We start from the raw sequence: 89,965 nt of genomic DNA on the forward strand, positions 1-89,965 counted from the left end.
TTCTACTCAAAAAAATACCCCCTTTCAGGAAACAAGTTTTTATTATTTCACTTGTCTACCTAAAAGGGAGCATATCATTATCGGAAGAGGGCAAATTGTTATCATTTTTTCTTACGTATACGGTGCTCTAAAGATTCGGCTCACGCATCTTATCACGAAGCTGCAGTACCTTGGCGAATTCAATCAGATCCACCCGCGATTCATAGGAGAGCTTAATAAATTGGCGCATCAAAGAATGCTCCAGCTCATAATCAGAGTAAATTTTCTGATTTGTCTCAGTCAAGTTGGGATTGGACTTTCCGAAGGAATCACCTGTGATCAGGTAATCAATCGAGACATTGAAGAATTCCGAAAGCTTGATTAGTTTTTCGAAATCAGGCTGTTTATCCTTTGTCTCATAGCCGGCAATCGTAGGTCGGGAAACCCTTAAAAAGTCAGCCAGTTCTCCCTGGGTGATGCGATTCGCTTTTCGTAACTCTTTTAAAATACTTCCAAACGACATATTTCTCCCTCCTTTGCTATCTATTGTACCATTTAGAAATGAAATGGATATAGTTGTGTCGAAAATCAACAACAAAAAAGACAAATTCTCCAATTCGTGCCTAAAGGGCACACACTGGCTTCCATGGACGGGCCTGCAGAAAAGGGTGAAACCTGCTGGGATTTTGCTAAAGAGCCAGGATGACTCTAATTCTGAAGCACGGAGATCGCTTCCGGATAGTTCCCCAGCAGAGCATCCGAAAAAGCATTCGTCTCGATCCTTGGAAGCCAGACCCCATTTGTTTGGGTCATAGGCAGGGAAGTCTCGATGGTTACGGAAGTCATACTTTCTTCCAGGAGGTTCAGAAGCAGGTCGGAGGACTTTATCAGGAATTCCTCATCTGTCAGCTTCAGCAGAGCGGGATCATTTTTGAGGGTATTTAGCTGGTCTTTGTAAGCAGTGAAGAGCTTTGGCAGGTCCGCGGTGGTCAGATTCAGGGAGAGGTTGACAAGGGCGGAGGTGTCAGTCTGTTCGCAGGAGAGGATCTGGTAGTCCAGGTTCTTATGGATCTGGGCCGCGTAGGCCAGATCCTGGGAGGAAGCCTGGGGTTCCTGGTCGGAGAAAAAGTGACGGATAGACAGGTATTGACGCAGCGTTTCCGGAGCCATCTCTTTTAATTGGTCCAGGTAGGCCTGTGCCATGGCGGACGCAGAGGTAAGGCCTGAGTTTTCGATACTGGTGATCAAACCTCCGGTGAGCTGGTCCAGGACTGTGGAAGGGGCCTCATAGGCCCAGCCGTCCTCACTGCGTATGAGAGACAGGGTGATCCGACGGGTCTGGAACTCGGAAGATGAGTTAAGGATATCGGACAGGATATCCGTACAGTCCAATGCGGATGCCTGTCCCATTGGCCCTGAGGTAATATAGCGGTTCAGAATCTCTGAACGATAGGCATCCATCAGCTGTTCCATGTTGCGGGTGGTCAGTTTTATAGTAACTTCTGCTTTTTCGCCGGTGATCTTCGAGGACTGGATCTGGTAGTCGTAATTTTCCAGGAGACGGGATGCCAGGATCCCATGATCGTAGTCCAGGAGCTGAAGGGATTTATCCTGGTCCAGCTGGTGTATGGTATTCAGAAGGTCCTCGTCTGTCTCAGGATGTTTGAGGGCTTCCAGCTGTTCTTTGAGCTGGGCCTTGGGATTGTGCAGGGCGCATCCGGACAGGCATAGGGACAGGCTAAGTGCGGCGAGCAGCAGTGGCAGTAAATAACGGCTATTCATATGTAATTGAGAACCTCCTCTTCCATTTGATCTGTTCCATTTTCAAATTGAATGATTCCATTTTTGCAGGATTTGTTTCATAGTATTGCGGATTACTATAGCATACGGAAAAATGGAAAACAAGAAAAGCGGGGGGGATTTTGTCGAGGATAAAAAATGTTTTTTGTACCTTGAAACTCTTTTTTATAGCTATGAGCACTTAGCGGCCGTTTTTTGGCCGCTTACGTGCGATGCATGAAAAATAGTCAGCGAGGCTTTTTCGAGCGCTACTATTTTTTAAAGTGTGCGATTCTGCAACCCTTTTTTGCCGATTTGTCTTATTGCGAAATGCACAACAAAACTATAATATTAATGTAAATAATAAGTAAAGTGACAGACAAAAAATGATGAAAGGAGAATTAAAATTAAAATTTTATAGAAAGAGTTACGAAGGCAATATTAAAAAAGTAAAAGTGAACAGAGATTAAAGGGGGATTATTCATGAAAAGAAAATTAGCAGTCTTATTAACGGTTACCATGTGTTTTGGCCTTCTGGCCGGTTGTGGCTCCAAAAAAGAGGAAGCGCCCGCAGCTTCATCCGGGACGGGAGATTCCCAGGAAGCGCCTGCAGCGGAACCGGAAGAAACGAAGAGTATGACACTTTACTATTCTAATTCCACGGACTGGGCTGATCCTATCATCCAGGAATTCGAGGACCAGACGGGTATCAAGGTGGATCTGGTACAGGATGGAACTTCATCCCTGTTCGCGCGTATTAAAGCGGAAGCAGGCAATCCGCAGGCGGATGTGGTTTGGGGCGGAGTAATCGATACCTACCGTGCCAATCAGGATATGCTCCAGCAGTATACCTCTTCCAACGTGGATTCCTTAAAAGACGCGGCAAAAGATGCCAACGGCTACTATACCGGATTCGATATGGGACCCATGGTTATGATCTATAACACGGAGCTGGTGGATGCAGCCGGCGCGCCGACTTCCTGGGCAGACCTGCTGGATGAGAAATATAAAGGCCAGATCGCCTGCGCGGATCCGACCTCCGCATCCTCTTCTTTTGCCTGCATGATGTCTATTATTCTGGCGTACGGAACAGATGACGGCAAAGGCTATGAATTTATCGAGAAGTTAGTGGATAATCTGGATGGAAAGATCCTGGATTCCTCTTCCGGTGTATATAAGGGAGTAGCGGATGGGGAATACATGGTCGGATTGACCTATGAGGAAGCGGCGCTGCGCTATATCCAGTCAGGCGCTAATATCGCGATCGTATATCCCAGCGAGGGAACTTCTTCCAGCCCTTCCGGTATGGCGATCGTCAAAGATTGCCAGAATTTGAAAAACGCGCAGAAATTTATCGACTATCTCAGCAGTAAAGAGGTTCAGGAGCAGTTGGGCGACTTAAACCGCCGCTCGGTACGATCTGACGTCTCAGATCCGGACACCATGGAAGCATGGGATAAAATCACCTTCGTGAATATGGATATCGACTGGACATCAAGCCATACCCAGGAATTCAACGATAAATGGAATGATTTGATCTCCCGTTAACTGCGGAAGCGATTCGGATAAACCAGGAGGAAGGATGAGAATGCACTAAAAAACCATCCTTCCTCCTTTAAAATGAAGAGATGGAGGAAGAGGATTATGAGCAGTCAAAGGGTGAAGATCGACGGCGCGACGAAGGTATATGGGGACTTCAAAGCTTGTGACCACATCAGTCTGGACATTAAGGAAGGGGAATTTTTTACACTGCTGGGACCTTCCGGCTGTGGCAAGACGACGCTTTTGCGCATGATCGCGGGATTTAATCCGATCGATGAAGGAAAAATATATTTTAATGACAAAGAAATCAATCATATTCCGGCGGATAAAAGAAATATCGGTATGGTATTCCAAAACTATGCCATATTTCCGCATATGACCGTTCAGGGAAATGTAGAATACGGCCTGAAAGCACGGAAGATCAAAGGAAAAGAGCTGACGGACCGTGCCATGGAAGCTATGAAGATGATGCAGATCGACAATCTGAAAGATCGTATGCCCAGCCAGCTCTCCGGCGGCCAGCAGCAGCGTGTGGCTCTGGCCAGAGCAGTGGTCATCCATCCGGATGTGCTGCTGATGGACGAACCGCTGTGTAATCTGGATGCCAAACTTCGTGTGACCATGCGTACAAGTATCAAGAAAATCCAAAAGCAGCTGAACATTACGACCATATATGTCACCCATGACCAGGAGGAGGCGTTATCCATATCGGACCGGATCGCCATTATCCATGACGGACAGGTGGAACAGCTGGGAGAACCGATGGAGATCTATACGAAACCGTCGAATATGTTTGTGGCGAACTTTATCGGAACCTCCTGCTTCCTGGACGGGGAAGCGAGCGGCGGTGTCGTGAGGATCCTGGGAGTGAAACAGCTGGAACTGAATATCGACAGGGAATATGAAGGGATGGTAAAGGTATCCGTCCGCCCCGAGTACGTCCATCTGGGAGCGCCGAAGGAGGGGGAGATTCAGGGGACGATTACCATGAGCACCTTCCTTGGGGATTTTATGAATTATGAGATCCAGATTGACAACGGCCCATTGATCGAAGTCAACGAGTACACGGATGAGATGGACATTTCCCGGAAAACAAATGACAGGGTAAGCCTGGAGCTGATGTCCGGACGGATCTGCGTGTTTGACGCGGAGAAGGAAAAAACGATCATGCGCGATTGACGGCGGTTAAAAGGAGGGGCGTTATGAAGGAAAATACAAAACCAAAAAAGAAAATTTATGAAAAGCTCCACATGGATCGATTTAATTTCTGGACGATCATGAGTCTGCTGATTCTGATCCTGTGTCTGATCTTTATCGTATATCCGTTCCTGAAGCTGATTGTCCAGAGTTTTCAGAACCCGGATACCAACGCGTTTACCATGAGCAACTACCTGAAGTTTTTCCAGAAGAAATACTATCAGGAAGCGCTGGGGCACAGCCTTCTGATCAGTACGGTGGTGACGATCCTGGCTACCCTGCTGGGGGTGCCGCTGGCATACATCGGGTCCCGCTTTAATCTGTACTGGAAAAGGCTGATCAATGTAATGGTGGTTCTCTCCATGCTGTCACCGCCGTTTATCGGTGCTTACGCCTGGATCACTCTGCTGGGCCGCGCGGGATTTATCACAAAACTGCTGTCCATGATCGGAATCGAAATGGGGGAGATCTATGGATTTAAAGGGATCGTCCTGGTATTTACCCTGAAACTCTATCCCATGGTCTATCTCTATGTGTCAGGCGCGCTGGGGAGCATCGATTCCTCCCTGGAGGAAGCCAGCGAGAATCTGGGGATCTCCGGTATCCGCAGGATTCTGAAGATTACATTCCCGGTCATCCTGCCGACTATCTTGTCATCGGCGCTGATGGTGTTCATGACGGCTCTGGCTGACTTCGGTACTCCCAGGCTGATCGGGGAAGGCTACAGCACGCTGCCGGTTATCATTTATAAGGAATTCCTGAATGAGGTGGGAACGGACACGGGCTTTGCCAGCGCCTTGAGCGTCATTATCATCATCATTGCCCTGCTGGTGCTCTTCGTCCAGAAGCGGTTCGTAGACAGAAAGAGTTATAATATGACCAGCCTTCGTCCGCCGGCGGTCATCGAGCTGACCCGGGGGAAAAAGCTTCTGGCAACGGCGGTGGTGTTCTTTGTATCCTTCCTGTCGGTATTGCCGCAGATCACGGTTACGATCCAGTCGTTCCTAAAGACCAACGGCCCGCTGTTTGCAGCCGGTTTCAGCCTGGACAGTTACCGCCAGGTGGCCAATAAGCTGGGGCGCAGTATTACCAATACCTTTTTGTATTCCTTTATTGCACTGGCTATCATTGTACTGCTGGGACTGATCGGTTCCTACCTGATCGTCAGGCGGAAAAGCTTTGTGTCCAACCTGATCGACATGCTGCTGATGTTCCCCTATGTCATCCCGGGAGCTGTTCTCGGTATCTGCCTGACAGTGGCCTTTAATCAGGGGGCAATCGTACTGACCGGAACTATGTGGGCGATTATTATCTCATTTGTCATACGAAAGCTTCCTTATACCATGAGGTCCAGTGTGGGTATCCTCTACCAGATTGATAATTCGGTGGAGGAAGCATCCATAAGCCTGGGCGTCCCGGCTATGAAAACTTTCTTTAAAACGACGGTGCACCTGATGCTGCCCGGCCTGATGTCGGGGGCGGTCTTAAGCCTGATCAGCGTAATGAATACATTGAGCGCCACGCTGATTTTGTATACAGGAAAGACGATTACGATATCCGTGGCAATCTTTAACTGTGTCAATAATGACGCGTACGGACAGGCGGCTGCGCTGTCGACTATTCTGACCCTGGCTACGGTAGTGTGTCTGCTGATCTTTAATAAAGTTTCGGGCGGCAAGAGTGTAGTCTGAAAAAATAGCAGCGTTAGGATATAGTTCTCATAGCGGTAAAGACATGGATAGGAAATTGAGGAAATAGAAAGTTATGGGGAATTGTTCGGTCCTCATGACTTTCTTTTCCCTATATTTTCAGGTAAAATAGAACATAACGTGGAGAAAGGTTACAAAGTGAAACTTATCTGGAAACGTTCATCCATACCTAGATGTGCTAAAATACGCACGCATGGAGGAACGGCTGAACGAAAACGTTCATCCATACCTAGATGTGCTAAAATACGCACGCATGGAGGAAAAAATGCTGAAAAAAATTTCAGAGAGCTATTTTTGCCGTATATTTTCCGCCTTTTTTGTATCGTGTCTGGTATTCGCGGTGATCCTGAGCGGAATCATCAGCTTCGCTTTCTATCGTATCTATCTATCCAACTTAAGACAGCAGAGCGCCGGCACCGCAGAAAAAGTCCGTAATGCAATCGACAATGAGATAGAAAATTATAAAGAAGTGATCTGTAATCTGACTCAGGACGAGGAGGTCCGGGCCTTTTTTACTGACCCTGACGCGGAGAACGCCAATACTGTGCTGCGCTCTCTTTACATATTAAAAAATGGTAATAATCAGAAAGCTGCCATCAGTATCGTGAAACTGAATCCGACCCAGTGGCTGTCTACCTCAGAACAGGTGATGAAATCCACGCATGCTTCATTTGAAAACTGGGGCGTATTCCGAAAGGCAAATGAGGGAGAGGATGTATCGGTCTACGCCGTCGCCCGGGATGCCATGCTCAATGAAGAGGATCGGATCTGTATGGCCAAAGCTTATCGGGATGAAAAGGATCAGGTACTGGGATACGTCCTTGTGGAGATTCCCAGAAGCACCATTGACGTGATTGTAAATGAGTACGCGGAACAGTATAAAACGATGTTTATGATACTGAATCACAGCGGTGCTATTATTTACCATACCTCCGGGCTGGAATATGAGGGACTTGGTAAAACAGAAGAATACGGTTTTGACCATAACTGGAAAGACAAGACGACGGGTATCATAGGCGACACCTTTGCCTACAGCCGAAGTGACGCCTACGGCCTTCTCTATATTAAGGAAATGCCGTCCGATGTGATGAACAAGATCATGAGTGCCATCTTAAAAGCGATGATACCAGGCCTGATGATCATAGCGGTACTGGGCTTAGGACTTTCCGGAATGCTGGCTCGGTCCATATCGGCCCCGATCCAGAGAATCCGGGAATCCATGGCAAAGGTCAAGCACGGGGATTTAAGTGCCAGAGTGATCGTTGACCGGAAGGATGAGATCGGACAGCTGGGCGATTCGTTTAATTCCATGACAGAACAGATCGGGGAGCTGATGGCTAACATTGATGAGGAAAAGCACAGCCTTTGGATCGCGGAGACCCGTTCCTTGAGTCTGCAGATGAATCCCCATTTTCTGTATAACACGCTGGATCTGATCAAGTGGAATGCGAAATTGAACCGGACCAGTGAGATCTCTGATATTACCGTGCAGCTGGGACGTCTTCTTCGGCGCGTGATGAATACGAAAGCCGATCTGGTAACCGTTTCCTATGAGATGGAAATTATCCGGTCTTTTCTGGAAATACAGAAAAAGCATTACGGAGACCGGCTGCATATGGAGGCGGAGCTGCAAAACGGCATGGAAGAGGAACTTATCCCCAAGCTGATCCTGCAGCCTATGGTGGAGAACGCGATCGTGCACGGATTTTCCGGTAAGTCGGGAGAGTGCCGGATCTGTCTGAACGGCAGAATTGATGGGGAGTATCTCATTTTCAGTGTGGAAGATAACGGGAACGGAATGGATCAGGAGACCCTGGATTCGCTGCTGGCTTTCCGGCAGGAAGGGACTCATCATATCGGTCTGAACAATGTACAAAGAAGAGCCAGATTATTTGGAGATGAGAGCTGCGGAATATCCGCAGCCAGCATCTTTGGGGAGGGAACCCATATTACTCTGCGGATTAAGCATATCGAAAAGGAAAAACCATCTGATGCGGATGGAAAGTTCTGAATTTACGCACGCATGGAGGTAAAAATGATAAAAGTTTTGTTAGTAGAAGACGAGGATCTGATCCGCCAGGGACTGAAACTGACCACTACCTGGTCGGATTTTGGGAGTGAGATTATCGGGGAGGCGGCTGACGGAGAGGAGGGCCGTGAGATGATTCTCAGATTGAAACCGGATCTTGTTATAACTGATATAAAAATGCCGAAACTGAGTGGGCTGGAAATGATCGAGAGCCTGCAGGATGAGATATCCTGTGAATACATTATTCTTTCCGGCTATGATGAGTTTGCCTATGCCAAAAGAGCTATGCGAATGGGTGTGCGGGGCTATCTGCTGAAACCGATCGATGATAAGGAGCTGGAGGAGGTCATGTCCAGTACCATCAAAAGTATCAGAGAGAAACAGGCCGTGTATAAAAGTCTGTCGGAAAAGCTGGGAAAGGAATTCACGGAAGAACAGAAAGCCGTTGATTTCGGAAACTTACAGGATAAATATCTGGCCCGGGCCTGCGAGATCATACACAGCCGCTATCAGGAGGATCTGACGCTCAGGAATGTGGCGGACGAACTGAATATCAGCGACAGCTATCTGGGGAAATTATTCAAAACAAAAACCAGTTATACGTTCCTGGAAGTTTTAACCCTGTACCGGATCAAGGGAGCGGTGGATCTTCTGAAGAACTCCGATCTGAAGGTGTATGAAATCGCCTATGCGATAGGTTATGGTGATGCCAAATATTTTAGCAAGGTTTTCCGGAAAATCGTGGGAATAAAACCTATGGAGTTTAAGAACGGATATCAATTAACACAGAATCATATTTTGAATAGGTTATAGGTTATGGATCGGAAGACGGACGAAACAGGCAGAGCATTATATGACGCAGCTGCCTGTTCCGTCCATTTCTTATGAGCCGCTGGCTTTCTGGGAAGGCTGGGAACCTGTATTTTGATCTGCATTTCATTCCCGGGATAGAAGTGGGGAGAAAAATGAAAAGGGATGGAGATGGGTTAATTTGGGAAAAGTACAGGATGGATCAGGTCTAATGTTTGCTGAAGTCCGGTTTCGGTGGAAGCCAGCAGGGAGGTTTTGGCTTTTAGGGGCAGCGCGTGGCCCTGGAGGTCGGTAAATACTCCGCCGGCTTCAGTCAGGATCAGGGAGGCGGCTGCGTAGTCCCAGGTGGAGAGAAGATGGGATATGTAGGCCACACAACGGTTACAGGCGACGTAACAGATTCCCAGGGCGGCGGAACCGATATCGCGTATGTCCATGGAGTGATAAGAGATCGCCGTGCTTACGGCAAAGGCACGTTCACGGAGTTCGGGGTTATAGGGGGCGATGTCAATGTTCACTACGCCCTCGTTCAGCGGACGGTTGTGGACGTGGAGAGGGGAGCCGTTCAAGTAACTGCCCTGGCCGCGGCGGGCGCAGAAGAGTTCGTCCCGGAAAGGATTGTAGACGACCCCGATTTCCATGGTGCCGTGTATGGCGAGGCCGACGCAGATTCCGCTGCACATGAACTCACAGATAAAGTTCGTTGTTCCGTCAATGGGATCGATGATGAAGGTGTAACCGCTGCTGATTTTGTGGGAAGAGAAGCCGTCCTCTTCTCCCACAAAGGTGGCTTCGGGAAGCAGACGGGTAAGTTCGGCCACCAGATATTTTTGGACTTTGGAGTCGTATTTGGTTACGTAGTTGGCCGCTCCCTCTTTTGCTTTGATCTCTTTATCGGCCGATGCTGACAGGACGATGCTGCCGGCTTGACGTACGATTTCGCAGATCTGATCCAGTAATTGGTCTGACATTGGTAATCCCCCTTTTCCAATTGGCAGTTATTTTATTTATCATATTATATCAAGTATAACAAGGGGAGAGTTGGGGAACAAGGAGACAAAGCCGCATTATACGTGGATAGAACGGCTGTTGTGTATTCTTGAATATAAGTTTTCCGTAATGTTTTCCGTAAATGCAGAAAAGGGTTGAAAGGGCTGCTGGGAGCTCTGCTGGAAATACCGCCGGAACAAATTGTTGATCTGGAAGTGATTGACAGCCATCTGGAGCAGGAGTATGTAGAAGACAAGGAGGGGATACTGGACCTGAGGCTTAGGTGTGCTCATGAGAAGCAGATTAATATTGAAATGCAGTTGTATCATGTACGTTACTGGGTGGATCGGTCGATGTATTATAACTGTAAAATGCTGGTAATTTCAGTGAAAAAAGGGGAGCTGTACCGGACGATGAAGCATTGTGTACATATTGGAATTCTGGATTTTGACCTGTTCCCGGAACAGAGAGAATTTTACTCGATACATAAGATAACGAATATGCGGAATGGTAAGATCTATAGTGACAAGCTGGCCTTTCATGTGATAGAATTAAGAAAATTGGAGCAGGCGACGGACGAGGAAAAGAAAGAGGAAGTGTATCGTTGGGCGAAGCTTATTTCGGCCCGGAGTATACAGGAGATGCGGGCTGTTGCACAAGGGGATGAGTACATGAATGAAATGGTGGACACGTTTGAGGATTTTGATTTAGATGATGAGGAGCGTTACCGGGCATTCCGGAGGGAAATGGCGATTATGGATCATAAATCCGGACTGGATGGGGCTTATGAAGAAGGCATGGAAACCGGCATGGAAACTGGCCTCCAGATTATGATTAGCACCTTACAAGAGATGGGTTTATCCAAAGAAGAGGTAAGGGATAAAGTGAAAAACAGTTTAACCTGGACAGATGAGAAAACAGAAGAGATTATTGAAAAGTACTGGCAGAGCAGCTGAAGCGGACAGGAAACACAGGCAGCTTAAAACGAATTATATAATACTTTTAGAAAGAAGAGTATGATTTTGATATACTCCTTCCGGGCAAACAGTTATAGCTGTTCAACTGTCTGTCCAAAAGGGGTTATTTCACTTATTCATACTCTTTTTCCTCTAATAAAAAATAGTAGCGCTCGAAAAAGCCTCGCTGACTATTTTCCATGCATCGCACGTAAGCGGCCAAAAAACGGCCGCTAAGTGCTCATAGCTATAAAAAATTAAGTTATTGGGATTTGTGCAAGTTCTACATACAGGCATCTTTTTTCTAATTCCAGATTCGGTCGAGTTTTTAAGGGTCCTGCTGCGTAATCTGCTGTTCCAGCTCGTACAGAAAATTCCGGTATCCATGAAAGCCCATAAATCCCCGTTCCGGTAAAGCGTCCTGGTTGGGAATCCCAAAAGGTTTCTGTATGTTGAGACGGCATGCTGTATATCCAAAATCTCTCTCCGTAACCACCGAATTCCCCATTAACAGATCAGGGTGGTTACCGGTTATCCAGGCATCTACTGCCTGTTCCTCATATGCGGTAATCATTCCGGCATATGCTGTAACCAGTTTCTTTTCAAAAGCAAAGGCATTTACAGTAGAAATATCTAGTTCTTCCAGGAGGAAGGCAGATAACGCTGCGGCCATAGTATGCTCACTGACAATACAGGCTTTAGTCAGCCGGGGCTTTGAAAGGGGATACAGGACTTCTTTTTCCCCATATATAAATGATGGATCAGGAGTCTGCCCACAGACCTGCCCCACAGACGCCAGCCAGCGGGCCGTTCCTTCGATCCCATAAGGCTGGCCAATCAGATACGGAATATGAAAGGATTCTTGTAAAAATTCCGCAGCCGGTATGGCTTCTTTACGAAGTACGAGAGATACCCCTCCCTCCGCACACGTCTGAAGCGCTTCTATATTAGCATTGCATGGAAGAACCAGGCCGGGAGTCCAGCCAAAAGCGCCTTCCATTAACCGGATAATCTCATCGACATCCGGTCGAATACGTGCATAATCGATGGAGGCACCCAGAATATGAAAAGCCTTCCGTTTGGTTTCAGAGGGTTTTGCCCATTCCCGGAGCAGTGACAGCATGCCCAGCGCAAGACCGTCCGTATAGTCGCCGGACAGTCCGGAAAGAGTGACCGGGATCAGTTTTGCCCGATGCAGGGGCTGTATCTGGGAACAGAAAGATTCCATATCAAATCCGATGATGGAGGTAACCGCGGACTGCATGACGTAGATCATATCTGGCGCTGTCCGTTCTTCCAGCTCGGCGATCGCCAGCTGCAGCGGACGGCTGTCGCCAAAGGTCAGAACCGAATCGGTAATATGGGTAGTGTAAATAGGGGCTTCTTCCATATGCCGGGTAGCGAAATTCGTGGTACCCATAGGGCCGAATTCTAATACAGCGATCCCGGGAATGCCGGTTACGGCCCAGAGAAAGCCCATACGGTCACTGGGGATTGGAAGATAACGGTAGACTGCCATCAAATTCTCCTTTCTGCTGTTCGTATGTTTCCAGCATAAGCCTTATCACCACAAGCCTTATCAGCACAGACATTCAGAAAATAATCTGCCATGGCCATACTGAGGGAAAAGCCATTTTCCTTTGGGGAATCCTCAGGTGATATCATACGAATTCCCATGGCTTCCAGCCGCTCCCGGTAACCGCGTCCTATGTAATAAGCCGGCCGCAGAAGCCTGCTTAGTTCCTTCGTTTTATTAAAGTCCGTCAGCAGTGCCATGAAAGGATTCATGCCGGAAGCTTTGCATTCACAAAAAAGTTCACGGTCAAAATCGTTATAACTGACGGTGAAGCAGGCCAGAATCTCAAAACCCAGCCGGTGGAGTAAGAGGCAGGTGTCAAAACCGATCAAAGGTGAATTGGTATAGATAACGCGGCGGGCATGGGCGGGCAGATGCCTTAGTTGTTCCCAGGAAGTCTTCGTGGAATCGGCTAATCGTTCGATCTCCGGGTCTGGTTCAAGCTGCAGAAGCTGTTCCAGACAGCGGTAAGCCTTACGAATCCGGTCCGGATCCGCATATTTTCCGAATACCTGATAGGGAACACCGAAGGTTTCCATGCGTTTCGCAAGTTTTAAACCGATGGCATCCACGACCAGATTCAGTTCCGCCTGGGGGGCGTCGTAAAGAGCATCCAGGGAAGCACCGCCTGGGAGGACAGCCCGGACCGGGATCTGGTGTCTGGTTAAATACCGCCCGAGCTCGGTACATTTCCAGTCCTCTTCCCGGACACCCAGAAGATTGACTCCCTGACGCCGGCCCTTATAAGATTTCATGTGATCCGCCAGTGCGGCGGTCATATCGCTCATACCGTCTACATGGCTGTTCTGCCGGAAATTATCGGCTTCCACCAGAAGGAGCACCGCGTTAGCCGACACCTGGGCTTTACAGATCAGACCCTTTATGTCCTCGCCGATGAGTGAAGTCACGCAGGTAGAGATCAGATAGATGATATCAGGCCGGTCTTTTTCTTCGATTTCTTTAATGAGAAGGAGAAGATCCTTTTCGCAGCCGAAGATAATGTCGGATTCTTCCAGCGTATAGCAGTACACCGGCGCTTTCATATAGTCGCGGGGATTCGCGACCTTTAAGATCTCCTTGCTGTAAAAACCACATTCCTCGGTTCCCAGTATAATCACAGCCGTACGTTCCATTTCCTGCATAAGCAGCGAACATCCAAATAGCGGACAATGCATGCCCCGCCGAATGGCCGCTGACGGGCTGATGATATCAGAATAGGAATGAAGTTCAGCAAGCCGTTTCAGATTACAGTTTTTTTCAGTTATCATAACGGATCACGCTCCAGTATCTGTGCCAGATTCAGGTATAGCCCGGACAGTTCAGAATCCGGAAATGCGCTTACGACGGTTCGGTTCTGCTGTTCTGCCTGCTGCACCAGCGGATCTCTGGGCAGTGTGCATAAAACTCTGGTGTTCAGTTCTTCGGCGGCTCTCTGAATATTTTCCTCTTCCCCCGGGAATCCCTTTGCATTTGCGATCAGACCGCCGAAGCGGGCGTATCCCTTATTTTGAAAATTATGCAGCGCCGCTGCAATATTAGACGCGGCATAAAGCGACATCATTTCTCCGGATGTCACCACGAAAACTTCCTTCGCATACCCGGATCGGATCGGCATGGTGAATCCTCCGCAGACCACATCCCCAAGTACGTCATAAAGAACCACATCCGGCCGGAAAGTTTCAAACGCATGGAGTTCATCCAGCTTTTCGAATGCCGCGATGATTCCCCGGCCGGCACAGCCGACGCCTGGAGTGGGACCGCCTGATTCCACACAGAGGACACCATCCGACCCGGTAATGACGATATCCGTAAGCTTCAGACTGTCACCCCGATCACGGATACTGTCCAGAACGGTAGGGATTCTTTGACCGCCGGTGTGTGAGATAGTAGAATCCGATTTGGGGTCGCAGCCGATCTGCATGACGCGCAGGCCCTGCTTTGTCATTGCACAGGCAATATTGGAGGTGGTTGTGGATTTACCGATTCCTCCTTTCCCGTAGATCGCTATTTTCCGGATCTCATGTGCGTCCCCCTGCGAGGGATTTTCTGTGCACGCCGGGCTGGGTGAAAAGTTATGTTCAACCTTCATATTTCTCTACAATCCTTTCCGGCATATAAACTATGTCTGTTCCGCCCCTGTCTTTTGGGTTTTTATACTTATTCATTTCCACAGAGAATACCTCGCGGAACATTGCATCGCAGAGAACATCCTCTGTTTTGCCATAACTGTAGCAGCGGCCGGGCTTCATGGTAAAAATACGGTCGGAATAAGCGGCAGCCTGATTCAAGTCATGCAGAACCATTACAATTGTCAGTGAGAGCGTGTGGTTTAAACGCCGTATCATCTGCAGGACTTCCAGCTGGTAACAGATATCCAGATAAGTCGTGGGTTCATCCAGAAATAAAATCCTGGGTGTCTGCGCGATCGCCATTGTAATCCAGGCCATCTGGCCTTCTCCGCCCGACAGTGTACAGATGGACCGGCCCCGGAACCTGTCCATTCCGGTACGCCTTAGCGCCTCATCCACAGCGGTAAAATCTGCCGCCCTAAGCTGACCGCCCAGACCAGTGTAAGGATATCTTCCGAACTGAACCAGCTGTTCCACGGTCATATCCGGAGGGGCCTGCTTGCTCTGGGGAAGGATAGCCAGTTGTTTTGCCAATTCTTTACCGGAATAAGCGTTAAGTGGTTTCCCAAGAAAAAAAACAGATCCGCAGTCAGGTTTCAAAAGGCGTGACAATATTTTCATCAATGTACTTTTTCCGCAGCCGTTAGGGCCTACAATGGTTACGATCTCGCCCTGTTCCGCAGAAAAGGAAATATCGTCCAGAATCGGCCTGCCATCGATGGAATAGCAAATATGTTCTGCCCTGATCACAGCTGATACCCTCCTTTCCTGCGCAGCAGATAGAGGAAAAATGGTGCGCCTAATGCGGCAATTATGATCCCCACATTCATTTCTTCGGGTCTAATTACAATCCGCGCCAGCCAGTCACAATAGATGACCATGGCAGCCCCGTTGACGGCGGATGCGGGCAGTAGGTACCGGTAATCGGAACCTACCAGCATTCGGGTAATATGAGGCACGCACAGTCCTACAAAAGCAATCTGGCCCACCACACTGATTGCACTGCCGGCTAACAGGGAGCTGATTACGATGAAAATCAGGCGCGTGTGCTCTACCTTAAGGCCCAGTCCTGTGGCGATCTCATCGCCCATGGATAGAAGATTCAGACGGTTGGTAAGGCACAGAACCGCCGTAAGTCCGATCAGCGCGTAGGGCAGGATCAGTTTGAAATGATTCCAGGTCCTGGCGTTTAAGCTGCCCACGGAAAAACCGATCATTCCCTGAATAGCGTCAGGATGAAGGACTGAAACGACGCTGTAAAAAGCGCTGAGGATACTGGAAACAGCTACGCCGGAGAGTATAAAGCGGACCGGCGCAACCCCGTTTTTCCAGGACATAAAATAGACCAGCATAGTGGTCAGAAATGCTCCGGTGATCGCTGCTGCCGGAGTCAGATAATAGGAAGCCGGAAAATATACAAACAGGACCAGCGTCACAAGAGAAGCGCCGCTGGTCACGCCCAAGATGGAGGGGGAGGCCATGGGGTTTCTGGTGATTCCCTGCATGATTGCCCCGGAAAGGCTTAGACACATGCCGGCCAGGCCAGCGACCAATGTGCGGGGCAGCCGCACATCGGCCAGGATAATGTGGTTCGTTCCGGACGTCTCCTGAAACAGATAATGAAAAATTTCCGGCAGTGAGAATTCTACCGCCCCCATAGCAATGCTTAGAAACACGCCGGCAGCCAGCACGATGCAGCAGATGCCGATCCGCAGCAGGCGGCTCCGATGAGTGAACAGAGCTTTCATTTCCGGATCAATTTTTTTCATCTGCGGTCCCTCTATTCGGTAAAGGCATCGGGATAAAGAATTTTGGCCAGGTATTCATAGGCCTCACCATATCGGACGTTCGCTTTATATAAGAAAAGATCGGAGGGAAGATGATGGTAACGCCCTTCTTTCACAGCGGTCAACTCGAACCAGAGTGGATTCGACTCATAGATGGCCGTAGCAGTTGCTTCCGTACCATCCCCGGAACCGCCGCGGGAAAGAATAAACTGAGGGTCCAGTTTGAGGAGTTCTTCCATGCTGATCACAAAGTTTTTATCTTCCCCGCCTGCATCCTGGAAAGCCACATTAACGGTGTTCAGATCTTCCAGCAGGCTGCCCAGGAACCCGCTGTTCTTCAGCGCGTAGATACCGCTGGTGGCATGAGGAAGCAGCATGATAATCTGGGCGGGTGTCTGTTCGGCGCAGATTTCCCGGACGTGGTCTACTTTGGCTATGTTTTCCGCCGCCCATTTTTCATACAGATCCGCCCGGTCGGTCAGAATGGTATAAAGTTCCAGAGTCTCCAGAAAGCCTTCAAAGTTTTCATAATCATACAGCAGGTATTCCACACCGGCATCCTTTAATGCCGCCGCCATGTCCTGTCCATCTTTGGATGGTGAGCCAAGGATGACGAGATCCGGTTCTTCAGCCAATACAGCTTCAAGGGAAACACTGGATGAATTCCCGATTACCTTAACTGCTTTGGCCTCCTCGTTGCGCAGTGCGCTGAGTTCCTCATCTACACGGCCGACCGCCGTGCCGCCGCAGTCGTACCAGAGGTCATGCCAGTTATTGGAAAGTGTCACGACGCGTTCCGGCTTTATGGTCAGGGTAACCTCACTGCCGGTAGCATCGGTAAAGGTTACTTTTCCGTCACTGACTTTGAATTTATCGCTGTGCAAAATGGAGACAGAGGAAGGAGCAAAGGAAGCGGCGGTTTGTGGAGATGCCGATGCAGCGGGAACAGCGGAGGCTTCCGGGGATACGGTGGGAGCAGGAGATTCGGATACAGACGTGTCTGCGGGCTTTGCAGAACTGCCGTCAGATCCGCATCCGGTCAGGACAGTACTGAGCGCCAGTACGGCTGCCAGAATGAGAGAATAGTATTTTTTTTGTTTCATTGGTAAAGACTCCTTTCGATGAGTAAAAAATAGAGTGTCGTAGTCTTCACACAAAAAGCGCCTGTTTTATGAGTTCATAAAAACAGGCATCAAAAAAAAGCCAAACAACAGGCCTTATTTTAATGGCTGCCTTCTGTGGAAGCAAGTCCATTAATTCCGTAAGCAGGTCTTCTGACTTATCGCGTATGGCCAGTCCGCGCCTTCTCACTTTAAGCAATGGCATTGTGCGGCTGGCACCCGAAATACAGCAACCCGATTGTTCAGGATTCTCACCTGATTCCCTATTATCCCAACCCTATGGAGGGGCACTTGCGGAAATTTTTGGTAAATCTCATTATAAGTGCTGTTGTTTAAAATGTCAAACTTTTATGGGCGTCTGCTTTGGTTAGGCCCAAAAGGCTCATAAGATAAAAAGTCCTTGCACACCAGGCACCGTTGTGCTATAATTCTAAAGGCAAATTAGACACGTATGCGGATTTTTCGGATGGTGCCGGCTTACACTTACCGGTTCCGGAAATTGGAAGCATATGGATGATCAAACCAAATGGAGGTAAAAACATGAGTGTAATTTCTATGAAACAGCTGTTAGAAGCAGGTGTTCACTTTGGACACCAGACCAGAAGATGGAACCCCAAAATGGCGGAGTACATCTATACCGAGAGAAACGGTATCTACATCATCGACCTGCAGAAATCCGTAGGAATGGTTGACACTGCTTATCAGGCAGTAGCGGATATCGTAGCCAACGGCGGAACTATCCTGTTCGTGGGAACCAAGAAACAGGCCCAGGATGCGATCAAGACAGAAGCAGACCGCTGTGGTATGTTCTATGTAAACGAGAGATGGTTAGGCGGTATGCTGACGAACTTCAAGACCATCAGGAGCCGTATCGACAGACTGAAATCCATCGAAACCATGGAAGAAGACGGAACATTCGACGTCCTTCCCAAGAAAGAAGTAATCGCTCTTAAGAAAGAGCAGGATAAATTAGAGAGAAACTTAGGCGGTATTAAAAATATGAACCGTCTTCCCGATGCAATCTTCGTCGTAGATCCGAAAAAAGAGAGAATCTGCGTACAGGAAGCTCACACTCTGGGTATTCCGCTGATCGGTATCGCTGATACCAACTGTGATCCGGAAGAACTGGATTATGTAATCCCTGGTAACGATGATGCAATCCGCGCCGTAAAACTGATCGTTTCCAAGATGGCAGACGCTGTTATCGAAGGAAACCAGGGTGTACAGGATTATGCGGAAGAACTGGAAGGGGACTATTCCGAAGAATATTTTGAGGAAGCACCCGCAGTAGAAATGGCCGAGGAGGTACAAGCATAATGGCTATCACAGCAGCAATGGTAAAAGAGTTAAGAGAGATAACCGGAGTCGGCATGATGGATTGTAAAAAAGCCCTTGCTGAGACCAACGGTGATATGGACGCAGCGGTTGAGTTCTTAAGAAAGAACGGTCAGGCGAAAGCAGAGAAGAAAGCCGGCAGAATCGCAGCGGAAGGTATTGTAAAAACGGTAATCAAAGACGACAAATACGCAGCAATCGTAGAGGTAAACTCCGAGACAGACTTCGTTGCAAAGAACGAGCAGTTCCAGGAATTTGTAGCTGACGTTGCAGATCAGATCTTAAACGGCAATGCGATTAATGTGGAAGAGCTGTTAAAAGAAGCAAGCTTAAAAGATGCTTCCAAGACAGTGAACGATCAGCTGGTAGAGAAGATCGCCACGATCGGAGAGAAGTTAAGCATCCGCAGATTTGAAAAAATCGACGCTTCCAACGGCTGCGTGGTATCCTATATCCACGGCGGCGGCAGAATCGGCGTTTTGGTACAGGCAGATACCGACGCTGTGAATGACGCAGTAAAAGAAGTTCTGATGAATGTTGCCATGCAGGTAGCGGCAATGTCTCCGAAATATGTATCCAGAGATGAGGTGTCTCAGGAATATCTGGATCATGAGAAAGAGATCCTGCTTGCCCAGGCGAAAAACGAGAATCCGGATAAGCCGGAGAATATCATAGAAAAAATGATCATCGGACGTCTGAACAAAGAGTTAAAAGAAGTCTGCCTGTTAGACCAGGTTTATGTAAAAGACGGCGACCTGACTGTCGGCAAATATGTAGATCAGGCTGCAAAAGCAGCCGGCGCTTCCCTGAGTATCAAGAAATTCATTCGTTTCGAGACTGGCGAAGGCCTGGAGAAGAAGGAAGAGAATTTTGCTGAGGAAGTTGCGAAACAGATGGGAAATTAATCTGAGATTAAATAAAGTCTGGAAATGTGCTTTAAGTAAAATGATTATGCGTGAGGGTATATTGCGAAAGCAATATACCCTTTAATCATATTCGAAAGCGGCTAGTGCAATATATCCCCAAAAATAAAAAGGAATGAGGTGTGTAAATTGTATACAATATTTCAAAGAACAGAAATTGCAGAACCGACTTTGTTCAGCCCGACTGACACAACAAAAAGAATAGAAAATTTCCCTGAAATTTGTATTTCTACTTTCTCGGATAATATCATTTAAAAATTTTCTTCTTTGGATCACGTAGAAAAGATAGCAGAACTATACTCTGCAAATGGTACACTGCCTGTTTATCAAATTAATTACAAAAATACCGCGATTGCTTTTTACCGTTCCATGGTGGGCGCGCCTGCCTGTGTTTCCTTGTTTTGAAGAAATCATTGCTATGGGGGCCAAAAAGTTTGTTTTGTTCGGCTCTTGCGGTGTATTAGACGATAATAAGGTAGACGGAAATATTATTATCCCTGTTTCTGCGGTTCGAGATGAGGGTACAAGTTACCATTATATAGCGCCCTCAGTGGAAATTGAAGCAGAGGAGCATTCTGTCCGGACCTTGGAACATGTTCTGGCAGGCTGTGGCTACTCCTACATAAAGGGCAAGACATGGACTTCTGACGCTATTTACAGGGAAACACTTTCTGCTATTCAAGAACGCCGGGAAGATGGGTGTCTTGCTGTAGAAATGGAATGTGCTTCTATGATGGCTGTTTCAAAATACAGGAAAATCCCTTTTATCCAGTTTTTGTATGGAGCGGACAATCTTAGTTCTGGTATATGGGATATCAGAGATTTAAGTTATTATGGTCTTACTAATACAGAGAAATACATGGTGCTTGCCTTTGAGTGCGGACTCGCTCTATAGGTATGCTGTTTATGACGAGAACGAGGAATAATATATTATGGTAGTACTAATGATTAAGAAAGTCGGGAGGAGCTATGGGAGAAGATTTTGATAATAAACTAGATAAATTGCAAGAATTATGTGATTTATTAAGTAATTACAAATACGAGCTGCATTATCGTGATAATTGTGAATATGAGTATTTAGAGGAAGGAAGTGTATGCATTACAATCCTCAATCCATATTCAGAAAACAAAATGTATATTGATTTAGAGGAGGAATTTACGCTTTCCTATGGAGCATACCATGAGCATTTTTATCCCGATCGCGATGGATACAATGAGATGGTTAAAACCATAAACGGAATTTTGGACAATGAGCTATGTTCCGCGACCATGTATTCCGGTCAACCATTGAAGTGGCTTGGCAGCACTGCCATTTAAAAATAAAAGAGTTTAAAATCCGGCTACATACGGATGGCGGAGAAGTACATTATGATTTTTGGAATCCGGTGGATGACAGAGTTGTCATAATAAAAAAGAAGGCATAGGTCCAATGGTTCTTCCTCGGGTTTGGGTATGCCCGGCCTATAAGCAGCGGGCATACCCAAACCCGAGGAAGAACCGATCCAATTTGAAATCCTTTTTGTAAGAGTAGTAAACGGAACATAGCTAAAAGATGTGATGAATTGCGTGGGTAACAAAAACGATTATACAGTAAAACAGCGGCCTTGCATACGGCCGCTGTTATTTTTACATTAAAAAGTCTGCTTAGTTGGGGAAAACTGCAGTTGCAGAATCCTTATTTGATCAATATGCTTGTGTTGGCATCTAAATGAGATTGCAGGGGATAAAACAATTTTTACTGTCAATCGGCAGAACCTCCTCGCACATACAGATAATGCCGCCGCTGCCTCTTGCCAAAGCAGCTTTGTCAAGCAGCTCGTATTTCTTTACTTCGCGCCGATCAGGATTTGCGGATTTTTTGATCTCCAGAGGGTGTATCTAATTGTTTTCTTCCGCAAAGATGTCGATTTCTTTGGCATTGGAATCCCGATAGTAGGTCAGATTGGCCTTGGCCTTCGCGTAAGCGTATTTTTTGACCAGTTCCATCACCACATAGTTTTCGAAGTAGTGCCCGCTGGCCGCACCGTTCATTAGGGTATCGCGTGTCAGCCACATGGAAAGATAGGCGCAAAGGCCGGTATCGCAAAAATACATCTTCGGCGTTTTTGCGAGACGTTTTAACGCGTTGTTAGCGAAGGGAGGCAGGAGGTAGAGAATCCCCAGCCCTTGAAGCACCCGCCCCCACTCTTTTGCTGTGGGCTGGGAGATCTCCGCAGCGTCTGCCAGCGTTTTGTAGTTGATTTGTTCTGAGGTCAGCGCAGCGCAGGCGTTCAAGAATTTACGGAAGCGTACCGTGTCAGTGATGCCGCCCGCCTCGGCAACATCTCTTATCAGGTAGGTATCCACATAGGAGTTATAATATTCCTGCCTCTGTTCTGCATCCGCCGTTAGCACCTGTGGCATGCCACCGCGCCAGATGTGTTCAAATACTTCTACAATATTATTTTTTGCCACCAACTTTTGCCGTTCCAACAGACAGGGCAGGGAATAATCAAGTTCACCCGGAAACGTGATACCCTCGATCTCATTTTTGGATAGGCTGTATAGCTCCAAAATACCAATTCTGCCTGCCAGGGTTTCCCGGATATTTTTCATCAAGCTAAACTGTTGGGAGCCTGTCAGCCAAAAGTTACCGGTTTCTTCGCTTTCGTCACACATGATTTTGATCTGTTCAAAGAGCTGCGGCGCTTTCTGGACTTCGTCAATTATAATTGGGGGCTTGTAGGTCTGAAAGAACAGCACGGGGTCGGTCTGCGCCAACATTCTCACCATTGAGTTGTCAAGAGTAACATAAGTGCGCTTCTGCCCCTCGGCCAGATGCTTGAGCATGGTCGTCTTTCCTACCTGACGCGCGCCTGTCACCAGCACAGCCTTGAAAAAACTGCTCATGTGCAGGAATTTTCGCTCTAGTGTGCGGTCAATGTATTTCATGATGATCCTATTCATCCTGTCAATCATCCGGACATTGACTGCGCGACTCCCTCACAAAATATTGGATAACTTTATTGAAGCAAATCAAGATGACACCTTTTGCGGTATTCATTAGGCGTCAGCCCGTTTTGCTTTTTAAACTGCCGGATGAAATAACTCACATTGTCAAAACCGCAATCCAGACTAATCTCCAAGATGGTTTTAGTTGTATTACCCAATAACCGTTCCGCTTGTTGAAGCCGGTATCGAATCAGGTATTGAATGGGGGAAATCCCCGCGATCTCTTTGAAAAAACGGCAGAGATATTGAGGATTGCAGCCAGCGGCCTGAGCAAGCATTTGAAGCGTCAGCGCCGATGTATAATTATCTTCGATCAACGAGACGATACGTTTATAGCGGTCGATCCGTTCTTTTTCAAAAGCGGTCGCCGTATCCGCACTGGAAATGAACAACCCGTATCTGTTTAAATCAATAAGAAACTGGAGTATTTCCAGCTTTAGCTGAAAATACCAATCGTCCGTCTTTTTTTTACCCAGCTCAATCAGATGTTCCATACGGTGATTGAGCTGTTTGTATCCGGTATCCGAAGGATGGATAATCCTTGGCAGAACCAACTTATGGCTTAACAGAGGATGAATCAGTTTTTCCTGCATTTCATCTCCATATGAAAATCCTAAAATGGACTGGTTGTATATCAGCGCGTCATGCAGCGTGTGTGAGCCTATCCCTTCCAATAAATGAAGCTCCCCGCTGTTAATCATGCAGATATCCCCTTCTTGCAGGTACAGAGTCTCCAGATTAATCTCTGCTTTATAGCGGCCTTTCCGTATCTTCAATATTTCGGTGTTGTAATGCCAATGCCGCTCCACAAAAAAATGGTCCGGATAAGAAGTTCCCTTACCGGTACAAAAATTCATGATTGTCAAAGGCCTTTCTTTTGTGCCATGCTGCACATTTTCCTCGAGAGAATATTCTTTGTTCATACCGGTTCCGTCCTTTCCTCCCGTACCTCCGCTTTTACAGTCCCGAAATGACATAGTATAAAAAACTCAGAATGTCAATATTGTGCTATTATTTTATTAAATAATGCAAGAAATTTCAAGAATTTTTTCTTATAATGTAAAAAATGATATATGGAGGAATTCGTATGATTCAAAAATATGTTTTTGGTACTCCTTTTGAGACAGAAGCAGTAGTAAAAGACATTCCGGCTGTAAACGGAGAACCTGCATACGGGTGTATTTCCACGGAAAATGGCTTCCGCTATACTTATCGTATGGATTGCGAAGATAAAATATATGGCCTGGGAGAAGCCAACAGAGGCATCAACAAAAGAGGCTTCCGGTACATCAGCGACTGTACGGACAATCCTGAACATACAGAGGACGCAGTATCCATGTATGGCGCCCACAATTTCCTGATTGTGAGCGGTAAGGATACATTTGGGATGTTCATAGACTATCCCTCCCGATTAACCTTTGACATTGGCTATTCGGAAAGGAACCGGCTGGAGATCACCTGTGAGGAGGCCAATCTCTATCTGTACCTGATCCGGGGGGATTCCATCTATGATATTGTGAAACAGTTCCGCCGGATGATCGGGCGCAGCTATATTCCGCCGAAATTCGCGTTTGGATTCGGACAGAGCCGCTGGGGCTATACCACGGAAGAGGATTTTCGCAGCGTAGCGCGGGAATACCGGGAAAATCATATACCGATGGACTTATTATACATGGACATCGATTATATGGAGCGCTTCAAGGATTTTACGGTGAACAAAGAGAGTTTTCCGGATTTCGCTCAGTTTGTAAGCGATATGAAAGACGTTCAGATCCACCTGGTGCCGATCATCGACGCGGGCGTGAAGGTTGAGAAAGGTTATGCGGTCTACGAAGAGGGGCTGGAGAAAGGATATTTCTGCAAAAAAGAGGACGGCTCCGAATTTACCGCCGCCGTGTGGCCGGGCTGGACGCATTTCCCGGATGTGCTGAATCCAGAGGCAAGGGAATGGTTCGGAAATAAATATCAGCTTTTGCTTTCCCAGGGAATTGACGGTTTCTGGAACGATATGAACGAGCCGGCCATTTTCTATTCCGAAGAGGGGCTTTGCGAGGCGAAGGAATTTATGAGAGAGTTCCTTCAGGATAGCGAACAGTTTTCACCCTTTGCCATCACCGATATGGCCCAGAGCCTTGCGAACAATCCAAAGGATTATAAACGTTTTTATCATGAGGTGAACGGACAGAAGGTCCGCCACGACAAAGTACACAACCTATTTGGCTATAATATGACCAGAGCGGCGGGAGAGGCATTTGAAAAGTTGTCGCCGGACAAGAGAATTCTGCTGTTCTCCCGTTCCTCCTATATCGGCATGCATCGCTATGGCGGGATCTGGACCGGAGACAATAAATCCTGGTGGTCCCATATTCTGCTGAATTTAAAGATGCTGCCCTCCCTGAACATGTGCGGGTTCCTGTATGTGGGTGCGGATCTTGGCGGATTTGGCTGCGATACCACCAGAGATTTACTGCTGCGCTGGCTGGCCCTGGGCGTATTTACGCCTCTCATGCGCAATCATGCCGCCCTTGGCACCAGGCTTCAGGAATGCTGCCGTTTCGAAGGACTGGAGGATTTCCGCCATGTCATCGGGGTGCGCTACCGCCTGATCCCTTATCTGTACAGCGAATATATGAAGGCCGCGCTGAACGATGAGATGATGTTTAAACCTTTGGCCTTTGAATATCCGCAGGATTCTATGGCCTGCCAGGTGGAGGATCAGCTCCTGGTCGGCAATGAGATCATGATCGCCCCGGTCTACACACAAAATGCGACCGGCCGGTATGTATACCTGCCGGAAGAGATGAAGTTCATCAAGTTCCTGCCTGATGGAAATATTCGGGAAGAAATCCTGGAAAAAGGGCATCACTATGTGGAGATCGCTCTTAACGAGGTGCCTTTGTTTATCCGCAAGGGAAAATCTATTCCTGTGGGGGCTGCGGCAGAAACCATAGAGGAAATCTCCGGCGTTACCTTGGAATATGTCGGCTGCCCTGGCGCATTCTATGAATTATATGACGACGATGGAATAACACCTATAAATAATTAGTAGCGCTCGAAAAAGCCTCACTGACTAGTTTTTCATGCAGAGCACTTAGTGCCCAAAATATGGGCACTTACGTGCTCATAGCTATAAAATAAATTGAAATTTGACATTTGATAGAAAGAATGTTATTTTGGTTCTAAAGAACATTTTGTGAAATCAAAATTGTAAACGGTTACAAAGAAGGTGGATGGATGAAACCGACGATACGCGATGTTGCTAATAGAGCTGGTGTTTCTGTCGCAACGGTATCCAGATATTTAAATAACAGCAGTCTGATTGCTCCGGTTTCCAGGGATAAGGTACGAACCGCGATCGATGCGTTAAACTATCGTCCGAATATGATGGCCCGGGGCTTGGTAAAACAAAATACAGAAACGATTGCCCTGGTAGTGGATTATTCCCATGAAGAAATTTATGGAAATGAGTTTTTCTTGAAAATCCAAGTCGGACTTGAGCGTGAGTTTTCCAGGCATGGATATTACTTAATGCTGGTGAACATTGCGAGCGCCGGGGAAGCGCCGGGCCTGATTAAAAAAATTATATTAGAAGGCCGGGTAGATGGTATCGTGCTTCTGAATGAAATGGCGGAACCCTCCGTTATTCATTTGCTGAACGAAATGGAGGTTCCATTTGTGATCGCCGGACGCGGAGAATACAAAAATGCGGCGTGGGTTGATATTGACAATATTTTGGGCGGATATGTGGCCGCCAATAAATTGATCGGCTGTGGTTTGGAAAAGATCGGTTTTATTACCAACAGCTTTCAAAAGCGGTTTGTAAAAGAAAGATTCGAGGGTTTTCAAAAAGCTATGATGGAAGCGGGACTGGAATATGCCGAAACATGGGTCGCTGCCGGATTAAACACCTATCAGGATCAGATAAAATTTTTAAAGGAATGTGAAAAACCCGTTTGTGACGCTTATGTGGTTTCGGATAGCTATATCGCTTATCATTTTATAAAAGCGCTGAAGAACAGCGGTTATTCGGTTCCCAAGGATGTGCAAATAGTAGCGTTTGATAATCAGCTCCTTTCGGAAGTGTCGGAGCCGGGAATCACGGTTGTTGATATCGATGTAACTATGCTGGGTGTGCACGCGGCAAGGTTTTTGCTAGATAATCTGTATCGTTTGGATAAAAATTACGAACCGCAGGCGCGGCATGAACTTTTAGGGGTTCGACTCATAGAAAGGGGGTCTACGTTATGAATATTTTATACTGAAAATTGTAACCGTTTACAATAAAAAAAGTGTAAAATATTAAAAGATTTTGCACTGAAAAGCTGACGGATATTCCAGGGGGTAAAACCTGGAGAATGCGAATAATACAGACTTTTTAAGCCAGTTATAAATAAAAACAGGAATGAGGTTTCTATGTATAATTGAGTGAATTTTTTTGAAATTGATTGTAAACGGTTACAATATGGTACAAGTAAAGGTAGAATGTAAATCTTAAACAGGAGGGAATCATTTATGAAAGCAAAAAAAATCGTATCGTTTACACTTGCAGGCATTTTCATGTTGTCTTGCGCAATGGGTTGTTCCGGTAAACCGTCTGATAGTCCTTCATCGGCAGAACCAGCTGCAAAGGAAGATTCCGCGGAAAAATCCAATGCTGCGCAAGAAACAAAAGATACAACGGCAGATACTGTGAATTTGACCTTTTGGCATACATATAGCGAAGGAGAAGAGGCGGTTTTCCTGGATCAAGTGGTGAAAGGATTTGAAGAGGAAAACCCGGGAATTAAGATAGAAGCGGTCAGAATGCCTGTCGATGGATTACAGCAGCAGGTAATCGCAGGCGCGTCGGGCGACGCGGCCCCGGATGTGATGCGAATGGACCTGACCTGGGCGGCGGAATTCGCAAAACTGGGCGCGCTGCAGGATGTATCTGCTTTTGATGGATTTTCCGATCTGAAAGAGAATTCGTTGGAGGGGCCTATGAACACCAACTATTACAATAATGGCTATTACGGTCTGCCTCTGAACAGCACGACTACGGTTTCTATCTGGAATATGGATCTGCTGAATGAATTCGGAATTACAACGCCTCCGGATACGATAGACGGACTTGTAGATCTGGCGAAAAAGTATAATGACCCCGCCAATGAAAAGTGGCTGTTTACGGTTGCCGGGACTTATACCTGGGCGATGCTGCCGTGGTTTTGGACTCTGGGCGGCGAGCTTACGGATGAGAACTTTAGTGTGGCCAGCGGTTACCTGAACAGCGATCAGTCCGTGGCAGCTCTTGATACCATGAGAGAGTGGTACAGCGACGGAATAATCAGCCATGCGATTATCGGGGAGCAGCCGGACGCATGGGGCGGGATGACCGGAGGAAAGTATGGGATGATTTCAGAAGGCCCGTGGTTTTTCAGTTCCAATGACAGTTCATTTAAAACCGAGACGACGCTTATGCCGGAAGGCGAGGGAGGCAGTATTTCCATCGTGGGCGGCGAAAATATTGTAATGTTCCAGAACAGTGATAAGAAGGACGCGGCCTGGAAATTTATGCAATACATGCTTAGCGACGAGTCCCAGCTGGCTATGTCGGAAGCCGGGGTGATTCCGACGACCAAAACGGCAACAGATAAAATGGACACCAGCGCCGCTCCCTATCTGGACACCTATCTGACACAGCTAAAGACAGCGAAAGTCCGTACTCCAAGCGCTAACTGGGGTGAAATTGACACCATTTTGGGAAAGGCTTTTGAACAGGTAATCCGGGGTGAAGCAGAAGCAAAGCCGGCCTTGGATGACGCGGCTGCGCAAATAGATGGTTTGCTGAAATAATGCGGCTGTCGGAGCTTGAGCATGGGGGGAGTCAAAGCCCCCCTATGCTTAGCATAAGCCAAACGATGATTTCCCCTGTCAATGGTAGTTCTGATTTATGTATGGAGGTTTGTATGGGAAAAAGATTGCCTTTCGGACAAAGGATCAAGATCGGCTTCCAACAATGGCTTGCCGCGCTGCCCTTTATTGCGGCAGGGTTGATTTTGATGGGGATGTTTACCATTTATCCCTTGGTTCGGAATATTCAGATTAGTGTCTCGGACTATAATATTATTGCGAATAAAACCGGCGGATTTCTGGGGATTCAAAATTATATCCGTATGTTTTTAGATTCGGACTGGCTCCGTTCGCTGAGAAACACATTATTGTACGCGTTGGTTACGGTTCCGGGCCAGATGTTTTTTGGGTTGCTGCTGGCGGTCCTTATAAACTCCGTTACCAAAGCGAAAACGATGTTCAAAGTAATAACTTATCTGCCGGTCATCACTTCCTGGGTGGTTGCTTCCCTGGTATTCAAATATATTTTTGCGTCGGGGAACGGAGGCTTGATTAATTATATTTTCATGCAGCTTCATTTTATCGAAACGCCTGTGGCATGGCTGCAAAATGAGTGGACGGCAAACGTTGTTTTATGGATCTTCGGAATATGGAAAGGGACCGGCTGGACCATGATCATATATCTGGCAGCCCTGCAGGGCGTCTCCCAGACCATATATGAAGCGGCGTCCATAGACGGAGCGGGAAGTATCGCCAAGTTTTTCAGAATAACGATACCTTTGGTAAAAAACACCACGCTATATTTGCTCACCGTCCTGACGATCGGTGCGTTCGGAGCATATATTCATGTTATGATGATTACAAACGGGGCTCCGCTTGGCCGGACCCAGGAACTGATGAATTATATGTATAATACCGCGTTTACAAGTTATGATTTTTCTTATGCCGCGGCGCAGGCTGTTGTAATAGGAGTAATCGTATTCCTGATCTCTCTTGTACAAAGAAAACTATCAAAGGAGACGGTGAATTAGAATGAAAACAAGCCATATAAGATACAGTACGGGCCATAGTACAAGCCAAAGCAAAAGCCACAGTAAAAGCCGCAGTTTGCGAAACCTTCCGGTTTATATCGGCTTAAGCCTGTTTAGCATTTCCGCCCTGGTCGTGTTTCTGTATATGCTGGCTACGGCCATGACCCCCCAATCTTATTCCATGCCGTATCCGCCGATTTTGATTCCGGACAGCTTCTATCTGGAGAATTTTAAAATTGCATGGAATTCTAATAACTTTGGGGCATATTTTGCTAACAGTGTTTTTGTAACCGTTATCGCTACCCTGCTGATTGTGATTGTTTCCTGTATGTGCGCCTACGCATTTGCCAGAATGAAGTTTCCGGGGCGCGATTTGCTTTTTAATCTGTTTTTGTTTAGTATGATGGTACCGACCCTGACAAATTTGGTTGCACAATTCACCCTGCTCCAATCGATGCACTTGGTAGACAAATATACCGGTTTGATTCTTATCTATGTGGGGATTGGGATTGCGTCAAACACTTATTTTCTGAGGAGTTTTTTCCTGGGCCTGCCCCATGAGCTGGAGGAAGCCATGATTATGGACGGAGGGACGAACTGGACAATTTTTCGTCATCTTGTGCTGCCCTTAAGCAAACCGGCTATCGCTACCTTTGGAATTTTGGCGTTTTCAAATACATGGGATGAATTCCTGTTGGCTTTGACCCTGATTAAAACGCCTGATAAGAGGACCCTGCCCATCGCCATTAAGTTATTTGAAGGGCAGCATGTCAATAACTGGAGCCTGATATTCGCGGCCTCGCTGATCGCGATCGTTCCTATTCTGATTATTTATATCGCATTTCAAAAAAACCTCATAAAGGGCGGCGCTCTGGACGGGACTTTAAAGGAGTAGAATCATGTTACAGAATAATCAATTTTCCGTATTTCATTCGACGGCTTATCCCTGGCAGTATGTGGATTCGGATCAGGTGCTGCACCTTATGATCTGCGTGAAAGGAGCGGGGCCCATATCCATAAAATGTCTGGCGTGTGACCCGTGTGACACTGATAAAGGGGTGTTGGGGGAAGATATGCCCAGACTTTTCACAAACGAAATGCGCTGCGAAATGGAAGGGCCGGGAATACAGTATTTTACATTGCATATACCAATGAACACTCATAAGCTGCGGTATCATTTCAGCATATCCGTGCTGGGCCACACGTATCTATACGATGAGTCGGGCCTGTCGGAGGATAAGGAAGAGCTTTATATCCGGCCGTTTTTTGTTGCGTACACATATCCCGACCGGTGCGGGGGAGTGCCGAAGTGGTGTAACGGCATGGTGTGGTATCAGATATTTCCGGACCGATTTGCGAAAGAAAATTCGGATCAAACTCGTGGCTGGCAATCGGGAAAAATCACAGATAAAGATCTGGTATGCGGCGGAACGCTCAAAGGCATTATCTCTAAGATCCCCTATCTCAAACAACTGGGAATCAAAGGGATTTATTTGAATCCGATTTTTCAGGCCGGCTCCATCCACCGGTATGATATCATTGATTATCTCAAAATAGATCCAATCCTTGGAACGGAAGAAGACTTTGTGGAATTATGTGAAAAATGTCATAGCAATGGCATTCGGATCATGATGGATGGTGTGTTCAATCACTGTTCGTATCTGTCGCCCCAATTTCAGGATGTGATAAATAAGGGAGAGCATTCACGTTATTATGATTGGTTTATCGTTTATGATACGGACCGCCTTAAGAAAATGGATGTGAAAACCGGAGCGGATGCACAGTTCCGGGTATCGCCTGTCTATGAAACATTTGCGTTTGTCCCGTCTATGCCGAAGTTTAATACCTGTAATCCGCAGGTGATGGATTATCTGATCGGGGCAGCCGAATATTGGACAAAAAAATGTGGGATCGACGCCTGGCGGCTGGATGTGCCGGATGAAGTGAATATTGAATTTCTGCGGGAGTTTCGAAGACGTATCAAAACGCGGAACCCAGATATCTATATCGTGGGGGAATTCTGGGGCAATGCGGCCAGGTGGCTTGACGGCGAAACCTTTGACGGGGCAATGAATTATCCGCTGTATTTTATCGTAAGGGATTTCCTGGCCAAAGAGAAAATCAGCGCAGTTCCGTGTGCGAAACTCCTGCCCCAATGTCTGATGGCAAATCCCCCGGTTCGGCGCTGCGGTATGTTTACTTTCTGTTCAACACACGATACGCCCAGGATTCTGTGGCATTGCGGAGAGGATCGGAAAAAAAGGGATTTGTGTTATATTCTTACTGCGGCTCTGGGGGGCCAATTGTCTGTTTACTATGGGGACGAAATCGGAATGACCGGCGGCTATGATCCGGATAACCGCAGATGCTACCCCTGGAATAGCGGGACAGCGCCAAAGGAAATGAAGGAAGCAATCCGCGATGCGGTGAGCCTGGCGTCTGACGATGAGAAGGGCAGGATTTGCCGTATATGCGCGTTGGATGAGGAGGTGCTCGGCGTTATATATGAAAGAAGGAGGTTGTATATCAACCGATCCAAAGAGGAAAAAGAATTACCGGACGGGACGAAGATTTGTCCGCAGAGTTACTGCTATCTATAATTCATAAATTGTCTGCGGGATTGCGACTATCATAGCACTTGAAAAACAAAAACTTGATTTTTCAAAGAGTTTGTGCTAGTGACGATGTTCGTCAGAGGGAGCTTGCTCCTTTGGAAAAAATCAGCGATAATTATGAAAAGATAGTTCTTTCAATGAATACAGAAATGGATTTGTCATACGAGGGCATTAAGTCGCTCAATCTTATTGATTGGCTGATTGCTGAATAATGTATCATAATTCCGAGAAACTTTATGTTAGATATTAATCTTCTTGGAAAAGGAGCATCTACCTCCGGGATAGGTGCTTTTCTTATGTCCATTTTCAAAAAAGAGTGTGAAACCCTATAGTAATATTTTCTGGAGGCAGGACGGCCTTTATGTTATTACAAATAACCTGACAAGTGAACAGAGTTAGGAATATAATTAATTTAACGATAAGGATTCACGTGAACCCCCTTTCCAAAATTTACAGAAAAGAGGAAACAATATGTCCGTTACCATAAAAGATATTGCCAGAATTGCGGGTGTTTCCCATACGACAGTCCTGAAAGCCCTGCACAATAAACCGAAGATCAGTCCGCAGCTGCGGGAGAAAATCCTGCAGATTGCCAAGGAGAACAACTATACGTTAAATACGAATGCCAGCAACCTGGCGCTTAAGACCACCAATGTGATCGGTATCGTGGTCACAGACATATCGATTCCCCTGTTCGCGGAGATGGTGAGAATGGTAGAGCGGGTGGCCGGAATTATTATCGCTCCCACTTATGAGGAGACGGAATTCGTAGATTATCTGAAAAATACGGATATCCCCTTTTTGGTATTGGGACGTCTGGAAGGAATGGATATTGATTATATTACCTTTGACGACTTTTCCGCGACCTATAAAGCCACGGTTCACCTGATCAGCCAGGGGCATAAAAGAATCGCGCTGGCGATCCGCGGGGATAAGGATATTTACCCATACCGGTATTGGCTGGAAGGATATCAGTCTGCGCTTTCCGAATACGGAATTCCTTATGACGGGGAACTGATCCTTACCTGCAAAGTGACGCCGGCGGACGGATATGAGACGGCGGGAAGGGTGCTTAAGCTGGAGCAGGAACCCGGGATCATTCGAGAACTGCTGGAGGTGGAGCTGATCGAAAGGGAATCTACAGGAAAAGCTGCAGCACGGACATAGAGAGGGGGGATACGATGGAGAGAGAACAGGAGCTATGGGACGCCGGCTGGATATGGGCGGCGCACCACCAATATACTGCGAATTGTTATATTCTGTTTTGCAAGACTTTTGCAGTGAATGCGCCGGAGAACGTGACCGCAGTGCGCATTCGGAGCGCAGGTACGGAATACAGGCTGTATTGGAACGGAACCTTTCTGGGAAGGGGAAGCATCCCCTCCAACCACGGGAATTTTTACTAAGAGGAATTCTGTATCACAACCGAGGTAAAAGATCTGCTGAAAAAGAAGAACTGTATCTGTGTAGTCGCCCATAACTCGGGAGTGGGGCAGCACGGAAGGGAAAGCGCTGGAGGCGGTTTCGCGCTGGAGGCCAGGATCGAGGGGGCGGAAGGGACACAGATCATTCAGACGGATGAGACTTGGGATACCAAAGTGCCGGAGTGGTGGAACCAGGGGGCGCCGCAGATGTTCTGGACCATTGGCTATCAGGAGGAAGTGGAGCTAACGGCGTTCGAGGAAGATATGCGTAACCTGCTTAGGCCTGGCCTGGATGACGGAAGTGATCCTTCTCTCCGGGAGGGGTGGATATGATCCTGGCAGCTTCCCGTGATGTACAAAAGGGGGGGAGATTCGAGGGGAGACGGGTATACCAGCATAATCCGCAGGTTTTATTTGTGAGAAGCAATAAAGACGAAAATATCCGGTTTGGCGAAGTGATTGCCGAAAAAGTTAATGCTTCCCAGGGACCGGTAAAAATATGTATTCCGACAGGGGGATTTTCGGCAGTGGACCGGGAAGGCGAAATTTTCTATGATGTTCAGGCAGACAAAGCGTTTGTGGGTGCTTTGAAAGCCGGGATAACCAATGAACAAATAGAGATTATGGAAATACCCGGGAACATTAATGATTCAATATTTGCCGAGGCAGTGGTGTCAAAGCTTGGAGAAATGCTTTCTGTTGGTTAAAGTCACTGATTGAGCAGACATATGCGCGGAAGAACGCGCGAATGGAGGATATAATGGTACATAAAATCAACAAAATAGAGGTGCATCTGGTTTCTGCGAAAGTAGCAGGAGGCTTTCAGGATGCAACGAGAAATGTAGAGACGATCGGTTATACCATCGTTCGTATCATTACGGATCAAGGATTGGAAGGCTTTGGTGTCACCTACCATGAGGTGGGCGGTGAAGCGATAAAGAGCCTGATCGTAAATAACATGGCCCCCAAATTGATCGGGAGAGATCCGCTTGAGACTGAAATAATATGGCAGGAGATGTTCCACTATCTGAGGGGAGTGGGACGTAAAGGACTGATGTTTTGTGCCCTGAGTGCGGTAGATATCGCATTATGGGATCTGAAAGGAAAGATTGTAAATCTCCCACTGTACAGGCTCCTGGGTGGAAATAAGACAAAAATTCCAGTCTATGGAAGCGGCGGCTGGACATCCTACTCAGACGAAGAACTGGTAGCCGAAATGAAAGAGATCGTAAACCAGGGATATCAGATTATTAAATTTAAAGTTGGTGTGGAAGGGGGAACGAAACCGTTAAGAGATGTGGAGAGGGTCAGAAAGGTCAGAGAGGCGGTCGGACCGGATATACAGATCCTGCTGGATGCTAATAACTGCTGGGATGCCGCTACTGCTGTGCAGTTCGCGAACCGGATTAGAGAGTTTAATATCTTGTTTTTGGAAGAACCGGTGTTTGCGGATGATATGCAGGGATTGGCGCGTTTTAAGCGTGGGACTGACGTAGCGCTGGCTACAGGAGAGCATGAGTATACCAAATTCGGAGCAAGGGATCTGGTTCTGAATGAAGCTGCGGATATTATTCAGTGTGATGGTACGAGAGCAGGCGGTTATACGGAAATGTTAAAAATAGCTGCGATATCCCAGGCATGGAATATTAAATTTGCACCTCATGCGATGGAAAATATTCATATCCATCTGATTAGCGCCGTGCCGAATGCACTTTTCCTGGAAAGGCTTTTGCTATTTGAGGATATCACGAATGCAATATATATCAATCCACCTGTACCGGAGCATGGATTTATGGAGATCCCGGATCTTCCGGGACTGGGCTTGGTCCTGAATATGGATTTTATTCGGGAAAATGATGAAATTATATAGAAAGGATAAGAAAATTGAACGTTTTGGGACATGTCCATTTCAGTTTGGGACATGTCCCGATTCGATTGTCCCGATTCGATAATGAACTATGCCAGCGGTAAAACAAGTTCTGTCAGAAACACAACCGCGCAGGCGGCCAGCGAGACCTGGAACAGACTTTTGCCGCGGTAGGCCAGGAACACTGCGACCACAAGCGCGGCAGCCGCTGACCATACACTGGCGGTGGCGCTTAAGATAGCGGGGAAGGTCATGACCGACAGAGTGACATAAGGCACATAGAACAGGAAGGACCGGATAAAAGGATTTTTAATCTCTTTTCGGATCAACGTCAGCGGAAGCACACGGATCAGATAGGTCACGACCGCCATTACTATTATGTAAAGAACCGCATGATTACTCATGGAGCACCTCCTCTGAGTCCCTGACCGGGAAGAAATAGGCCGCCGCACCGGCGATCAGGATGGTCAGCAGGATGATCTTAAATCCGGATGATATCGTGTTCAGCACAGGAATGAAAGTGAAAAGCAGGCTGCAGGCCATGGATACCAGAATGACTCCGGCTAACACCTTGCTCTTTCTGGCAGGAGGGATAATGACCGCCAGGAACATTCCGTAGAGTGCGACGTTCAGCGCGCTGAGTACCCGCCCCGGAAGCAGGCTGCCTGAGACAGCACCCAGCAGGGTGCCCAGCGTCCAGCCCGGCACAGCCACACTGATCAGGCCGTAACTGTAAAAAGGATTCAGCTTGCCTGGCTTACACACGGATACACCGAAGATCTCATCCGTGACACCGTATCCGACGAACAGTCGGTGATGGAATGGTGTCTGCTCTTCTAATTTTTGGGAAAGCGAACAGGACATCAGGCAATAGCGGAGGTTGATGATAAACTGTGTAACCGCCATTTCCATGTACGATGAACCTGCCTGTATAATACTAAGTGCGGCAAACTGTCCTGCCGAAGTCAGATTTGTAAAGGACATTAACACCGACTGCCAGGTAGTCAGCCCGGCCCCGACGGCCATGATACCGAAAGTAAAGGAGACTGCCAGATAACCCAGGCCAATGGGGATACCATCCTTTAAACCATTTCTGAATGCAATTCCATTGTGTTTCATAGTTTCCTCCAAGAGTGCGTTTTCTGCACATATAGGTAATAACATCTATTTTCTAATCTTTTTGAATTTTCATGTAAATATTCCACCTGCACAACCGTAAAAAATAAACGGTAACAACAGCCTTTAATATCATATAATAAGAACTAAAAAAAATCCACACCAAAATAATAGGAACAGTACGTTTCCGTAATAAGAAACAGTAAGTTTCTTTTTCATTGATCCCCTATTTTTCCTTTAGAATAAGCGAAAGAAAAAATATACCAGTTACCATTAAAAACGATTGACAGTATGTAGTTTTATGATTATAATAGAACTACAAACAATCAATCAAAGAAAGGAGATCCAAATGTCAAATCGAATATCCATCTCCGAATCAGAATGGCAGGTAATGAAGATCATCTGGAACGACCCGCCCCAGACCCTTCAGGAAATTCTGGAAAAACTAAAACACACGGACTGGAGCAAAACCACGATCCAGACTTATATTGCCCGCCTGGTAAAAAAAGGCGCATTGTCTACGAAACGGCAGGGAAAAGGATATCTCTACTATCCGGCTATCTCGGAAAGCGAATGCCAGCTTGCGGAAAGCCAGAACTTTCTGCGCCGTGTATACGATGGCTCTCTATCCAGTATGGTGTCCGGTTTTGTGAAAAGCAAAAGCCTGTCCAGGGAAGAACTGGATGCCTTGAAGGCATTGATTGAAGAGCAGGAGGAAAAATAATGCAGATACTTGGAAATATATTCAGTATCATCCTGTATTTATCGTTTATCGGAAGTATCGTTTCTTTTGCCGCCTTATTTTCCAAAAAGGTTCTGCATCTTGTACAGCCGCTGTGGTTTGGCGTGGCCGGTTTGCTGTTCTATCTGGTTCCGGTTATTGTTCCCCAGGTGCGGCTGATTCCCGGCGAGAGACAGATATGGCGTTACGGCTTCCGGGTCGCGGCCATTATTTGGATTACCGGTGCGTTTTTGTTTGCTCTCTACTATCTGGCGCGTACCCTGTTTGCCGCCCGGGCTATGAGAAAATATACCCTCTGCCGGGAGGCGCGTGTTTTAAAGATATTAACCGAAATCTGCACCTGTGAGCGGATTCAGAAAATCCCGTGTGTCCTGTTCGGAGAGTTCAAAGATCCGGTCTGTGTTGTGACGATCCTGCGTCCGTCCATACTTTTGAACAAAAGGATCTTACCGGAACTCACCGATCCGGAATTGGCGATTATCTTACGGCACGAAATTCTGCATATTAAGAGAAAACATCATTTGCTCCAACGGTTCTACGACCTGGCGTCGGTCCTCCACTGGTGCAATCCTTTTGTATGGATATCCAAAAATGATTTTGAACTGATATGCGAAATGGATTGTGACAAAAAGGTACTGAAAAGCTGTACAGAACTGGCTCCCGGTGATTATACAAGAACGATGCTTCATCTGCTGGAGATGTCGGCCGGTACCGGGAAAAACACAGGGGGAAGAATAGAGGCGCTGGGGTTTCTGATGGCGAAGCAGCGGTTTGCTGCGATATTGGCTTATCCAAAACACATATGGCGGATTATCACTCTGGCTATTTTAGGAGGGCTTGCCGCCGCTGCGGTTCTGCTGTCCATGTCTGCCAGCCGGACATATTTTTATCCATATCCGGCCTTGATGGGTCCTGCGGAATACAGTGATCCTGATGCACAACGATTCTGATGGTAAAGCCCTGTCACCGATTCAAAAACAGGCCTTCAAAGCTGCGCATATCAATATCAATATCAGTATCAATACCGGTTATCCTGTCTGGATAAACTACAAATGTAGATGAAAGGAGAAAAGATGAATCAGATCGAAATAAATAACTTGACAAAGCAATACAAGAATCAAGTGACTGCTTTAACGGATATCAGCTTCCAAGTGGAAAGCGGTGTATTCGGGCTGCTGGGCCATAACGGCTCCGGAAAAACAACATTGATGAAAATCCTTGCGACGATAATGCGGCCGACATCCGGGTCGGTACGGATCGGGGGCTACGACATAAATACACAGGGTGAGGAGGCACGCCGTCTGATCGGATATTTGCCCCAGGAGCTTTCCATGTACCCGGCTCTGACCGTATTCGATTTCGTCTGTTATATGGCTGCCTTAAAAGGGGTGAAAGACCGTAAGAAAGTGATGGATGTATTAGAACAGGTGGATATGGGGCAATATGCGGGCCGAAGGATCGGACAATTATCCGGCGGAATGAAACGCCGGGTAGGAATCGCCCAGGCGCTGGCGGGGGATCCGCGGATTTTAATTGTGGATGAGCCGACGGCCGGTCTGGACCCGGAGGAACGTGTCCGCTTCCGCAGTGTTCTTTCCCGATTTACGAAAGACGATAAATGTGTTCTGTTGTCCACCCACATCGTCGAGGATGTGTATCAGCTCTGTGAAAAGCTTGCCGTACTGCGTAAGGGGGCGCTGTTTTTCAGCGGGAGCGCCGAAGAGCTTTTATCCAAAGCATCCGGTAAGGTCAAGATCGTGGAAATAGAAAAAGAGAAGAACCTGGCGGCACTGCAGAAAAAAGCCGTCGTACTGTCCGTTACTTATGAACACTCCGGCATTCTGGCCCGGATTCTGGATGAGCGGGGCGAGTTCCCGGTTCCGCCGGTGCCGGAAACGCTGGAAGATGCCTATGTGTATTGTATGGGAGGGAAAAACTATGAGTAAGCTGACCGCGGTTGCCAAATACGAGTATAAAATGCAGATCAGCCGTCCTGCCGGATGGGGTGTCCTTCTATTCTCCACGGTTACGGCGTTTCTGGACTGCCTCCCAACAGCGGCCAATATGGCCCGGGTGGAATTCCTGGGGGAAATCCACTACTATGTGAAGCGGGTCTTCGCATTTGACGGCCTGATTCTTCTGTTTGGCCTGATGTTTTTGATGGCGGGCCGGCTGGTTGACGACCGTAAAACAAGAGTAAAGGATTTATTGATGGCAGCTCCGGTGCATAAGAAGGATTATGTTGGGGGGAAACTGCTGGGAAATCTGTGTTATACACTCACGATGATGTTTTCCCTGCTGGGGATTTCCATCTGTGGATATCTTCTGTGCCGCCGGGGAACGGAAGGAATCGGAAGCTTTCTGCATGCCGGTTATTCCATCGCATTATATCTGATTTTGCCCGCGTCCTTTTTTGTAACGGCCAGCTGTGTTATGCTTCCTGAAATACTGGATATCCAATTTTTCTACCTTTTGTATTCCATCCTGTTTATGGTAAACGCGTTTTCGGTAAATTCGGCAGAAAAAATGCCGTTTTATATATTTACGCAGGGAGATCTGACAAAATACATCTGGCGGCATCCGAAGTGGCCGCAGATCTATCCCGGGAGTGCATGGTTAAACCTTGTTTTTCTGCTGGGAACCGGTATTTTGGCGGTTACCCTGGTAGCCACGAACCGGTCATTTTGGAGGGAGGATGAATGATAAAACATGAATGCAAAATTGTCGGGATAAATCCGGTGTGGATCACAGGACTGCTTACCGGTGTCTTTCTGGCCGTCTGTTCCGGCGGCGGGGATAATATCCATTGGGGCTATGTAGGGTTTGAAATCATCTTTCCCTTTTATACCGCGATTATCGTGGGGAAATGGTGCAGGGTCAGAACCGACCTGATGTTTGAAACCATCGCGGCGCAGGCAGAATCCCTGTTTACATGGATCGTGCGCAGGTATATCCTGCTGCTGGCCGGTATTCTTGTATTTTCCATTGCCGGTATAGAAGGTGTCTCGGCGCTAAAACCGGGGATGGATGTGATGGATCTGCTGCTCACATACATGACGACCGCTTTTTTTCTGTCCAGCCTGTGTGTGGCGGTATCCATATGTACCAGCACTCCCCATATGGCTGTTATGGTGACGGGGATCGTCTGGCTGTTCTCCCTTATGGCAGTCAGTATGATAAGGTACAAAACGGTATCGTACTTCTATCTTTTCATCCGCTATGCAGGAGGCGATGATCCGATTTGGCGCGTGAACAAAACGATATTGGTCGTATTGGGCCTCTGCCTATGGGGGATTTCTTACACAGCTTGCCGCATCCGAATCTTTGCCGCGTCTGATCCTGGTAAAGATTAACACTGAGCCAGATGATCAGGCCAAATTAGACGAATCATTAGCACAGCATTACAACTGAATATCTATATGATACCGGTCATCGATCAGAATACAATTACAACCGTACTTTTTACACATCTTCAAATAGAAAAAATTTTCCCTAAGTACAGAATCTTTCGTACAACAGGTATCATCTAGCCGCTTTTCTATGACATTCGCATATTTTTTTATATAAGCAAAATGGTTTTCGATATAGGATTCTGTCATTACAAGGCAATAAAACCTGATTTCTTTCAAGTGTCCGCTGCCAAAATCTTCTTGCCAGTCAAAAGGAATATAGATCCCCTCCACAATAAGATTCTGATGATTCTCAAGCGCGGTCTTTATGATTTCCCTGACAATTGGCCAGAGATAATCTGTCAGTTCAGCACCATCTTCCGGGGTCAGTTTCGTATTTCCGCTTCTTATCAACCCCATTTTTAATAAATCAATGGAGAAATAGGGATATCTATATTTCTCCATTAGTTTTTGTGCCAGCACAGTCTTCCCGGTATGCGAAGCTCCCGTAATTAATAGAATCATTTGATATCGCCTTAAACTTCCTAATTTACCGAATCGTTCTTATTTTAAAGTGTAGATTAGCGTACGCTCTCTGTCAACGCGCTATTTCTCTAATATGCTTTATCTCTAATAAAAATCCCCAATAAAATCAGAACCGGATTCCACAAGTAAAACTGAATAACCCGTGCCCTGCACACCACTCCATAATACAGGCCGGAAACCCGAAAATGAACAGTTGACGGTGGTAATTAAAAACATGACAGAGTATAATAGAAGAAATACTACAGGGACAACTCCGGCCGGAAGATTCTGCCGTTTGAAGTATAAAAAAGGCCGCCTGCTATTTGAACTTGATTTTAAATGCTAAGATAAAAACACGAAGAGAAAACAACGAGCGCCGGGCCATAACCGCTCATGCGGAAGTATGAAAAACCGGGCAGCAGAAATGGAGGGTTCACATGGGATACGAAGATTTTGAAGATTATGAAGACGAGAAATTAGAAGAATTAGAAAACGGTGAGGGATTGGCGAGAACAGAAACAATAGAAGTGGATGGGGATCTGGCCGAGCTGGGAGATGCGCAAGCAGAGGAAAGCGAACTTGGCGGGACCAGGGAGATCAGCTTCGGCGCCCGCAGCAAGGAATCCATAGAGCGTAACTTAAGGGATGTCAGATCCGAATACAGTAACGCACTGTCCAGTTATGAGCAGCTGAAAGAGGATGCTTCCAAAGGATGGATCGGTGTGGAGCCAAATATTAGTAAAAGAAAAGCTGAGATGGATTATTGCAAATCTAAAATAGCCGAGCTGGAGCGGGAACTGAGCCGGGCCGAAGATTAAGAGACGAACGGATAAGAAAAAGGGGGAAGCGCTTATGTCTGACAGAATCCGAGACGTGGGTTTCCGGGATCTGTTCCGGGGCCTTGATATGGCGGAGATCGAAACGCCGAATGAGATTAAAATACCGGATGAGGTGTTCAAGCGCCTGCTGGAAGGCACGATGGAGCGAAGTTATCTGAACGGGGTCAGCCAGTTTGATTATTTCGTGCCTGATGAGACGGAGCGCCACGGCGAGGTGGAATGGCTGCAGATCATCCGACTTCCGGTGCACCCGGATAATATCGAGGACTATGACCTGATCAACCGGTGGCAGGGTGTGCTGTCCACGCTGCATATCTGGGGATACCGGACGGTATTTTTGCTCCAGAGGACTGGCGGCCAGACCAGCCTGTACCTGGGAGTCACCACAGCCACCCAGGGTGTGGGTTCCAAGGACGCGCTGGATCAAATGATGGAGGCCACGGCGGCCAATATGCCCGGCGTGGCGATGGAATGGGTCAGGCACGACCAGACGATGGATGACCGGCACGGGAAGATCTACGATGTGCTGAACAACTATCACGCCATCGGTGCGGTGACCGGAATTCCCTCCTTTATCAGCGATGAGAGCAGAAGCGTGCTGCAGACGCTGGATCAGCTGGCCTTCGGCGTGCGCAAGATCAATGGGCGGGAACGGGATTATTCCCTTCTGGTGATCGCGGATCCGATCCCGGATGAGGAGATCAGCAGTATCATCAACCGGATGCGGGAACTGGGCAGTGAGATCCACAAATATGTGTCCCGCACGGTCACGGAAAATGAAGGTTCCAGCAGTCAGAAAGATGTAGGAATGGGCGGAGCGGTCGGAGGAATCCTGTCCGGCCTGGGCACTGTAGCGGGCGCCTTGATCGGCAGCTGGCTCGGGGCCCCCTATCTGGGAAGCAATCTGGGCCGTGGAATTGGCGGGGCGGTCGGCGGAGCAGTAGGCATGAACAAGACCAAATCCGTATCCATCAATTTTTCCCGGTCGGTGACCACCGAATATCTGGATAAATTTGCCCAATATGCCGAAGAAATCATGGAAAAACATATCGCACGGCTGAAAGAGGGCAGGAACCTGGGTTATTGGAATGTGGGTACTTATGTGCTGGGCCGGACAAAGATGGATATCACTACCGTGACTGGTATGCTGCGCTCCATCTATTCCGGCGATGAGACTTATCTGGAGCCAATCCGCCTCCATGTCCTGCGGGAAGACAGCAATGCCGCGGAAATCGTCAAGGGCTTTCAGCTCATTTCTTTGGAAAATGAAAATATCGATAAAATGCTTGATAATGAATATAAAAGAAAATATGAAAAGGATCATATCTGGCATGTGTTCGGACGCCGGTATCAATACTTAAGCACACCTATGAATACCAAGGAACTGGGGCTGACCACCTCCCTTCCCCGCCAAGATGTGCCGGGACTTCGGTTTGTCAAGACGGCTGTCCGGTTTGCCAATAATCCTCCGGTGTTAAATGAGGATTCTATTTCCATCGGCAAAGTAGTCAATATGGGAGTGGTGCAGAACAATGAATACCGGATCGATCCCAATTCCCTGGTCCGTCATGCCCTGGTAACCGGAGGTACCGGTTCCGGCAAATCGACCACCTGTAAAGCGATCCTGAACGAAGTCGTATCCCGGGGTGTTCCGGTTCTGATCATTGAGCCGGCTAAGGACGATTATGTGCGCTGGGCCATGGAATTGAAGGAAAAGAAGGGAATCCCTTTCCACATCTATATGCCGGGCGCTTCCTCCTTTGACGGGCAGCCCCTGGAAGAGCTGGCGGTGAATCCTTTCGAGCCGGCGGCGGTCAAAGGGGCCAAAGTAGACCTGATGGCCCGATGCGAGAATCTGGTTTCCCTGCTGGTGGCCAGTATCCCCAGCATCGAGGATGTTCTGCCGGTGCTGATCGATGAGCTGGTCTATGCAAAGGCGGAGGATTTCTTCAAAGAGGATTTCCACTCCGGAGAGGCAGTGAAGCCGTTCTTATATCCGAAGATGGAAGACTTGATCCCTATGGTGGACGATCTGGTGGAAGGATATGATCCAAGAAATTATAAGACGATCCGAAAATCTTTGATCACCCGGTTAAAATATCTGACCCGTGGAAACAGAGGCCGTCTGCTGAATGTCACGAAATCCACAGACTACGATGTGCTGTTCGGCCAGCCCACGGTCATCAATCTGAGCCGGATCGCCGGGAGCCGGGATAAGGCGCTTATTATGGCACTGCTGATGTTAAGCCTCTATGAGTACCGGATATCGGCTTATTCCTATCAGGCGGACTACAGAAAGAAGGCACAGGATAATGAGCTGCTGCACCTGACTATGATCGAAGAAGCCCATAACCTGCTGATGAATCCTTCCGCAGTGACCAACGATTCGGGCAATCCCCAGCAGGTGGTTGCGGATCTGTTCAGCAATATGCTCTCTGAGATCCGGGGCTACGGGGAAGGGATCACGATCGTTGATCAGGTGCCGACCCGGCTGATTCCGGATGTGATCAAGAATACCAATTATAAATTTGTACACCGCCTGACCTCGCCGGATGACTGTGAAGTGATGGCTGCTTCCCTGGCACTGCGGGAGGATCAAAAATCCATGATCCCGGCGCTGGAGATCGGGAACGCCATTATCTACGGCGATAACGATGATGCGGCGGTTTGGGTGAAGATGAATAAACCCGGAGATTGAGAGACAGAAATAGGAAACAACCTTCGGGTATACCTGTATGTCTTGAGAAACAGACAGAAATAGGAAACACCCTTCGGGTATACCTGTATGACGTAAAAAACAGGATGATAATGGAAAGGAGGTAATCTGTATGGAACTTTGGACTTATTTTGTGATTGTGGCCATGGTGCTTATAGCCTTGCTAGTGATTTACTATATTGTAAGGAAAAGAAAGGCTGACCAGGCACAGGAACAGATCAAACAGCAGGAAGATCAAAAACAGCAAAAACAGCAGGATCAGTCCGAACATTCTACACATTTTTCGCAACTGACACGGGATCAGGCTCTAACGCCGGAAGACGAAGAGGCCATCCGTATCCTGGCAGAAGGGATCAGCCAACATAAAACAGAATTCACAGGTTTATATGAGCTGATGTATCAGATCAGCCTGGGAAATACCGGTAATGCCTCCGGCACGTTCGGGGAATGGTGCCTGAGAGTGGAAAACTTCGAGGAGGACTCCGCATTTTCTGAGATTTTTGCCAAAAGATTCTCTGAGATGGAATCAGGAGGCGTCGAAGAACAGATTCGAAATGCAGAACTTATCATTCAGGGAATCTTCGCAAGCGGTATCAAGCGGGATGAGGCACAAAGCCTTCAGGCGGAAAAGCGTACGGTCTTTACCTATGTAACCCTGGATGACACGGTTATTACTCCCGGACAGTCTTATGAGGTCTACCGGCCCTGCTGGAGTATAGGAGCATTGACTCTGGAAAAAGGAATTCTCAGATCCCCGGAGCTACAGGAAACAAATGAAATATCGGAAGCAGGCAGGTAACAAACGAATTATCAGGAAGACGCAGGAAACAATACAGCCAGAAGTAATGAATCAAGCAGGAGGTTCAAAATGGGAATAGAAGATATGGAAGATTTTGAAGAACTGGAAGGCCAGGACCGGCTGAAAGACACTTCGGAATTTGAGCATTCCCTGGAAAACAGCCAAGGACTGGAGACTTTAGATGAGACTCATATACGCCAGACTGAAAAGCTGGAGGAGGGAATATACCGGGATACCATAGGCAGCATCGGGATGCCTGCTGGGATGGAAGGCCTGGAAAATGAGTGGATATCAGGGGAACCGCTGGAAGACATGGAACACTGGCATATGCAGGAGGGTGATATGTCCTGCGCGGTGGTGTGCCAGGAATTCGTAGCGGAGGAGCTATTGAACACCGAACTGAATGAACAGGACCTGGTGGAGTTCGCTGTCTCGAAAGGATGGTTCGACCCGGAAACAGGCACTACCCTGGAAGATACCGGTAATATTCTGGAATATCTGGGTCTGGAGGTAGTGCAAAACGAACACGGCAGCATTCAGGATATCGAAAGAACCCTGGAGGAAGGCGGAAAGGTCATTGCCGGTGTGAATAATATATCCCTGCTGACCCCGGACTCCATGGAATGTGTCTACTATCCGTCCCTTACCGCAAATCATGCGGTGGAAGTGATCGGCATCGATAAGACAGATCCGTCGAATGTGAAAGTAATCCTGAATGATCCGGGGCTTCCGGGCGGCCGCGGGATCAGCTATGATCTGGAGGAATTCCAAACAGCATGGAACACCAGCGGAGGCTTTATGGTAAGCGCCTATCGGGCTGATCAATGAGAGGAGGAGGTCCCAGTATGAGAGAATATATAAAAGAGGTACAGGAAAAACAGGCGGTGCGGAGTATGATCCCCATGAATTTCCAGATGGGATTGCCGATATTGAAACCAAAAGATCAGGAACTTCTGGTGATATTTCCCTACTACCGCACGAAAGTGGAAGGCAATCAGATTCACATGAGCCTGCCCAGATTCCATGCGGTCATGGCTTATCCGTCCGGCCGTCTGGTACGCGTGGAGGACCTGAAATACAACGGCAGATTTCAGGATATTGATTTTTCAGCATATGAAGGTGTCTACAGCCGGGGAATAGGAGAACAGGCGGCCGCCTACCGGGAGGCGGTGGAGCGGTACCTGGACCGGGCCGGCGCGCTTCTTAAGCAGCAGTCGGGCGGTGCGCAGATAACAGCGGAGCAGGCCGGGCAGATGCAGGAGGAGCTATTTCAGATAATAGAACCTTTTTATACGGAATATTACAGAAGATTGTTGGAGGAGTGAGACGGATGAAGCCTGTAGTGCAGCTGGCAGTGGTCGATACAGACCAAAAGAATATCGAATGTATCAGACAAATGCTGACAGATACGGCGGTGAAATATGATGTGGATATGCAGGTGGACTGGATCACAGATCTGCGAAAGGCCGGAAAGCTGTTCGAGTCGTCCGACACCCTTCAGCTGGTATTGATCAATTTGGGCCTGGGGCGAATCGCCGGCAGAGTGGCGGAAGGGTTATACCAGAGCAGCCACTGTTACGTGATGTATTACGCCCAGAAGAAGCTGGACCTGGAACCCTATCTCTTAGCCAGGCCGATCGCTTTTCACGCGGACTTGTCGGACCATGCCTTATTCAGCAGCAAAGTGCTGGCGCTTAGTACTATGATCCTGCAGGATAAAAACATGTTTGTCCGAAACGCCAAGAGCAGTACGATTCTGATCCGCTATCGGAATATCCGGTACTTTGAGAGTAATTATAAAAATGTAATCCTCTATACCAGTCAGGGACACAGCTATACATTCCGGGGGCGGCTCGACGAGATCGGCCGGCAGATTCCGGGGGCGGTTTTTCTAAGGGTCCACCAGAGTTATCTGGTAAACCTATCCTACGTGGAGAGGGTGGACAAAAGTAAAAAAAGCCTCCTGCTCACCAGCGGTGAGGAATTACAGATCAGTAAGCCGTATTATGAAGGGGTCATAAGCCGGCTGCTGGCAGAATCGGAAGAGATATAGGATGATGGATTGGGAGACAAAAAGTGTTCCCCCATACCGGAATGAAAGGCGCAGCAAACGCGCTGCTGGAGGTACGGTTGAACAAAAAAGATGTTCCCCCATACCTGAATCGAGGCGCAGTAAATGCGCCACTGGAGGAAAATATGAGCGCTAAACGTGTGATTGGAATTGATTTCGGTACCAGTAATTCGGTGGTCAGAGTAAAAAGGTACGGGGAAGACGGACAGCCATTTGGGGACCGGCTGTTCGTGTCGAACATACTGTTTGACGGCAATGACAGCGTGCCGACCCTGGTGCAGATTCCAGACGACATCGAGATTACACCGGAGCTTGAGCTTAAGGAAGAGGACTGTGAGTTTGGCCGCGCCGCTGCTGTCGAGCAGCCGGGGATGAGGACCTGGCGGGATTTCAAGACGGATCTGGAGAGCAAAGACCCGGGAATCCGTATGAGGGCCCGCTGGCTGACGCGACTGTTCCTTAAGTATATCTACCGGCAGTATCAGACCCAGTCCATTCATCTGGGAGATGGAACGGATGAAGAACTGGTCTATGTCAGTTATCCGGCAAAATATTCGGAAGAAAACAGACAGTTTATGATCCAGGCGGCAAAAGACGCGGGCTTTTCCAATGTCAGGGGTATCACGGAACCGGAAGCGGCAGTCAGGGCTTTCCTGGTACAAGGCGAGAGGGAACTGCGGCAAATGGGTCTGCTGCATGCGGATGGGGCTTCGTATCTGCTGTTCCTGGATATGGGCGCAGGGACGACGGATCTGGCTGTGTGCAAATATGAAAATGGCAGCACACAGATTATTTCCACATGGCCGGATGACCGGACGAATATTTATTTTGGCGGAAAAGATATTGACCAGGTGCTGAGCGGTTATGTGGAAGCTTATCTGCGCAGCAACAATAATGTGGTTCCTTCCTATTTTACCGATCATTTCAGTGAAAAATACATCGACGCGGTAAAAGCCTGGAAGGAGGTAACGGTTTCCAGAACGCTGAAACGCAATAAAAGCGTGCCGTATTTCAGCGCAGTAAAGAATCCATATCCGAATCTTCCGGATTTCTCACCGGCAATTGGGCGAAAAGAATTTGAGGATACCTGTAAGCAATACCTATGTAGCTTTCCGGAATTGGTGAACGGCTGTCTTGCACACACCCGGGAAATCGATCCGGATTTTCCCGGAACGGACGGGATCGAACTGGTACTGCTGACCGGGGGCCACAGCCAGTGGTACTTTATTCCGGAAATCCTGACAGGGAAAAACCAGGCATTTGGCAGCGTGTCGCTTCCCCAAATTCAGTCCGAACCGGCCAGAGTAAGGCTGAGCGGAAAGCCGCAGGAAATGGTCGCTGTAGGGATGGTTTATGATCTTCTGAAATCGGATCACTCAGGGGAGGCCGTAAAGCCTGATGAGCAGGAGCAGAGTATTGAGGAACAGAACACTGGGAATCAGTATGGTAAAGATCAGAATAGCCAGGAAAGTAAAGAGCAGTTCCGGTCTGGCCGGGACTTGGTATATGGCAAATCAGAGGTCGGAGACAAACCGTCTCCCATCCCTTATTATCAGGAAAAGGTTCTAACCCGGGAAGAAGTGAAACAAAGATTCCATGGTACAAAAAATATTATAATACCGGAAGAATATACGACAATAGGAGAGAATGCGTTTGGAGGGACCGGCTGGGGGGCGGCAGGTAATGCATTTGCCGGCCTGTTCTCAAAACAGGTAACGGGAGTGGAAACAGTACAGCTGCCTGCGGGACTGAGACATATCGGGGAAATGAGCTTTTTTGACTGTAAAAATATAAAGAGTATAAAGCTTCCGCAGGGATTGCTCACAATAGGAGATAGTGCGTTTAAGGGCTGTAACTCATTACAAATGGTTACCATACCAGGAAGTGTAAAAAAAATATCACGGAGCGCTTTTGAGGACTGTAAGGGCCTAAAGTCCGTCATTATTGAAAATGGAGTAGAAGAGATCGGTTGGAGGGCTTTCCGATATTGCGACTCCCTGAGTTCTGTTACGATAAAGGGACATGTGAAAAAAATCTGCGAAGAGGCTTTTGGAGGATCCAACGTATTTATGACTGTGGTAATAGAGGATGATGTGGAGAACATAGATGTCGATGCTTTTGCTATTGCATTTGCATACAGACTAGGCACTCTCGGAGAGATGGAGATCCGCTGCAGGAGAGGTTCTCAGGCAGAAAAATATGCGATTAACCGCAAAATAAAAGTTTCCTACTAACCGGAGGAGAAGATGAGTGTAAAACGTATGATTGGAATAGAGTTCGGTACCAGCAATTCGCTGGTCATCTGGGAGAATATTGAAAAGTTGGTGATCATATGGCGACGAAAAGAATCATAGGGATTGATTTTGGAACGAGCACATCCGTCGTAAGGGTAAAAAGATATGAAGGGGATCGGACACCGATTGGGGACCGGCTGTTCGTCAATAACGTATTGTTCGACGGACGGGACAGCGTACCGACGCTGGTCCAGCTGCCGGACGATATTGAGATTACTCCGGAGCTTACGTTATCGGATGACAATTGTGATTTCGGATACTACGCAGCCGCGGAACAGCCGGGGATGACAACCTACCGGAATTTTAAAGTGGAACTGGAAAATGACCAGCCTGATGTGCGGACGCGGGCCAAATGGCTTACCAGGAGGTTTTTCCAATATCTGTATGAGGTCTATCAGCAGCAGAAGAATCAGCTGGGAGATAATTCCGATGAGGAGATCACCTACGTTAGTTATCCTGCAAAATATGCCGAAGAAAACCGTCAGTTTATGATCGATGCGGCAGCGCAGGCTGGTTTTAAAAATGTAAAGGGGATCACAGAACCAGAAGCCGCTGTCCGGGCTGTTATGGTGCAGGAGGAAAAAGAGCTGAGAGCGCTGGGGCTGCTGGGAGGAGCCGGCTGTTCTTATCTGTTGTTCCTGGACATGGGAGCCGGGACTACGGACATCGCCGTCTGCCGGTATGAAAATGATGAAACCCAGATCATATCCACCTGGCCGGATAAAACTACGAATATCTATTTTGGCGGAAAAGATGTGGATTACATTCTGACCGGTTATATCGAGCGGTATCTGAGGGACCACCGGGATATCGTTCCGGAATACTTTATCGACAGTTTTTCCGATAAATACATAGATAATATAAAGACCTGGAAGGAGACTACGGTCTCCCGGACACTGAAGAGAGGTAAAAGTATCCCGTACTTCCAGACCGTAAAGAATCCCTATCCATCTCTTCCGGATTTTTCGCCGTCGATCGGCAGGGGGGAATTTGAGCGGGCCTGTACAGAATATCTGAAAAACTTCGCGGTTCTGATAAATGGAAGCCTGAACCACACCCAATCTATAGCGCCGGAGTTCCCGGGGAGCCAGGCGATCGATCTGGTGATCCTGACCGGGGGGCACAGCCAGTGGTATTTTATAAAAGATATGCTGGAAGGTAAAAGGCCGGAGTTCGGCAGCCTGGATCTTACGAAGATCCGTTCCAATCCCGTCAGAATCTGTGTCAATGGGAAACCACAGGAGACAGTTGCAATGGGAATGGCCTATGAGCCGCTGCGGGTGATCCGTCAGAGTGGGCCGGAGGTGAAAAGCACGCCGGATGGAAATCGTGCGGCAGCCCGGAATGATAGACCACCGGAGAACCCGAAGGAAAGTATGGATGAGATCAACGCGGAAATGACCGGGTATGAACTCAATAAGCTGGCCCGTATGTCATACAGCGACAACAAAGCAGCCGGCAGGGTGATACCGGCCAATGGGCTGTCTTACACGGTAAATGATATGTTAAGCTGGCTTCCGGCAGAGGTGGAGCAGAGAATAAACCGGTGGAACAGCAACCCCGGCTTTCTGTGGAAATATTACGAAAATCATTATAAGGCATTGAGCGGATGGTCACAAAAATTAAGGCTCCAGCTTCTGACGGATGAAGTCCCGATTCTCTATTTGAACCGGAAGGGAGCTGAAAGAGGAAATCTGATCGAGTACGGCCTGATATTCACCAATAAGCGGATACACTGGCGGTTTGATTTTTTGTATAGAGACAGCATTTTTTATAATGATATCGTGGATATCAAACCGATTATCCTGCCGAATACCCTTGTGTCTTCGAACCAGGCAGCTTCCGATAAGGAAAGCGGGCTTGCGGTCAGACATTTTTACATGGAGCAGAATGCGAGAAAAATTAAGACGACCAATATCTGGATGACTTATACGGAAGATCAAATTATACCGGAATATCAGCTTTTTGAGGCATTTTTTAAGGGATTCAGGGGTCAGTGACAGGATTGCCTTCAACGTGTTATATGATCTGGCTCGAAACTTTCAGAGGTGTCACTTATATGGCACAGTATGCTTGATATCATTTTATCCAAGAGTAATTTGGGTGTGACCTTGAGAGGCTCCGGGTTACTGCGTAAGAAAAAGTGAGGATATACTAAGATGTCAAAAAATAAAATTATCACTGTTCAGAATGTAACTGTTACAATTTCATCAGAAGAACTTGACGACTATATCTGTATCACGGATATCGCGGGTGTAAAATCAGATCAGTCCAGATCTGCGGATATCATTAGAAATTGGTTAAGAAACCGTTCAACATTAGAGTATCTGTCTGTATGGGAGCAACTTTATAATCCCAAATTTAAAGTGTTCGAATCCGAACACTTTAAAAAGCAGGCAGGTTTGCTTACATTTACACCAAGTGTTTCTGAGTGGATAGAACAGACAGGAGCAGTTGGGCTATATGTCAAACGAGGGAGATTTGGAGGTACCTATGCACATAAAGATATTGCTTTTGAATTTGCATCAGCAATCAGTCCTACATTCAAATTGTACCTAATAAAAGAATTTCAGAGACTAAAAGAAGAAGAAAATAGCAAAGAGCGATTAGAATGGACTGCTAAAAGGTTCTTATCGAAAAATAATTACCTGATTCAAACCGATGCAGTAAAGAATTATCTAATTCCGAAAAGTAATTATAAGGATAATTTAGAGTGGCTGGCATATGCTAAGGAAGCAGATATTTTGAATGTTGCACTGTTCGGATTCACGGCAAAGGCGTGGAGGGATGCCAACCCAGAAATGGCAGGAAAAAGTAATGTTAGGGATTTTGCTACTGTAAATGAACTGACTGTTCTTTCAAATTTGGAAACACATAACGCACAGATGATTCGGGAAGGTAGAGATAAAAAAGAACGGTTTACAATATTAAAGGATATAGCTGAATATCAGCTTGATATTTTAAATGAGGCGGAGAAGATTAAGATAGAAGAAAAAGAAGAGACAGAAGAGACAGTTTAGCGCAGTAAAGAATGGATAAAAGGGTTATGTCCATTACAACTTGGAACATGTCTGAATTAGTATGGAGCAGAATGTAAGAAAAATTAAGACGACCAATATCTGGATGACTTATACGGAAGATCAAATTATACCGGAATATCAGCTTTTTGAGGCATTTTTTAAGGAATTCAGGGGTCAGTGACAGGATTGTGTGTTATACTATAGGAACTGTGGTATAGAAAATGGCTGCCATGCAGCTGTGGTCAGTCAAAGAATCAGTCTGGCTGAATTCATTTACCATCAGGTTACGCCTGTTTTCAGGCAAATACATAGGAAAAACACGCAGGAGGTTACACATGAGCAGGGCAACGGGGGAGAAACACAACGGAACAGGCAATAAAAATCAGTGGGCCAGCAAACTGGGCTTTATTCTGGCAACGACAGGGGCGGCCATCGGACTGGGGAATCTGTGGAAATTTCCATATCTCATGGGAAAAAACGGAGGATTCTCGTTTTTGGTGGCGTACCTGTTTTTTATATGCGTTTTGGGATTGCCGGTAATGATCACGGAGATGTCTCTGGGAAGAAAGACCGGGCATGATCCGGTCCAGGCCTATGGGGATGTCCACCCGCACGCGAAGATTGTGGGGGTGTTCGGAGTGCTGGCCGCTTTTATTATTCTGTCATACTACAGTGTAATCGGCGGCTGGATTTTAAAATATTTTTTCAGCTATGCCACTACGTTACAGGCACCGGCAGATTTTGAAGCCTTTATCGGAAATGCCGGCGAGCCGGTATTCTGGCATTTCCTGTTTATGATGATGACGGCGCTGATCTGCTTTTTCGGTGTACGGGGAATAGAAAAAGCCAGTAAATTTATGATGCCTGCCTTATTCGTGATTCTATTGGTTATTGTGGTGAGAAGCGTCACTTTGCCGGGGGCATCCAAAGGGCTTGCGTTTATATTTTCCATCAAAGATTCAAAATTCAGCATCGGTTCCATCAATGCGGCGCTGGGGCAGGTGTTTTATTCGCTAAGCCTTTGTATGGGTATTACGATTACCTACGGAAGTTATCTGAACAAAAAAGAGAGTATTCCAAAGAGCTGTATCAGTGTGGCTCTGCTGGATACCTGCATGGCTGTACTGGCCGGAGTCGCGATCTTTCCGGCCGTATTTTCCTTCCAGCTGGAGCCAGGCCAGGGACCTAGCCTGATCTTCGGCACATTGCCTAAGGTATTCAGTGCCATCAAAGGAGGTTCCATCTTTGCTCTGCTGTTTTTCCTGCTGGTCTTTTTTGCGGCAGTGACCAGCGCTGTGGCATTGCTGGAGGTTACCGTATCATTTTTAATCGACAAATGGAAATGGAAGAGAGGATGGGCCGTCCTGATCGTGGCTGTCCTGCTGTTTTTGCTGGGTATTCCAAGCTCCCTGTCCTATGGGGTTCTCTCAGACTTTAAGATATTGAACTATAATTTCTTTGATTTTGTGGGGATGCTGACGGATAATATTCTGCTGCCGGTGGGCGGTATTTTGATGTGTTATTATATCGGATGGAAATGGAAACCCCAGTATCTGGTGGATGAGATCGAGCAGGAGGGAGTGCGGTTCCGCCTGAAGAAGCTTTGGATCTTCTGTATCCGTTTTATAACTCCCATTCTGGTACTGATCGTTACGATATCCGGATTTGCGGGTATTGCGAAAGTCATATTTTGAGCAGGTGCCGCATGATAAGAGCAGCAATAATATCGGATACCCATAATGTACTGAGGCCGGATGTCATGGGTATTTTAAAAGAATGTGATTATATCATACATGACTCCTCCGGGATGATTTGGCCTATAGGAATTCATCCGGCCTTCATCCCGGGGGTCACACCTTGTAGAGCAGCTATATTAAGTCAGTATTTTATTCCATAACCCGGATGGCATGATAGCCTTCATGAACGGCAGTCAGAATCTTTCTGGGCGCTTCTGCGTCCCCGATGACTGTCATATCTTTGACCGCACTTTCCAGAGCTGTTTCCAGCTGATTATTCGCCTTGTAACCGGCAGCGATCATTACGGTATCACAGACAATGGACGTTTCTTTGCCGTCCTTTACGTATGTAACGCTCTCAGGCGTGATGCGGGTTACTTTCGCACCGCAGATGGCGGGGACGTTCCGTTCTGCCAGCATGGCGCGCAGCGCCTGATCATTATTCAGACAGTGGTCGGCGGTAGCCAGTATATCATCCAGCATTTCGATAATCGTCACTTCATCCGCTGTCTCTTTCATATAAGCGGCAGCTTCACATCCGACTAATCCTCCCCCGATGACAACCACTTTCTTACCGGGCTTTTTCTGTGCGGTCAGATAGGCGTTCGCTGAGGCGGCGTGCTCGATGCCGGGGATCGCAGGCATGACCGGCGTGGAGCCTGCTGCCAGAATGACCTTGTCAAATTGGCCGGCTGCCACTTCTTCTGCGGTTGCTTCTTTTAGGAGACGCACGTTCACGCCCAGCTTATGGATCTGTCTTTCCATATAGATTATCAGGCGCAGGACGTCATGCTTGAACGTGGGAGTTCCCGCAGCCCACAGATTGCCGCCCAGTCTTCCGGTTTTTTCCCAGAGTTCCACGTCGTATCCCCTTTTTGCTGCTGTCATGGCCGCGGACATTCCTCCGGGGCCGCCGCCGATCACCAGCACTTTTTTGGAAGTGCCGTCCGGTTTCGGAAGGGCATACTCTTTTTCCGCGTAGCACAGAGGATTTACCGCGCAGTAGTAGTGTTTGCCGGAGAAGCCAGCCAGCAGGCATTCGTTACAACCCACGCAGGGGGTGATATCTTCGATCGCGCCTTCTTTTACCTTATTGGCCCAGTGGGGATCCGCCAGCATCTGATGAGCCAGAACCACATAATCGGCGATGCCGTCTTTGATCACTTCTTCCGCCTTTTCCGGGTCAAAAAGTTTTCCCTGGCCAAGGACAGGGAGGCTCACTGTATTCTTTACCGCTTCCACAATGCTTAACTGATGTCCTTCGGAAGCGTATACGGTAGAGATTGCTTTATACCAGGCCTCATAGCAGCCGACATCCACATGCAGTGCGTCGATTCCGGCATTTTCCAGGATCTTCGCCATCGCCAATCCTTCCTCCAGCTCCCGTCCGCCCTCGACACCGTGATATGGCGTGAACTTCACCAGGATCGGGAAATCAGGTCCCACATTTGAGCGGATCGCCTGAATACATTCCAGTGTAAAACGCATCCGGTTCTCCAGGGAACCGCCGTACTCATCAGTCCTTGTATTCCATTTGGAAGACTGGAACTGATCAAGCAGATAACCGCCGTAAGCGTGCAGCTCCACGGCATCCGCGCCGGACATTTTCGCAAGGGAGGCGGAGTATCCTACTTTATCTGCCAGATAGTGAATATCTTCCACAGCAAACGGTTTGCACTTCAACTGAGGGAACCAGAAAGCAGGACAGTCACCGGCGGAATAAGGAGGGGTAAAGGGATCGGTAAACTGCTGCCGGCCCAGTCCCGGTGAGAGCTGAACACAGACCTTAGAGCCATAATGATGGCAGCGGTCAATCAGCATATTCAGACGTTCCACATGATGGAAATTACTGAGTTCCGTACAGGGCCTCGGTTCATACTTTGTAGACACTACGTTGGCGCCTGTGATAATCAGCCCGGTCCCCCCCTTCGCGCGCTCCATAAAGTAATGAATGGCATCAATGTTGTAAGCGCCGTCAGCTTCCCCCGTAGTACCCATGGGCCCCATTACAATACGGTTTTTCAATTTCATGGAGCCGATCTGAGTTTTTTCAAACAATTTGGACATAGGATCTCCACCTTTCTTGAGTATTACTATAGTTATATAAATGTATTACTGCGGTAATAATATTATAGAATATTGTTATTTTATTGTCAATATATTTCTCTGGTGGATACGGATGATTTTTGCTATACTGTCCTTATGTTTAGAATTGGCAGAAAAAAAGAAGTGCCGCGGCAAGTGCGGTATCGGAGGAAATTATGGCAGAATCAGCAACAAAAGAAATGATTATTGAAAAAGCCAATCAGCTTTTCCAGGAAAAAGGTTACAACCAGGTAACCATCCAGGACATCTGTGAAGCCTGTGAGATCACAAAAACCACATTTTATTATCATATGAAATCCAAGGACGACCTGATTATCAATAACTACGATATTATCACAGAAAATCTGACTCAGCTGATGGTATCCCTGATAGCAGCCGACAACTATTGGGAACAGTTATGGATGTGTTTTGAAGTCCTGATCCGGGAATCCGTCCGCTATGGCCAGGACCTCTACAGCCAGCTCTTCATCGTCAACCTGAAGGAAGACCGCGGAAGCTTTGATTTACGGGAAGACCTGACCCGCATTGCGGTATCCGTTATCCGAAAAGGCCAGGAAACAGGCCAGATCCGGAACCAAAACCCGGCTGAACAGCTCTATGAAGCATCAGCCTATCTATTCACCGGTTACGAAATCACCTGGTGCATCAAGAACGGAAACTTCGACTGGATGCAAAATACCCGAAGATCGCTGGAAGTGATGTATGATATACTGCCGGAGCTGCGATATGATATAGACGAATAATCGGAGCGCAGCGAAAAATTTAAAAACTGAACGGGACAGGAAAGCGAAACTTCATTGTCCGGTACACAGTCTGCTCCCTAGGGCTGAAATTGTGCCGGACAATAGAATAAAAGTTTCACGATCCTGTCCCGTTCGTATTTTATGTTTTATCCTCCGGCGTTTTCCATGTCGCAGAACTTCCGTCCGGAGACCGGGAGAGTTCCGATAGGAAAGATACCTACTGGGCTTTCTTTGCCTTACGGATCAGGATCTGCGTCCCGTAATTCAGCAGCAGGCCCACAACAGCTAACGCCACACATACCCAGAAGATCGCTTTATACTCGGCGGCTCCGGGATTGTCTCCCATCATTTTACCGAATACGGTGAACATGAACGCGTCCGGAAGGAAACCGATGAAGCTGACGATACCGGCGGCTGTACCGATATATTCGTTGGGAATATCAAGCTCCGTCATCGGCACAAAGTAAGTACCACGCATCATATAGATCACAAACGATGCGGCAAAGCCGATGATGATGGAGACCACCGCCATGTGATTCCCGGCCGGGGTGATCGTGAAGGCGGCCATAGCCACGATCAGCAGGATAAAGGCTCTGGTCAGGAACTTGGTGGCGGATTTTAATTTATCCACCAGCACTCCGGCGAGAGCGGCGGCCAGGAACGGCAGCAGATAGAGCCGGACACTGGATAAGGAGGCAGCGACTCCTGTATCCACACCCATAACGGAGGTCCAGTAGGGCACCAATTTTCCAAGGCCCGCACCGCTGACACAGTAGGCGCAGAAGACCATCAGACCCACCATCCAGATCGCCGGCATTTTGCAGACATACGCAAGGCCGTGCATCAGATCGCCGAAACTGACCTTCTCTTTCTTCTGGGAAGCAGAAGAATTGGGAATGAACAGGAAGGAGAGAACGGCAGCCACGAAATAGATTATGGAATAGTAGATGATGATATTGCGCACACCGGTGAGGTCAGGGGAAGCCTTGTAGATCAACCAGGTGCCCAGCTGGCTGTAAACGAACGCAAACAGTCCGAAGCCGGCCTCCCGGAATCCGAACATCCGGCCCTGCTCGTCGTCGGAGCCCAGCAGTTTGACCGCCTTGATCATGGCAGGCCAGTATGTGAATACTGTTGAGAATCCGTAGATCAGCATAATGGCCATCAGCTGCGGGTAGGAAGGAAATGTGGCGAACCAGATGCCGGCGGCGCCGGTAATGGCCAGGGATATGCAGATCAGCCAGCGTACATTGAACTTATCGGCCAGCAGCCCGCCGAAGAGGTAAGCGATGGAGCTTACGATACCCAGAACCGTCATCAGATTACCCATCTGCAGGTTGCTGATTCCAAAGGCGGCCTGCAGATCGTCGTAAAAGGAATATTGGATATAGGGCAATATGTATACGATACCGCCGCCGACACAGATAATAAACAGGACCAACCATTTTTTTGACAATAATGAACTACTCTTTTCTCCCATAAGTAAGAATCCTCCTTCTCTTTTTAAATACAGGCTTTAACAGCAGGAACTGCTTTTGAGCATATCCACGAACCAGCGCCAGAATCCTTCAATATCTATGTCCACTGCCGCGTGTACATTCGGCTCCTTCTCCTCCACGCCGTGGAAATCGGCGATCGTCATTCCCCGTGTGATGGTCCCTTCGGTCTCCACAGTCATGAAGAAATCTTTGGTGGTGATCAGATCCGGCCGTACGATGCTGGCCAGCGCGATCACGTCGTGAAGATTCGGATCATCCCCTCCGATCTCGGTTTTCCGCCGTTTCATGAAATCGAAAATGCGGGAAACCAGATCCCCATAGGGGGTCTTCACGGAAGCGGTTTCGTCCACCACCCAGTCAGGAAGTTTGGGCTTTAAGGTAACATCCAGTCCAATCATGGTCATCTCGATTCCGGAGTCAAAGACGATTTTGGCCGCATCGGGATCGTTGTAAATATTAAACTCACTGGTCATAGTCATGTTTCCGCCCCATACTCCCCCGCCCATTATAGTTATCTTGCGGATCAGGGGAATGATGTCTGGATGCCTGGTAATCGCCAGGGCCAGATTCGTCAGCGGTCCTACCGCCAGAAGCTGCAGCTGCCCTTTTTCTTCCAAAGCATGACGGTAGATCACTTCCCAGGCAGGCTCATCCAGAAACCCGTGGGGGGATACGGGCAGAATGACATCGCCAAGACCGGTATTGCCATGGCTTTTTGCGACGGTCAATTCATGTACGAGCGGTTTTTCGGCTCCTTTTGCCACCGGAAGGTCATAGCCCAGGTAGCTTACGACATTGCGCGTGTTCTGGCTGGTCTTGTCAAGTGTTACGTTTCCACAGACGCTGGTAAAGGCTTTAATATCGAGCTGGTCCTGGTGCAGCAGCGCCGCTGTGATGCAGATCGCATCATCCGTTCCGGTATCGACGTCAATGATGATAGGAATTCGTTGCAATGCAGATACCTCCTTTAATAAATTGGATTTGATAAATTGTTCTTGAAAAAGTAAAACGATTGATGTAAAATGATATACGTAAAACGTTTGCGTAACTTAATATTAGACGAAGTGTTTTTATTTGTCAAGTAATTTATACTTTACAGCATCCCTTAATGCATGCCCTTCGGGCGGGGTCGCAGCATAGCTGCTCCATAAGGTATAGTTAGAATTTGTTGATTGATTTTTCATTGCCATGTAAAATGAATGAGATGTATAACGTTTGTAAATTGGAAAAACATGCGGAAGGAACAGGCAGGAAAGACCGTATGAAATGGAGTGATGAGATGGAAGAGATTGTTTTATATCTGGCCAGCCATAAGGGAGAGATTCTGCGGGCAGCTGTGGAGCATATCACCCTGTCCGGTCTGGCGGTGCTGATCGGATTCGGAATATCACTGGGAATCTGTATCCTGGCCGTTATGAAAGATGCCGACATGGATAAGGTGATTAACCGGATCAGTTTTTTCAGACTGATTCCCGGCGTGGCCATTCTGGTGGTGGCGATGCCGGTTCTGGGCGTGGGCTTCCTGCCCGCCCTGTGTACGCTGACCCTGGTGACGATCCCTTCCATATTGGTGAATCTCTATGCCGGCATGAAGAATATCGCCGCAGACACGATGGAAAGCGCTGTGGGGATCGGGTTGTCCAGAAAGCAGATTCTCTTCCAGGTACAGCTGCCCATGGCAAAACCCTTTCTGCTGTTAGGGATCCGAACTGCCATCGTGGACGCGGTGACCATCGCTGCGGTGGCCTCCTTGATGGGCGCTGGAGGGCTGGGAAGATATGTGATGACAGGGCTCGCGGTCAATGATTACCGGCTGGTGGTGATCGGCGGTGTTCTGATCACGGCTATGGCGCTGGCCGGCGAGATCCTTTTTGGATGGATGCAGCGGTCGTTGGAATACAAGTATACAGGGCGGCATTAGAGGTGCCGCAGGACTGGAGGTAATGATGAAAAAACAGGTACTCAGCTTATTAATCATTCTGGTCATTTTAGCCGGACTTGCTGGATGTAAAGGGAAAACAGCGGAAAACACGGTAAAAATCGGGTCCAAGGATTTTACGGAATCTTTCATTGTGGCAGAGCTCTATGCGCTGGCCCTGGAACAGGAGGGCTTCGGGGTGGAGCGGAAATTCAACCTGGGAGGCACCAATGTCACGCAGGAGGCGATGGAGAAGGGAGACCTGGATCTCTACCCGGAATATACCGGAACCTGTCTGCTCAATGTCCTGAAGGAAGAGCCTATAAAAGATCCGGAAGAACTGTATGCGCATGTGAAGGCAGAATATGAGGCAAATTATGGGATGACTCTGCTGGACGCGTCCGCGGCGAATAATTCCCAGGGGCTGGTCATAACCCGGAGTATCGCAAAACTGTATGGCATACAGACGATTTCCGATCTGCAGAAAAACGCCTCTTTGATACGGTTCGCCTCTCAGGGGGCATTCGAGGAAAATGCGGACGGTATGCCGGCGCTGACCGGAACTTACGGAGAATTTACTTTCCGGTCGGTTAAGTTCTATGATAACGCGATCAAATACGAACTGCTGAAAAATGATAAAGCGGATCTGGCGGTTGCATTTACCACAGACGGACAGCTTACCGATCCTGATTTTGCACTGCTTCAGGATGACAAGGCGGCCTGGCCTTCTTACAACATCGTGCCGGTTATCCGGCAGGATTCCCTGGAGAAGCATCCACAGATAGAGGAGGCGTTGAACCGGGTCTCGGCTGCGCTGGATACGGAAACCATGCAGCAGTTGAATGCGAAAGTGGACCTGGATAAAGAAGAGCCGGAGGATGTGGCGGCCGAATTTTTTAAGGAAAATCTGAACTAGCGGAGGGTTTGGGGTGCAGGATGTAATATTGGAATTTCAACATGTGGACGCCGGATATCCGGGTCAGAACAGGCAAATATTGAAGAATATCAGCTTCCGGATTATACAGGGGGAATTTATCACAATTCTGGGAAATTCCGGTTCCGGGAAAACAACGCTGCTGAAGCTTGTAAACCGTCTGATCAGTCCTGCCGGCGGCCGGATCTTATTTAAGGGCGGGGACATTGCACAGGGAACACCCGAACAGCTGCGCAAGAACATGGGGTATGTGATTCAGCAGGCGGGCCTGTTTCCGCATATGACGGTGGCGGAGAATATCGCTGTGCTGCCGAAAGTATTAAAATGGAACAAAAACACCATCAACGCCCGGGTGGATGAACTGCTGTCCATGACGAAGCTGCCTTCGGACAAAGAATTTAAAAACAGGCATCCCTGGCAGCTCTCCGGCGGGCAGCAGCAGCGGGTGGGGATCGCCAGAGCCCTTTGCACGGACCCGGATATCCTGCTGATGGATGAACCCTTCGGGGCATTGGACGCGGTGACCAGAAAGGAACTTCAGCAGGAATTAAAACAGCTCCATCATACCTTTGGTAAAACTATCTTATTCGTAACCCATGACCGGCAGGAGGCGATCGACCTGGGTGACCGGGTGATGGTCTTAAATGACGGTGAGATCAGCCAGTTTGATACACCCCGCCGGCTGATTATGTGTCCGGCCAACGAAGCCATCCGGAATTTGTTTCATGCGGATACGGCATTGAAAAAGCTGAGTTATTTTAAGGTGAGTGATTTTGCAGATCTGCTGAAAGAAGAACAGGACGGCGGGGCCAGATCGGTAGAATGGGATATGCCGATGGAGACGGTACTGGACTGCATGCTTCAGGGGCAGGAGCGGGTTTTGGTGTACCGGGAAGGGATCTATATGGGAAGTTTTCGGCATAGGGATCTGATTCAGGCAGATGGGTATACAGAAAATCAGGCAGATAGGTATACAGAAAATCAGGCGGATGGTTATATAGATGATCAGTCAGATGATTATACTAATAATCAGGAACGCGGACAGACAGGTGAAATGGTATGATCAGCTATACATTAAAAAATTATGATAAATTGTTTGGTGCGCTGGCGGAACATCTGGAACTGGTGGGAATTACGCTGCTGATTTCTGTCCTGCTGGCCTGCGCGGTTTATCTGGTTCTCAGCCGGTTCCCGCTCCTGCAGAAGGTTATGCTGCTGCTCTTGCTGGTGGCATACTGTATTCCCAGTATAGCTTTGTTTGCATTTCTGGTACCGGTCTTAGGGCTTGGGAAGGGAACTGCGGTGGTGGGAATGACCATCTATAATCTGTTTCTGCTGCTGCGCAGTATTCAGACAGCGGAACACGCGGTGCCGGCGGATATCTATGAAGCAGCCAGGGGAATCGGCCTTAGCGGGATGCAGAGCATGCGTCTGGTCTATCTGCCGGTGATGCTGCCTTATCTGATTACCGGTATCCGGATTGTTACCGTGAGTACTACGGGGATCGCCACCATGGCCGGACTGATCAATGCGGGCGGGCTGGGGAATATACTGTTCGAAGGGATGCGGACCTATCATATGCCCAAACTGATTTGGGGAATCCTGATGGTTTCCGGGCTTGCTATGCTTTTGAACTTTCTTTTTATCAAGTTGGAAAATCGTGCGGTCCGGTACGCGCAGGGGAAATCCGGCGTATGGACTAAAAAACCAAAAAGAGATGATAAAATTCTTTCGTTGTGATAGAATAAGTTCAGATTGTTTAATCAGTATAAAATAGGAGCAGAGCTCATGCCGGCGATTCAAGAGCGCCGGGCAGAGGCGGTTGCGAACCGGGGATGAGCACAAGCTTGTGTGAAATAGGATATAGTCAGGAGAGGTTCCAGCATGGCGGTAACAATTAAAGATATTGCAAAAATGGCCGGGGTGTCGATCACGACGGTATCCAGGATCTTGAATAATAAAGAGGGATTCATCAGTGAAGCTACCAGGGAAAAGGTATTGAAGATTGTAAAAGAGCAGGGTTACACGCCCAATTCTTTTGCCAGATCCCTGGTAACGAATCAGTCGCGGATGCTGGGGCTGATTCTTCCGGATATCGTGAACCCGTATTTCCCGGAGCTGTATCGGGCCTGTGACGACCAGGCCCAGGAAAAGGGATATACCCTGCTGCTATGTAATTCCGATGATGAGAGTGAGAAGGTAAAAGGCTATATGGAATTCCTGGCCCGAAGGGGCGTGGACGGGATCCTGCTGGCCAGCAGCGGAGTCAGCCCAAAACTTGAGCAGATCGAGCGTCTGGGCGTTCCGATCGTGACCATAGACCAGTATCTGGAGGAATGCAGCTGGCATGTGGGAGATATTGGAAATGACAATACATACGGCGTATATCTGGCGGTCAGCCATCTGATCGGGCGTGGGCATGAGAAGATCGGCTTCCTCTGTGGTAAAGAGGGAACCTTTACCTCGAAACGCAGATACCAGGGATATCAGCAGGCGATGCAGGAGCACGGCCTGGCAGTACAACCGGAGTTGATATGCTTCGGCGAATATCAGCACCGGTTCGGCTATCAGAAGACCAGGGAACTGGTCCGTCAGGGGCAGTCCTTTACAGCACTGTGCTGCATGAGCGATACGGTGGCGCTTGGGGCTATGGCGGCGCTGAGGGAAGAGGGAATCCGGGTTCCAAAAGATTGTGCGGTCATGGGATATGACAACACCTATATCAGTGATCTGATTGAAAAACCACTCTCAACCATCAACCGGTTCACCACGGATATGGCGAAACAGGGCGTACAGGTACTGGTGGATTATATCGAAGGGAAAAATAAAGAATACGTGGAAAAGATTTTAAAGCCGACCCTGGTGGTCCGCAAAACCACGTAATTTGGGGGAATAGCAATGGCGAAGTCCATGACGAAAGATATGACAGTCGGTACTCCGTACCGGCTGATTTTAGGGTTCACCCTGCCAATTCTGTGCGGCAGCCTGTTCCAGCAGCTGTACAATATGGCGGACGCTGTGATCGTGGGACGTTATCTGGGTATCCGTGCCCTGTCTTCGGTGGGAGCCAGCTCTTCGCTTATCTTTCTGATCATCGGTTTCTGCACCGGCATGTGTACGGGATTTGCGATTCCGGTGGCACAGAGCATGGGAGCAGGAAAGTTATCCCGGATGCGGAAGTTTGCATTTAACAGCTTTTATCTGTCTGGTATTTTTGCTGTGGTGATCACAGCGGTGACCGCTGTATTCTGCAAGAATATTCTGATTCTGATCCGTACCCCGGAATCGATCCTACAGGGAGCCTGGGAGTATCTATTTGTTATTTTTCTTGGAATTCCATTTACGATTCTCTACAATCTTCTGGCCAGTATTTTAAGGGCGCTGGGGGATTCGAAAAGCCCGTTCCTCTTTCTGACAGCGGCGGCGGTGATTAATATAATTCTGGATCTGCTGTTTATCACTGTATTTGACTGGGGCGTGATGGGGGCGGCAATCGCCACGATTACATCCCAGGCAGTGTCCGGGGTGCTGTGTATACAGTGTATCATCCGGAAATTTCCGGAACTGAAAGCGGACAGTGAGGAACGTAAACCGACGAAACGGCATATGCTCAAGCTTTTGAATCTGGGATTGCCTATGGGGCTGCAGACTTCCATAACCGCCATCGGCAGCATTATGCTGCAAAGTGCTGTGAATCATTTAGGAGAGGTCAGTGTGGCGTCATATACGGCGGCGCTGAAAATAAAATATCTGTTCTTGTCGGTCTTTGAGGCTGTGGGAACGGCCATGGCCACTTATGTGGGTCAGAACCTGGGAGCCGGGAGGCTGGACCGGATCCGGGAGGGAGTCCGGTCTGCGATTCTGATCCAGTGTATCTATGCGTTGGCGGCCGCCGTCGTCCTGCATCTGGGTGGACGGTATATCGCGATGCTGTTTGTGGATGGGGCTGAAACGGAAGTGCTGGATAATGTGCAGATGTTCCTGAATATCAGCAGCATGTTCTATATAACGCTGGGGGTGTTGTGGGTATTACGTTCTGCTATACAGGGGATGGGATATGGGAAATCTGCCATTTTTTCCGGTGTATCCGAGATGGTCGCCCGAACCGCTATGAGTCTGTTTTTCATTCCCCAGATGATGTTCCTGGGGGTGTGCTGGACGGATCAGATCGCCTGGATGGCGGCGGATCTGTTTCTGATACCCGCGTATCTGTTCATTATGTATAAGAGGGGCGGTTTCCGTAAAAAGATTCCGGCTGCACAGAATGGGAAAGTCCCATTGGATGGAAAATAAATGAGTCTTATACAATGAAAGTTGAAGATTCCTAAAAATTTTGGGAGAACAGAAATTATCCAGGGGTGGAATGGGCTGCTATGCGAGGCATAGCGGCCTATTATTGAGTTCCTGGATATAGATTGCAGGTGAAAATATGGAATACCTATCTGTAAAAAGTGCCATTTCACCGTAGAAAAATGGAACTCATGCGCAGTTTAACAAAAGAGATGCTATATTGAATGCATCAATCAATAGGGGAGACTGTCCGAAAACCAGGGCGCAGCCCGCCAGGTGTCCGCTCTGTACGGTCGTATCCTATGGGGCGCTGTTACCCGGTTAAATCTAAATGAAATCGGGCCGTCCGGTTGCGGGTACGTGGCTGATTCACCCCGAATGCCGGATGCATTCGCGGCTCAACAGCCACCGAAAGACTGCACGGAACGCAGTCTTTCGCCCACAACCGGACGGCCCGCGCCCTGGTTTTCGGACAGTCTCAGGGGAGGACAGAATATGAATACAGAAAATGATGTAATGCGGGTTGTCGTGCTGGGCGGCTCCTTTTCACCGCCCACTATCGCGCATAGGAAGCTTTTGCAGGCAGCTATGGATGCGGTACAGGCAGACAGAGGAATCTTTGTTCCGGCTCCCCGCTGGTATGTGAAGCGCAAATTAAAGAAAAACGGCTGCGCACAGGAGGCCCTGCCGGATGAGCTGCGGCTTGAGATGCTAGAGACCATGTGTAAAGAGGATGGCAGGTTAAGCGTTGACGACTGTGAGATGTGCCGGACCGAGCGGGGGTTTACCTACGAGACCCTGGTCAGGATTCAGGAAAACCATCCTGGAAGCTGGATATACTTCGTGGCGGGCAGCGACAAATTGCATATCATTCCCAGATGGCATCGGATCAGGGAGTTAATGGAACATTTTACGATTCTGGTGACAAAGCGCAGCGGGGAGACACCGGAACAGCTCTTGGAAGAACATCCGTTTCTGGCAAAAAACCGGGATGCCTTTCTTATTTTTACAGCGCCGGAGGGACTGGAGAGTATCAGTTCCTCGGCTGTCCGGGAGGATCTGCGCTGCGGCGGTAAGCTGGCGAAGGACATGGTGACGAAGGAGGTTTGGGAGCTTATGAAGAAAAATGGAATGGTCAGGGAGGCCTGTATCGAGAGATTCCGGGAGGAATATGATTTCCTGAGTAACTTTTATCCGGCACAGGTCGAATACCAGGGATTGCTTTATGAAAATACAGAGGCCGCTTTTCAGGCACAGAAATGCCGGACAGACGAGGAAAAAACATGCTTTTGCGGACTCCCTCCTAATATGGCAAAGAAGCTGGGGCGCCAGGTGGAGCTTCGGGATAACTGGGAAGAAGTGAAAGTGGGTTTGATGGAAGAAATCGTCCGGGCCAAGTTTTTCCAAAACCCGGACTTAGGAAAAAGGCTGTTGGCGACCGGTGAGATTCCGCTGGTGGAAGGAAATACCTGGGGAGATACCTGCTGGGGAGTGGATACCCGGACAGGGAGGGGAGAGAACCACTTGGGCCGGATCCTGATGAAAATAAGGGCAGAGCTGGCGATTGAACAGGGATAGAAATCGGAGCGGGCAGATGTGACAGGGATATGATTCGACATGGGTTGCATCTGCCGGAGAGGCCTTTAACCAACCTTACTCATATAATAGTGATATATCTTCCGTACATGGAAAATAGAGCAGATGGAAGATAGGGTACATGGAAGATAGGTTACATGGAAAATTGAGTTGTTTAATGGGTTATATATTGCTATAATATATTCAGGTACCGCTCAAAATTTGATTTCAGTTCTGCTCTCTGACAGTATAGATCTAGGAGTGGATGGGGGGGACTTTCGTACACCCACGGCAAAAGGCAGAACCGTCTCTTATAAAGTAATCGCCAAACCGTATGAAATACATATTTATCAATATCTTATTTCAGCCTGAATCAGGCATTGTTCTCAAAAAATAAAAAGTAATAATAATTATAAAAATAAAAAAAGCTTAACTGTTGTACCGTGTACGAATACAGATTATAATAAAAGCAGCGGCTCAAATGATTACTTTGCGCTGCCGCGGTTTCCTGGCGATGGAGATACGAATAGAGATTGTTCTTCTTATGGCTTTGGAAAGGAATAGCTATATGGAAGAAAACCACAGACAAGGGCAGCCGCCCGGCAATTATCATCTGGAGGATATGGTGATGAAAACGGCGGCTCAGTATTTCGGAACGGAACTGCTTCAGTATCTGGGAATTCAGCAGCAGGTTCATTACATTGCGCCGACCGAGCTGGTTCAGTTGGAAGCCAGGCAGATGTATCAGGATTTTAATTATGAACTGGAGGACAGAAGCTGGCTTCATCTGGAGTTCGAAAGCGATCCTATCCGGCTCGATGACCTCAAGCGTTTCCGGGAGTACGAAGCGGCGACAAGCAGGAAGTATCAGGTATCGGTTATAACTTATGTGGTCTGTACTGCGGATGCTAAGAAAATCCGGTCCGAATTTACGGAAGGGCTGAATACGTACCGGGTAAAGGTGATCCGTCTGAAAGATGCGGATGCCGATCAAATTTTTGCCGCACTTCTGAAGAAAGTCAGTGCCAGCGAAATACTGAAAAAAGAAGATCTGCTGCCGATGCTGCTTAGCCCTTTGATGGGCGGAACGATGCGTTCAAAAGACAGAATCAAACAGGCGCTGGGAATTCTTAATGAATCGGTGATTAAGGTTGAGGAAGAAGAACTGAAAAAAATGCAGGCCGTCTTGTACGCGCTGGCGGATAAGCTGCTGGACGAGATGGAATTGCAGGATATTAAGGAGGTAATCGCTATGACCAGGCTTGGACAGATGTTGATGGAAGATGGAATGGAAAAGGGAATCGAAAAGGGAATGGAAAAGGGAATCGACCTTGCTAAAAAAATATTCCGTCTGCACGAACAGGGAGAAACTGCCGAAACGATAGCTAAACAATGTAACACGTCAGAAGAGAACGTCAGAAAAATATTAGACAAATAAAAGTATACTTATGGAGTAGCTGTGCTGCGCCCCCGCCCGAAGGGCATGCATTACGGGGTGCCAGAAATGGTATACTTTAAATGAAAGAGACTGTCTGATTTACGATATAAATCGTTTACAGACAATCTCTTTTTTAAATTGAAATGTCCTATGATAATGTATTAAGTCTGGTAAATTTCCAATGGATTCAAACAAAGGTGATCAGAAATGGAATTTTTGGATTCCCGTTCATAATCATAAATCCAGGATACCAAATATAAATCTACCTATCTGTTAGATCTTTAGAATTCCCGGTATAATAAAAGTACCTAAAGAAATGGTATTCGCGAATAACCTAACTGATTTTAAAAGTGGAGGAAAACATATGACTAAGAAAGTACTATCACTACTGCTCACAGTAGTCATGACGCTGGGAGTATTATCAGGCTGCGGAAGCTCTGCACAGCAGAACTCTGCGGGGAACCAGGAGAAGGAAAAACAAAGTGACAGTCAAAGCAAAGGCACAGCAGATACGCAGGATCAGGAGAATGCGCAGAGTGGTTCGAATGATGAATCCATTGAATTATCCGTCGTATTGATCACCGGAGAGGATGCTTTTGAGGAAGGGCTGAATCGTTATTCTGCGGATCATCCGAATATCATACTGGATATACAAAAAATTCCGACGGAAGAGTTCAAAACGATCGTAAAGGCTAAATTTGCATCCAATGATGCGCCAGACATCCTGCCTGTATTCTCAGGGGAGGAAAATGAAGAATACTATAAGAACGGTTACCTCAAAGACTTATCCGTGATGAAAGATGACGTGGCACGCATTGAAAAAGGGGCGGATTCCACCCTGCGCACGACGGACGGCGCGCTGTATGGCTTTCCGATTGAAAAGCAATTGATTCTGGGATTTTATAACAAAGAGTTGTTTGAGGAAAATCAGTTGGAAGCGCCTAAAAGCTGGGAAGAGCTGCTGAAGATCTGCGAGATATTCAAGGACAAAGGAATAACTCCCATTGCTATGGGGCATAAAGACACCTGGACGACCCAGATGATCACTTATGGATTAAACGCAACCAGCGTGCAGGTGGCTGATCCGGAATTTTACAAAAAGACTGCCTCGGGAGAAGCAAAATTCGCAGATAGCAAGGGATTTCTGGATACTCTTACCAAATATAAAGAATTGCTGGACAAGGACTATATCCAGGAAGGTTCGTTAAGTACAACGGCGGAACAGGCGGTGGAACTGTTTATAAATAAAAAAGCAGCCATTACCTTCAGCGGATCCTGGGGAACGGAGACGATCAATTCCATGGGACCGGACTTCGCTGTAGGCGGTTTTGAGATCCCGAATAACGAGGGGATGGCCTTCGGGGCATCCATCAGCATCAACGGAGGCTTTGGCTTAAGTGCCAAGTCGGAACATCCCGAGGAAGCACAAGCACTGTTGTCCTATATGATCAGTGAACCCGTTATGAAAGACTATCTGAAAGGGAAAGGGCCGTCCCCTTATACCGATGTATCGGCGGAGATCGACCCTGCGCTAATGGAAGCGATAGAACAGGAAAAAGGCCAGCAAATGTGTCAGTTTGATAATATCTACTGGGCTCCTGGCGTGCAGGAAGTATTTTTTAAGAAAGTACAGGAGATGATTGCGGGAACCGCACAACCGATGGATGTCCTGACAGCTATGGATGAGGCGACAGAAAAGGCGAACAGATAAGTTATTCAGATTTCGGGCTGCCAGGAAGCGATCTGAGGGATCAGCGCAGAATCTATGCTTCTGCCCATGGCAGCCCGATTTTATTGTCCGCCGATAACTAACTCGGATTCGTATAATTCTCATAGACTTAAATTTTATGGCGCGGCAATTGCGCCACTGGAGGAAAATATGAAGTGGAAAAAAGAAAGACCTTACATGCTCTTCCTCGTCCCGGCAGTTCTTGTATATTCGGTTTTTTTGATTCTGCCGATGCTGTTGTCATTTTACTATGCACTGACGGACTGGGATGGGCTGGCAGTGGATATGAATTTTATCGGACTGCGTAATTTTACATATATGTTTCAGGACGAAGGATTCCGAATCGCGATTCGCAATACACTCATATTTGTCGTTATGGATATTGTGATTCAGAATCTGCTGGGGCTTGCGTTTGCCCTTTTATTAGAGTGTAAAATAAAAACTAAGAATCTTCTGCGGGCGTTCTATTTCATTCCGGTGATAATGGCGCCAATCGTGGTTTCCTTTATCTGGACTTATCTGTACCGTTATGATGGCGGTTTGTTCAATACCCTCCTGGGCTTTCTGGGTATCGGATCGGTCGATTATATTGGAAATCCCCAATATGCAATTTACTTTGTGATCCTCTCCGAGATATGGCAGTGGTTTTCCTACCGGATGATTATCTATGTAGCAGGTCTAAAAAACATACCGGGAGAACTTTATGAGGCAGCCCATATGGATGGGGCGGGGAAAATCAAATCGTTTTTCCATGTAACGGTCCCCATGCTGATCCCCTCTATATCTATCAATGTCATGCTTTGTACAATCGGGGCTTTAAAACAATTCGACATTGTATTTACCATGACACAGGGAGGGCCCGGTTACGCGACCGAAGTGATCACTACCAAAATATACCGGGAGGCATTTTCCAACATGGATATGGGATATGGCACAGCGATCGGCGTGGTACTTTTCGCCTTTATACTGGTCGTGACCATCCTGCAGAACAGGTTTTTTAATAGCAGGGAGGTGGAGATTTGATGATAATAAATAAGAAAAACAGCAGGACCTTCAAAAACAGAGTCGTCGAATTGATCCTATGGATGTTTGTGCTGATTTATCTGTTTCCTGTTTATTTACAATTTTCCACCGCATTTAAGACAACAGATGACTTCGCCAGAAATAACTTCGGCCTGCCTTCGAAACTGGCGATATCCAATATCGCAGAGGCAGCATCTAAGATGAAAGCGTTCCAGGTAACAGTAAACAGTCTGATCCTGCTCATCGGATCCCTGTTATTTATTCTATTATTCGCGTCCATGGCTTCCTATGCTCTGGCCAGACGGAAATCCGGGTTTTACAGGAAAATGTTTATCTACTTTATGGCTGGCATGATGGTTCCTATGCAGCTGATCATGATCCCGTTGTATAAAATCGTGAATTTATTTCATATTATGAATACCTATCTCGCGCCGATCCTGATCTATATCGCGGTCCAGATGCCGCTGGCGGTTGTGATTATCACTGGATTTATGAAATCTATACCAAAGGAGTTGGATGACGCTGCCAGAATCGATGGAGCCGGTCCTTTCCAGGTATATGCCAGAGTGATTCTTCCGCTGATCAAAGCTCCCATGGTTACCGTCCTGATTCTGGCTTCCGTGGGGATCTGGAATGATCTGTTGACACCTCTTTTATTTTTGGGAAGTAAAAGGCAGACGATTGTCATGGCACTGTACAACTTTAAAGGAGCGACCTATACGACAGACTGGACTATGGTCTTCGCCGGTTCCGTCATTGCGTTTATTCCTCTATTCGTAGTATTCTTATTTTCACAGAAATATTTTATTGAAGGAATGATCGCCGGAGCGGTAAAAGGGTGAGAACCTGAAGGAGGGGTTATGAAAAAACGTGGAAAGCCGGGGCATAAGAGAAAATTTCAGACGAAACTAGTGTGCGCCAGCCTTCTGTGTACGCTGATTGCAGTACTGGTGACGGGGGTGGGAATGTATATTGTATCTATCCGGTCAGTGGATCAGGTGGCCTACGACATGTCTACGAAACTGGTACGGCAGGTCAGTATGAATTTGGATGATAACCTTTCACAGATGGAAGCACTAATTTACAGTATAGAGATTGATCCCAAGACCATAGAAATATTTGAAAAATATGAAATGGACAGCCAGCCGGTTTCCCTGGATGATGAATACATCGTCAGAGATAAACTGCGTCAGGGCGAGTATTCCAGACGGGATATCCACGGCGTCTATGTCTTTGGAAAAAATGGATTTGTTTATTACAATTCCACTTCTCCTTCCCTGAAGAGGGAATATTGTATTGAACAGGAGAAATGGTTTACACAGATGGAGGACAGCAATTCACTATACATCCTGGGATCTCATGTCCCCAACAGGTATCTTTTGGACAAAACGCCGGTAGTCACTCTGGTGAAAAATATCAGAAACCTAAAAACCGGACAGAGGATGGCTACGATTCTGGTGGATGTAAATCTGGAATTGTTCCGGCGGCTGTATCAAAACATGGATCTTACGGAAGAGCAGTATCTGTTGATTATGGATGCAGATAACCAGCTGATCTATTCTAATATCGGCACAGATATTTCGGGAACGGTGTATGAAGGATTCTATCAGAGGCTCCTTGACAGCGAAGCATTTCAAGAGGAGGACCGGCGGTACTTTGTGGAAAATATTTCAGACAAAAATATCTATGTGAATTACCACAAGTCCGAAAAGACCGGCTGGAAAGTGGTCAGCGGTATTGACATTAAGACCCTCACTAATATTTCCGGCAATATCCGGATGTTTACGATACTGCTGATGGTGATGACGGGTACGGTTACTGCTGTATTGATCATCATGATCACCTATCATCTGTTCCGCAAGCTGGATCAGTTGAAAAATGGTATGCGTCAGGTTAAAGCGGGGGATTATAAGGTGCAGATACCTGTTTCGTCGGAAGACGAGATCGGAGATCTGTGTGAGAACTTTAATAGTATGAACCGGCAGCTGAATTATTTGATCAACACAGTTAACCGGCTGGAACAGGAGAAAAAGGAAGGAATGATTAAGGCTGCGAAAGCAGAGCTGGATGCGCTGCAGGCTCAGATAAATCCGCATTTTATTTATAATACACTGGAATCGATCAGTATGATGGCGGAGCTAAATGACGATGAGGAAACTCAGAAGATGGCCAATGCCCTGGGAAAATTGATCCGTATCAGTATTAACCGCGGTATTCCTCTGGTCACCGTGGCTGAAGAGGTAGAGCATGTGAAAAGTTATCTGCTCATCCAGAAGATACGATTTGATGATCTGTTCGAAGTTGTCATTCATATGGATAACAGAATTCTTGATTATAAGATTCCAAAACTGATCTTACAGCCGCTGGTGGAGAATTCTATTTACCACGGACTGGAACTGAAAGGAAGTAAGGGATTGATTGAGATCAGCGGTTGGAGCGAGGGAAAGGATCTTCGCTTTTGTATCCATGACAACGGGATTGGAATGAATCCGGAGACCCTAAAGATGGTTCGAGAACGGATACAGTCAAATGATCTGGAGGAAGGATCTTCCCCCAGAAGCATCGGCCTGATCAATGTGCATCAGAGAATTAAGCTGTATGCCCATGATAATCAATACGGCTTATCTATCGACAGTGTTTTAAATGAGGGGACTAGAATTACGGTTCGGCTGCCGGTTAAAGAATGCGGGGAGGTGTCAGTATCGTGATTCGGACAATTATACTGGACGATGAGAAAATTATTCGAAAGGGTATTCAAAAAATTATCAGGGAAAATCTTCCAGAGCTGGAAGTGACGGCATCTTTACAAAACGGAAGAGAATGCCTGGAATATCTGGAAATCAGCGGAGCAGATCTAATCATATCGGATATACGGATGCCCTATGTGGACGGTCTGGAATTACTGAAGACACTTAGAAACCGCGGGCAGCAGACCGACGTATTCCTGATCAGCGGCTTCGATGATTTCGATTACTGCCGGACGGCATTAAAATACGGAGCACAGGATTATCTGTTAAAGCCCATTGATAAAAATGACTTTATCCGCTCGCTCAGAGCTTATATCGACCGGTGCGATGAGAACCGTGCGGGGAACCGCGTGGATGTAAAGCTGAATGAAGACGACAGGAGGACGATACGGGAGATCAAAAAGTATCTGAGAAATCATTTCAGCCAGGATATAACTTTAAAAGAGCTGTCAGATAAATTCTATATGAATCCCTCCTATATCAGCCAGCTGTTCAAAAAAGAGACGGGAGTCACGATTACAGAATATCTGATCCGGATTAAGATGGAGATGGCGGGTATTATGCTGAAGGATCCGGCAGTCCGTATCAGCGATGTGTCTGCACAGGTCGGTTATAAGAATCCGAAGCAATTTGCCTCGATGTTTAAAAAAGTTATGGGCCTGACGCCGAGTCAGTATAGGGATCACTTTGAGTAAATGCGCCACAGGAGGAACGGTTGAAACCATACCTGAATTTAAGGCGCAGTAAATGCGCCACAGGAGGAAATTATGGATGTTCAGTTTTATGATTTGCGATGTAATGAGTTGATATGTCCCGTCGGGGTGAACCCGGAGGAACTGAGCTTTTGTTGGAAACTTTGCACTGGTCAGGAAAGATATAAAGTACAGTTAGCTTACCGCCTGATGATTCACGATCGGGATGAAGAGTTTGATGAGGGGAATGTCTGGAATTCCGAAATAATCAAAAGCTGTGAATCCCGAAATATTGGCTGTAAAATAAATCTTGCGTCACATAAAAGGTATTACTGGAAAGTGCGGTTGTGGCTGGGAGAAGATATGTCAGCACAAAAAGATGTATCCCGGTTTCCGGAAGCAATGTACTGTAAATGTACTTCCAGAGGAAGATATGACAGTCCCGTGCAGACATTTGTTACGGGTATTCGAAAAGAGGAATGGCTGGGAGAATGGCTCACTTATGCAGGAGTACCCGGTATTGACCCTTATCGGGATCATGTTTGGATTCGTGCAGAACTGGATGTGGAAAATGTATGTTCACAGGCCTATCTCTATGTAGCATCCTTCGGATATCACCAGGTGTATCTGAATGGCAAGAAGATATCGGACAGAATACTTGCCCCGCTAAGAAGCAGGATTCATGGATATCGGACGGCGGTAGGTGTTACATACGACCTTTCCCAGTTTTTGAAAGATGGGAAAAATGTGATTGGGTTTTGTATGGATGCGGGATTTACCAGGATGGAACCTGGTGTCCAGCCGGGGATTCTGGCTCAAGTTTATTACTGTGATCAGGGTGGGTGGAAAGAAATGCATTCCGACGCCACCTATCAGTGCTGTGAAAATGGAAATACATACATAGGAAGTTTTTCCTGGGGAGATTTTGGAGGAGAAGCGATCCAGGCAGATTCGTCAGTCCGGGAATGGTGCTGCCCAGGGAGTCCATATGATAGTTTCAGACATATGAACCGCTTGCCGATCCAGGATTTTAGCCCTGCTATAAAGCCGGAGATAGCACAGTATGACCGAGTTATCGAAACAATACAGCCATCCAGTATAACATCGGAGGCAAACGGCACAATCAGAATCGATATGGGGAAAAATTACACAGGGTGGCTGAAAATCCAGCTTTTCAAAGGATCACAGGATACAGTGGAATTTAGGATCGCGGATAAAGTTGAGGAAGACTGTACGTTCCAACAAAGATATCTGTTTTCTTTCGGAAAGCATAAAGAAGGTAACTTTTGTAATGAATTTAATTATTTCAGCGGTCGTTACATAACTATACTCGGACCAAATCCGGGGATTCCGGTCAGAATCGGTGATGTGACCGGACTTGCGTTAGGAAATATGAAGGATAAGACTTTGACATTTGGATGCTCTGATGAACTGTTGAATAAAATATTGGAAACAGATCTGCGAACCTTCCAGGCCAACACTGTGAATGGGGTGACAATGGATTGTCCGCACAGAGAGCGCCTGGGTTACGGGGAGACAGGATGCAGTACAACCTGGGGCTGTGGGCTGGCTGGCTTTGATTCAGCAGCTTTCTATAAAAACTATCTTCTGATGTGGGGGGATTGCCAGGAAGCTGACGGATATTTCCCCCATACAGTACCAGGTATACGAGGTGGCGGCGGTACTGCATGGAGCGGCTATCCGATAACTGGTATGTATGACTATTATTTGCAGTTTGCGGATCAGGAGCTGCTGAAAAGGATGTATCCCGGATTAAAAAGATGGATCCGGTATCTGGATGACAAAATTGAGGATGGTTTACTGACACGCTATGAAATCGATGAATGGGGGTTTCTTGGGGATTGGGCTACTCCGGATGGGGATGATTGGGGAATCTCGGATGCCGCTTTATTCTTTAACAATTGTGTATATGCTGCGGGACTGTGGAAAATGGCATATCTTGCAGAAAAGATAAGAGAAGGAACGGATGCACGGTTCTTTGAGAAGCGGCACCTGCAATTGAGCAAAGCGATTCATGAAAAATATTACCATCCGGGCCAAAACATTTATTTTACAGAGGCAGCCAGATATCAGGCAGCAGCTCTCCACGGCAAAGTAGTACCGGCTGCGCTGGTACCGGAAGTTCAAACGCGTTTGGCGGATATTGTGAATCGTAGGGGATACCTGGACGGGGGCAGTGCGGGTTTGACGCTGCTGCTAAGAGAAATGTCTGAATTCCCGGAGGGCAGCATGGAGATTTACCGCTGGCTTAAAAGGACGGATTTTCCTTCCTATGGATATTTTCTGGCACGTGACCAGACTACTTGGCCCGAGATGTGGGATATGAGGGATATCTACGGCGGAAGCCGTATTCATACCTGTTATACAGGAGTTGCAGGATGGATTCTTCATTCACTGTCAGGGATCCAATATCAGCCAGGAAATGATGTTTTCCGGCATTTCAGAATATCACCGGTTTTTCCGGAGGATTTGGATAGCCTTAATTGTCAGTGGGAAAGTCCGTATGGTATGGTGGGATGCGTTTGGATAAGAGAGGGGGAGCAGATCAGCCTGACAATTGATATACCGTTTAACACGGATGCAGAAGTTATTTTCGGAGTAGAAAAGATCAATATGAAAGCGGGACATTATAAGTTTACCATCACTTCTCATAGCGTACAGCCAAACCTTTAAGGTATGTTAGATGATCAGAAAGATGTTAGTGGTTATACAAAACCTTTTTGATATTTCTATAAGGATTCCGGTTTAAAATAGTTGTTACTTAGGTAAGATATTGATATAATATGTTCAGGTGCCTTTTAAAGATTAATATCAGATCTGCTCTATAACAGAATATATCTGTGTGAGCGGAAGGAGGACACTTTCGTACACACACCCACGGTAGAAAAAGGTAGAACGTCTCTGATATAGTAACACCGCCAAACCGTATGATATACATATTTATCAATATCTTATTTCAGCCTGAATCAGGCATTGTTCTCAAAAAATAAAAAGTAATAATAATTATAAAAATAAAAAAAGCTTAACTGTTGTACCGTGTACGAATACAGATTATAATAAAAGCAGCGGCTCAAATGATTACTTTGCGCTGCCGCGGTTTCCTGGCGATGGAGATACGAATAGAGATAGTTCTTCTTATGGCTTTGGAAAGGAATAGCTATATGGAAGAAAACCACAGACAAGGGCAGCCGCCCGGCAATTATCATCTGGAGGATATGGTGATGAAAACGGCGGCCCAGTATTTCGGAACGGAACTGCTTCAGTATCTGGGAATTCAGCAGCAGGTTCATTACATTGCGCCGACCGAGCTGGTTCAGTTGGAAGCCAGGCAGATGTATCAGGATTTTAATTATGAACTGGAGGACAGAAGCTGGCTTCATCTGGAGTTCGAAAGCGATCCCATCCGGCTCGCTGACCTCAAGCGCTTCCGGGAGTACGAAGCGGCGACAAGCAGGAAGTATCAGGTATCGGTTATAACTTATGTGGTCTGTACTGCGGATGCTAAGAAAATCCGGTCCGAATTTACGGAAGGGCTGAATACGTACCGGATAAAGGTGATCCGTCTGAAAGATGCGGATGCCGATCAAATTTTCGCCGCGCTTCAGAAGAAAGTCAGTGCCAGCGAAATGCTGAAAAAAGAAGATCTGCTGCCGATGCTGCTTAGCCCTTTGATGGGCGGAACGATGCGTTCAAAAGACAGAATCAAACAGGCGCTGGGAATTCTAAATGAATCGGTGATGAAGGTTGAGGAAGAAGAACTGAAAAAAATGCAGGCCGTCTTATACGCGCTGGCGGATAAGCTGCTGGACGAGATGGAATTGCAGGATATTAAGGAGGTAATCGCTATGACCAGGCTTGGACAGATGTTGATGGAAGATGGAATGGAAAAAGGAATGGAAAAGGGAATCGACCTTGCTAAAAAAATATTCCGTCTGCACGAACAGGGAGAAACTGCCGAAACGATAGCTAAACAATGTAACACGTCAGAAGAGAACGTCAGAAAAATATTAGAGAAGTAGAAACATAAATTTCAAACGAGAGAGACCGTCTGACTTACGATATATATCGTTCCCAGATGGTCTTTTTTCATTATGGATAGGGATTTCGCTTCAACTGTGCCGCAGGATGGCGTCATGCTCCGGATTCACAAGATAAACACCGTTATGTACTTTGAGACTTTTCGCGTACTCTCTCGGATACATACCGGTATACCTCTTGAAAGCGGTGGAAAAGTAATTGAGATTACAGAAATTCAGACGAGCTGCTATTTGCGTCAGCGTTAAGTCCTCAAAGCGTATCATATTTTTTGCAGCTTCAATTTTAAGACGGTTGAAATATGGAATTACAGAGCTGCCGGTATATGCGCGAAATGCGGTGGAAAGCGTTGTTTTGGAGCATCCCAGCGCGACACACATCTGGGGAATGGACAGCGGTTCCATCAGATGCTGGGCGAGATAGTCAACCGCGCGCTGTCCCAAATGCTCCGCACGGGTGCAGGCGATCGCGTCGGCCGGCCGCAGGCTTAAGGGCTGGCCTTCTGCCTCCTGTGTACAGAGCAGGAGAAAACTTTCCAGAGAATTGGTAAATAACTGCTCCTGCACTTCACTTACATCCGGTTTTTTTACAAGATAAAGTACATCCTGCGCATCCACCAGCGAGGAAAAGATATCAGTCGCGTATTTCAGGGCCTCGGATAAGGCACGGCGGCGGGTATCATCTAAGATAAAGGTTCGGTGCGCCATAAGGGCCAGGGCGGGAGCGTCGCAGTAAAATGCTGCAATGCAAAGAGAGGTATCCTGGTTCGGACCGGCGATATGCCGATGATATTCCATAGGCGGGTGAAAGGTTATTTGCCCCTGCGCCAGCGGATAGGAACCGAGATCTGTTTCTACATGCAAATGTCCGCGGTCTACATATACAAACTCCCAAAAATCATGCATTTCTCCACGGGAAATAAAGTCCTGTCCAAGATCACTGTAAAATGCGCTTATCACCTGCGTTATATGCAGGGGATGACGCATTGTCTGCGCCAGAAAACGTTTCTCATCCATTCCGGGCTGCCTCCTGTCAGACTGACAATTTTATACCATTGTAGCATATTTGGATCGATTTTGTAAATTATACGCACGAAATTGTATAGAAAGCCGGGTTCTGTTGTGATAAATTGAAAACATGGAAACAGAAAGCATAAATTATTATGAAATATAATGTTATTATTATGCAAAATGTATATTTTTGCGTATGGTTTGATTTGTGCAAAATGAACGATTTTACAATTGTGAACACGGTGGAATTACTATTGAAGAGAGGTAGATTATTATGAAAGATAAGCTGATGCAATTGACGCGGGAGTATTCGTCTATTCTGGCCATCCTTGTAATGGGAGCGGTGTTTACCGTAGCTTCACCATATTTTCTTACTGCGCAGAATCTCACCAATATACTGCTGCAATGTGCCGCGTTATCTATCGCAGCTATCGGACAGGCGTTAATTGTCATCAGCGGGAACCTGGATTTATCGATCGGACAGTGTGTATGCTTCAGCAGTGTTGTTAGTGCTTATTTGATGAAATTCATGGATATCAACCCCTGGGTTGCGGTGATATGTGCACTGATCATGGGATGTCTGATCGGCCTGTGTAATGGATTCCTGGTGGCTTATGTGGGATTACCCGCCTTTATTGCCACGCTGGGGATGCAGATGATCTGCCAGAGTTTTGCCAAAATCATAACAAATGCCACGCCGATTGCCCGCCTGCCGGAAGACATCGCTTTTTTAGGGAGGGGCTATCTGGGGCCGATTCCGATCTGCGTTTTAATCATGCTTGCTTTTTATGCACTGGTACAGTTTGTAGCCGTAAAAACCCGGTTTGGCCGGAACGTATTTGCCATCGGCGGTGGAAAGGAAGCGGCGTACTTTGCCGGCATCCCCACAAAAAAATATCTCTGTGCCACCTATGTCCTGGGAGGACTGTTAGCCGGTGTGGCCGGCGTGCTCCTTATGTCCCGTCTGGATTCCGTTTCAATCACAAACGGGAATCAATACGAGTTTGACACGCTGATCGCCTGTGTGATCGGCGGGCTTTCCACCACAGGTGGAAAGGGAAAGATCGTGGGTGTGTTGTTTGGTACGATTTTCTTAATTATGTTTTTCAACGGGATGACGATGCTGGATGTCGATCCGTTTTACCAGAATGCCATCAAGGGCGGCGTGCTGATTATTGCAATTACAGCGGATGTGCTGGGGAACAGGAAACGCAATTAGAGTTTGGAGGTGAGTGGATGGGTGATGATACGATTTTAAGTCTGAGCGGTATTACGAAAGAGTTTCCAGGTGTCCGGGCGCTGGACAACGTAACTTTTACGGTTTCCCGGGGCAGGATTCATGCACTGGTCGGAGAAAATGGCGCTGGAAAATCTACTTTGATAAAGATCCTGGCAGGAATCTATTTGAATTATATGGGAGATATCTTATTGGATGGAAAAAAGCTGACGCTGCGAAGTCCTGCCGATGCCCAGGCGCATGGAATCAGTGTAGTACACCAGGAACTGAAACTGTGTGAGACCCTTTCTATTACGGAAAATATATTCCTGGGTAATCTATTATATCGCGGGGGCCTGGCGGATTGGAAAACGATGCATCACAAAGCTGCCAAAATGCTGGCACAGCTGGGTATGAGCATGCGGGAAACACAGCTTGTGGAAACACTCTCCGTAGCGCAGAAGCAGGTGGTGGAAATCTGTAAGGCAGTGAATCATAATTGCAGACTGTTGATCATGGACGAGCCGTCAGCCACGCTGACGGACAAGGAGCTGACGGTGATGTTTTCCATGATGCGCCGGTTAGTCCGTGATGGTGTGACCATTATATACATTTCGCATCGAATGGAGGAGATCTTCAATCTGGCCGATGATATTACCGTGCTGCGGGACGGAAGGTTCGTAAAAACTCTTCCGGTACAGGAATGTTCGAGAGAAGAGCTGATTCGTCTCATGGTGGGCCGCACACTGGTAAATGAATATCCTAAGTGTGAGGTAGAGCTGGGAATGCCGGTTTTAGAGGTGACAGGCCTGACACAGAAGGGGGTATTTGAAGATATTTCGTTTACACTCCACAGGGGCGAAATCTTAGGGTTTTCCGGTCTGGTGGGTGCCGGGCGTACGGAGGTCATGCTGGCTCTTCTTGGACTTTCGGATTTAACGAAAGGTGAGGTGCGAAAAGACGGCAGAACGGTACGGTATAAGAAGTTTGCACAGGCTATCCGGGCGGGAATCGGACTGATACCGGAGGACAGAAAAAAACAGGGCCTTGTGCAGATCGCTTCTATCAGCGGTAATATTTGTATGAGCAGCCTGAAGAAGATTATACACCGGGGCATACTTAGCAAAAAGCTGGAACGGCGTTATGCGCAGGAATATATCGAGGCACTCTCCATCGCCGCGCCGGGACCGGATACAGAAGTGCAGTTTTTAAGCGGCGGCAACCAGCAGAAGGTCGTTATCGCAAAATGGCTGATGGCCGACAGTGATATCATTATCATGGACGAGCCGACCCGCGGTATCGATGTAGGAGCCAAAAGTGAAATCTACCGGCTGATGGGAAAACTTGTGGGACAGGGGAAATCCATCATCATGATAAGCAGTGAAATGCCGGAGCTGCTGGGGATGTGTGATCATATCGTGGTGATGTACGAGGGGCGAAAGGCCGGAGAGCTTACACGCGGGCAGGCATCCCAGGAGGCGATTATGGCTTTGTGCGTATAATTACGAAGCCGGTCAGCATTACCGACTTGTTTCTTTTTATAAAAGAACTTATTGTCAGAATACCAATTTAAAGGAGGAAACACTATGAAAAAAACAACAGCGATATTTTTAGTCCTTATCCTCATCTGTGGATTGACCGCGGGTTGTGGATCGAAGACGGATACCGGGGCCGCGTCTGCCGCAGCCTCATCTGCGGAAAAATCCCTTCGGATCGGAGTTTGCCTGTTCACCAAAAATGACGAATGGCTGGCCGATATTGCGGATCAGTTTGAAAAACAATGCGCGGATAAGGGTTATGAAGTAAATATCCAGGATGGCAATCAGGAAAATGAAAAGCAGGTACAGCAGATTGAAAACTTTATTACCAAGAAATATGACGCCATCGTCCTTTCGGCGGCGGATGTGGAGGGGATTCTACCCGCCATCGACAAATGTCAGGAGGCCGGGATACCGGTTATTGCGATCGACACCCCGATCGATCATCCCTGGATTTCCACCTGTATTTCCTGGGATAATTATAAAAGCGGCCAGATGCTGGGGGAATATGCGGTGAAATATATTCAGGATAATCTGGCGGATAAGGATTCCGTAAATCTTGTCATGCTGGATGGCACGGGCTATCCGCATCTGGAGAAGAGGGACGAAGGATTTCTGGACGCACTGAAGGATGTGGAAAATTTGAATTTAGTCGCGCGCCAGTGTACCAATGGAAACCGCGAGCTTTCCGCTAATGTAATAAATAATAACATTGCGAAGGGGATTGATATTGTCTATGGCGTTGTGGATAATCATGCCTGGGGAGCAGTTACGGCCCTGCAGGAAGCGAAGGCAAAAAAGTGTGCCGTGCTGTCCTGCGGAGGATTTGGAGAAGAGCCGTTTACCGCGCTGGAAAATGATGACCCGTATTATAAGGCGATCATTGTAGTTCCGCCGGAAAATATTGTAACGGATTCGATTGCGGCAGTAGAAAAGGTACTGGCGGGAGAGTCGGTGGAACCGATTACCAATATTGAAATCAGTCTTGCCGACCATAATAACGTGAAGGATTTTGTCAAGTAAAAGAAAAGAACGAGAGTATGATATGACATATCTAAGAGCAACGATTCATTCGTGGAGCCTTGGTGTTAAAACAAATGTCCACGTCTTGATTCCAGATTTGGGACCGGGAGAAAAGCCGCCCGCGGACGGATATGCGGTGCTGTACCTATTACATGGATACACCGGGGACGGCAGTGACTGGCTGCGGCTTTCCCGTCTGGAATATTATCTGATGGACAGGCAGATTGTAGTGGTAATGCCAGATGGAAACAATGGTTTTTACACCGATACGGCGGCAGGTGACTTGTATTGGACCTATCTGTCGGTGGAGCTTCCGCTATTTATAACCGGCAATTTCCCGGTATCCGGTAAACGGGCGCATACCTGTGCGGCAGGCTTGTCCATGGGAGGATACGGGGCGTTAAAACTTGCGCTGCGTTGTCCGCAGCAATATGGATATGCCGTAAGCTTTTCCGGGATGCTGGATGTTTTGGACATGATAGAGAAATGCAGGGAAAATCCGAATATCATTCCCCATTGCAGTGTTACGCCGAATTTTAAAGCAATCTATGGAGACACAGGGAAGGTGGCGGCGGAAAACGATTTGATTCAACTTTTGAAAAATGGGAAACCTGAAAGCTGCCCGCAGTTAAAACTATACTGCGGCGAAGAGGATTTCTTATTCGGAGCAAGCGAATTATTTGCAAAAACAGCGCTGCAATATGGCCTTCCCTGTTCCTTTGAGCATTTTCAAGGCGGGCATGAATGGGGCTTTTGGGATACTGCGCTGGCAAGAGCATTGGAATGGCTGCTGCCTTACGAAACATAGCTGATCAATTTTTATATTCTCCTGTCAAACAGAACCTAATTCCAACAATACTAGGAATAGGTTCTGTTTTATTATGCCTCCGTCCTCGTTTTCCGACAACCTAGTAATTTTGTAGTAAAAAAAGCGATGCAGGACCGGGATGTTGGGAAATATCCATAATACTGGAGAACTGGTGGGCAAGTTGTCCATAGAAAAGCCAGGAGAAAGATAAAATTTTGTCAGTTTACAGATTGACGCAAAGGTCGGCTTCTATAATAATAAAAGTATGTTAAAAAAATAACAAACAGCAGAAACCGAAGGAGGATAAAAGTATGGCAAACATTATTGGCAGCCCCAGCAGATATATTCAGGGTAAGGGTGAAATCAAGAAACTCAGCAGCTATGCGGGAAATTACGGCAAAAAAATCTGTATTCTGACCAGCGAGTCAGGCAGAAAGCGGGTAGAACCTGCGATCCTGGAAGGAAAAGAGGATGCAGACCTCAAGCTTATATTTGAAAATTTCAACGGAGAATGCTCTATGACAGAGATCAACCGGCTGATCGGAGAATGCAAGGCGGCCGGCTGTGATACCATTGTTGGAATCGGCGGAGGCAAGATTCATGATACGGCGAAAGCAGTGGCCTATTACATGGGACTTCCGGTAGTGATCGTTCCCACCATCGCTTCGACAGACGCTCCCTGCAGCGCGTTGTCCGTGATCTATTCGGACGAAGGCGTGTTTGAAAAATATCTGTTCCTGCCGGCCAGCCCAAATCTGGTTCTGGTGGACACCGACATCGTATGCAATGCACCGGCCAGACTTTTGGTTTCCGGTATGGGAGATGCGCTGGCCACGTATTTTGAGGCGAGAGCCTGCTTAAGATCCAATGCGGGCAACTGCGTGGGCGGAAAGATCACGCTGGCGGCAATGGCCCTGGCGAAGCTTTGCTATGAAACCCTGCTGGAAAGCGGAGTCAGCGCGTATCTGGCTGTCCAGGCAAAAGCTTGCACAAAAGCAGTGGAGCATGTGATCGAGGCGAATACCTACCTGTCAGGTATCGGGTTTGAGAGCGGCGGACTGGCCGGAGCACATGCCATCCACAATGGTATGACAGCCATTCCTGAGACCCATGCTTTTTATCACGGGGAAAAGGTGGCTTTTGGAACACTGGTACAGCTGGTTCTGGAAAATGCCGATATGGAAGAGATCGAGACGGTACTGGATTTCTGCATGGAGGTGGGACTGCCTACTACGCTGGCTGATCTGGGCATCAAGGAAGTAAATCCGGAACAGATCATAGAAGTGGCAAAACTGGCCTGCTCAGAGAATGACACGCTGGGAAATATGCCTTTTGAGGTGACTCCGGAAGATGTCTATGCGGCGATAATGGGAGCAGACGCTCTTGGAAGGTATTACGCAGCGGAATAATAGTTCCTTAGGTTTCTTAGATTGTCATAATAGCAGAAAATAAAAGAGAACATGATCTCAGGGATCATGTCTTTATGCTGGCAGTTGGATCAGCAGTATGCCAAAAAGCTTCTGAGTGTCTGTTCTCTTTTTTGATCGTTGAACCAATTATTCTGTAGATGACAAGACAATATGGTTTGAATGCCGTATGACAATCAGTCCTTTTTTACCACCGGAATCCATACTTCATATTTGGCATTCTGGGGATCGGGATTCAGATAAACCTCGATATCCGGCGCGTTTCCGTACTCATATCCGGAGGTGGGCAGCCACTCGGTCACAATCCTCTTCTCCAATTCCTGGATGGACTGGTTCGTCCCTTCTCCGGGGAATACGGCCCAGGCGGAGGCGGGGATGAGATATTCTTCCAGCGTATCGTCGATGGGTTTTGTGCTGGCCACCGCGATGTAGTATTTCCAGTCTTCGGTATTGCAGGCACTGACGCCGAGAAGGCCCATAGGTTCGCTGTCCATCAGGGAAGCAAGCTTCGGGATCGTCCCATCTGTGGCTGCCTTCTGCCACATCATCGGCACAATCTCAAAATTCTTTTCCAGTTCCTTGTGAAGAGGTTCCCCCATACCGACTATGCGGATGGATTCTTTCTTTTCAATCCGGTAATTCATTTCAGCAGCTCCTTTTATTGTGATTTTGAAGCTGATGGGCGGATAGGATTTTAACGGCACACCGCCCTTTTTTACCAGGGAGGGCGCGATCCCGTGGACATTCTGAAAAGCCCGGTTAAATGCAGTGGGAGAAGAGTATCCGTAACGGAGGGCAACATCGATTATCTTCTGATCTTCCTCCTGCAGATCCACGGCCGCTAAGGTCATGCGCCGGCGCCGGATATATTCCGACAGGGTGGTTTCCGCCAGATAGGTAAACATTCTCTGATAGTGATAGGCGGAACAGCAGGCGATCCTCGCGACCTGCTCGTAATCAATGTCTTTGTCCAGATGTTCTTCAATATAATGTATCGAATCGTTTAAACGTTCTATCCAGTCCATTGTAGTCAGCTCCTTGGTATTTAGTATATAGAACAGAGGTTATGCTGTCCTCTCTTTTTCTGCACGAAAAGGAGAGGGCTCTTTCTTTTCTTACCTTAATCATAACATAACAATTTCGTATGGAAAAGCTGCATTTTTATGGAAGCGTGAGCCTGCTTTTCGGACAGTCTCATGGGGGTAGATAAATTATAAGAGAAATACCGGTCCGGCATTTCAGTTACAAAAGCGGCATTTTGTCTTACATGTGAGTTCCCCATTTTTATTAACGGGGATACTGAAGTTGAATATTATCATATTGAATTAAAAGTTTAATGATAATCATTAAATATCAATTGACAAAAGCTAAATCAAGGCGTAATGTATTGGTAAGAAAACCAACATGCAACGGTAAGAAAGAATACATAGAAAGCATAAGACCAATCCCGGGAGGAGAATACAAAATGAAAGAAACCATAGACAAATCAGCCAGAAGAATACTGAGCATCTCACAGGTGCTCAAAATTCTCATGGTCATTACCTTTGCCCTGCTGCTCCTCGGGCTGATTATGATCAACTATCACAGAGGAAGTGACGGATACATCCCGTTGCCGGAACATTCGCCGGTCACGGCAGGACAGGCGGGAAGCAAGTTCGGTATTACGATCCTGACAGATAAAGGATTAAATGTGAGGGCATTCAATGTACTTTTGGTCAGCATTGCAGGACGGATGGCGTTTTGCTTTGCCGCCCTATTGATTCTCCGCGGACTGTTAAAGAGGATCATAAAGAGCTATACCCCATACGAGCCTGCCAATGTCAGACATATCCGTCAGCTTGCCTGGCTGATCCTTCTATCGGATGTGCTGCCAGAGGCAGCCGCCTGGATCCTGGGCAGACTGTCCGGTGTGACGGCTGCGTTCCAGCTGAACATCACTTTCGTCTTTATGGGGCTGGTGTTCTTATGTGTGGCAGAGATTTTCCGGTACGGATGCTATTTACAGCAGGAAGCGGATGAGACTTTATAACATCTTAAGTAATCAGAAGCAAGCGGAAATAGAAAGAGAGTTAATGTTCAATGAAAAAAACAAATAAATTGACGCGTGCCGTCTGGATCGGGCTGATACCCGAACTTCTCATAGCTGTTCTTGGCATGATCCTTCTGCCTGATCAGACCGCCATACAGTGGCAGGGCAGTGAAGCCGTACGGATGGCTCCCCGATATGCGATATTTCTGTACCCAGCAGTTTCGTTATTCCTGGCGGTGGCAGGAAAACAGGCTTTTATCCTGTTCCTTTCCAAATTTTCCGTGCATAGCGCGCAGCTGTTACCCGGTGCCTTCCGGGTGGTGCACATCCTGATCCTGACCTGCGAAGTATATACGATTCTGTATGCCTTCGGGTTTCGTATGCGGATATCCGTGATTCTTATCCTGGAACTGGTTCTCCTGGCAGCCGCGGCCGGAATCAGACGTATTCTGCTGCCCAGGCCGGCGGATGCCAAAACCGATCCGGACCGAAGACCGTGAAACCAGCCGGACGGCAGACTCCGGAATGCAGGAACAAAAAGTAATCAATCATCGAATACACAGGAGGAAATTATGCCTATTATCCTACGCCTGGACCGTGTCATGGCCGACCGTAAAATGTCTCTGAATGAGCTCTCCGGGAAAGTTGGTATCTCCAATGTCAATCTGTCCAACCTGAAAACGGGCAAAGTCAAGGCGATCCGTTTCTCTACTCTGGAGTCTATCTGTGAGGTTCTTGAGTGTCAACCCGGCGATATCCTGGAATACCGGCCCGCTGATACCCGAGATACCAACCTGGGACATCAGGAATAAATACAGTCAACACTCTATTGCCGGCAGGATCCGGGGGCGTCTCTCTCCGGCCTTTTCCATTTGCATGCCTTTGAGTACGGACAGTTTTTAAGGCTTGTGCGGGAGAAGATTTGTGGTTATAATCGAAAGCAACAGTTGATTATAGGGCGGCCTTGGCATGATAATGGGTTCATATTTGGCAGATAAGCGGAACGGTGTATTGCATATTCCTATGGAGAAAAACACGTATGAAAAAGAAGACATTTCCTTTTGGTATATGGTTGGTATTTGAGACGGTTGCGGTGATACTATGGCTGGCACTTGATAATATATTTTATTTTTATAATTTTTCCTACATAGGAACCTGCCTTTTTTTCGGTATTGCATTTTATTTGAAGAAAAAGAAGTATGCCCGCAGCATAGTGCAGTTTGAACTGCTTCCCGTCAAGTAGACAATTAAAAAAAATAAAAATTATTTCTGCCACCAGATGCGATTAGCTGGTGGCA

At 47.4% G+C, this 89,965-nt stretch carries 79 protein-coding genes, 1 pseudogene and 1 riboswitch; of the genes and pseudogenes, 61 read left to right on the forward strand and 19 right to left on the reverse strand.

What is annotated here, in order from left to right; translation table 11 throughout:
• Window positions 1-127 precede the first annotated feature (127 nt).
• Window positions 128-502 (reverse strand): helix-turn-helix domain-containing protein, encoded by a 375-nt coding sequence (locus tag KTH90_RS21525; protein WP_158354671.1) that lies wholly within the window; start codon window positions 500-502, stop codon window positions 128-130.
• Window positions 503-687: 185 nt separating this feature from the next.
• Complete coding sequence (locus KTH90_RS21530; RefSeq protein WP_158354673.1) at window positions 688-1,761, reverse strand: hypothetical protein; 1,074 nt, start codon at window positions 1,759-1,761, stop codon at window positions 688-690.
• A 480-nt stretch (window positions 1,762-2,241) separates the two neighbouring features.
• Here KTH90_RS21530 and KTH90_RS21535 point away from each other — a divergent pair, with 480 nt between their 5' ends.
• The 5 genes from KTH90_RS21535 (at window position 2,242) to KTH90_RS21555 (ending at window position 9,048) form a co-directional block, all read left to right on the forward strand.
• Window positions 2,242-3,306, forward strand: a complete 1,065-nt coding sequence (locus KTH90_RS21535) for an ABC transporter substrate-binding protein (protein ID WP_158354675.1) — start codon at window positions 2,242-2,244, stop codon at window positions 3,304-3,306.
• Between the two features lie 96 nt (window positions 3,307-3,402).
• The gene (locus KTH90_RS21540; RefSeq protein ID WP_158354677.1) at window positions 3,403-4,479 is read left to right on the forward strand and encodes an ABC transporter ATP-binding protein; all 1,077 of its coding nucleotides are present in this window, start codon (window positions 3,403-3,405) and stop codon (window positions 4,477-4,479) included.
• Window positions 4,480-4,502: 23 nt separating this feature from the next.
• On the forward strand, window positions 4,503-6,188 hold the full coding sequence (locus tag KTH90_RS21545) for an ABC transporter permease (protein WP_238727458.1): 1,686 nt from the start codon (window positions 4,503-4,505) through the stop codon (window positions 6,186-6,188).
• A 283-nt stretch (window positions 6,189-6,471) separates the two neighbouring features.
• Entirely contained in the window at window positions 6,472-8,217 is a 1,746-nt protein-coding gene (locus KTH90_RS21550; RefSeq protein WP_238727459.1) for a sensor histidine kinase, read from the forward strand.
• Window positions 8,218-8,241: 24 nt separating this feature from the next.
• Window positions 8,242-9,048 (forward strand): response regulator transcription factor, encoded by an 807-nt coding sequence (locus KTH90_RS21555; protein WP_238727460.1) that lies wholly within the window; start codon window positions 8,242-8,244, stop codon window positions 9,046-9,048.
• Between the two features lie 173 nt (window positions 9,049-9,221).
• Here KTH90_RS21555 and KTH90_RS21560 read toward each other — a convergent pair whose 3' ends face one another.
• On the reverse strand, window positions 9,222-10,016 hold the full coding sequence (locus tag KTH90_RS21560) for an inositol monophosphatase family protein (RefSeq protein WP_238727461.1): 795 nt from the start codon (window positions 10,014-10,016) through the stop codon (window positions 9,222-9,224).
• Between the two features lie 150 nt (window positions 10,017-10,166).
• Between KTH90_RS21560 and KTH90_RS21565 the strand changes: the two are divergent.
• A pseudogene (locus KTH90_RS21565) lies at window positions 10,167-10,991 on the forward strand (Rpn family recombination-promoting nuclease/putative transposase); the annotation flags it as partial.
• Window positions 10,992-11,319: 328 nt separating this feature from the next.
• Here KTH90_RS21565 and KTH90_RS21570 read toward each other — a convergent pair.
• The 6 genes from KTH90_RS21570 to KTH90_RS21595 form a co-directional block, all read right to left on the reverse strand.
• Window positions 11,320-12,510 (reverse strand): nitrogenase component 1, encoded by a 1,191-nt coding sequence (locus KTH90_RS21570; RefSeq protein ID WP_158354687.1) that lies wholly within the window; start codon window positions 12,508-12,510, stop codon window positions 11,320-11,322.
• The gene (locus KTH90_RS21575) at window positions 12,510-13,835 is read right to left on the reverse strand and encodes a nitrogenase component 1 (RefSeq protein ID WP_238727462.1); all 1,326 of its coding nucleotides are present in this window, start codon (window positions 13,833-13,835) and stop codon (window positions 12,510-12,512) included. The genes KTH90_RS21570 and KTH90_RS21575 overlap by 1 nt, the downstream gene beginning before the upstream one ends.
• The gene (locus tag KTH90_RS21580; protein ID WP_158354842.1) at window positions 13,832-14,584 is read right to left on the reverse strand and encodes a nucleotide-binding protein; all 753 of its coding nucleotides are present in this window, start codon (window positions 14,582-14,584) and stop codon (window positions 13,832-13,834) included. Before KTH90_RS21580 ends, KTH90_RS21575 begins: the two co-directional genes overlap by 4 nt.
• Window positions 14,585-14,645: 61 nt before the next feature.
• Entirely contained in the window at window positions 14,646-15,446 is an 801-nt protein-coding gene (locus KTH90_RS21585; protein WP_238727463.1) for an ABC transporter ATP-binding protein, read from the reverse strand.
• Window positions 15,443-16,465, reverse strand: a complete 1,023-nt coding sequence (locus KTH90_RS21590; RefSeq protein ID WP_238727464.1) for a FecCD family ABC transporter permease — start codon at window positions 16,463-16,465, stop codon at window positions 15,443-15,445. The genes KTH90_RS21585 and KTH90_RS21590 overlap by 4 nt, the downstream gene beginning before the upstream one ends.
• Window positions 16,466-16,476: 11 nt before the next feature.
• The gene (locus KTH90_RS21595; protein ID WP_158354693.1) at window positions 16,477-17,586 is read right to left on the reverse strand and encodes an ABC transporter substrate-binding protein; all 1,110 of its coding nucleotides are present in this window, start codon (window positions 17,584-17,586) and stop codon (window positions 16,477-16,479) included.
• A 144-nt stretch (window positions 17,587-17,730) separates the two neighbouring features.
• A riboswitch (cobalamin riboswitch) is annotated at window positions 17,731-17,914 on the reverse strand.
• A gap of 230 nt (window positions 17,915-18,144) precedes the next feature.
• On the opposite strand from KTH90_RS21595, the gene rpsB reads away from it, so the two are divergent.
• The 4 genes from rpsB (at window position 18,145) to KTH90_RS21615 (ending at window position 21,179) form a co-directional block, all read left to right on the forward strand.
• Window positions 18,145-18,921: a 30S ribosomal protein S2 gene (gene rpsB / locus KTH90_RS21600; RefSeq protein ID WP_158354694.1), complete on the forward strand. Its 777-nt coding sequence runs from the start codon at window positions 18,145-18,147 to the stop codon at window positions 18,919-18,921.
• Entirely contained in the window at window positions 18,921-19,844 is a 924-nt protein-coding gene (tsf, locus tag KTH90_RS21605; RefSeq protein WP_158354696.1) for a translation elongation factor Ts, read from the forward strand. The genes rpsB and tsf overlap by 1 nt, the downstream gene beginning before the upstream one ends.
• A 325-nt stretch (window positions 19,845-20,169) precedes the next feature.
• On the forward strand, window positions 20,170-20,757 hold the full coding sequence (locus tag KTH90_RS21610; RefSeq protein ID WP_330656154.1) for a nucleoside phosphorylase: 588 nt from the start codon (window positions 20,170-20,172) through the stop codon (window positions 20,755-20,757).
• 74 nt (window positions 20,758-20,831) lie between these two features.
• Window positions 20,832-21,179 carry a hypothetical protein gene (locus KTH90_RS21615; RefSeq protein ID WP_238727465.1) on the forward strand — a complete coding sequence of 116 codons (348 nt, stop codon included), beginning with the start codon at window positions 20,832-20,834 and terminating at the stop codon, window positions 21,177-21,179.
• Between the two features lie 561 nt (window positions 21,180-21,740).
• Here KTH90_RS21615 and KTH90_RS21620 read toward each other — a convergent pair.
• Window positions 21,741-22,808 (reverse strand): ATP-binding protein, encoded by a 1,068-nt coding sequence (locus tag KTH90_RS21620; RefSeq protein WP_238727466.1) that lies wholly within the window; start codon window positions 22,806-22,808, stop codon window positions 21,741-21,743.
• Between the two features lie 56 nt (window positions 22,809-22,864).
• The gene (locus KTH90_RS21625; protein WP_238727467.1) at window positions 22,865-23,776 is read right to left on the reverse strand and encodes a helix-turn-helix domain-containing protein; all 912 of its coding nucleotides are present in this window, start codon (window positions 23,774-23,776) and stop codon (window positions 22,865-22,867) included.
• A gap of 164 nt (window positions 23,777-23,940) precedes the next feature.
• Here KTH90_RS21625 and KTH90_RS21630 point away from each other — a divergent pair, with 164 nt between their 5' ends.
• From KTH90_RS21630 to KTH90_RS21680, 11 genes are all read left to right on the forward strand, one after another.
• Complete coding sequence (locus tag KTH90_RS21630; protein ID WP_158354760.1) at window positions 23,941-25,899, forward strand: glycoside hydrolase family 31 protein; 1,959 nt, start codon at window positions 23,941-23,943, stop codon at window positions 25,897-25,899.
• Window positions 25,900-26,087: 188 nt separating this feature from the next.
• Window positions 26,088-27,101, forward strand: coding sequence for a LacI family DNA-binding transcriptional regulator (locus KTH90_RS21635; protein WP_158354762.1), 1,014 nt, complete (start codon window positions 26,088-26,090; stop codon window positions 27,099-27,101).
• A 264-nt stretch (window positions 27,102-27,365) separates the two neighbouring features.
• Entirely contained in the window at window positions 27,366-28,685 is a 1,320-nt protein-coding gene (locus tag KTH90_RS21640; protein WP_158354764.1) for an extracellular solute-binding protein, read from the forward strand.
• Window positions 28,686-28,798: 113 nt separating this feature from the next.
• Window positions 28,799-29,713 (forward strand): carbohydrate ABC transporter permease, encoded by a 915-nt coding sequence (locus KTH90_RS21645; RefSeq protein WP_158354766.1) that lies wholly within the window; start codon window positions 28,799-28,801, stop codon window positions 29,711-29,713.
• A 1-nt stretch (window position 29,714) separates the two neighbouring features.
• Entirely contained in the window at window positions 29,715-30,608 is an 894-nt protein-coding gene (locus tag KTH90_RS21650; RefSeq protein WP_158354768.1) for a carbohydrate ABC transporter permease, read from the forward strand.
• Window positions 30,609-30,612: 4 nt separating this feature from the next.
• Window positions 30,613-32,313 (forward strand): glycoside hydrolase family 13 protein, encoded by a 1,701-nt coding sequence (locus KTH90_RS21655; RefSeq protein ID WP_158354770.1) that lies wholly within the window; start codon window positions 30,613-30,615, stop codon window positions 32,311-32,313.
• 486 nt (window positions 32,314-32,799) lie between these two features.
• Window positions 32,800-33,495, forward strand: a complete 696-nt coding sequence (locus KTH90_RS21660; RefSeq protein WP_158354775.1) for a LacI family DNA-binding transcriptional regulator — start codon at window positions 32,800-32,802, stop codon at window positions 33,493-33,495.
• A 14-nt stretch (window positions 33,496-33,509) separates the two neighbouring features.
• On the forward strand, window positions 33,510-33,734 hold the full coding sequence (locus KTH90_RS21665; RefSeq protein ID WP_158354777.1) for a hypothetical protein: 225 nt from the start codon (window positions 33,510-33,512) through the stop codon (window positions 33,732-33,734).
• An 81-nt stretch (window positions 33,735-33,815) separates the two neighbouring features.
• Window positions 33,816-34,085 (forward strand): hypothetical protein, encoded by a 270-nt coding sequence (locus tag KTH90_RS21670; protein WP_158354779.1) that lies wholly within the window; start codon window positions 33,816-33,818, stop codon window positions 34,083-34,085.
• A complete protein-coding gene (locus tag KTH90_RS21675) occupies window positions 34,082-34,459 on the forward strand; it encodes a Tm-1-like ATP-binding domain-containing protein (RefSeq protein WP_158354781.1) in 378 nt (125 codons plus the stop codon). The genes KTH90_RS21670 and KTH90_RS21675 overlap by 4 nt, the downstream gene beginning before the upstream one ends.
• Window positions 34,460-34,512: 53 nt before the next feature.
• Complete coding sequence (locus KTH90_RS21680) at window positions 34,513-35,622, forward strand: mandelate racemase/muconate lactonizing enzyme family protein (RefSeq protein ID WP_158354783.1); 1,110 nt, start codon at window positions 34,513-34,515, stop codon at window positions 35,620-35,622.
• Window positions 35,623-35,708: 86 nt separating this feature from the next.
• Here KTH90_RS21680 and KTH90_RS21685 read toward each other — a convergent pair whose 3' ends face one another.
• A complete protein-coding gene (locus KTH90_RS21685; RefSeq protein WP_158354785.1) occupies window positions 35,709-36,023 on the reverse strand; it encodes an AzlD domain-containing protein in 315 nt (104 codons plus the stop codon).
• Window positions 36,016-36,738, reverse strand: a complete 723-nt coding sequence (locus KTH90_RS21690; RefSeq protein ID WP_158354787.1) for an AzlC family ABC transporter permease — start codon at window positions 36,736-36,738, stop codon at window positions 36,016-36,018. Before KTH90_RS21690 ends, KTH90_RS21685 begins: the two co-directional genes overlap by 8 nt.
• Before the next feature lie 346 nt (window positions 36,739-37,084).
• On the opposite strand from KTH90_RS21690, the gene KTH90_RS21695 reads away from it, so the two are divergent.
• From KTH90_RS21695 to KTH90_RS21715, 5 genes are all read left to right on the forward strand, one after another.
• Window positions 37,085-37,459 (forward strand): BlaI/MecI/CopY family transcriptional regulator, encoded by a 375-nt coding sequence (locus KTH90_RS21695; RefSeq protein ID WP_238721930.1) that lies wholly within the window; start codon window positions 37,085-37,087, stop codon window positions 37,457-37,459.
• Window positions 37,459-38,427, forward strand: a complete 969-nt coding sequence (locus KTH90_RS21700) for a M56 family metallopeptidase (protein ID WP_158354791.1) — start codon at window positions 37,459-37,461, stop codon at window positions 38,425-38,427. The genes KTH90_RS21695 and KTH90_RS21700 overlap by 1 nt, the downstream gene beginning before the upstream one ends.
• A gap of 123 nt (window positions 38,428-38,550) precedes the next feature.
• Entirely contained in the window at window positions 38,551-39,423 is an 873-nt protein-coding gene (locus KTH90_RS21705) for an ABC transporter ATP-binding protein (protein WP_158354793.1), read from the forward strand.
• On the forward strand, window positions 39,416-40,180 hold the full coding sequence (locus KTH90_RS21710; protein ID WP_158354795.1) for an ABC transporter permease: 765 nt from the start codon (window positions 39,416-39,418) through the stop codon (window positions 40,178-40,180). Before KTH90_RS21705 ends, KTH90_RS21710 begins: the two co-directional genes overlap by 8 nt.
• Window positions 40,177-40,830: a hypothetical protein gene (locus tag KTH90_RS21715; protein ID WP_158354797.1), complete on the forward strand. Its 654-nt coding sequence runs from the start codon at window positions 40,177-40,179 to the stop codon at window positions 40,828-40,830. Before KTH90_RS21710 ends, KTH90_RS21715 begins: the two co-directional genes overlap by 4 nt.
• Before the next feature lie 48 nt (window positions 40,831-40,878).
• Here KTH90_RS21715 and KTH90_RS21720 read toward each other — a convergent pair whose 3' ends face one another.
• The gene (locus KTH90_RS21720) at window positions 40,879-41,391 is read right to left on the reverse strand and encodes an AAA family ATPase (RefSeq protein ID WP_158354799.1); all 513 of its coding nucleotides are present in this window, start codon (window positions 41,389-41,391) and stop codon (window positions 40,879-40,881) included.
• A gap of 437 nt (window positions 41,392-41,828) precedes the next feature.
• On the opposite strand from KTH90_RS21720, the gene KTH90_RS21725 reads away from it, so the two are divergent.
• From KTH90_RS21725 to KTH90_RS21770, 10 genes are all read left to right on the forward strand, one after another.
• Complete coding sequence (locus KTH90_RS21725) at window positions 41,829-42,209, forward strand: hypothetical protein (RefSeq protein WP_158354801.1); 381 nt, start codon at window positions 41,829-41,831, stop codon at window positions 42,207-42,209.
• Window positions 42,210-42,243: 34 nt separating this feature from the next.
• Window positions 42,244-44,928 carry a helicase HerA domain-containing protein gene (locus KTH90_RS21730; protein WP_158354803.1) on the forward strand — a complete coding sequence of 895 codons (2,685 nt, stop codon included), beginning with the start codon at window positions 42,244-42,246 and terminating at the stop codon, window positions 44,926-44,928.
• A gap of 130 nt (window positions 44,929-45,058) precedes the next feature.
• The gene (locus KTH90_RS21735) at window positions 45,059-45,745 is read left to right on the forward strand and encodes a hypothetical protein (RefSeq protein ID WP_158354806.1); all 687 of its coding nucleotides are present in this window, start codon (window positions 45,059-45,061) and stop codon (window positions 45,743-45,745) included.
• Window positions 45,746-45,814: 69 nt separating this feature from the next.
• Window positions 45,815-46,573, forward strand: coding sequence for a cysteine peptidase family C39 domain-containing protein (locus KTH90_RS21740; protein ID WP_158354808.1), 759 nt, complete (start codon window positions 45,815-45,817; stop codon window positions 46,571-46,573).
• A 17-nt stretch (window positions 46,574-46,590) separates the two neighbouring features.
• On the forward strand, window positions 46,591-47,070 hold the full coding sequence (locus tag KTH90_RS21745; protein WP_158354810.1) for a hypothetical protein: 480 nt from the start codon (window positions 46,591-46,593) through the stop codon (window positions 47,068-47,070).
• Between the two features lie 5 nt (window positions 47,071-47,075).
• Entirely contained in the window at window positions 47,076-47,798 is a 723-nt protein-coding gene (locus KTH90_RS21750) for a LytTR family DNA-binding domain-containing protein (RefSeq protein ID WP_158354812.1), read from the forward strand.
• A 143-nt stretch (window positions 47,799-47,941) separates the two neighbouring features.
• Window positions 47,942-50,050, forward strand: a complete 2,109-nt coding sequence (locus KTH90_RS21755; protein ID WP_238727468.1) for a leucine-rich repeat protein — start codon at window positions 47,942-47,944, stop codon at window positions 50,048-50,050.
• A gap of 98 nt (window positions 50,051-50,148) precedes the next feature.
• Window positions 50,149-52,110 (forward strand): Hsp70 family protein, encoded by a 1,962-nt coding sequence (locus KTH90_RS21760; protein WP_158354816.1) that lies wholly within the window; start codon window positions 50,149-50,151, stop codon window positions 52,108-52,110.
• Between the two features lie 159 nt (window positions 52,111-52,269).
• Window positions 52,270-53,130 carry a KilA-N domain-containing protein gene (locus KTH90_RS21765; protein WP_158354818.1) on the forward strand — a complete coding sequence of 287 codons (861 nt, stop codon included), beginning with the start codon at window positions 52,270-52,272 and terminating at the stop codon, window positions 53,128-53,130.
• 335 nt (window positions 53,131-53,465) lie between these two features.
• Entirely contained in the window at window positions 53,466-54,824 is a 1,359-nt protein-coding gene (locus tag KTH90_RS21770) for a sodium-dependent transporter (RefSeq protein ID WP_158354820.1), read from the forward strand.
• A gap of 192 nt (window positions 54,825-55,016) precedes the next feature.
• Here KTH90_RS21770 and KTH90_RS21775 read toward each other — a convergent pair whose 3' ends face one another.
• On the reverse strand, window positions 55,017-56,933 hold the full coding sequence (locus KTH90_RS21775) for an NAD(P)/FAD-dependent oxidoreductase (RefSeq protein WP_158354822.1): 1,917 nt from the start codon (window positions 56,931-56,933) through the stop codon (window positions 55,017-55,019).
• Window positions 56,934-57,127: 194 nt separating this feature from the next.
• On the opposite strand from KTH90_RS21775, the gene KTH90_RS21780 reads away from it, so the two are divergent.
• Window positions 57,128-57,715 carry a TetR/AcrR family transcriptional regulator gene (locus KTH90_RS21780; protein WP_158354824.1) on the forward strand — a complete coding sequence of 196 codons (588 nt, stop codon included), beginning with the start codon at window positions 57,128-57,130 and terminating at the stop codon, window positions 57,713-57,715.
• 217 nt (window positions 57,716-57,932) lie between these two features.
• Here the strand turns inward: KTH90_RS21780 and KTH90_RS21785 are convergent, their stop codons facing one another.
• Both KTH90_RS21785 and KTH90_RS21790 read right to left on the reverse strand, forming a co-directional pair.
• Window positions 57,933-59,195, reverse strand: coding sequence for an MFS transporter (locus KTH90_RS21785; protein ID WP_158354826.1), 1,263 nt, complete (start codon window positions 59,193-59,195; stop codon window positions 57,933-57,935).
• 36 nt (window positions 59,196-59,231) lie between these two features.
• Window positions 59,232-60,167: a nucleoside hydrolase gene (locus KTH90_RS21790; protein WP_238727469.1), complete on the reverse strand. Its 936-nt coding sequence runs from the start codon at window positions 60,165-60,167 to the stop codon at window positions 59,232-59,234.
• A 308-nt stretch (window positions 60,168-60,475) separates the two neighbouring features.
• On the opposite strand from KTH90_RS21790, the gene KTH90_RS21795 reads away from it, so the two are divergent.
• The 15 genes from KTH90_RS21795 (at window position 60,476) to KTH90_RS21865 (ending at window position 79,600) form a co-directional block, all read left to right on the forward strand.
• Window positions 60,476-61,135 carry an ABC transporter permease gene (locus tag KTH90_RS21795; RefSeq protein ID WP_238727470.1) on the forward strand — a complete coding sequence of 220 codons (660 nt, stop codon included), beginning with the start codon at window positions 60,476-60,478 and terminating at the stop codon, window positions 61,133-61,135.
• A 25-nt stretch (window positions 61,136-61,160) separates the two neighbouring features.
• Window positions 61,161-62,048, forward strand: a complete 888-nt coding sequence (locus KTH90_RS21800; protein WP_238727471.1) for a glycine betaine ABC transporter substrate-binding protein — start codon at window positions 61,161-61,163, stop codon at window positions 62,046-62,048.
• Between the two features lie 28 nt (window positions 62,049-62,076).
• Window positions 62,077-63,129, forward strand: a complete 1,053-nt coding sequence (locus tag KTH90_RS21805) for an ABC transporter ATP-binding protein (RefSeq protein WP_238727472.1) — start codon at window positions 62,077-62,079, stop codon at window positions 63,127-63,129.
• Window positions 63,126-63,806 (forward strand): ABC transporter permease, encoded by a 681-nt coding sequence (locus KTH90_RS21810; protein WP_158354834.1) that lies wholly within the window; start codon window positions 63,126-63,128, stop codon window positions 63,804-63,806. The genes KTH90_RS21805 and KTH90_RS21810 overlap by 4 nt, the downstream gene beginning before the upstream one ends.
• A gap of 144 nt (window positions 63,807-63,950) precedes the next feature.
• Window positions 63,951-64,949: a LacI family DNA-binding transcriptional regulator gene (locus KTH90_RS21815; RefSeq protein ID WP_158354836.1), complete on the forward strand. Its 999-nt coding sequence runs from the start codon at window positions 63,951-63,953 to the stop codon at window positions 64,947-64,949.
• 15 nt (window positions 64,950-64,964) lie between these two features.
• On the forward strand, window positions 64,965-66,359 hold the full coding sequence (locus tag KTH90_RS21820) for an MATE family efflux transporter (protein WP_238727473.1): 1,395 nt from the start codon (window positions 64,965-64,967) through the stop codon (window positions 66,357-66,359).
• 492 nt (window positions 66,360-66,851) lie between these two features.
• Window positions 66,852-67,934 carry a nicotinate (nicotinamide) nucleotide adenylyltransferase gene (gene nadD / locus KTH90_RS21825; protein WP_238727474.1) on the forward strand — a complete coding sequence of 361 codons (1,083 nt, stop codon included), beginning with the start codon at window positions 66,852-66,854 and terminating at the stop codon, window positions 67,932-67,934.
• Window positions 67,935-68,412: 478 nt separating this feature from the next.
• Complete coding sequence (locus KTH90_RS21830) at window positions 68,413-69,369, forward strand: hypothetical protein (RefSeq protein WP_238727475.1); 957 nt, start codon at window positions 68,413-68,415, stop codon at window positions 69,367-69,369.
• A gap of 364 nt (window positions 69,370-69,733) precedes the next feature.
• Entirely contained in the window at window positions 69,734-71,080 is a 1,347-nt protein-coding gene (locus KTH90_RS21835) for an ABC transporter substrate-binding protein (RefSeq protein WP_238727476.1), read from the forward strand.
• Window positions 71,081-71,248: 168 nt separating this feature from the next.
• Entirely contained in the window at window positions 71,249-72,121 is an 873-nt protein-coding gene (locus KTH90_RS21840) for a carbohydrate ABC transporter permease (protein ID WP_238727477.1), read from the forward strand.
• A complete protein-coding gene (locus tag KTH90_RS21845) occupies window positions 72,121-72,963 on the forward strand; it encodes a carbohydrate ABC transporter permease (RefSeq protein ID WP_238727481.1) in 843 nt (280 codons plus the stop codon). Before KTH90_RS21840 ends, KTH90_RS21845 begins: the two co-directional genes overlap by 1 nt.
• Before the next feature lie 18 nt (window positions 72,964-72,981).
• Window positions 72,982-74,829 carry a cache domain-containing sensor histidine kinase gene (locus KTH90_RS21850; protein WP_158355731.1) on the forward strand — a complete coding sequence of 616 codons (1,848 nt, stop codon included), beginning with the start codon at window positions 72,982-72,984 and terminating at the stop codon, window positions 74,827-74,829.
• Window positions 74,826-75,563: a response regulator transcription factor gene (locus KTH90_RS21855; protein WP_238727478.1), complete on the forward strand. Its 738-nt coding sequence runs from the start codon at window positions 74,826-74,828 to the stop codon at window positions 75,561-75,563. Before KTH90_RS21850 ends, KTH90_RS21855 begins: the two co-directional genes overlap by 4 nt.
• Window positions 75,564-75,635: 72 nt before the next feature.
• Complete coding sequence (locus tag KTH90_RS21860) at window positions 75,636-78,254, forward strand: family 78 glycoside hydrolase catalytic domain (RefSeq protein ID WP_158355733.1); 2,619 nt, start codon at window positions 75,636-75,638, stop codon at window positions 78,252-78,254.
• Window positions 78,255-78,742: 488 nt separating this feature from the next.
• Window positions 78,743-79,600 (forward strand): hypothetical protein, encoded by an 858-nt coding sequence (locus KTH90_RS21865; RefSeq protein ID WP_238727479.1) that lies wholly within the window; start codon window positions 78,743-78,745, stop codon window positions 79,598-79,600.
• Between the two features lie 90 nt (window positions 79,601-79,690).
• On the opposite strand, the gene KTH90_RS21870 is transcribed toward KTH90_RS21865, so the two are convergent.
• Window positions 79,691-80,632 carry an AraC family transcriptional regulator gene (locus KTH90_RS21870; RefSeq protein WP_158355725.1) on the reverse strand — a complete coding sequence of 314 codons (942 nt, stop codon included), beginning with the start codon at window positions 80,630-80,632 and terminating at the stop codon, window positions 79,691-79,693.
• A gap of 268 nt (window positions 80,633-80,900) precedes the next feature.
• On the opposite strand from KTH90_RS21870, the gene KTH90_RS21875 reads away from it, so the two are divergent.
• From KTH90_RS21875 to KTH90_RS21895, 5 genes are all read left to right on the forward strand, one after another.
• Window positions 80,901-81,845: an ABC transporter permease gene (locus KTH90_RS21875; RefSeq protein ID WP_158355724.1), complete on the forward strand. Its 945-nt coding sequence runs from the start codon at window positions 80,901-80,903 to the stop codon at window positions 81,843-81,845.
• Between the two features lie 17 nt (window positions 81,846-81,862).
• A complete protein-coding gene (locus KTH90_RS21880; protein ID WP_158355723.1) occupies window positions 81,863-83,344 on the forward strand; it encodes a sugar ABC transporter ATP-binding protein in 1,482 nt (493 codons plus the stop codon).
• Between the two features lie 84 nt (window positions 83,345-83,428).
• A complete protein-coding gene (locus KTH90_RS21885; protein ID WP_158355722.1) occupies window positions 83,429-84,403 on the forward strand; it encodes a sugar ABC transporter substrate-binding protein in 975 nt (324 codons plus the stop codon).
• 22 nt (window positions 84,404-84,425) lie between these two features.
• Window positions 84,426-85,211, forward strand: coding sequence for an alpha/beta hydrolase (locus KTH90_RS21890; protein WP_158355721.1), 786 nt, complete (start codon window positions 84,426-84,428; stop codon window positions 85,209-85,211).
• 311 nt (window positions 85,212-85,522) lie between these two features.
• Complete coding sequence (locus tag KTH90_RS21895; protein WP_158355720.1) at window positions 85,523-86,620, forward strand: glycerol dehydrogenase; 1,098 nt, start codon at window positions 85,523-85,525, stop codon at window positions 86,618-86,620.
• Between the two features lie 194 nt (window positions 86,621-86,814).
• Here KTH90_RS21895 and KTH90_RS21900 read toward each other — a convergent pair whose 3' ends face one another.
• Window positions 86,815-87,663 carry an AraC family transcriptional regulator gene (locus KTH90_RS21900; RefSeq protein WP_158355719.1) on the reverse strand — a complete coding sequence of 283 codons (849 nt, stop codon included), beginning with the start codon at window positions 87,661-87,663 and terminating at the stop codon, window positions 86,815-86,817.
• Between the two features lie 440 nt (window positions 87,664-88,103).
• On the opposite strand from KTH90_RS21900, the gene KTH90_RS21905 reads away from it, so the two are divergent.
• From KTH90_RS21905 to KTH90_RS21920, 4 genes are all read left to right on the forward strand, one after another.
• Entirely contained in the window at window positions 88,104-88,667 is a 564-nt protein-coding gene (locus KTH90_RS21905) for a DUF2975 domain-containing protein (protein ID WP_238727480.1), read from the forward strand.
• Window positions 88,668-88,717: 50 nt separating this feature from the next.
• Window positions 88,718-89,167 (forward strand): hypothetical protein, encoded by a 450-nt coding sequence (locus tag KTH90_RS21910; RefSeq protein WP_158355717.1) that lies wholly within the window; start codon window positions 88,718-88,720, stop codon window positions 89,165-89,167.
• 72 nt (window positions 89,168-89,239) lie between these two features.
• Window positions 89,240-89,479, forward strand: coding sequence for a helix-turn-helix domain-containing protein (locus KTH90_RS21915; protein WP_158355716.1), 240 nt, complete (start codon window positions 89,240-89,242; stop codon window positions 89,477-89,479).
• Window positions 89,480-89,706: 227 nt separating this feature from the next.
• Entirely contained in the window at window positions 89,707-89,910 is a 204-nt protein-coding gene (locus KTH90_RS21920) for a hypothetical protein (RefSeq protein ID WP_158355715.1), read from the forward strand.
• Window positions 89,911-89,965 lie beyond the last annotated feature (55 nt).

This window comes from Diplocloster modestus (assembly GCF_019042245.1).
GTDB lineage: Bacteria > Bacillota > Clostridia > Lachnospirales > Lachnospiraceae > Diplocloster > Diplocloster modestus.

Coding starts and splice junctions, on each gene's coding strand:
- KTH90_RS21525 (WP_158354671.1), bottom strand. CDS start 502: ATGTCGTTTGGAAGTATTTTAAAAGAGTTACGAAAAGCGAATCGCATC.
- KTH90_RS21530 (WP_158354673.1), bottom strand. CDS start 1,761: ATGAATAGCCGTTATTTACTGCCACTGCTGCTCGCCGCACTTAGCCTG.
- KTH90_RS21535 (WP_158354675.1), top strand. CDS start 2,242: ATGAAAAGAAAATTAGCAGTCTTATTAACGGTTACCATGTGTTTTGGC.
- KTH90_RS21540 (WP_158354677.1), top strand. CDS start 3,403: ATGAGCAGTCAAAGGGTGAAGATCGACGGCGCGACGAAGGTATATGGG.
- KTH90_RS21545 (WP_238727458.1), top strand. CDS start 4,503: ATGAAGGAAAATACAAAACCAAAAAAGAAAATTTATGAAAAGCTCCAC.
- KTH90_RS21550 (WP_238727459.1), top strand. CDS start 6,472: ATGCTGAAAAAAATTTCAGAGAGCTATTTTTGCCGTATATTTTCCGCC.
- KTH90_RS21555 (WP_238727460.1), top strand. CDS start 8,242: ATGATAAAAGTTTTGTTAGTAGAAGACGAGGATCTGATCCGCCAGGGA.
- KTH90_RS21560 (WP_238727461.1), bottom strand. CDS start 10,016: ATGTCAGACCAATTACTGGATCAGATCTGCGAAATCGTACGTCAAGCC.
- KTH90_RS21570 (WP_158354687.1), bottom strand. CDS start 12,510: ATGGCAGTCTACCGTTATCTTCCAATCCCCAGTGACCGTATGGGCTTT.
- KTH90_RS21575 (WP_238727462.1), bottom strand. CDS start 13,835: ATGATAACTGAAAAAAACTGTAATCTGAAACGGCTTGCTGAACTTCAT.
- KTH90_RS21590 (WP_238727464.1), bottom strand. CDS start 16,465: ATGAAAAAAATTGATCCGGAAATGAAAGCTCTGTTCACTCATCGGAGC.
- KTH90_RS21595 (WP_158354693.1), bottom strand. CDS start 17,586: ATGAAACAAAAAAAATACTATTCTCTCATTCTGGCAGCCGTACTGGCG.
- rpsB (WP_158354694.1), top strand. CDS start 18,145: ATGAGTGTAATTTCTATGAAACAGCTGTTAGAAGCAGGTGTTCACTTT.
- tsf (WP_158354696.1), top strand. CDS start 18,921: ATGGCTATCACAGCAGCAATGGTAAAAGAGTTAAGAGAGATAACCGGA.
- KTH90_RS21610 (WP_330656154.1), top strand. CDS start 20,170: ATGGTACACTGCCTGTTTATCAAATTAATTACAAAAATACCGCGATTG.
- KTH90_RS21615 (WP_238727465.1), top strand. CDS start 20,832: ATGGGAGAAGATTTTGATAATAAACTAGATAAATTGCAAGAATTATGT.
- KTH90_RS21620 (WP_238727466.1), bottom strand. CDS start 22,808: ATGAATAGGATCATCATGAAATACATTGACCGCACACTAGAGCGAAAA.
- KTH90_RS21625 (WP_238727467.1), bottom strand. CDS start 23,776: ATGAACAAAGAATATTCTCTCGAGGAAAATGTGCAGCATGGCACAAAA.
- KTH90_RS21630 (WP_158354760.1), top strand. CDS start 23,941: ATGATTCAAAAATATGTTTTTGGTACTCCTTTTGAGACAGAAGCAGTA.
- KTH90_RS21635 (WP_158354762.1), top strand. CDS start 26,088: ATGAAACCGACGATACGCGATGTTGCTAATAGAGCTGGTGTTTCTGTC.
- KTH90_RS21640 (WP_158354764.1), top strand. CDS start 27,366: ATGAAAGCAAAAAAAATCGTATCGTTTACACTTGCAGGCATTTTCATG.
- KTH90_RS21645 (WP_158354766.1), top strand. CDS start 28,799: ATGGGAAAAAGATTGCCTTTCGGACAAAGGATCAAGATCGGCTTCCAA.
- KTH90_RS21650 (WP_158354768.1), top strand. CDS start 29,715: ATGAAAACAAGCCATATAAGATACAGTACGGGCCATAGTACAAGCCAA.
- KTH90_RS21655 (WP_158354770.1), top strand. CDS start 30,613: ATGTTACAGAATAATCAATTTTCCGTATTTCATTCGACGGCTTATCCC.
- KTH90_RS21660 (WP_158354775.1), top strand. CDS start 32,800: ATGTCCGTTACCATAAAAGATATTGCCAGAATTGCGGGTGTTTCCCAT.
- KTH90_RS21665 (WP_158354777.1), top strand. CDS start 33,510: ATGGAGAGAGAACAGGAGCTATGGGACGCCGGCTGGATATGGGCGGCG.
- KTH90_RS21675 (WP_158354781.1), top strand. CDS start 34,082: ATGATCCTGGCAGCTTCCCGTGATGTACAAAAGGGGGGGAGATTCGAG.
- KTH90_RS21680 (WP_158354783.1), top strand. CDS start 34,513: ATGGTACATAAAATCAACAAAATAGAGGTGCATCTGGTTTCTGCGAAA.
- KTH90_RS21685 (WP_158354785.1), bottom strand. CDS start 36,023: ATGAGTAATCATGCGGTTCTTTACATAATAGTAATGGCGGTCGTGACC.
- KTH90_RS21690 (WP_158354787.1), bottom strand. CDS start 36,738: ATGAAACACAATGGAATTGCATTCAGAAATGGTTTAAAGGATGGTATC.
- KTH90_RS21695 (WP_238721930.1), top strand. CDS start 37,085: ATGTCAAATCGAATATCCATCTCCGAATCAGAATGGCAGGTAATGAAG.
- KTH90_RS21700 (WP_158354791.1), top strand. CDS start 37,459: ATGCAGATACTTGGAAATATATTCAGTATCATCCTGTATTTATCGTTT.
- KTH90_RS21705 (WP_158354793.1), top strand. CDS start 38,551: ATGAATCAGATCGAAATAAATAACTTGACAAAGCAATACAAGAATCAA.
- KTH90_RS21710 (WP_158354795.1), top strand. CDS start 39,416: ATGAGTAAGCTGACCGCGGTTGCCAAATACGAGTATAAAATGCAGATC.
- KTH90_RS21715 (WP_158354797.1), top strand. CDS start 40,177: ATGATAAAACATGAATGCAAAATTGTCGGGATAAATCCGGTGTGGATC.
- KTH90_RS21720 (WP_158354799.1), bottom strand. CDS start 41,391: ATGATTCTATTAATTACGGGAGCTTCGCATACCGGGAAGACTGTGCTG.
- KTH90_RS21725 (WP_158354801.1), top strand. CDS start 41,829: ATGGGATACGAAGATTTTGAAGATTATGAAGACGAGAAATTAGAAGAA.
- KTH90_RS21730 (WP_158354803.1), top strand. CDS start 42,244: ATGTCTGACAGAATCCGAGACGTGGGTTTCCGGGATCTGTTCCGGGGC.
- KTH90_RS21735 (WP_158354806.1), top strand. CDS start 45,059: ATGGAACTTTGGACTTATTTTGTGATTGTGGCCATGGTGCTTATAGCC.
- KTH90_RS21740 (WP_158354808.1), top strand. CDS start 45,815: ATGGGAATAGAAGATATGGAAGATTTTGAAGAACTGGAAGGCCAGGAC.
- KTH90_RS21745 (WP_158354810.1), top strand. CDS start 46,591: ATGAGAGAATATATAAAAGAGGTACAGGAAAAACAGGCGGTGCGGAGT.
- KTH90_RS21750 (WP_158354812.1), top strand. CDS start 47,076: ATGAAGCCTGTAGTGCAGCTGGCAGTGGTCGATACAGACCAAAAGAAT.
- KTH90_RS21755 (WP_238727468.1), top strand. CDS start 47,942: ATGAGCGCTAAACGTGTGATTGGAATTGATTTCGGTACCAGTAATTCG.
- KTH90_RS21760 (WP_158354816.1), top strand. CDS start 50,149: ATGGCGACGAAAAGAATCATAGGGATTGATTTTGGAACGAGCACATCC.
- KTH90_RS21765 (WP_158354818.1), top strand. CDS start 52,270: ATGTCAAAAAATAAAATTATCACTGTTCAGAATGTAACTGTTACAATT.
- KTH90_RS21770 (WP_158354820.1), top strand. CDS start 53,466: ATGAGCAGGGCAACGGGGGAGAAACACAACGGAACAGGCAATAAAAAT.
- KTH90_RS21775 (WP_158354822.1), bottom strand. CDS start 56,933: ATGTCCAAATTGTTTGAAAAAACTCAGATCGGCTCCATGAAATTGAAA.
- KTH90_RS21780 (WP_158354824.1), top strand. CDS start 57,128: ATGGCAGAATCAGCAACAAAAGAAATGATTATTGAAAAAGCCAATCAG.
- KTH90_RS21785 (WP_158354826.1), bottom strand. CDS start 59,195: ATGGGAGAAAAGAGTAGTTCATTATTGTCAAAAAAATGGTTGGTCCTG.
- KTH90_RS21795 (WP_238727470.1), top strand. CDS start 60,476: ATGAAATGGAGTGATGAGATGGAAGAGATTGTTTTATATCTGGCCAGC.
- KTH90_RS21800 (WP_238727471.1), top strand. CDS start 61,161: ATGAAAAAACAGGTACTCAGCTTATTAATCATTCTGGTCATTTTAGCC.
- KTH90_RS21810 (WP_158354834.1), top strand. CDS start 63,126: ATGATCAGCTATACATTAAAAAATTATGATAAATTGTTTGGTGCGCTG.
- KTH90_RS21815 (WP_158354836.1), top strand. CDS start 63,951: ATGGCGGTAACAATTAAAGATATTGCAAAAATGGCCGGGGTGTCGATC.
- KTH90_RS21820 (WP_238727473.1), top strand. CDS start 64,965: ATGGCGAAGTCCATGACGAAAGATATGACAGTCGGTACTCCGTACCGG.
- nadD (WP_238727474.1), top strand. CDS start 66,852: ATGAATACAGAAAATGATGTAATGCGGGTTGTCGTGCTGGGCGGCTCC.
- KTH90_RS21830 (WP_238727475.1), top strand. CDS start 68,413: ATGATTACTTTGCGCTGCCGCGGTTTCCTGGCGATGGAGATACGAATA.
- KTH90_RS21835 (WP_238727476.1), top strand. CDS start 69,734: ATGACTAAGAAAGTACTATCACTACTGCTCACAGTAGTCATGACGCTG.
- KTH90_RS21840 (WP_238727477.1), top strand. CDS start 71,249: ATGAAGTGGAAAAAAGAAAGACCTTACATGCTCTTCCTCGTCCCGGCA.
- KTH90_RS21845 (WP_238727481.1), top strand. CDS start 72,121: ATGATAATAAATAAGAAAAACAGCAGGACCTTCAAAAACAGAGTCGTC.
- KTH90_RS21850 (WP_158355731.1), top strand. CDS start 72,982: ATGAAAAAACGTGGAAAGCCGGGGCATAAGAGAAAATTTCAGACGAAA.
- KTH90_RS21860 (WP_158355733.1), top strand. CDS start 75,636: ATGGATGTTCAGTTTTATGATTTGCGATGTAATGAGTTGATATGTCCC.
- KTH90_RS21865 (WP_238727479.1), top strand. CDS start 78,743: ATGGAAGAAAACCACAGACAAGGGCAGCCGCCCGGCAATTATCATCTG.
- KTH90_RS21870 (WP_158355725.1), bottom strand. CDS start 80,632: ATGGATGAGAAACGTTTTCTGGCGCAGACAATGCGTCATCCCCTGCAT.
- KTH90_RS21875 (WP_158355724.1), top strand. CDS start 80,901: ATGAAAGATAAGCTGATGCAATTGACGCGGGAGTATTCGTCTATTCTG.
- KTH90_RS21880 (WP_158355723.1), top strand. CDS start 81,863: ATGGGTGATGATACGATTTTAAGTCTGAGCGGTATTACGAAAGAGTTT.
- KTH90_RS21885 (WP_158355722.1), top strand. CDS start 83,429: ATGAAAAAAACAACAGCGATATTTTTAGTCCTTATCCTCATCTGTGGA.
- KTH90_RS21890 (WP_158355721.1), top strand. CDS start 84,426: ATGACATATCTAAGAGCAACGATTCATTCGTGGAGCCTTGGTGTTAAA.
- KTH90_RS21895 (WP_158355720.1), top strand. CDS start 85,523: ATGGCAAACATTATTGGCAGCCCCAGCAGATATATTCAGGGTAAGGGT.
- KTH90_RS21900 (WP_158355719.1), bottom strand. CDS start 87,663: ATGGACTGGATAGAACGTTTAAACGATTCGATACATTATATTGAAGAA.
- KTH90_RS21905 (WP_238727480.1), top strand. CDS start 88,104: ATGAAAGAAACCATAGACAAATCAGCCAGAAGAATACTGAGCATCTCA.
- KTH90_RS21910 (WP_158355717.1), top strand. CDS start 88,718: ATGAAAAAAACAAATAAATTGACGCGTGCCGTCTGGATCGGGCTGATA.
- KTH90_RS21915 (WP_158355716.1), top strand. CDS start 89,240: ATGCCTATTATCCTACGCCTGGACCGTGTCATGGCCGACCGTAAAATG.
- KTH90_RS21920 (WP_158355715.1), top strand. CDS start 89,707: ATGAAAAAGAAGACATTTCCTTTTGGTATATGGTTGGTATTTGAGACG.